Origin of the sequence: Streptomyces sp. NA02950, from assembly GCF_013364155.1 — a bacterium.
In the GTDB taxonomy this organism is placed as follows: Bacteria; Actinomycetota; Actinomycetes; order Streptomycetales; family Streptomycetaceae; genus Streptomyces.
Genome location: NZ_CP054916.1, coordinates 8,989,798 through 9,103,018, shown reverse-complemented (window position 1 = coordinate 9,103,018; position 113,221 = coordinate 8,989,798). Strand labels below are relative to the sequence as shown.

Sequence of the window (113,221 nt, the reverse complement as noted above, 5' to 3'; positions counted from 1 at the left end):
GGGACGTGCTGCCGTGGCTGTCCGACCCCAGCGTCGAGTACCGGCACCGCTCCGCAATGGTCTCGCAGGCGCCATCCTCCTTCCTGGTCAGCCGGCCGCCAGACCAGTGGCTCGCCTTCTCCCTCCACCCGCAGCCCGACGGGGTGACCGGCCGGGTGGTCCCCAGCACCCGTCCCCCTTCGGCCGCGGCAGCCCCCGCGTATCCACCGACAGTGGCACCCGCCACCGCACCAGCGCGCCTGGGCGCGATGTACCACGTCCTGCAGCTCAGCAGCGCGCTGACCGAGGCAGTCACCACACGCCAAGTCTGCGAAGTCGTCTCCGACCAGCTCCTGCCGGCCTTCGGAGGCCAGCAGATGGCGATCTACGTGGTCCGCAACAAAGCGATGCGCCTTCTCCACCACACCGGCCACCACGAGACATTCCTCGACTGGCTCCAGGGTCTTCCCCTGCACGCCCGCCTGCCCGGAACGGAAGCCCTCACCTCAGGTGCTCCGCTCTTCATCGAGTCCCAGACGGATCTCGTCCGGGGCTACCCAGGCATCCCCACCGGACAGGTGAGCTCGTGGGTGTATCTGCCCCTGATCGCCTCCGGCCGCCCGGTCGGCACCTGCGTCCTCGGCTTCGACGACCCCCATCACTTCACGGAAAAGGACCGCGGCGTACTGACGGCACTCGCCGGGCTGATCGCCCAGGCTCTGGAACGAGCACGGCTGTACGACTCGGAGTTCGCTGTCGCGCACGGCTTGCAGCAGGCGCTCCTGCCGCACCGCCTACCCAAAGTCCCAGGCATCCGGACCGTCGCACGATACCTGCCCGCCACCAGCGGTATGGAAATCGGTGGCGACTGGTACGACGTAATCCCCACTGCCACCGGGATCTTCCTCGTCATCGGTGACGTGGAAGGGCACAGCATTGCCGCCGCAGCCACCATGGCCCAGCTGCGCAGTGCGGTACGTGCGTTCGCCGCCGCCGGCCACGCACCCGGCGACGTGATGTCCGGCGTCAACCGCACCCTCATCGACCTCGACAGCGACCTGCTGGCCAGCTGCTGCTACATCCACCTCGAAACCCACCGCGGGCACGCCTACGCAGTCACCGCCGGCCATCCCGCCCCCCTGCTCCGCCTCCCCGACGGCACGACAAACGTCCTCGACCTCCACGTCGGAACGGTCCTCGGCGTGGACCGCGCGAGCACCTACCCTCCGACCCCTATTTGCCTGCCGCCGGGATCCGTCCTCGCCCTCTACACCGACGGCCTGGTGGAGAAACCCGGAACCGACATCGGCATGGGGATCGACCGCCTGCGAGTATCACTGGCCCACGCCCGCGCGGACTCACTGGAGGGGCTCGCCGACCGGCTCCTGCACCACGCTCGTGGCTCCTCCCACCGGGCCGACGACATCGCCCTGCTGCTCACTGCACACGGATCCGACACGATGGCGACATGACCGGCCTTGTACTGGTGGGCTCGCGTATTCAACTGCGCCAGTTCCCCGTGCCGAGCCGTCCCTTCGTAACCGTGAGTGATCTTTAAGCGTGCCATTCCGGTCGTGGCCCACGGACGACGCGTGGCCGGCGGGCTGTTCCGCGAGGACTGATCATGCGGTGGCGTTGAACTCCACGTACTCGATGGTCGCGCCGCCCGGGTGCCGCACGGTCAGGTTGCGGCCGGTGGGCACCTCGTTGGGGCCGTCCAGCACTTCTCCTCCGTGTTGGGCGGCCAGGCGCAGGATCTCGGCGAGAGACCCGACGATCGCGGTGGCATGGGTGCCGCGGTACGGGGCAAGGGCGTCGTCGGTGCCCGCGAGAAGCAAGAAGCCGCCTGTGGTCGCGAGTTGCAGGTCGCTGTAGTGGAAGCGCAGCCCCGGTTGCTCCCCGGTGAGCTCAGCGAACGTGGGCAGGGCGGTATCCAGATCGTCGACGTAGACACGGGCAAAGGTAGTGAGCATCGGCGCGGCATCTCCCAAGTCATTTCGTCGCCGGAGCCGGCGCCCTGGTCGCCTTGGTCCTCGCCTACCGCCGCCGGCGCGTCGACGAGTACGGCGGCCTGCGCGCCGCCCCGGAAGACGCCGAGCAGCTTCGTGATCGAGGTGAGGGAGCGGCCGGGGTCGGGCGGGAGGTCGCGGGCGGCGCGGATCGGCACTGCCGTGATCGAGGGCGCCTAGGGGCGTGCCAGCCCGTGGCGGTCGGCCCAGGCGCTGATCGCCGCGGCCAGCTCCTCGGGGCGGTCCTCCGGGGAGTGGTGGCCGGCCAAGCCGTGGCGGGAGACCTCCAGGCCCGCGATGTTCTCCTCGCACCAGGCCACGGCCCCCTGATCGGTCATCGCGCCCGGTCCCGGCTCGAACGCGGCGAGCAGCTTGGGGACTTCGGGACTGGCGGCCAGCCAGGCGTCGTACCGCTCGATGCGGGCCACCACGTCGGCGGGCTCGGCGTCCAGCGGCATCATGCGCGTCCATGCCAGTACCGGGCGGCGGCTGTGCGGGGTCGGGAAGGGGCGGCGGTAGACCTCCAGGTCGGCAGGGTCGAGCGGGGTGGCGAGTGTGTCCGGTAGCCCCTCGATGAACAGCGACTTCTCCAGGATCATCTCCTCGCCCACCCCAGGGGTGCGGAGGAGGGTGAACAACTTCCGCCCGGCTGCCGGAAATTCGTCGCCGACCAGCGGCTTGATGATGGTCTCGGTGAAGGCGAGGCCGCGGACGGCGCCCGGGAGGCGGGCGGCGCGGTCGAAGGCGAGCGCGCCGCCCCAGTCGTGGCCGATGAGGACGGCCTCGGTAAGGCCGAGGGCGTCGAACCACGCGTCGAGGTAGCGGGCGTGGTCGTCGAAGGAGTAGGCGAGGTCGGGCTTGCCGGAGTCGCCCATGCCGATGAGGTCGGGGGCCAGAAGGCGGCGGCCGGGCGCGGCCACCCCCGGCAGGACGTTCCGCCACAGGTGGGAGGAGGTGGGGTTGCCGTGGAGGAAGACGAAGGGCAGCCCGTCGGGGTCGCCGGACTCACGGTAGTGGAGGGCGGAATCGAGGACGGGGAGGGTGGGCATGGCGGTGTCACTTCGCTTTCGATACGGGGGATTCAGAGGTTGAGGCTCAGGACGCGGTCGACGGCGATCTCGACGACGACCAGGTCCAGCGGGGCGGGCGGGTCCGCGCGGTAGCGGACGGTGTAGCGATGGACCGCCTCGGCCAGGCGCGCGGGGGCATCGGTGACGGCGGCGCGGCCTTCGAGTGTGATCCAGCGGAAGCCGTCCGCCTGACAGAGTGCGACACGGGCCGCCGGGCCGCCCGTCTCCACGTTCCGGGTCTTGCGGGCCCCCGCCCGGGTGGTCACCCGGACCAGGCCGGTGGCCGCGTCGAAGGTGAAACGGACGGGGGTGACGTGTGGCGTGCCGTCGGGGCGGAGGGTGGTGAGGGTGGCCGTGTGCGGGAGGGTGAGGAACGCTCGTGCGACGGGCGTGAGTGGGAAGGCCGGGCCACTCACTTCTTCTTCACGCCCTCGTTCCAGATCAGCTTGGCGATGTTCGGCTTCACGGCCGTGGTGATGACGCCCATGGCCGTACGGACATACCGCCGCTCCGCCAATTCGCGCAGCATGCTCGCGGCGAGGTCGGTACGGGCGGTGAAGACGCCGTCGGCGCTGGTCTCGGCGGTGTGGTAGTCCGTGACGACGGGGTGCTCGAAGAGGCCCGAGGGCCGGACGAAGGTCCAGTCGAGGTCCGTCTGACGGATCACGGCCTCCATACGGCGCATGTCCTCGTGGAGGGTGCGGCCGAGACGTCGGTTCACCAGCGGGTCGAGCACATGGTTGAAGAAGTGCGCGCCGGTAGGGCGCCAGTTCGGGTCGGCGATGCTGGAGCTGACGACGAGCAGCCGTTTGATGCCGTGGCGGGCCATGGCCCCGGTGATGACGGTGGCGCTCGCCGAGTACGTGGTGATGGTCTCCTTGCTGAAGCGCGCGCCCAGCGCGGAGAGAACGGCGTCCGTCCCGCCGAGCGCGGCGTCGACAGCCGCCGGGTCGGTGGCGTCGGCGTCGGCCACGGCAAGGCCGGGCCGCGCGGGCAGGGAGCCGGGTCTGCGGGTCACGGCGACGACCTCGTGGCCGGCGGCCAGGGCCTGGTCAGTGAGGCGGCGGCCGGTCGGTCCGTTGGCGCCGAAGACTGCGATACGCATGGTGTCGGGTCATCCCTTCGTGTGATTCTCGGAACGCCCTTGACTGTGCTGCACACCCAACGCAGGCTCAACGCTGATGAATAACACCGCCCCTGCCCCCGCCCGCACCCGAGGCCGCCCCCGCGGCAACCCGCCGACCCGCGAGTCGATCGTCTCGGCGGCCCGTTCGCTGTTCCTGGAGCACGGCTACCGGAGGACCACCCTGCGCGCGGTGGCGGGGGCCGCCGGGGTCGACCCGGCGCTGATCGCGTACCACTTCGGCTCGAAGAAGGGCCTGTTCGGGGAGGTGATGCAGTTCCAGTGCGCCAATGCGCTGGCGGTGGACGACGTCCTCGGCGGCGACCCGGCCACCCTCCCCGACCGCCTGATCGACGCGGTGACCGACCTGTGGGAGGATGCCGGCTTCCAGCAGCTCACCACCCAGGGCGACGAGGCCGTCGAGGTGATCCGCGAATATCTGGAACGCGAGCTGCTGGCCCGGCTTGTTGAATTTCTCGGCGGCCGGGACGCGACCGCCCGCGCCACGGCCGTGGTGACGATCCTCGGCGGCCTCATCTACACCCGCTACCTCAACCCCCTCCCCACCCCCGCCGCCCTCACCCCGTCCGAGATCCGTCACAGCCTCACCCCGGCGCTGCGCGCGGCACTGGCCCCGAGGCCGCGCGCGGCGGCACCCACCAGAACCGGCCGTTAGAACTCGCCGACCTCGGACGGAGGCGCCGTTCGGCCTTGCCCACCCCAGCGCCTTTGGTACGGCGTGGCCCGAAGGCCGGGGCATCTTCCGGGAATCCCGGTGAACGCCGGCGGTGCCCGCGTCCGGTGTGCTGACCGGCCAGGTCAAACCGGGATTTCTGGTACCTCGACTACGCACGCCCGCACTCGGGCGCCGGGGGTAGGCGCGGGTCTCCGCGAGGTGCGCGGCCGGCCGGCCGCGCTCTGCGAAGACGAGGCCGACGACATCGTGACCGCGTACCGCGAGGGCCCCGCCGGGAAGGCCCTCGCCCGACCGGGCCCCGTGCCTGACCGCCCCTGCGCCTTCAGCCTCCCTGCCGCCCGGGGCGGCGGTAGCCGGTTCCAGAGGTTCCCGTCTTACCTTCTTGGTGGGCCTGAACTGGTCATTCGTAGGATCGGTGATGCCAAGGCCATACGAGCTGCAACGGGATACCAGCCATACCCGGAGCCTGTGGGGCTGACCCGGCATCTGGGATCGGTACTCGCCTTGCGCCCGAGCCCACGCCTGGTGATTGCGAGCCTCAGGCTGCTACGACGCGTTGTCGCCGCATTGAACAACCGGCCCGAGAACGGGGATACCAAGAAGATCGCCTGGTCTCTGAGACATCCGTCCCCCACCCTGCGCTTCCTCGAACGCCGCCCCAGCGGCGGCCACTGACCGGCCGGCGCATGGACTGGTCAACGGCGCCGACAGCTGGAAAAGCGCTTCGAGGTGTCAGCCTCTTCGCGGGCAAGGAGCCGTAAATGACGTCGTCCCGGTCTGAAGGGCCATGGTCACTTCCTCGCGGAGCGGCGTCGAGACTCCGGCCGGCGCGCGATAGTCCACACCGTCGCATAGATGATGAAAGCGCTCATCGCGATGGCCCAGACCCACACCGCTTCGCCACCCCGTTGGATCATGAAGATTCCTGAGGCCACTGCGGCGGCCACGATGACCAGCCATCGGTATCCCACATCCACCTCATGCCTCCCGGCCAAGAACAAGGGGTTCGCGATCTCTCAGGCCTACGCGGGCTCGCCCCTCCCCCGAACACTAGCGGGTCCTGAGGGGTGCCGACGACCGTGAACGCCGAGGACGGGAACAGCCCCTCCTCGGTCCTCGGGGCAGATCCAGCCGTCGCAGGCCGACCTGGCTCCTTACCTCGGCCCAGGTCGCCTCCCTCCACCGCGCGACGGCTTGCTCGTCGCGCTCTGCGACCCGTCGCGCGGGGAACCGCGGGGTGAAGCCGAGCCCGCGCGACGCCGCGACTGAACGGCAGGTCCTCAGCCAGGATGGATCCCATGAACCCACCGCCCACGCTGTCCGCCACGGAGATCACCTCGGATCGACTCCGCCTGCGCACAGCACACGACACCGACCGCGACGGACTCATCGAACTACAGACCGATCCGCAGGTCCGGCTCTACCTCGGCGGTCCAAGGCCCAGAAGTGCTGTCGAACAGTATCTCGATGCGATCGGTACCACGAGCATCACCAACCAACCCGGCACGTTTGTCATCGCCGACAAGACGACCGACCGGCTCTTCGGGACGCTCATGCTCAACCGACGCTCCGCCGACCTTCCCGGGCACGTCACCGATGAGGGCGGGGAACTGGAACTGACCTACCTGCTACGACGCAAGGCTTGGGGCGCGGGGCTGGCGTTCGAGGCCGCCACGGCCGCGTTGCGCGCCGCCGCCGACGAGCTGCCCGACCAGCCGGTCCTGGTAGTGACCCAGACAGCCAACGAGCGTTCACTCAAGCTCGCCGCCCGCCTCGGCTTCCAGCGCATGAGCACCTTCACGGCACACGACGCGGAGCAAACCCTGGCCGCGACCAACCTGCACTCATTCAAAGCCTGAACGGCACGCGACACGAGCACCACGCCCCACCGGCATCGGCGCGTGCACGGCTTCACAGCCGGAACCGGCCTTGCCCGATACCCCCACCGTTCCGCGTCAACGCCGTCGGGTCCACCGTGCCGGAACGGACGCGCCGGCCGGCCATGCGCATGCGTTGACGCGTTACGGCTTGCTGAGCCGGACCGTGTCACCGGAGGAATCGCCCGTGCCGACGGCGATGCGCACACCGGTGGCCGGATCGGTGAAGGACTGGCCGGATGCGAGCGCGGCCACGTCCAGGGGGCCGCAGCCGCTCGGCGGTGTGGTGTCCGGGTTGGCGTTGATGACACGGACGGGGCCGTCCCCGGTCCGGGTCGCGGAGTCGACCTTGTAGATCAGCACCCCTGTGGAGCAGGCTGTGCGGTCGTTGAACTCGGCCCTGCGGGACTCTGCCACGTATGCCGTGGTCTCACCGGTGCGGATCACGGCGATCTTGGTGCCGCCGGGGCGCTCCACCGGTGTGAGCCGCACCGTCCGCGTGCCGCTCGCGGCGAGACAGGCGACCTGGCCGTCGCCGATCCAGCCGAGTTTCCAGGAGTGCCAGCCGAGATAGTGCGGGGCGCGACCAGCGATGTCGCCCATGATGTCCCAGCCGTTCACAAAGCGGTGGGTCTCACCGGTGAAGGCGTACACGTCGGGCAGGCCGAAGGTGTGGCCGGTCTCGTGGTCGGCGACCTTGTAGCCCCAGCGCCACATGTCCTGGCCGAAGGTGACGGCCCACTTCACACGGGAGCCGTCGGCGGTGACGCCGGGGGTGGCCGGATCGTAGAGGTAGGTCGGGGAGAAGGAGATCGCGCGCGCCGCCTTGGCCGGGACGATGTAGACCATGTCGTAACGGGAGAAGTCCACGAACGGATCGGCTGCCGTGACGGCGTCGCGCAGGTAGCGCTCGTGGCTCTCGAAGGTGATCCCCCGGTCGAAACCGTAGGACGTGGAGGTGGACGGCATACGGATCCACCGGCGGTACGGCGTGGCGATGTCGAGCCGCGACCGGCCGTAGGAGGCTGTGCGCATCCACTCGGCGGCGGGTGACAGGTGGGTGGCGTAGGCGTCGGTGGAGTCGGTGGCCGGAGCGTCGGGAAAGTCCACGAACAGGGTCAGCACACGGTGGGTGCCGGTGGGGCGCTGGAACTGGGCGCGGTCGGTGTCGTGGCCCTCGTCGGTCCAGCCGGTTCTGCCCGGCAGCGCGCAGTCGGCCGCGGTGGACGGCGTGCTGGCTTCCGGCTCCTCCGCTGTCGCGCTGGTGGTGGTCAGGCAGGTGGCGAGGGCGGCGGCCACTATGAGGGCACGGGGACGGGGCGGCAGGGTAGGCATGTCTCTCCTTCGTCGGCTTTACCTGGTCGGCACGCTGGGTTTCGTCGGCCGTGCCTGTGCGCGGTCGGGGATGGTCATCCGCGGTCGGCGAGCCGGTGCGCGGTCAGGCACGTCCCGCCACCAGGTCCATGAGGCGGGCGAGGACGCGGCCGCCGGAGCTGGTGAGCCCGTCGTGCTCCCACTCGTTGGTGACCCAGACGCGGGTGGCGCCGACCTCGCGCGAGGTCCGCAGGGACAGGCCCGCGTCCACGTACATGTCGTCGTGGTAGACGACCGCCGCCAGCGGGACCTCGTTGGCGGCCAGGCGACCGGTGTCGTACAGCGGCGGCCAGTCGGTCCGCCGGGCGAGGAGGTCGACGGCCTGCGCGAAGGGACGCAGGGCCTTGATGTCCCCGAACATCCAGGGGTAGATCATCTCCCCGGTGAGCAGGAGGGTCTCCGCGTCCTCGGCGAACGCGGGGAAGGCGGCGAGCGCACGGGCGGCCGCCCAGCCCGTGGGCCCGGCCCCCTGCCCGTACAGCGTTTCCTGCAACACGGCGAACAGTGGGTTGTCCGTGAACCCGGTCAGGCCCATCACCTGGTGGAGGAAGGTGTCGGTCAACTCGCCGCGTCCGTCCAGGGCTTCGTCGAGCAGCCAGTGCAGGCGCTCGAAGCCGTCCCCCATGCCGAGGGCGAGGCCGAGGGTGCGCAGCCGGCGGACGGTGAGGCGGTCTCCGTCCGGCAGGCGCACATGGTCTGTCGCGAGTCGGTCGGCGACGTGACGCAGGAGGGCGGCGTCGTCCGGATAGCGGTCGTAGTACTCCAGGACGCGGTCGTGTACACGCGGATAGGTGCGCGCGTACACGTCGTCGGCGGTGGCGGTGAGCCCCGGCAGACCTCCGGCCACGTAGCATGCCGTCAGCCCCTCGGGGGCGTGGGAGAGGTATGTGAGGGTGACGAAGCCGCCGTAGCTCTGGCCGAGTGTCTCCCAGGGCCGCTCACCGCGCAGCTCGCGGCGTATCAGCTCCGCGTCGGCGACGATCGAGTCGGCCCTGAAGTGCGCGAGATATGCGGCGAGTCGGCCTGGATCCTTGAGCCGGGCGGCCGCCTTGGCGGTCACCGGGCTGGAGCGGCCGGTGCCCCGTTGGTCGAGGAGCAGCACGCGGTGCGTCTTCAGCGCCCGGGACAGCCAGCCGGGCGACCCGGCCGCCGGACGGGGCGACTTGCCGCCCGGTCCGCCCTGCAGATAGAGCAGCCAGGGCAGGTCGTCATCGGCGCGGCCCGGGTCGGCGACTTCCCGGGCGAAGATCTGGAGGGTGGGGCCGCCGGGGTCGGCGTGGTCCAGTGGGACGGTGAAGGAGTGGTCGACGGTCGCGTACGCGGGGTTCATCGGGATTCCTCCGTGGATACCCCGGCCTTCAGACTGGGGAGGAAACGGAATCCTGCGGAGCAGGGCAGGGAGAGGTGAATCGCCGTCAGGGCGATTCGGCGAGTCTCGCGCGAGCGCGGAGCCGCTCCACCTTCACGTGGTGTGACGGGCGCCTGACGTTGGCGAAGATGACCGCGCCGCTGGACATTCGCTGGTCGCGCCCGCTCCCGGAGGGGGCGAAGCCGACCACGGTGACCGTCTCCCGGGACGCGGCGGGGCGCTGGTTCGTGTCCCTGCTGTGCGAGGACACCATCGCCCCCACCCCGGCCACGGACGCGGCGGTCGGCATCGACGCCGGGATCACGTCGCTGGTGACCCTGTCCACCGGGGAGAAGATCACCAACCCCAGGCACGAGCGCCGCGACCGGACCCGACTCGCCAAGGCTCAGCGGGAGCTGTCCCGCAAGCCCAAGGGCTCGAACAACCGGGAGAAGGCCCGCCGGAAGGCCGTCAGGGTCCATGCTCGGATCGCCGACCGCCGCCGGGACTTCCTGCACCAACTCACCACTCGGCTCGTCCGTGAGAACCAAACGGTCGTGATCGAGGACCTCACCGTCCGCAACCTGCTGAAGAACGGCAAGCTCGCGCGCGCCATATCCGACGCGGCCTGGACGGAACTGCGCTCCATGCCGGAGTACAAGTGCGCCTGGTACGGGCGCGAACTCGTGGTGATCGACCGTTGGTTCCCCAGCTCGAAGCTGTGCGGGGCCTGCGGCACGGTCCGCGAGAAGCTGCCGCTGAACGTCCGTGAGTGGACCTGCGACTGCGGCACCGTGCATGACCGTGACGTGAACGCGACACGCAACATCCTGGCCGCCGGGCTGGCGGCGTCTGCCGGTGGAGACGGTGTAAGACCTCAACGGGAGTCCTCCCGGACGGGGCGGTCGTCGGTGAAGCAGGAACCCCAGCGGGTGACCGCTGGAATCCCCCGCCTTTAGGCGGGGGAGGAAGTCAAGGCGTTCTTTCCCGGACCTGCGCGGCCGGGTTAGGCGGGCAGGTGCGTGGAGGGCGGCGGTGTGCCGGGGACGTGGCGTGTGATGTGTACCGCCCAGTGTGGAATGGCCCGATCCGCCCGCGGCAGCTCCCGCTTGGCCATAACCCCGCGTTGTGCGACCCCGCGTTGTGCGACCCCGCGTTGTGCGAGGTGGCGCGCCGCGGGGGCGGGGCGCGGACGCACCCCGCCCCCGCGCGCCCGGTGCGTGATGGTTCCCCGGAGCGGGCTCAGCGGGCCACGCCCAGCTTCCTCCTGGTCACGCGCTTGCTGGGCTTCTTCTCCTGTTCCTGGGCGCCCTTGGCCCACAGCGAGCGCACATGTCCGAGGTGGCGGGTCATGCACGTCTCGGCGCCCTCCGCGTCACCCGCCACCATCAGGTCGAGGAGTTCGATGTGCTCCTCGGCCGACGGGATCAGCTGGTCCCGCTCGTCCAGAGCGGTCAGCCCGTACAGGCGCGAACGCTTGCGCAGGTCGCCGACCGTCTCAACGAGCCGGTCATTGCCGGCGAGGGCGAGCAGGGAGAGGTGAAACCGGCGGTCGGCCTCGAGATAGCCGATGAGGTCGTGCTCGCGGGCGGCGTGCACGATCTCCTCGGCGACCGGGCGCAGCGCCTCCAGGTCTTCGCGCGCGGCTTCGCGGGTGATCCGGCCGACCATGGGGACCTCGATCAGCGTACGGATCTCGGTGTACTGGTCGAGGTCGTGTTCGTTGACCTCGGTGACACGGAAGCCCTTGTTGCGAACCGGTTCGACGAGGCCCTCGCGGGCCAGGTCGAGCATCGCCTCGCGCACCGGTGTCGCGGAGATGCCGAAGTCCTCCGCGAGACCGGGCGCCGAGTAGACCTCGCCGGGGCGCAGTTCCCCGGAGATCAGTGCGGCGCGCAGGGCGTGGGCGACCTGGTCGCGCAGCCGCTCCCTGGTGGTGATGAGGTTGCGCTGCTTGAGGTGGCCCATGGTGGTGGTGATCCCTTCGTGACCTGTTCCCTCGTGGCCGAGCGGATCACCAGCGTACAATGTCACGTTGTTTTCGCAGGTGCCTGTGGGTGTGCTGGGGTCAGTGTGTAGGTGCGGTCGGACGTGTAGAACGCGATGGCAGCGCGTCCCTGTTCGCGTGGACCGTGGCTGGATGCCTTGGCTCCGCCGAAGGGCAGGTGGAAGTCGACCCCGGTGGACGGGGCGTTGACGCGGATCATGCCGGTGTCGAGGTGGTCGAGCCCGTGCAGCGCGGTGTCGAGCGAGGCGGTGTGCACAGAGGTGACCAGGCCGTGTGCGACGGAGTTGGTGATCCGGACCGCGTGGGCCAGGTCGTCGGCCGGCAGCAGCGCCGCCAGCGGTCCGAAGACCTCCTCACACAGCAGCCGGTGGCCGGGCGGCACCTGCTCGACCAGGGCCGGGGCCGCGTACCAGCCGTCCGCCCCCTCGGGGACGGCGGCGCAGGCGACGGCGGAGAGGCCCTTTCTCGCCTGGATCACCCGGTCGCGGGCCGACTCGTTGATCAGCGGTCCGCACACGGTGGCGGGGTCGGCGGGGTCACCCACAGGGAGCGCTCGCAGTGCCTCGGTGAGGGCCTCGCGCAGCGGGTCGTGGGCGGCGCCGACCGCGATCACGCGGCTGGTGGCGGTGCACTTCTGACCCGCGTAACCGGCGATCGCGGCGGCGATGTGCGCGGCGGCCCGCGGGATGTCGGCGTCGGGCAGGACGATCGCCGCGTTCAGCCCGCCCATCTCGGCCTGCACGGGGACGCCCCGTGCGGTGGCGGTGCGGACGACCGCTTGGCCCACGGTCGTGGAGCCGGTGAAGGAGACCACGTCGGCGGCGGAGACGACGGCGTTGCCTTCGGTGGGGCCGCCGGGCAGTACGGTGAAGGCCCCGGCGGGCAGGGCGTGGTGGACGATCTCGGCCAGGCGCTGGGCGCACGCGGTCGCTTCCGGTGCCGGCTTCAGGACGACGGTGTTGCCCGTCGCGAGTGCCGGGGCCGCCTTCCAGCTGGGGATCGCGAAGGGAAAGTTCCATGGGGTGATGAGGCCCGCCACTCCGTGCGGACGGCGGCGGGTCAGCAGCAGCCCCGGACCGTCGGCCGTCTCGTGGACCGCCCCGGTGCACTCGAAGGCGGCCTGGGCGTAGTACCGCCAGATCGCGGCGGTGCGGGTCACCTCGGCACGTGCTTCGGCGAGCGGCTTGCCCACTTCGCGTACGGCGAGGGCAGCCAGCTCGTCCGCGGCGGAATCGATGGCGGCGGCCACGGCGCCGAGCGCGGCCGAGCGGGCGGCCGTGCCGCCCAGGTGCCAGCCGGGCTGGGCGGCATGGGCCCGCTCCACGGCGTCGACGGCGGCGAAGGCCCCCGGGGCGGGGATCCGCACCAGGACGTCGGAGGGGGCGGCCGGGTTGTGTGAGACAACCTGGGCCAGGGCGCTGGTCACAGGAGGAAACCTCCGGGAAAGGGGTCGTCCGGGTCGAGGAAGTACTGGGCGGTGCCGGTGATCCAGGCACGTCCCGTGATGCGGGGAACGACGGCGGGCACCCCGCCGACGTCGGTTTCCGCCACGAGGCGGCCGGTGAACTCGGTGCCGATGAAGGACTCGTTGACGAAGTCCTGGTGCAGCGGCAGCATCCCGCGGGCGTGCAGCTGCGCCATCCGTGCGGAGGTGCCGGTGCCGCACGGGGAGCGATCGAACCAGCCCGGGTGGATGGCCATGGCGTGGCGTGAGCGGTGCGCGTCGGAGCCGGGCGCGGCGAGGTAGACGTGCTTGACCCCGGCGATCTCGGGCTGACACGGATGGACGGGGCGCTCCGGGGACGCGTTGATCGCGTCCATGACGGCGAGCCCCGCCGCCAGCAGCTCGTCCTTGCGGGACCGGTCGAACGGCAACCCCATTGTGTCCAGTTCGACGAAGGCGTAGAAGTTCCCGCCGAAGGCGAGGTCGTACCGCACCGTCCCGTACCCCGGTACGTCCACCTTCCGCTCGAGGCCGACGCAGAAGGCGGGGACGTTGGTGAGCGTCACCGCCCTCGCCGCCCCGTTCTCGACGTGCACGTCGACGGAGACCAGCCCGGCCGGGGTGTCGAGGCGGATGCGGGTGACCGGTTCGGTGACCGGGACCATGCCGGTCTCGACGAGCACGGTGGCCACGCCGATGGTGCCGTGCCCGCACATCGGCAGCAGGCCGGACACCTCGATGTACAGCACCCCGACGTCGGCGTCGGGACGGGTCGGTGGCTGGAGGATCGCGCCGCTCATGGAGGCGTGGCCACGCGGCTCGTACATCAGGAGCGTGCGCAGGTGGTCCATGTGCTCGATGAAGTGGAGCCTGCGCTCGGCCATCGTGGCGCCGGGGATCACCCCGGCACCTCCGGTGATCACACGGGTGGGCATGCCCTCGGTGTGTGAGTCGACGGCGTGGAAGACATGACGGGTACGCACGTACGTCCCTTCCTTGAGCACGGCTCGGGGTCAGTGGTGGCCGTCGGCGGCGGCCTTCTCGGTCGCCGCGCGCACCGCGGTCTCGATCGCGGCGGGCAGCGGCAGGCGCGGCGGGCGGGTGGGACCGCCCCGGCGTCCGACGATGTCCATGGACAACTTGATGGCCTGCACGAACTCGGTCTTGGAGTCCCAGCGCAGCAGTGAGTGCAGTGACCTGTAGAGCGGCCGCGCGGTGCCGAGGTCCCCGGCGACAGCGGCGTGGTACAGCTCGGCGCAGGTGGCGGGGAAGGCGTTCGGGTACCCGGCGATCCACCCGACCGCCCCGGCCAGGGCCAGCTCCAGCAGGACGTCGTCCGCACCGATCAGGAGGTCGAGGTCCGGGGCGAGTTCGGCGATCTCGTAGGCCCTGCGCACATCGCCGGTGAACTCCTTGACGGCCACGATACTGCCGTCGCCGTGGAGCCCGGCGAGGAGAGCGGGGGTGAGGTCGACCTTGGTGTCGATGGGGTTGTTGTAGCCCACGACGGGCAGCCCCGCCCGCGCGACCTCCGCGTAGTGGGCGCGCACGGCCCGGTCGTCCGCACGGTAGGCGTTCGGTGGGAGCAGCAGGACGCTGCCGCAGCCTTCCGCGGCGGCCTGCTCGGCCAGGCGACGGGACTCCGCGCTGCCGTAGGCGGCGACCCCGGGCATCACGCGCGCGCCGTCGCCCGCGGCCTCGATGGCGGTGCGCACCACGCGGGCGCGCTCGTCGTCGGTCAGCGTCTGGTACTCGCCCAGGGAGCCGTTGGGTACGACCCCGTCGCAGCCGTTGTCGAGGAGCCAGCGGACGTGCTCGGCGTAGGCGTCGTAGTCGACGGAGAGATCCTCGCGCAGGGGAAGCGCGGTGGCGACCATGATGCCGCGCCAGGGGTGGTCGGCGTTCCAGGTGGTGCCGGCGGTGGTGGCGGTCATAGGGGAACCCTTCTATGATGTGTGACATTTTATTGAGCCGTGTGCCGGGCCCACAAGAGGTGCGGGTCGCCAGGGCTCGTCAGGAGGTCGGCTTGTCGGCCCCGTCCGGACCGGCGGTATCGGGCCGCCCGGTCGAGTCGGTGGGCGCCTGGAGGGTGGCGGGCTCGGCGACCGCGTCGCCCGGATCGAGCGCGCCCAGCACCCCCAGCGGCACGGGCACCGCGAGTGGTCGGCGCTCGGCGGACGGCGGCACGGACGCGGCACCCGGCCCCGCGGCGAGGCAGGCCACAGCCGCTCCGCACACCCGGCCCTGGCACCAGCCCATGCCCGCTCGGGTGAGGAGCTTGACGGTGCGCGCGTCACGGGCGCCGTAGTCGGCGACCGCCTCACGGATGGCACCGGCGGTCACCTCCTCGCAGCGGCACACATCCGTCGCGTCGTCGGGCCAGTGCACCCAGCCCGGCCCCGGGGCGTGTGCCGCGGCCATGACGTCGGCGAAGGCCCGCATCCGGTCACGGCGGCGCTGGAGCCTCCGCACTCGTCCACCGCGGGTGAGCGCGGGCTGCCCGTACACCCGGGCCGCTGCCGCGATACCCGCGATACCGCCTTCCGCGCGGGCGAGTTGCGCGCCGCCGATGCCGCCGGTCTCCCCCGCCGCCCAGAGGCCGGGTACCGAGGTTTCCTGCAGTCCGTCCAGGGCGAGGGCGTACGTTCCGTCCGGGGTGCGCCGGGTCGCGCACCCCAGGCCCGTGGCCAGCTCTGTCTGCGGGACGAGACCGTGCCCGACCGCCAGTGCGTCGCAGGCGATCTGACGGCCCGTGCCCTGAACGGGCCGCCAGTCGCGGTCGACGCGGGAGACGGTGACCGCCTCCACCCGGTCGGTGCCGTGGACTTCGGTCACCGCGCTGCGCGTGCGCAGACGCACGCCGTGCCGCAGCAGCGCCGCGCCGTGGACCAGGGCCTCAGCCAGCTTGTGCGGATTGACGGCGAGGACGCCCGGACGGCGGGCGTACCCGAGATAGCCGGATGCCTCGACCACCGCGGGCACCCGCGCCCCGGCGGTGGCGAGCGAGGAGGCGACGGCGAGGAGCAGCGGGCCACTGCCCGCCACGACGACACGCCTGCCGGGCAGGACAAGAGCGGACTTCATCATCGCCTGCGCTCCCCCGGCGCCCACGACGCCCGGCAGCGTCCAGCCGGGGAAGGGGAGGTGGCGTTCGTACGCGCCCGTCGCGAACAGGACCGTGCGGGCGCGCACGCGGACCGGGCGGTCCCCGTCGCCGTCCGCGCCGGTGACCGCGTGCACGGCCCACGCGGCGTCCCCCTCGCTCCCCCGCGTCACCGCCCACACGTGGTGCCCGGCGAGATGGACGATGTCACTGGCCTCCAGGCGGCGGCGCAGGTCGGCGAAGGCGGACCAGTCGTGGTGCAGAGCCTCGGGGCGCACCGCACCGAGGGCCGGGGCGGGCCGGCGGTAGAACTGTCCACCGATCTGGCCGGACCCGTCCAGCAGGGCAACGGACAACCCCAGTTCGGATGCGGTGACGGCGCCCGCCAGGCCCGCGCAGCCCGCGCCGATCACCGCCAGGTCGTACGGCGCCTCATACGCGTCGTCGGTCACCTCCTCAGACGGCGAGTCCGGCATGGCCATGTCCTTCCTGGGTGGTGATCGTGTCGCCCGGGCGGGCGGGCACCAGGCAGGCTCGCCTGTTGGGCCGGCCGTTGATGGTGGCAAGGCAGTCGTAGCACTGGCCGATGCCGCAGAAGGCTCCGCGCGCACGACCGCCGCGGCGGGTGGCGCGCCAGGAGAGGATGCCGGTCGACCAGAGGGCGGCGGCGACGGACTGCCCGGGCAGCGCGGTGAGCGCGCGCCCGTCGAAGGTGATCTCGAACGGGGCCTCGGGCGCCGCGCCGGCGAGTTCAGCGGGGGTGCGGTCACGCGCCATGGCGCGGCTCCTTCCGGGGGGAAAATTTCCGGGGACAGTCGGTTTCCTCACACGTCACCGAACCGGTCCGGCCTGAACGGCTCGATGTCCAGCGGGAGATCCTTGCCGGACAGGATCCGGGCGACGATCATCCCCGTCGCCGGGGCCAGCCCTATGCCCGCGCCCTCGTGGCCGCAGGCCTGCAGCAGGCCGGGTACACGCGGGTCCGGGCCGATCGCGGGCAGATGGTCGGGCAGGTACGGACGGAATCCCGCGTAGGTCCGCATCACCCGTATGCGTGCGAGCACCGGGAACAGGCGTGTGGCCTGGGCCGCGAGGCGGCGCAGCACCTCCACCGACAGCGTGCGGTCGAAGCCGACCCGTTCCCGGCTGGCGCCGATCAGGATCGGGCCCGCCGGGGTGCCCTCGACGACGGCGGAGGTCTGCAACGCCGCCGAGCCGCTGGCGACATCGGCGACGTAGTCGGCCGCGTACACCTTGCGCCGCACCACACGCGGCAGGGGTTCGGTGACGAGGACGAAGCCGCGCCGGGGCAGCACCGGCAGCTCCACGCCCGCGAGCCGGGCCATCTCGCCGCCCCAGGGGCCGGCCGCGTTGACGACATAGGGAGCATGCAGATCACCGCTCACCATGCGCACGCCCCGCACCTCGCCCTGCGCGCCCGTCAGAACACCGGTCACATCCTCGCCGAGCCGCAGGCGCACCCGGCCGGAGCGCTGCCCGCCAGCGGCCCTCAGCAGATGCGCCGCAGCGAGGGCGGGCTGCACCTGGGCGTCCTGCGGATAGTGGAAGCCGCCCGCCAGGCCCGGGGCCAAGTGGGGCTCCAGATCGCCGAGCCGGTCGCCGGTGATCTCCTCGGTCGCCACGCCCGCCCGTTCCTGGCGCGCGGCGAAGTTCCGCAAGGCCACCATTCCCGCCTCACCGGAGGCGACGACCAGACCACCCTTCGCCTCGTACTCGATACGGGCCGGCAGCTCGCCGGACAGCTCCCGCCACAACCGCGTGGACAACAGGGCCAGGTCGAGTTCGGGTCCCGGCTCCTTGTCGGACACCAGCAGATTGCCCTCACCGGCCCCCGTGGTCCCGCCGGCGACGGGGCCACGGTCGATCACGGTGACGGAGAGGCCGGACCGCGCGGCGTAGTAGGCGCAGGCGGCGCCGACCACACCCGCTCCGACGATGATGAGATCCGGAGAGCTTCTCGTGGGCACAGCAGTAACATTTCACATTGCACTGCCGTTTGCCAAGAGGCTCAGCCCTCGATCAGCCCGCCCATCCACGACTCGATCGCGTCCGGCGTACGCGGCAGGGCTCCCGACATCAGCCGCGCCCCCTCGGCGGTGATGACCAAATCGTCCTCGATACGCACGCCGATACCCCGCAGTTCGGCCGGGAGCGTCTCATCGTCCGGCTGAAGGTAGAGGCCGGGCTCGACCGTCAGCACCTGGCCCTCCTCCAGCACCCCGTCCAGATAGGTCTCCGCCCGCGCCTGCGCACAGTCATGGACGTCGAGCCCGAGCATGTGCCCGCTGCTGCACAGGGTGTAGCGGCGGTGGAGGTCACCCTCCGGGCTCTTGAGCACACCCCACTCAGCGAGCCCCTCGGCGATCACCCTCATCGCGGCCCGGTGGAAGTCGCGGAAGCACGCGCCCGGCCTGAGTGCCGCGATCCCCGCGTCCTGGGCGGCGAGCACGAGGTCGTACACCTGCTGCTGCACCGGCGAGAAGCGGCCGGAGAGGGGCAGGGTGCGCGTGATGTCGGCGGTGTAGAGGCTGTCCGTCTCCACGCCCGCGTCCAGGAGAAGCAACTGCCGCTCGTCCAGCGGGCCGTCGTTGCGTATCCAGTGCAGGACGCAGGCGTGGGCGCCGGACGCCACGATGGTCTCGTAGCCGGTGCCGTTGCCCTCGGCGCGGGCGCGCAGGCCGAACACACCCTCGATCCAGCGCTCGCCGCGCGGGTGGGCGAGGGCGCGCGGCAGAGCACGTACGACATCTTCGAAACCGGCGGCGGTGTGGTCCACGGCGAGTTGCAGCTGACCCACCTCCCAGGCGTCCTTGACGAGCCTCAATTCGCTGAGCGCCGAGGCGAGTCCGGCGTCGGCCGTGGCGTCGCGGCCGGGCGGCAGTTCCCCGTAGGTGTCGAGGCGGGCGCAGCGGATGCCGGTCATACGCTCGGCCTCGGCGAGGTCGTGGCGCCGGCCGACCCAGAACTCGCCGTAGCGCCGGTCCCGGTAGAAGCCGCCGTCGGTGCGCGGCGAGCGGGGCCGTACGTACAGCACGGCCTCGTGCCGGTGGGGTCCGTCGGGCTCCAGGACCAGGACGTGCCCGGCCTGCTCCTCACCGGTCAGACCGGTGAGCCAGACGTAGGCGCTGTGCGGCCGGAAGCGGTGGTCGCAGTCGTTCGAGCGGACCCTCAGCTCCCCCGCGGGGACGATCAGCCGCTCACCGGGGAAGCGGGCGGACAGCCGGGCGCGGCGGGCGGGGGTGACGTCGGCGGCGGACAGCCGGATGTCCGCGGGCAGCGGGGTGGCCGCCCAGTCGCGCGCCATGAACTCCTCGAACTCCGCCGAGACGGGCAGGTCATGGCTGACCGTGCGGGGTGCGGCGGACACGGATTCCTTCATGCTTTCCTCCTCGATCTCCTGGTGCCCCCGTCCGGCCCATGGATGGCCCTCCCGGACACAGCTGGGTAAAGGAGCGGGCGACACCTTGCGCAGTACAATTTCACATTACTATGTTACGGGTCACATTCCAGATCTCCCCGCTGTCGGACTGTTCCCGGAGTGACCACGATGAACAAGCACACCTGTACCGCCATCGCCACCATGCTGGTGGCGACCCTCGCCCTGGGCACGGCCGGCTGCTCCGGCGGCGGGCGCTCGACGGACGGCAAGGGCGGGGGCAGGAATCCCGCCCTCACCCACCAGGGCGCCGTCGTCGGCGGCACTCCGAAGAGGGGCGGCACCCTGACCGTGCTGTCCAACCAGGACTTCACCCACCTCGACCCCGCCCGCAACTGGGTGATGAGCGATATGGAGTTCGGCACCCGGCTGCTCTACCGCACCCTGGTGACCTACAAGGCGGCCCCCGGTACCGAGGGCGGTGATCTGGTTCCCGACCTGGCCACCGACCTCGGCACCTCCTCCAACGGCGCCAAGACCTGGACCTTCCATCTGAAGAAGGGCATCAGATACGAGGACGGCACCCCCGTCACCGCGCAGGACGTGAAGTACAACGTGGAGCGGTCCTTCTCACCCGACCTGCCGGGCGGCGCCGACTACGCGGCCCGTTACCTCGCCGGCGCCAAGGGCTACCAGGGCCCGGCCCAGGGCAAGCACCTCGACTCCATCAAGACGCCCGACGACCACACGATCGTCTTCGAACTGCGCAAGCCCTTCGCCGAGTTCCCCAACGCGACCGTGATGCCGACCTTCGCACCCGTGCCGGAAGCGCGGGACAAGGGACCGCGCTACGACAGCCGGCCGTTCTCCTCGGGCCCGTACAGGATCCAGTCGTACGGGCGCGGCAAGAAGCTGGTCCTGGTCCGCAATCCGTACTGGGACCCGAAGACCGACACGGTCCGCAAGGCGTATCCGGACAAGCTGGTCGTGGTGATGGGCCTGAAGGCCAACCAGATCGACGACCGGCTCATCGCGAGCCGGGGCCCGGACGCCTCCTCCGTCTCCTGGCAGGCGCTGCGGCCGGAGAGCGCGGCCAAGGTGCTGCCGGACACCGAGGTCAGAAAACGCCTTCTCGCGGAATCCACCAACTGCACCGACATGGTGCAGATGCACACCGGGCGCGCCCCGTTCGACGACGTCAGGATCCGCCGGGCGGTGCAGTACGCCCTCGACAAGGACACCGTCCTGACCGCCTCCGGCGGGCCCGCCTTCAACGACCTGTCCACCGCGTACATGCCCGCCACCCTCTTCGACGGCAAGCAGCCCGACACCCTGAAGATCCCCGCCGAAGGCGATGTGGCCAAGGCCAGGGAGCTGCTCAAGGAGGCAGGCAAGCCGAACGGCTTCTCCACCAAGATCACCGTCTCCTCCGGCGACAAGGGGCGCGCCGAGGCGATCCAGCAGTCCCTCGCCAAGGCCGGCATCACGGTCACCATCGACACCGTCGACCCGTCCGCCTTCTACGCCACCATCGGGGACACCGCCAACCGCACCGACTTGGTCTACACGGGCTGGTGCCCGGACTACCCCTCCGGCTCGACCTTCCTGCCCTTCGTCTTCGACGGCCGCTCCATCAAGGAGAAGGGCAACTCCGGCAACCACTCCCTCTTCCGCGACAAGGCAACCATGAAGCGGATGGACGAAATCGCCGCGATGACCGATGCCAAGGCGGCGAACAAGGCCTGGCAGGAGCTGGACGCCGAGATACTCGAAAAGGCGCCGGCCGTCCCGGTTCTCGTGCGCCGCTGGCCGCTGGTGCTCGGCAGCAACATCGCGGGCGCGTACGGGCAGACCTCCTTCGGCGGCCAGCTCGACTACGCCTCCGTCGGCCTCAAGGACCCTTCCGCGAGCCAGAACTGACGGAGCCTGTCGATCACACCATGTTCACCACCGCAGCTGACTCCGACACCACGGCAACCGCCCCACGGACGCCCACGGGCAGCGGCCCGTGGCAGCTCGCCCGCCGGGAACTGCGCCGCCGGGCCTCCGTGAAGGTCTCCCTGGTCATCGTCGCCGCCTTTCTGCTCATGGCGGCGGGCGCACCGCTGCTGAGTGCGCTCGGCGGCTGGTCGCCCGACGAGTTCGACAAGTCCGCCGTCGATCCCTACCTGGGCGGCAAGCCCCTCGGGCCGCTCGGCGGCATCTCCGCCGACCACTGGCTCGGCGTCGAACCGGTCACCGGGCGGGACCTGTTCGCCCGTGTGGTGCACGGCGCCCAGGTCTCCCTCCTGATCGCCCTGACGGCCACCGCGATCGTTGTCGTCGCCGGAACGGCGGCCGGGATCGCGGCCGGCTACTTCGGTGGCCGTACCGACGCCGTGCTCTCCCGACTGATGGACCTCACCATGTCGTTCCCGTCCCTCATCTTCATGATCGCGATGATGTCCGTGGCCAAGGACATCAACCGGATCGTGCTGATGATCGCGGTCATCGGCCTGTTCGGCTGGCCCGGTGTCGCCCGAGTGGTGCGCGGACAGACTCTCTCGCTCAAACACCGCGAGTACGTCGACGCGGCCCGCGTCGGCGGCTCCAGCTCCTGGCGGATCCTCACCCGCGACATCCTGCCCGGTGTGGCGGGCCCCGTCATCGCGTACACCACCCTGATCATCCCCGGCATGATCTCCACCGAGGCCGCCCTCAGTTATCTGGGCGTCGGTGTCCGTCCGCCCACTCCATCCTGGGGCCAGATGATCGCCGAGAGCGTCTCCTTCTACGACACGGACCCCATGTACTTCGTCATCCCGAGCGCCTGCCTGTTCCTGACCGTGCTCGCGTTCACACTCCTCGGCGACGCCCTGCGGGACATCCTCGACCCGAGGGGAAGCCGCATATGATCCTCTACACGCTGCGGCGGCTGGCCGGCGTCATGGGGGTGCTGATCGCCGTCGCCGCCGTCACCTTCACCATCTTCTACGTCCTTCCCTCCGACCCCGCCGCCGCGGCCTGCGGCAAGGCGTGCAGCACCGAACGCCTGGAGGCGATCCGCGCCCACATGGGTCTCGACCGGCCGCTGTGGCGGCAGTTCTGGGACTTCGTCAGCGGTATCTTCACCGGCCGCACCATGGGCACCGGTCAGTACGCGCTGCGCTGCGACTTCCCCTGCCTGGGCTACTCGTACGAGAACAGTGAGGCCGTCTGGGACCTCCTGATGGACCGGCTCCCCGTCTCCGCCTCGCTCGCCCTGGGCGCCGCCGTGCTGTGGCTGGTTCTCGGCCTGACCGCCGGTGTGGCCGCGGCCCTGCGCAAGGACACCCTCATCGACCGCGTCCTGATGGTCGGCGCCGTCGGCGCCGCCTCGCTGCCGGTCTACTTCACCTCGATGATGCTGATCTACGGCCTCATCCGGGTGGCGGATCTACTCCCCTACCCTCAGTACGTCTCCTTCGGCGACGACCCAGGGAGCTGGGCGTCGAACCTGCTGCTGCCCTGGCTGGCCCTCGCCATCCTCTACGCGGCCATGTACGCGCGTCAGAGCCGCAGTTCGATGATCGAGACGATGGCGGAGCCGTACATCCGCACCGCCCGCGCAAAGGGCCTGCCGCGCCGCACCGTCGTCGTCAAGCACGGTCTGCGCTCCGGTATGACGCCGATCCTCACCCTCTTCGGGATGGACCTGGGCGGTCTGCTCGCCGGTGCGGTGATCACCGAATCCATCTTCGGCCTGCCGGGCGTCGGGCGGCTCTTCTACGGGGCCCTGTCCACCGGCGACCAGCCGGTGATCCTCGGTGTGACCCTGCTCGCCGCCGCCTTCATCGTCGTCGCCAATCTGGGCGTCGACCTGCTGTACGCCGTCGTCGATCCGCGAGTGAGGTTGTGATGGCCGCCGATGCCACGTCCCTGCTGGCCGTAAGGGACTTGACGGTCACCTTCGCGACCAAGGACGGACCCGTACGTGCCGTCGACTCCCTCGGCTTCGAAGTCCACCGCGGACAGACCCTCGGCATCGTGGGTGAGTCCGGCTCCGGCAAGTCCGTCACCTCGATGGCGGTGATGGGCCTGCACACCGGCGCCGAGGTCACCGGCTCCGTCACGCTGGACGGCCGCGAGCTGGTCGGACTCGCGGAGCGCGACCTGAACCGGCTGCGCGGCAGGAAGATGGCAATGATCTTCCAGGACCCGCTCTCCAGCCTGCACCCCTACTACACGGTCGGCGAGCAGATAGCGGAGCACCACCGGGTCCACTTCGGCTCCCGCCGCGCCGCCGCCCGGCAGCGCGCCGTGGAGATGCTCGCCGAGGTCGGCATTCCGGAACCGAAACGCCGGGCGGGCGAGTACCCGCACCAGTTCTCCGGAGGTATGCGCCAGCGGGTGATGATCGCCATGGCGCTGGCCTGCGAGCCGGAACTGCTGATCGCGGATGAGCCGACCACCGCTCTCGACGTCACCGTGCAGGCCCAGATACTGGAGCTCATCGCCCGGATCCAGGAGGAGCGCTCCCTCGCCGTCATCATGATCACCCATGACCTCGGAGTGGTCGCCCGCGTCGCGCACGAGGTCCTGGTGATGTACGGCGGCCGCGCGGCCGAACGGGCCCCGGTGGAGACCGTGTTCGCCGCCCCGGCCCACCCTTACACACGGGGCCTCCTCGACTCCCTGCCCCGCCTCGACGACACCGACGACGCCCCGCTGCGGGCGATCCCCGGCAGCCCGCCGTCGCTGCTCGCCCCCGCACCGGGGTGCGCGTTCGCGCCGCGCTGCCCGCGGGCCGCCTCGGCCGACACCGACGCGAGGAAGCGCTGCGAGCGGGTCAGGCCCCGCCTGATCGCCTCCGACGCGCACGCGGTGGCCTGCCATCTGCCCCTGCATCCGGCCACCGCCCCCATGCACCACATCCGGAAGGTCACCCCATGACGCCCGCCGACACTCCGCACGCTCCACCCACCACACCCCTGCGTCCCCCCGCCGGTCCGCTGCTCTCCGTGCGCAACCTGACCAAGACCTTCCCCGGCAGACGAGGCCGTTCGGCCCCGGTACGGGCCGTCGACAGCGTCAGCTTCGATGTGGCGGCGGGCGAAACCCTCGGCCTGGTCGGGGAGTCCGGCTGCGGGAAGTCCACCACCGGCCGGATGATCGTGCGGCTCCTGGAACCGAGCGGAGGCTCGGTCTCCTACGACGGCCGCGACATCAGCCACCTCGCGCAGCGCGAGCTCAGGCCGCTGCGGCGGGAGATACAGATGGTCTTCCAGGATCCGCACTCCTCCCTCAACCCGCGCCAGACCGTGGCCCGGATCATCTCCGATCCCCTGCTGGTGCAGGGGAGTTCGGCCGTCGACGCGCGCCACAGGGCCGCCGAGCTGATGGAACTCGTCGGGCTCATCCCCGAGCACATCGACCGCTATCCGCACGAGTTCTCCGGCGGGCAGACCCAGCGCATCGGCATCGCCCGCTCTCTGGCCACGAGCCCCCGTCTGCTCGTCGCCGACGAACCGGTCTCGGCGCTCGACGTCTCCGTGCAGGCGCAGATCGTCAACCTGATGGAGCGTCTCCAGAGCGAACTCGATCTCGCCTACCTCTTCATCGCGCACGACCTCTCGGTGGTCAAGCGGGTCTGCGACCGAGTCGCCGTGATGTACCTGGGCCGCATCGTCGAAATCGGCCCCAGGGAGCGGCTGTACACCGCCCCCGCCCACCCCTACACCCGTGCCCTGCTGTCCGCCGTACCCCTGCCCGATCCGGTCGCCGAGCGGGGTCGCGAGCGGATCACCCTGCTCGGCGACCCGCCGAGCCCTGCGGCTCCCCCGCCCGGCTGCACCTTCCACCCCCGCTGCGCCAAGGCCCAGGAGATCTGTCGGGCCGAGGCGCCGGTGTTGGGCGTCACGACCCCCGGTGAGGCGCGTCAGGTGGCGTGCCACTTCCCCGAAGCCGCCTGAGGGGACACGGCTGTGTCCTGGACCGGTGGGGTCAGGACACAGCACACCGGATGCTCGTGACGCCGGGAGGGGTCAGACACCTACCACTTGGTGATCCGGGCGGTGTCGTCGCCGGCCGCGCTCTGGAGGCCGACGAGCGCCGTCGGCAGCAGCGCCCCTCGCCTCCTTGGCGCAGGGAGGGGCGTCTCAGGGACTCATTGCCTGAATATGACATGTGAGAACGTGTGATGGACCTGGAGATACGGCATCTGCGAGTGGTCTGCGCGGTCGCGGAGACCGGCAGCCTCACCCGCGCCGCGGCCTCGCTGGGGATGACGCAACCGGGTCTGAGCGCCCAGGTGCGGCGTATCGAAAGGCTCCTGGGAGGCACACTCTTCGAGCGTGGCCGCGCCGGAGCCGCGCCCACCTCGCTGGGCGTCCTCGTGCTCACCCGGGCGCACGCCATCCTCCCGGGCATCGACCGGCTGCTCGCGGACACCGAGCGTGCCGCCCTCCGCGCCGCCTCCCCGGCCCGCGTCCGCATCGGCTCGGTGGGCGCCCCGCTCCTGGGCCATCTCCTGCTGGCCGTACGCGATGTGGCGCCGCGGGCCGAGGTGACCGCCCGCTGTCAGTACGCGCCCGCGCCGCTCCTCGACGACCTCGCCGCCGGGCGCCTGGAGGCCGCGGTCCTCGGCGACCACCCGGGCCAGAAGCTCGCACCGCGCGATGAGGTGATCCTGCACCCGCTCGTCACGGAGCCCGTCTTCGCACTGCTTCCCGCGGACCACCCCCTGGCCGAGCGGGAAGAGGTGAGCCTGACCCGGCTCGCCGAGGAGGAGTGGGCCGTCCCCCGCCCCGACAGCGACCGCACCCACGAGTACTGGACGTCCGTCTTCGCCCTCACCGACCACCGTCCGCGCGCCCCCTACGAGGCCGAGGGGCGGCAACTGATCGAGATCATCCGGGCGGGGCTGGCCGTCAGCCTCTGCCAGGCCACCTTCATCGAGATCCCCGGCGTGGCCGTCCGCCCCCTGGCGGGCAATCCGCTCTGGTACCGCCATGTACTGGCTTGGCGCCGGGACAGCCCCCTCGCCCCGCACGGCGAGGCGATCCTGCGCCGGGTCCACGACGGCTATCTCAACAGCTGTGCGACCGGCTCCGTATACGCGCGCTGGCGGGAACGGCACCCGCACGCCGCACGTCCGCGGGGCTGAACGCCGACTCACGAGGCAGAGACATCAGGCGCCGTCTTGGCCGGCCTCGCGGGCTCGTTCGTGTCCATGTCCCGCGCGCGCACCCTGGTGGACGAGGTGTCACCGCGATAGACGATGACGACTGCTGCGAGGCCGACGGCCAGGCCGAGAGCGGTCTGCGGACCGAACGGTTCACCGAACACCAGGGCTCCCCAGACTGCCGTGACCGGGGCCATGAGGAACATGAGCGTATTGACCTTGGTAACTCCAGAGCGCCTCAGGATGAGCCAGTACAGCCCGTACCCACCGAAGGTCGACAAGGCTACGAGCCAGGTGATCGCGACCCAGAACGAGAGTTCCATGGGCGGCTTCGCGGCTCCGGCGCTCACGGCAAGTGCCGTGAAGATGACAGCACTGGCGCCGCAGTGGACGGTCATCGACACCGTGGGCGCGACCCGCGCACAGGACCGGCTTTCGAGGAACGTGGCCGCTACCAGCGAGAACATGCCGAGGAAGGGGATGAGATAGGCCCACCAGGCCTCACCGGTGCCGACCGCGGCGTCGGCCAGGGTGACGATGGCGACACCGCTCACCCCCAGGCACAGGCCGAGCACCTGCTTGCGCGAGATGTGCTGACGCAACAACGGTCCGGCAAGTGCTCCGGCGACGAGAGGCTGGACACCGTCGATCAGGGCTGTGGTCCCGCTGGAGACCCCGAGCTGGATCGCGTAGTAGACGGTGAGCAGATAACCGCTCTGCGACAGCACACCGATCATGGCCTGCCGTGCCACATCCCGCACCGCCAGGCCCCGCCACGACGTTCTGGAGACGGTGGCAACGACGAGCAGGATGACTGCCAGCGGCAGGAACCGCCACATCAGGATCGTGACCGCAGACGCACTGCCCGCGCCGAGCTTGGCCCCGATGAACCCGGAACTCCAGCAGAGCACGAAACCGATCGAGAGCAGGAAGTTCACGCCGCAGCCTCCACTAAACAGATCGGTATACTCGTTGGCCCCCACTATACAGATCGGTATACTGTTGGGGTATGGGCACCAGCGAGAGACCGCGACGGATCACGATGACGCCTGCCGCACAGCGCGTCCTGGAGGCCGCCGCGAGGCTGTTCTACGAACGCGGCATCCATGCTGTCGGGGTGGACCTGATCGCCACCGAGGCCGGGGTGACGAAGAAGACCCTCTACGACCGGTTCGGTTCCAAGGAGCAGATCGTCGTGGAGTACCTTGCGGATCGCGACGAACGCTGGCGGACCTTCCTCACCCAGCACCTCGCCGCCGCACAGCCGACACCGGCAGCCCGCGTCCTGGCCGTCTTCGACGCCTCACGCGCATGGTCGGCGAAGAACAGTCCCAAGGGATGCAGCATGGTCAACGCCCACGCCGAGATCAGCGACCCGTCCCACCCGGCCCACCCGATCATCACCGGACAAAAGCAGTGGATGCTCGCCCTGTTCACCGACCTCGCCAGGGACATCACCCCGGACGGAGCCGGCCGGCTGGGCCAGACACTCCTGCTGCTCCACGAAGGAGCACTCGTCGCCCACGGCCTGAACGTCTTCGCGGACCCCATCAGCCACGCCCGCGAACAAGCCCAAGCTCTCCTCGCCGCCATTGGAGACTCCGCAGCGAAGCGGTGAGGCAACACCCTGGACATCGCTTCTGCGAACCAGGAAGACGAGGAATAGGCACACGGCCGGGACACCGCCTCCGCCAGTAACTCGAGGGACCCCGGACACACCACCAACTCGCGCGCCGGCGACCGGCTGCCTGCTCGTCTTCAGCGCACAACCTCGAGGATCGGAGGGGCCCGCACGAAAGACACCCCCGGCCCCAACGGCTCCACACCACGGCGTTCGCGGCGGATGGACGGTCAACGCTCCCCTGCGCGTGCGGGGAGGTGGGCCAGGCCGGTGTCGAGCATGATGCGGTCAGGGCGTTTGCCAGGAGGATGCGGAGAGCATGCCGACGATCAGGGGGGCGGTGGCGTGCCCGTACCGGTCGGCCGGAACGAAGAGGCCTCTGGAATCCGCCGTCTGGGCGGGGGCTTCTCTCCTTCTCGCTGCCCGGGATTGGTTCGCGCCTGATGGGGCCGTCGGTAAAATCTGGGTTCGAGGGCAGCATGCAGGGGAGGCGGCACGATGAACTGTACGAACTGTGGGGCTTCCGTCATTCAGGGGCCGGACGGTAGCTGGTCGTGCAACAACTGCGGCGCGTCCGGGGTGGCGCCGACGGCAGCCGACTTGTATTACCGGACGTACACATGCACTGGGTGTGATGCCCAGGTTGATGGGGTGGGCGGGAAGTGGGCCTGTACCTCGTGCGGGGCAACATCGAGCTACGCGGAGCCGCCGGAGGGCTGGCAGTCCGAGCTGGACGAACACGCCGACCGCGACGGGTACGTGGGCACGGCCTGACCTGGGAGGGAGCTACGCCAGTCCGGTGAGCCGCCCGGCTTGCCTGCCGTTCGGGCGCCTCATCACCTGGATGATCCGGGCCACACCGTCACCGTTGCCTCGGTCCGGCCCTGGCTTCGCACATGACCCGTCGGACAGGCCTCCTAGAGCATGCTGAGTGCCCGCATCGCATCGCGTTCGATGCGCGAGAGCTCGTGGAGGATGGAGCCGGCCCGCATGAGGTCCTTCGCATCGCCGGATTCGCCTGCTGTCGCGACGAGTGCGGCCACCTGTGTCCAGAGGGTGGCGGCCTCGGCATACAGGCTGTGGCCAGTACGCAGATGGCTGCTGTCGATCAGCTGGGCACACTCGGCGAGGAAGTCCCGGTAGAGATTGCGGAACAGGGCGCCGCCGGTGCCGGCCCTCTCCATCAGGGCGGCGGCCCGTGGCAGGTCCTCCCGCGGATTGTCGCTGCGCTGCAGCCACTTCGGCACCTGCTTGGCGGTCTTCTCGACGCCCCGGTGGCCCAGGTTCGCGATGGGCGGGTTCAAGAACGCTTCGGCGCAGGTCTTGATCGCGGGGGTGATCCGGTCCTGCCATGACGTCAGGTTGCTGGGCGCTGTGATGGTGAAGGAGCGGTGCTTGGCGGTCATGGGGCCGCGCTCGGCTCTGGCCCTGGCGAGGCCGGCGAGGCTGGTCGAGACGGCTCCGCCCTGTGGGTCGGTGTCCACCAGGTAGGCGTCCTGTTCGTCGTAGCCGTACATGGCCACGACGTGCCCGCCGAAGTGCACCTTGGTGCTGAAGTAGTCCAGGTGGTAGCTGTCGAGCTGAAGGCCGACCGGCCGACCGGCGTCAATGGGTGCCGCCACGTTCTGCCACGCCTTGCGCGGGGAGGTGGTCTCCCCGACCAGCAGCTGAAGCCCGAGTACAGCGGTCAGGTTCCTGGTGAGCTCGAACGGCTTGACCCGGCCTCCCAGGAAGGGAAAGCCCATGCCTTTGCTGTCCCAGTAGATGAAGGACAGCCCGGAGCCGAGCCCGAACAGCATGGGCTCGGACAAGTCGAGTCCCTCATGGCGCAGCAGCACGCCCAGCGCCGTCGTCTCGCAGTGCTGCATACCGCGGACATCTATGTCCCTCACCACCGTCATGCCGCTGATTCTCCTCCCTCACCAGACGACAACGCCGTAGACGGGCGCGCCAGACCATCACGTCCCAGGCATGATCCGCCGGACAAGGCCCAGCAGGGCAGCCGCCATGTCGCTGGTCAGTGAACTCCCCGCTCGTCCATGCAGAACTCTCCCAAGGGTATCGATACGGCCGGAGGCAGAGCACAAGACCGGTACACCACGCCCTCGCGCACCGGCGGCGCGTGCACACCACGGTGACCTGTGGCGGGCCATGACGGCCACAGCCGACAGGCGTCTCTTCGTCGGGTCTCGCCCGACCCAGCGCAGCCCGGCCACACCACAGGACACCCTCACCACCCCAGACCACCACAGCACGGCGACGAACCGGCGGGTCTGCCCGGCCTGCCGCTACGCGCGCGGAGTTGCGCCACGTCAGGCTCCTGTCCACCAGGACGTGGTCAAGGCCCGAAGAGCCGGGCCGTCAGCCCGGCCACCTCGTCACCGCCGGCTACCCCGGCCGCGAGACCGGCCGCAGCTTCCGCGACTACGGCTGCGCTGCGTCAGTCCAGGCAGAACTCGTTGCCCTCGGGGTCGGTCATCACGATGAAGCCGGCGCTCATCGGAGGAGCGGGCTCGTCGCGACGTACCCGCTTCGCTCCCAGCGCGACGAGCCGGTCGCACTCTGCCTCCAGTGCCGCCATCCGCTCCTCTCCCTGCAGTCCGGGAGCCGCACGGACGTCGAGGTGGACGCGATTCTTGGCGACCTTGTCCTCCGGAACCCGCTGGAAGAACACTCGTGGGCCGTGCCCGTCCGGGTCCTCGATCGCCGATTTCGAGTTGTGCTGTTCCTCCGGTACGCCGATCCGAACGAGGAAGTCGTCCCACGCTGCCAGCGGGTCGGCGCCCTCGGGCAAGTCGACCCCGGGCGGGCCGGGGTGGACGTAGCCCAGTACATCGCGCCAGAAGGACGACAGCGCCCGCGGATCATGGGCGTCGAAGGTGACCTGGATGTGACGGCTCATCGGGTTGCTCCGTTCCTAGCGGGATTCGTGTGCAGGTAGAGGTCGCGCAGCAGACAGACCTCGGACAGGTGGTGGATCAGCTCGCGGTGGATGTGCAGCACCAGATCAACCATGGGCGCCTCGGGGAAGGGCTCTTTCTCACCGATCGGGCCCCGGAGCCCGGCGTCGCCGAGGCTGCGCACCCCGGCCAGCCAGACATCGAGCTGGGTCTCGAGCTGGTCGAGCGCGGTGGCCGCGTTGCTGGCGTACTCCCAGCTCTCGTATGACGCCGCCGACGCGCCGAAGTGCGCCGCGTTACGCGCGGCGAGCACGCCGACGATGACGTGACCGAGTCGCCAGGCGATCGTGGTGAAGGCCGCAGGGACCGGCTGCGGGAAGGCGAAGTCGATCGTGAAGTCCCCGGCGCCGACCTGCACGGGCGCCGTCGAGCTGCCGCGCGGTCGCACGCTCCAGGCGTCCGGCACCGGCGACCAGAAGTACTCGTCGTCGGTGAGGCCGTCGAGCCGGGCTCGGAGCTGATGGTTCCAGTGGAACTCCCACTGCTCGCGCAGCGTCCGGTTCCAGTCGAGTTCGTTCGCGTCCATGGAGCCACCCTGACACCTCCAGCGGACAGGATCGGTCCGCTATTTCTGGCAGGGTGGGCGACATGGACGTGGCAAGCGGTGACGAGCGGCGTACGACGGAGCGGGTGCTCACCCTCCTGGCGCTGCTGCAGCAGCGCCAGGTCTGGACCGGCCCCGAGCTCGCCGACCGGCTCGGGGTCACGCCGCGCACGGTACGGCGTGATGTCGAGCGGCTGCGCGCCCTCGGCTATCCGGTGCATGCCAGCCAGGGTGTCGGCGGCGGCTACCAGCTCGGCCCGGGGCAGGACCTGCCGCCGCTGCTTCTCGACGACCAGGAGGCGATCGCCACCGCGGTCTCGCTGCTCGCCGGCGCGGGTGGCGCGGTAGCCGGCGCCGGCGACGCCGCACTCCGGGCGCTGACCAAGCTCGACCAGGTGCTGCCCGCCCGGCTTCGGCACGAGGTGCGCGCGCTCTCCGGCTCGGTGGAGTCCTTTGGCGGAGGCCGCCCGCCGGTCGACTCCAAGGTGCTCATGACGCTGGCCAGAGCCTGCCGCGACGAGGTCGAGGCCGGCTTCGACTACCCGTCCGGGAGCGAGGTACGACGGCGGCGGGTCGAGCCCTACCGCCTGGTCGCCTCCGACCGGCGCTGGTACCTCCTCGCCTACGACCTCGACCGCGAAGACTGGCGCAGCTTCCGCGTCGACCGGATGATCGATGTGTCCGCACGGACCTGGCGCTTTTGCCCGCGCGCGGCGCCCGACGCGGCGACGTACGTGCAGGAGGGCGTGGCGAGCCGGGTCTACCCGCACCAGGCGCGCTTCCTCGTGCACGCGTCGGCCGACACGGTGCGGGCGCAGCTTCCGGCGTCGGCGGCCGTCGTACGACGGCGAGGGAGCGAGCTCTGCGAGGTGCTCAGTGGCGCCGCCAGCCTCGACGCCGTGCTCATGCACGTACTCCTGCTGGGGCACGACTTCGAGGTACTCGACCCTCCGGAGCTCGGAAGGCGCTGTCGCGCGCTGGCGGAGAGACTGCTGTCGGCCGGTGCAACGATCTCACCGGTGCCGGACATGGATGAGTCATAAGCCGCGACCACGCCGGCGCCGAGGAGCGCCTCCACTGCCTCTCTGCCGAGCACATCGACCCGATCCTCGGCCTCGTCATACGCCGGCCCGACCAGGCCGATCGTCCGCCCCGTCGAGCGGACCAACGTCACCGCGTCCTTCCTGAACTCATCGCTGCACTTCGACGGACGTCCCACCTGGACTTCTCCTCCCGGATCCTCCGATCCGATGGTCAGGGGTGTCCACGCTCAAGGGACAACCTCACAGCCGCCAGGCATCGAGCTGCACATCGTCTTGCACAACAAGCACACTGCTCGCCGCACCCGACGTCACGAACTCACAGATCCTGACAACATGTCAGGCATCCGCTCATAGACACGCCCCTGGCCAGCAGGAATAGCGATCTGCGACTGGCCTGGTGGAAGACGAGCAGAACCGACGGGTGTGGTGGCACCGGACCATACGGGGGCTCGGGCGCGCTCCAGCGGGTTCGCCACACCGGCCTCTCGATGCCGTCGGTGTCCCTCACCTTCCGCTGGAAGAACCGGGCGTACCTTCGCCCCGCCGAGTTGGCGACATGGCCTGATCGCAGCGAAGCATGCGTTGGCGCCGTACCGCGGACCGAGGCGTGGGCGGGGGAACGCGCGCGCATCGGCCCGCACATCGAGCGGAACGGCCATCGCTATGGGGTGATGATGTGGCCGACACGCGGCGAGACCCGCCCCGACTGGACCTCGTGCCAGACCCGCTCGAGGCTCTGGGGGCCATGGCTGTGCACGATGTCGACCCACCCCTCGGCCACGGGCAGGAATTCCTTCCACGCCCCGGCGAAACGGCGGTCCAGTCCTTCCCGCCCCCAGTCGCCGATGCGCTTGCGCATCTGGTCGGGAGCGAAGAACATGCCCGGTCCCGTCTCCGCGAGGGTGCCGGCGGGCGCGGGTTCCTGGTTGGTGATACCGACAACCACCTGGTGCACCAGGGCGTCGCCGAGGTGCGCGCCCAGCCGGCCGGACAGTTGCTCGTCGCCCGCGAAGTCGGCGTACAGCGTCTCCGTGCGCGGGAGCCGGGAGACGTCTTCGTAGGTCAGCACCCGGTCGTAGCAGCCGAGGCCCTCGGTGAAGGCGAGGTTCCGCGGGGAGGTCAGGCCGACCACCTCGCATCCCTGCCCCTGGAGCAGGTGGGCGGCGCCGTAGGCGGTCTTGCTCGAGGCGGAGGACAGGACGACGGTCTTCGCGCCCATCCAGACGTTGTCGACGAGCCAGTCGGCCAGCATGAACGAGGTCCAGAACAGCGGGCGGTACAGAACGTGAAGGTCCTCCCGGCCGGCCTCGTAGGCGAGGTCGCCGGTGGTGAGAGCGTAGGCGTTGTAAGGCCGGGGCAGTGTCCGGCGATGGGGGCTGGCCTCGCGGAAGCCGCGCCCGTCAACTCGGTCGGGGCGGACCAGCAGATGACTCGCGGACGGGAAGTAGCCGTAGTAGCGGTCGCCGGTCTCGATGCCGTCCACCCGGGACGCGACGACGTCGGCGAAGCCCCAGAGGGGGACGATGCCCCAGTCGGCGCGGGGCGCGGGGAAGAACTCCCAATAGCGGAACGAGTCGCCGAGCGCGGCGTAGGTGACGTTGTTGGCGGTCAGACCTACCCGGTCGACGCGCAGCAGCGCCTCGCCGTCCCCCACCTGCGGGACGGGGGTGTCGGCCAGTTCCGCGGCGGAAAGGTCGTCGCGACGGACGAGCAGGTTCCAGGCGTCGGCAGCAGTGGAGTTGTCCATGACCGGAACATACTTGAATCCGAATTCGGATTCAATACTGGGCTAGGATACGCACATGCTCTCCCCTGACCCTGAAACCGAACAGCCCGCGCGGCCCCAGCCACCCGGGACTCGCACTCGACGCGGCATGCGCACCCGTGACGCCCTGGTGGCAGCGGCACGGCGGGTCATCGAGCGGGACGGCTACCTGGACGCCCGCATCGTCGACATCGCGGACGAGGCCGGAGTGGCCACCGGCAGCTTCTACACGTACTTCACATCCAAGGACGACGTGTTCGCCGCCGTCCTCGCGCGACTGCAGGACGAGATGCTGCACGCGGGAGTCGGCGATAGCGACGACCGCGGTGACGGTGGGCCCAAGGACCTGTGGCAAGGAGTCGAAGACGCCAACCGCGCCTATCTGGACTCCTATCGCCGCAACGCCGCCCTGATGGCTGCCATGGAACAGGCCGCGGCCATCGACCCGCAGTTCATGCGGCTGCGGCTGGAACGGTCGCGCGTGTTCATCGACCGCAGTGCCGCCGCCATAGCCCGCCTCCAGCAGTCGGACCTCGCCGACCCGGAGCTCGACCCGGACATCACCGCGCGGGCCCTGAGCGCGATGGTCAGCCGCCTGGCGTACGCGACCTTCGCCCTGGGCGAATCCGTGCCCTTCGACACGCTGGTCGAGACCGTCACCCGGCTCTGGACGAACGCACTGCGCATGCCGCGGGACTGAGCCCGGCACCGGCGCACCCCGCGGCCCGGCTCATAGCGGCGCCGCGCCGCCCGGTGGTGGAGGGTGGCGCCACCCACCAGTGGACGAACTGGACTCGGCGACCACGACGCCGTCTGCGATCGGCTGCTGCCGGTGGAGCGGACCTGCCTGCACGCCCGCTTCGCGGCCGCACTGTCCGGGATGCCGCAGCAGATCGCCCAGCTGGCGGCCCATGCGTATGCCGCCGGTGACCACGCTCTCGCACTCACCGCGGCGTGGGAGGCCGCCGGGCGGGACAAGCTCTCCGGTGCCGAACCGGAGCGGCTGCACCTGCTGAAACGGGTCCTGGAGCTGTGGGACACCGTGGACAGCTCGCCAAGGCTCCACCGGCTCACTGTGCTCGACCACGCGGTGGAGGCCGGCTTGGCCACCAGCGCGGTCGATTCGGGTCTGCGTTGACCGGCCGAGGCGTTGGCCATCGCCCCGCACCCGCACCGGTTCCATCAGCGGGCCCGACTGAAGAACCTGGGCCGCAGCGGTGGCCTCGAAGACCCGCTCACAGCGCTGGAGCTGTTGCCCGAGCCGTCGCTCCTACGCGGCCAGATACTGTCCGATCTGGCCGTCACCAGCGTGTCCGCCGGCGATGCCGTCCAGGGTGAACGCCACGCGCGGGCCGCGCTTGAGATCGCCGAGCAGCTGAACGACGCTCCTCTCATGGCGTGCGCCCACGCCTACATGGGCCTGGCCACCGCAGCCGGGCCGAAGAGCGCTCGCCACCACTTCACCGCGGCCCGAGCCACCGCGGATCCACGGACGACCATCGACGTCACGACAGGGGACCTCCGGGTTGGCCGAGGATGCCTGGCTCATCGCGAACCCCCGATCGGCTTCGACGCCGAGGACGTTCTCGGTCGTCTGGTAGACCAACGCATACGGTGCGCAACAGGACGAGGGCATCACCGAGGCGATCATCGGCCCGTGGTTCGCCACCGGCGGCGCACGGCGCGACCGCTACTGCGCCAACCGCGCCGACGGCCTCCACCCATCAAGCGGAGAGGACCTGCTGCCGGCCACCACCTGACCCCCTCATCAATGCCATCTGCTCCACGAAACCTCCGATCCTTGCGGATCCAAGCCGTGCTCTGAGCTTGACCTTCACGTCCTGAGACGGTCGCGTTCGACGATGGTCTCGGGGCGTCCGATGATTTGCCCACGTCCCGTAGCGGGTGGCAGGCTGCCGGTTCTTCGAGCCGAGTGACCGTCGTGGCCCCGGTTGTAACGGTTTGGGCGCACGGGGCCGGGCAGACGACCAGCCGCCAGGGCAAGCGTGCCCACGTAGTCGGGGGTTGCGGAACACCCGCGTCAGATCGGGCGCCAAGAACTCCTGACGGAACTGGGCCTCCCTTCAATCGGTGCGCGGTGGGGCCAGGCGAGCACGAAGGAAGATCACTACTCTGCATGAGTGCTTTCCTACGACGAGTTGACTCCACCTGAGCGTGAGCTGTGGGATGCGTTCCCCGACGGGCGGCGGGTGGACCTGCGTACGGGTACGCCGGAGGAGGACCGGGTCGCCGACGGCGGACGGTGGGGACCTGAGCGGACGGTGCGGGCGGCGGTGGTCGCCGCGTTGTTGCTGGGCGCGAACACCGGGCAACCAGGTGCGGTGGCGCGTCTGAGGCTCACCGGGGCACGGATCTCCGGACGCCTGGACCTGGCCGGCGCGCAGATCGCCCATGCCCTCTGGCTGGAGGAATGCTGGTTCGAGGAGGCGGTGAATCTCCTCGGCGCGTCGACGCAGACCCTCGTGTTGACAGGCAGCCGGATACCCGGCATCGAGGCCGATTCGGCCCGCATCGAGGGCAACTTCTCCCTTCGGCACTCCGTGGTGGAGGGCGGCGCCCCCACACCCTTCAACCGCCTGAGCACCGCCCTGTCGCTCACCGACGCCCGGGTGAACGGCGGACTACTCCTCAACGGGGCCGAGTTGATCGCACCCGACGGGTGGGCCCTGTCGGCCGGTGGCCTAGCCATGGAAGGGGGAGTCTTCTGCCGAAACGGGTTCGTCGCCTACGGGGAAGTCCGGCTGATGGGGGCGCAATTGCCGGGCACTTTGGCCATGCAGGGCGCCCGGCTGGAAGGACCCGGCCCACGCGGCGTGGCCCTCACCCTCGACAACGCCATGGCCGCGTCGCTCAAGTTCTCCGAGGGATTCACCGCGAACGGCACGGTACGGCTGCGCGGCACCCAGGTCACGGACAACGTGACCTTCGATGGAGCCGTCCTGAACGGCCCGCCCACCGACGACGGAGACACCCCGGCCCTGATCGCCATGCACCTGCAAGCCGTCGACTTCGATCTCACCCTCGCCCGCCCCCCGTCCGGCGCCCTCGATCTGCGGGGCGCCCGGGTGTCGTACCTCCACGAGAACGAGCACAGCTGGCCGGAGAGGGTGGAGCTGGACGGCTTCGTCTACGGCTCCATCAAGACGGCGGACGCCAACGACGAGCGCCACGAGGCCGTGGGCGACCGGGAGTCCGTGGCCCGACGCGTGGCATGGATCCGCAGCAGCCCGGGCTACAACCCACAACCGTACGAGCAGTTGGCAGCCTGGTACCGCAAGGCCGGGCACGACGACGACGCCCGCCGCGTCCTCCTCGCCAAGCAACGCCACCGGCGCCGCTCCCTGTCCCCGGCAGCCCGCGCATGGGGCCATCTCCTCGACGTGACCGTCGGCTACGGCTACCGCCCCTGGCTGGCCGGCATCTGGCTCCTCGCACTGATCCTGCTGGGCACGCTGTCCTTCGGCACTGACTCCCCCAACCCGGTCAAACCAGGCGAAGGCGCCCCGTTCCAGCCCCTCGTCTACACACTCGACCTCTTGATCCCCATCGGTGGTCTGGGCCAGCGCACGACCTGGTACTGGTCGAACGACAGCCTCCAGTGGCTGGCCTACCTACTGATCGCCTTCGGCTGGGTGCTGACGACCGCCGTCATCGCGGGTGTCACGCGCACCCTGCAGAAAAACTAGCTGTGAGTCTCATGGCATTGGTTCCACGAACTCCTCGAACGTGAGCTGCTGCGGGAGCGTGTCGAGTGGTTCCGGCGGCTGGTCGAAGGTAACGCGGTTGTCACCGCCGGAGATCCGGCTGATGGGCGGTCGGCCTCCGAGCGCGGCGTGCGGCCGCTCGTGGCTGTAGTAGTTCAGGGACGTCCGCGAGTGCCGTGCGGCGTTCATGCTCGGAGGTGTAGTTGCGGACGGAGGCCCACTCCCTGGCGCGTGTGGCGTCATAGCGCTCGGCCTCCCCGTTCGTCCGTGGGGTGGAGGGGCGCGTGCGCTTGTGCTTCGTCCCCTCCGCGGCGAACGCGGCGGCCCAGGTCCGGGACCGGTAGCAGGCGCCGTTGTCGGTCAGGACACGGCGAATCGGCGTGATGCCGTGTCCTCCAGGACCTCGGTGCAGGCGAGCCGGGAGTGGTCGTCGAGCGCGGAGTGCGGGAACGTGTAGCCGATCTTCCCTGTGTCGGGGCCGGTGCGTTTGGAGGCACGGGCAGCCCCGGTGCCGATGCCGTGCATGCGCCAGCCGCCGCCCTGGGGGATGCGTCCGAGTCTCTGGATGTCCACGTGGATCAGGTCGCCGACCCTCTCGTACTCGTAGCGGATGACTTCGCGCATCTGCTCTCCGGTCGACGGACCGGGATCCCGCAGCCGGTCAAGTCCTCGCCGAACCAGGATGCGATGGACCGTTGCCGGCGCGAGCGTGACGCCGTGCAGCCGCTGAGGACCGGCGGCGAGGCGGGTGGGCCCGTGCTTCGCCTGCCGCCGCAGCGCCTCCGCCAAGTCCGCGAGATGTCCTCGGCGGTGCGGGCTGGGCCAGTGGCGGGTCGGGAAGAGCGGTCGAGCAGGCCGCTCTCGCCGTACGCGCGCCGGCGCGCGTACCACTTGGCCAGGCAACGGCGGGAGATCGCGGCGTCAGCGGGCGTTAGGATGTCCCGTCCTATCAGCCCATCGAGGTACCAGCTGTGAGCGCCCATCAAGGGGCGTCATGAGGCGTGAGGTTCACGTGGAGTGGACGGCGATCGAGCAGAGCCTCTTGGTGGCACGAGTGAGAGCGACATACAGGTCACGTTCGCCGCTGGGGCGAGCCTCGATGATCTCCTGCGGGCCGACGACAATGCTCGCGTCGAACTCCAGGCCGCGGGCCTCGGAGGCCGGCACGAGCCGTGCCCACCGTGTGACGTCGGCCGACGCCACGTCGTCGAGCCGGGCATCCGCGCAGATCACGGCGAGCAGGTCGCCCGGATGTGCTGCGGCCTGGGCCTGGAGCTCCCCGGCCACGGTGGCGGCGAGTGTGTGCGGATGTGCGGTGAGGCTGCGGGGAGGCTCGCCGTGGCGGATGGACCGGATCGGCGTCTGACCGGGGGCGATCCGCACGAGTAGGTCGCGGGTGGCGGCCAGGATCTCCTGGGTCGTGCGGTAGCTGACGGTCAGGGTGTGCAGGCTGAACCGGGTGCCGAGATGCGGGCCCAGCGCCTGGGACCAGTCGCTCGCTGCCGTCGCGGGGCCCGCCTGGGCGAAGTCGCCCACCAGCGTCATCGACCTGGCCGGGCACCGGCGCAGCACCATCCGCCACTGCATGGCGGTCAGCTCCTGGGCCTCGTCGACGACGACGTGCCCGAACGTCCGCCCCGGCGGCCCGTCCACCAGGTTCGCCGCCTCGTCCAACAGCGCCACATCGGCATCGGTCCACGGGTCGTCAGCAGAGCGCAGCAGCCGTGAGCGTTCGTCATCGGTGAGTGACGGCAGATGTGTGGCTAGCGTGCGGGTGCCCGTCAGCAGGGCCCGTACGACCGTTTCGGGCGTCAGCCGTGGCCAGAGCGATTCCACCGCGCCCTCGGCGTGGGCGTCGCCCATGAGGTTCGCGCGCAGCGCGTCCGCATCAAACATCTCGGCCGGGTGGGCGGCGGCCGGCGCGCCATCGAAGCCGAGAGCTTGCAGGTCGGCCGCGGCCGCGGCATCGAGGTCAAGGCTCGTGCTTTCAGTGATCTCGGCGTCGATGTGCGCGAGGGCTTCGGCAGTGCCACGCTCCACCGTGCTCGTGACCGTGCCGATCAGGTGCTCTTTGAACACCTCCCGCGCACGGTTGTGCGCCAGGCCGCTCGCCACCGCGGCCTCTCGTGCCGCCGCGACATCCACGCTCGCCAGCCGGACCCACTCCTGACCCACGCGTACCGCGAACCGGGCGTCCGGAGGCGCCTGCCGAGAGTGCACCAGGCCCTCCAGCGCCGCAGCCATCGCGGAGCTGCCCTTGAGCCGTGCGGCATCGGACGGCTCAACAGTGGCGGGCACCACTCCGGCCAGCTCCCCGCACGTCGCCAGGGCCACGTCGTTCTCCCCGAGCGAGGGGAGCACGCGCGAGACGTAGTCGAGGAACCGCGCGTTCGGCCCGAGCACCAGGACACCGCGCTCGGCGGCGCGCGGGAACGCATACAGCACGTACGCCGCCCGGTGCAGCGCGACGACGGTCTTGCCCGTGCCCGGGCCGCCCTGCACCACCGTCACGCCCCGATGCGGGGACCGGACGATCGCGTCCTGCTCCGCCTGCAGCGTCGCCACCGCCGCGCTCATCCGCCCCGTGCGCCGCGCCTCCAGCGCCTCCGTCAATGGACCGTCGCCGACGACGTCGCCGGCCGTGGGTTCGGATCCGTCCAGCAGCTCGTCGCTCACCGCGCGCACAGCGCGTTCCTCCACCCGCAGGTGACGGCGCCGCCGCAGCCCCAGCGGGTGGACGGCCGTCGCCGCGTAGAAGGGCCGCGCCGCTTTCGCCCGCCAGTCGACGAGCAGCGGCAGGTCCCGGTCGCCCAGGTGCAGGCCGAGCCGTCCGATGTGCAGGACAGTGCCGTCCACGCCGTCGATCCGGCCGAACGCCAGCCCCTCCTCGGCCCCCACGAGCCGGTGGACCTGCCGTGCCAGGTGCTCTGCGGCGACATCACGCGCGTACACCTCTTCCGCGCTGTCGGCCGACGACTTCAGTACGTCTTCCAGCTGGGCCCGTACCTCCGCCACTCGCTCGTCGAGCAGCCTGTACATCGCGGACACGTGGGCCTGCTCCACCTCGACCTGCCCTGCGGCACCCTGGTTGAACTGCGGCAAAGCCGTACTCCTCTCGACTCGGCCCTCCACTATGCAGATAAATCTCCATGAAGGTAAGGCTTGACTTACTTGTCCGCATCAACCGCCCGGGCCCGGTTCGCCACCGGACCTCTCGGGTTGAGGGATGGCCGGGCTGCAATTCCGGTCTGAAGAGATCCGAGCTGGAGGACGCCCGGCATGCGCCGCCATGCCGGAGCCCTTGTGCCGTCGCCTCGCGCTCGACTACGCGCCGCCACCTGGATCGACCTGGACCCCTCCGGCGGCGGCCAAGGCCCTCGGTCGAGCGTCGGCGTCGGCGCCGACATCTCACCCACATGCATGCAGCGCGCCGCCGGACGCAGCCGGACCCTTCCTGCCGTCGTCCGTCTGCCGCGCCGCCACCCGCCGCCGAAAGGTCCTTGCCACGGTGAGTGCTCGGGACAGTTCCGAAGCCGATCAGGACCCCCACCCAAGTGGCTCCCCCTCCGATGCGGGAGCCCGCCGTCGGCACATCGAGGAGTGGAGCGTGGTGAACCCCCGCTGGGGACTGTCGGCGGTCCCCGGCGGAAACGGCCTCGCTCACCACTCTTACGGACGGCGTCCGCGACACCCGGATCATCTACACACCCGCCTGCAGCCAGTAGCCACATATCGATCGTGCGGAGGTACCATCCACCACCAACATGAAATGGCGCCCAGACGAGGGAGCTTGTGGTGGACACCGCTGCCAACAACACCAGCCTGAAGTCCCAGTACGCGGCACAGATCACCGCCGATCTCGAACGCAACTCCGCCGAGCACGAACGCCTCACCTCCGAGATCACGGCGCTGCAACAACAGCTGTCGGTACTGGAAGACAACCGGGCGCTCCTGCTCGGCATGCGGCAGAGCCTTGGCGACGAAGCCATTGATGCCATGCCGGGGAACGCCGGCGTCAGCAGCCCTGAAGGTGGTTCATCCGCCGCGCGGAAGTCCGCAGCGCTGCCGACCGCACGCACGCCAAAGAAGAAGACCGACGCGACCAGCGGCAAGCGGAAGGCGGCGGAGTCAGGCAGGAGCCGCCCCAAGCGGGTGCGAGAAGCGGGTCCCACTCTCCAAGAGCGCATCCGTGAAGACCTCATCCAGCACGGTGAACCGCGCTCCGCAGCCGAGATCACCGCCACCATCACCCAGGCTCTTCCGGAACGCGAGATCAAGGCCACTGTCGTACGCAGCACCCTCGAGTCACTCGTCGCCAAGGGCCAAGCACACCGCACCAAGCAGCAGAAGTCCGTCTTCTACTCGGCAACCACACCGGATACGGCCGCCGGTACGGCTGGGCCCAGCTAAGCAACCCCTTCCTGAGCTCTCATAGGCCGTCACCGAATGAGCCGGCTCGGCACGTGATCAGCCGGACGCGAGAAGGTGGGGATCACTACTCTGCCCGAGTGCTCTCACATGACACGTTGACTCCATCGGAGCGTGAGCTGCGGGGTGCGTTCCCCTACGGGGCACCGAGTGGACCTGCGCACGAGTGCGGCCGAGGACGACCATGTTGCCGGCGGCGGACGATGGGATCCCGAGCGGACGGTTCGGGCGGCTGCGATCGGGGCGTCTTGGATGCAAACAGCGGAAACCCGAGCGGACGCTCGAGCACTGGCTGACGGCCATGGCCCAAACCCGCGCCGACGTCGTGGAAAACCGCCGTCCTCTGACTCAAGCCGTGATCCGTCAACCGCACACCTAGTTCGGCTGGCCGATCGGCCGGACCACCAGCGTGTTCACGTCCACGCCGCGCGGCTGGGAGATCGCCCACACGACGGTGTCCACCAAGTGCTCGGCGGAGATCATCGCACCGGCCGCGTCGGCGCCGCCGGGGCGGTCGTCCCAGAACGGCGTCCGCACCCGGCCCGGCGCGATCAGCGTCGTGCCGACCCCGTACCCGGTCGTCAGCATGCGGACGTTCTCCGCCAGTCCGGTCACCGCGAACTTCGTCATCGAGTACAGGTTGCCGGGCGTGTTCTTGAACCCCGCGACACTCCCGATCAGCACGATCCGGCCCTGCGATGCCTTCAGCGCCGGGAGCGCCGCTCGCACCAGCAGTGCGGGACCCAGGACGTTGGTGAGGACCATGCCCCGCCACTGCTCGGGGTCGCCGGTCTCGAGGTTGCCGTTGGTCGAGTACCCGGCGTTGGCGATCGCGTAGTCCAGCCGCCCGAACACGCGCACGGTCTCCTCGACCGCCGACGACACCTGCTCCCAGTCCGCCGCATCCCCCTCGAACGTCAGCAGCCGGTCGCCCGCGCCCGCCTCCGCCGCGGCCTCGGCCAGCACGGCCAGCTTCTTCGTGCTGCGCCCGGTCGCCGCGACCCGGTGGCCGAGGCCCAGCAGGCGGCGCACGGTCTCCGCCCCGATCCCGCTCGACCCGCCGGTGATGAAGGCGACGGGCGTTTCGGTGCTCTCGATGGACACGTTCCCGTTGGTCATGGTCTCCCCGTGTGCTGGTGCGGTGCGCGCGGAAGTGCGGCGCCGTCGCTGCCCCGACGCTAGATCGTCCCGGCCCGCGCGTCCACGGCATTGCCGATCACGGACACCGGAGCCAGTGCTTCACCCAACAGGAAGTTGAACGCCAGGAGCACACAGTGGGCACGGGCGACGACGCGCGACGACAGCAAGGACGCGGCGGAGTGACGCCGTGGGTGCCACACCGAACGCGCCGTGACCGGGCCTGCCTTGTGGGTCTTTTCGGATCAGGTCACGTCGCACCGGACCCTGACGGCCTCCTTCGCGCGTGTCATCGCGAGGCAATGCCCCGCTCGTGCTCGGTGTACTCGCAAGGGGCTGCACGCCGCGCTTGGCAGGGCTGCGAGGCCCGGTTGCATGCATGCCAGGCATCCGGCGGCCAGCCCCCGCATGATGGGCATGCCTGTCGGTGTGCACACCAGATACAGCCGCCGTGGCCATTCCGGGATCATGCGCTTGCCCAGCGGCAAGGCCGAGTACAGAGTTGGCACTACCCCGACTGCTCGGGCAGGTAGGGGGCCCGGTCGGACAGGCGCTTGCGGGCGAAGCGCAGCCACCGCGCCTCGGAGTGATAGCCGAGCAGGGCCTGCGCCACCGCCGGACAGACACGTTCGGAGTCACTGAGCCGGGGCGGTCATCCCATCCATCGCGTTCCTCCGATCCGTCGTCGACCTTCACGTAGAGTGCGATCAAGAGTGTCTCCAACTTGGGTACTACAAACGGACCTTGGAGGCTCTCTTCTCGTTCGTACACCCCCCGCGCCACCGCCGCCCTTGACGCGATCCAACGGCAACCAGCCATCGCCGATCCCCTCGCGCCAGGGACCGTCGGGCCTCAGACGTACACCCTCACCACGAGACCGGACCGCCTCAGCCCGGTGCAACGCAGAGCACTCGACGAGTGAGTCGCGCCAACGCCTCGATGCCGGTGAGCGGTAAGCGGGGAGCCGGTGGAGTACTTGATCTCGAACCCTCCCGCCGACCTTCCTGCCAAAGACTTCGCCCGCCAGGCACAGTCCCGTTGGCCGGATCGAGCATGATGACCAGGAGATGAAGACCGCGCTGCCTGGCCACCCGGGCAGGCACCCGCCCCACCTGCCACCACCCCATCCCATGGCAGCCATACGAACCGTTTGAAGACGGACCCTCTCCCCCACCCGGCCCGGCACCGGCTGGGCCCAGGCCACCTTCGCTGGGGCCGGTGCGGCGCCCAGCGCACCACGCCTGAAGGCCGTCGCCGTCCACCGCGACGCGCACACCGTCCCCGCTCTCTTAGCCGCCTGCGGCGTCGACAACGGCGCGGAAGAGCCGCTCGGGTTCCTCAGCGATCCGGTTGCAGACGTACAGCCACCACTCGGTGCCGTACACGACGTACTCCCGGGTGGGATGGCCCTTGGCGCGCATGCTGGTGAGCCGGTCGGGCCCGAGACCGAGCAGGGTCTCGAACTCCCAGGGCGCGTCCTCGGTGCGGGGGTGGCCGGTGAGCATGCGGTCCAGCTCGCCGAGCAGGTCCCAGTCGTGGGTGGCGAAGGAGCACAGGTGGTCGCTGTCGAGCAGGGTGCCGGCGCAGCGTAGGTAGGCGTCGCGCAGCGCGCGGCTGCCGCGCGGGAAGGCGATCGTCTCCGGCTCCAGGAAGGCGCCCTTGACCAGGCGGATCCGTCCAGGGCGGGACAGCAGGACGGGGAGGTCGTCGGCGGTCCGGTGCAGCCGGGCCAGGATGGTCACCCCGACGTGGTCAAACTGCTCACACAGCGATCCGTGCACGTCGAGCACGGCGTCGGTACGGTCCGAGCCCTCCATGGAGATCATCATCTCCTGACCCGCCGCCACCGTCGCCTCCGCGAGCCGGCGGGCGTGGCGCAGCGCCAGCGCGGGATCGACGACGAGGCCGATGTGGGACAGATCCAGGGAGAGGGAGCAGTCGTGCCCGGCTGCGGCCAGGCTCTCGCTCAGTGCCACGAAGGCGTCCGCCACGGCACCGGCGCGCTCGGCGTCGCGGCAGCTCTCACCCATGTAGTCCACGGTGGCGCGATGCCCATGCCGATTGATCTCGGCGATGCGCGTCAGCGCATCGGCCGCCGTCTCGCCCGCCACATACCGGCGGGCTGCGCGCCGGACCAGCGGGCCGAGCACCGGGTCGGTCGGTATCCGCGCCTTCGCTTGCTCGTCGAGCGCCAGCTTTCGGAGCACGTCGGCGACCCGGGGGCGGAGGTCGTCGCCGTCCTCGGGGCGGGCCACGTCTGCCTGCGTCATCTGCCACCTCACCGCTGGGGGTCAGTCATCTCCGTAAGCTAACCGAACGTTCGGTCGGGACGCAAGGGCCAGTCGCCCTACGGACCCCCAGCCCATGGATGTCCGCCAGGCGCTGCTGAACTGACGTGGCAAAGCCAAGTGAACAACTCCGCCCAGAGCAGCACCGCCCACGAGTTCCGAGACAGGCTTGAGAAGTCATCTTGGGTCTTCCGTGCCCAACGCCTTGACTCGTCCTACCGCGACGTTCTGATAACTCCCGTCGATCACGACGCAGCAGCCTCGGGGCGACGTTGTTCGAGCTGTGCAACGCCCTGTTGTGCACTGAGGGGCCGGTGAAGACGCTGGTCGACCTCGCGCTCGCGCCTGAACATCGCCGTGGTCACGGAGCCCTTCACGGCGGTCTCGACCAGGCCGAACCGATGTCGGTCGACTGCGTCGGGCAGTGGCAGAACTACCGTTGCCCCGGCGGCGGACAGTCGGCCGGCCCTGGCGGTGGACGTCTCGCCCGCGGCCGGATGCCGCCACGTGCCCGGACCGTTCCTTTGCCAACACCTACAGCCGGGGCCAGAACAAGCACCGGATGATCCCGGGCCGCCAGGCACGTGGGTGGCTACCCGTTCCCCAGTCCTCCCGGTCCATCCGACTCCCCACGCCCCTCTCTCGTGCGACGCATGACCACGCACTCGGGACAGCAGGCCTCCCGCTCAGCCCTCTGCTGTTCCGCCGCGCGACGCAACCGGCTCTTGTACTCTCGCGGCGTCACTCCGTACGTTCTGCGGAAGATCCGACTGAAGTCGGCGCCGCAGGAGAAGCCCCAGCGAGCTGCGAGGGCGTAGATGGGGGTGGCGCTCAGGTCCGGATCGGCGAGGTCGCGGCGTACGCGCTCCAGGCGCCGACGGCGGATCCATGCGGCGATTGTCTCCTCCTCGTCCTGGAAGAGGCGGTGCAGATAGCTCGGGGAGATGTGGTGCGCCTCGGCCACGGAACCCGGAGTGAGCCCCGGGTCGTCCAGGTTTTCCTCGATGAAGGCCCGGATACGCAAGGTCAGGGTCCGCTGACGGGTCTCCAGCGGTAAGGACGTGTCCCGCTCGAGGACGTGGGCGAACAGCGAGGACAGCAGGTCGACGATGATCGAGCCCAGCCGGGGGCCATCCGCGGGCCCGTACGGTCCGGTGTCCTTCGCCAACTGCTGCAGCAGCTGCGCCAGTAGGCTTCCGTAACCTTCGTCTCCCGGTAGCCGCCGGGTGAGAAGCAGATCGGCTCTCTCCTTGCGCAACGGCACCAGTTTCCTGGGCACTTCCAGACCCACGGCGTGCAGAGCGCTGGTGACGCAGTGGAACGGCTGCGAGGTATCCACCACGTACATCTCGTGGGGCCCGTGGACAGCTTCCCGGCCAGCTTGGGTGATGCCGACCGACCCGGTGATCGGGAAGGTGAGGTGGTAGTACTCCGGGTCGGACTGCCGGATCAGATTGGGCGTTCTCCGCCAGCTCATGGGCTCGACGACCGTCGGCCACACGCTGACCGGCCCCAAATCCAACAACCGTGTCTCCGCCTGGAACTGAGTCACGTCTTCGCTGTTCATGTCCATGGGGCACAGAGTTTTCGACATCAGATCCCGCCAGCAGTCGAACCTGTCAACCGGGTCCACATCGCCAGTCCGAAACACCGTTGCTCCCAGCATGGAACCCCCCTCCTCACCCTGCCGTTCCGACTCTCGTCGCCCAGGAGACTGACACGGCTGCCTCCGCGGATCACGGCGGCTCGCCTCCCTGCCCGCGGGATGACCGGAACTCGACCCGACCATGGCCCATCCCCCGGTCCCGGCACCTCCAGCAGCGCGGTCAGCTGGTCCCTCTCCTGCTGTCCGTTGGTCGTCGCCGTCCAACTGCCCCGCACTCGCCCCCCCCGCGGCAGCGGTGATCGTCGGGCACACAGAGACACCGAGAGCACCGGCCTCCGAGGCGGACGCCCTCGCTCCAGTGACCGAGCCGCGCCCAGGCGCTCTCGCCCCGGACGTCGAGCTGGAACCGGGCGCCGTCGGTGGGGCGGCCCTCCCTTGACACACACACCCCCGGCATCACCCTCAGCCGCACACCCGGCCGCTACAGCCGCACAGGACTGCACGACGGCCATGCTCCCCGCAAGATGGCACCATGGATACGACGCGAAGCGGCCCTCTGGAAGACCTCGTGCACTGGCGCGGTGAGACCGCCGCGCTCGTCCAGGCCATTCGGCAGAGCAAGGCGAAGGGTCCTGTGATGTTCGACCGTAGTCATGCCGCAGCCGCCGCGACGACGGTGGCCACCGGGCTGGCACGCCCCGATGAGCTTGTCGACTGGGCGCATGCGGTGCACTTCGAGGACGAGTTGGAGATCGAAGACGGGCACGAGGATCTGCTGACACGGTTCCTCTTCGAGGTGTCGACTCCTGAGCTCTTCGAGCCGATCAGCGTCCGGGTCTGTCAGCGGTGGCTGCACATCATGCGCGCGTCGCTGGCACTCGAAGCGGAAGCGGCCGGCCGTTGAACGACAAGCTGAGTACCTGTTGCTGAGCACCTTCCGAACTCGTGCTGATCGGGGCTCGACGACACCCTCGATGTCATCTACGGCAACCGCAAGACGCTCGCGCTGTTCAAGACGATCGCCTCGTGGGTGCGCAGATCGGAAAGCGCACCGATGTGTGAGATAGGGGGGCCGTTTTCCGCTGAGGGCGCCTTCCTTCGGTGGGCCGGTAGGTCAAGGTGTGGAGTCGCGATCTGCTGGACCTGACCGAAAAGGTGAATGACGCCTCCCCGCATAGGGGTCTCAAGGACTCTTGCGGCGCTCAGGCTGTCACCGCCACCTTCTGGGCCGCGCGACGGCGCTTGCAGTACGCGACGGTCACCACGGCCAGCAGTGGCCCCCACAAGGTCAGCGGCGCGTAGCAGAAGTAGAACCAGGCGGCCTCCCAGCCCCCGGCCCGGCCGGGGTGAGTGGTGGGCAGGTCGTCGCCTCGGATCGTGACCCCCATGATCTCGGTGGCGGGGGTGATCACAGTCCACAGGAGCGTGAGGACCGTGGCTCCGAGAGCAGCTGGTATGGCCGCTGCCTTCATCGGGACCGGGCGAGCGCGCAGGAACGGGATCCAGCGCGGGAACACCTCGCCCCAGCGGGCGACCAGCCCGATCGCGGTGAACGCGAGGGCTTCGGACAGGATCGACAGGAAGACGATGTACGCCCGCTCGCCGGGCCCGATCCCCTCGTCGCACGCGGCCGGGAGCCGCCAGACGCTGGATGGCAGGACGGTGAACGGTACGGCGTAGGCGACGAGTTGCATCCGCCTGGACACTCCGGCAACGGGCTGGTGGGCCGCCTGCCATGCGGTGCGGAGCCGTCCGGGGCGGTCGGCTGTGGGTTTTTCGAGGTGCAGGGTCGGCTGCATGTGCGGTCCTCGGCTCCGGTGGGCTGAACACTTGGCCCGTTCAGTAGTGAAGATCGCAGCCGACGGGTTGGTCGGGCATCGCTCTGCGGGCTGAACCCGGCTCCGCCGTACGGGCGACAGAGCGGTGCTGCCGGAGGATGATTCCACGACCGGACCTGCGCCTGAACAGCTTGCGCTTCCCTCTGACTGACGTGTTGCCACCGCGAACCAGAACCGGCCCGGCTGACGATGCGCACCCGGTCGCTTTGCTGCTGGTGTCCGAGCCGGGGCTGCCGCGTCGGCCTGGACAAGCGGCGGAGGATCGGAGCGGCCCGCTCGAAGACATCCCCGGCCCAAACGGCTCCGCCAGGGCCATGACGGAAGTCAGCGCGGCGTCCGCGGCGGATGGATGGTCAACACTCCCGTGCGCGTGCGGAGAGGGCGACCCGGCCGTGGGCCGCGTCTCACTCCGGGGCGGGTGGCGGTTGCACAACGGAGTCGGACACAACAGGGCCGTGACCGCACTCGCGCAGGCACGGCGGAGGCACACGTGCGGGCCGGGGCCGGTCCGCGGTGCGGTCCTGCACACCCACAGAGTGGAGCATGACTACCAGCCAGTAAAGAGGTGGGTCAGTGGCTCTTCCACTCACCCACTTCAGGCTCGCCCGCGGAGCACGCCCCCTTCACCGCGACAGCGACCGGAACGGCCCCCGTCACGGGACGGTCTCCATCACCTCGACCGGCCACGAGGCCTCCAGGGAAGACCGCAAGACGTGTCCGCTCGCGAGACGACCAGTTACGAGCTGTCATCGAGCAATATGCTCCATACGCTACTGATTGCCTGTCTGCCTGCTCCAGGAGGTGCCGTGCGGCCCCACTCGATGTACTGCTACACCTGCGGCTCTGACGAACAGCATCGCCCCCTCACCACCGCAGAGAAGGCCTGGCTCAAGAACCGCACAGGCCGGAAGAGCGTCGAAGAATTCTTCATGTGCACAAAGTCGGGTTGCCGCAATCTGCGGACCGGCTTCAAACAACGCCCCTTCGACCCGGTCATCCGGGTCCCCCTTCCCGACTGACCCTCCGTTCCGGGGCCCTGCGGCATTGGCCTCAGGGCCCCCGGAGCGGCTGACGCAGCCGCGCCAGCGCCGCCAGTCCGTCTACGCGGTTGCTTTCCGCGAGAGGGCCGCGGCGTTCGGCAGGCCTCGCCGGGGGCCGGCGCACGCTCGCCGTCTCTCTCCGCGGTCGGCCGGATTGGTCGGCGACCAGATGCACGGCCAGGCTGAAGGTGCCGAACCCGTCGCCGATGCGGCGGTCTCGGCTGCGCTACGCACTGTCCGCACCGAAATGAATCAGCGGCTTGATGATTCCGTCCTCCTTCGAGGCCATCATCTGAAACGCCCGTTCGATCTCGTCGAAGCTGAACTGGTGCGTGGTCATCGGCGTGGGATCGATTTTCCCGTTCTCCATCAACCGGAAGATCCGCCGGAGCCACCCGCGGCCCCCGCGGTTGAACCCGCCGTAGACCTGCTTGTCGGACATGCCGTATCCGAACGGCTCCAGAGGGATCCGCAGCGGCCCGGGCACCTCCCCGTGATATCCGACATTGGAAATCCGCCCTCCGGGTTTCGTGACCCGGAACGTCGCCTCCCACGTCTGAGGAGTGCCGAGCGCCTCGATGGCCGCGTCGACCCCCTGGCCATCCGTCAGTTCCAGAATCCGTTCGACCGGATCGCACTGTGTGTAGTCGACGATCGCATCGGCACCGAAACGGCAGGCGAGTTCCTGCCGGGCGGGGACCGACTCCACGGCGACAATGAGGCCCGCGCCGAGCAGTCGGCAGCCGATCGTGGCCGACAGCCCCACCGCGCCCTGGGCGAAGACCGCGACGGTCTCGCCCAGTCCGAGTTCCGCGTGCTCGGCGGCAACGAACCCCGTGGAGAGCATGTCGGTGGCGTACAACGCCTGATGGTCGGAGAGCCCATCGGGAATCGGGGCCAGGTTGGCCTGGGCGTTGTTGACCAGAAAATACTCGGCCAGGTTTCCGTCCCGCCGGTTGGTGAACTGGGCGCCTCCCAGCATCCGCCCCTGGCATTGCGAGGAGAACCCGCGCTGGCAGGAATCGCACTGGAAACAGGGTGTGATCCCGGCCACCGCGACACGCTGACCCTCGACGAGCCCTTCGACGGCAGAGCCGAGCGCATGGACGACACCGACCGCCTCATGTCCCAATGTCACATCCGGAGCGACCGGAATCGCGCCCCTCATGGTGTGCACATCGGTGGTGCACACCATGGCCGCCGTCGTGCGTACGACCGCGTCGGTGGGACCGGGATCGGGGACCGGCTTCTCGATGACGCCGACCTCGCCGACCTTCCGGAGCACAAAAGCCCTCACCCTAGATCACCTGTCGTTCGTCGCCACGACTCCGGGATGAACCGTGCAGCGCCCGCGGATCCAGCGGTGGCGGCGCCGTCGGCAGGGGCTGACCGGGTCGCGCCGGGATACCGAGGGCACCGGTCTCGGCACACCCGGCGGACACATCAGGCGGGGGCTCATGCCATCGCTCTTCCCCTGCGGCACACCCGACGCCGGCCACCGCGCCACCTTCCGCCCGTTCGGCCGATACAGCCCATCAGCGCAGCAGTCCGCAAAGGACGTGTGCGCGAACGAAGCGGGTGTTCGTGCCGAGCCCGGCATGGGAGCGGCTCTGGCCGTAGTAGCCGCGCCCGCACCTGCCCAGACAGCCAGTCGGGCACGTACCGGGTCAGGATGAGCGGGTGCGTAGGGTTCCGCCTTGTGAACCAACGTATAGGATCGCGGCTGTCCTTCCGGCGAGCGGACGAGTGCGACCTGTCCGAGCTCGTCCGGCTCCGCGATGACGCGGCACGCTGGCAGATCGCCCAGGGGATCAATCAGTGGAAGCCTGGTGAGCTTGGCGAAGACCACTTCCGGAAACGCCTCGAGGACGGCGAGGTGTGGATCGCCACCCTCGGCCCACCCGGGCCGCACGGCCCGATCGCCGGAGCCTGGGAACTGTGGTGGGACGACACGGCCGCTTGGGGCCCGCAGCCCCCGGTGGCCGGTTACGTCCACCGGCTGATGACCGACCGCCGCACCGCACCGCCGGGCACCGGACGCCGGATGCTGGCCGAGGCCGAACGGCGTATCGCCGCTGCCGGCCGAGGTACATGCCGACTGGACTGCCTGGCCGGCAATCCACGACTGCGGGAGTACTACGAAGCGGCGGGATACACGGCCGTCGGCGAGCAGTCGGCCAAGGACGGGGGTCTCGGCAGCACCTATGCGGTCACGCTGCTGGAGAAGCGACTCCAGCCCCCGCCCGTAGCGGAAACCGGGCCCTCGGGTCCGCGCTCCCCCGGCAGCCGCCTCCTGCGCTGACCGCCGCCCCGGTATCCCCAGCCGGTCCGCCAGGCGGCGCCGTCAACTGACGTCGGGCGTGGCCAGTTCCTGAACCAAGAGCATCGCGCCGCCGCTCACCGCCGCCCCGCCGGTGCAGCGGAGTGCCCACACGGCATCAGCGTGCGCTCGGCCGACCGGGTGACTGTCCGTCAACCTTCTTGCCCCTCCATCGCCCCTATGGGTTACTGAACGCATCCAACCGGTGGGTCGCCCATCCCTTCCCGGGGAGCTCGGCAGTCGACCCACCCGTTGTGCCCCACGTGCGCGTGCAACGGCGATGTCCCTGCCCCGCGGCGAGCTCCCTCTGGAAGGGGTCGGGGCCCACTTCGGGCCTGGGCCGGTGCCGACGAGGTGGGCACACCTCACCTCCAGGAGCGGAACGAGAACGCGCGTCCCGCCCCCACCGGCAGCGGACCCCAGGCCCCCGCCCCTGCTCCGGATGACGGCGCGCACCGGCAGTCAACGCACTTGCGTACTCGGCTGCGCAACGGCCTGCGCCCGCCGTCGCCCCGGACAGTTCGACAGGAGGACGTCCATGTCCCTGCAGATGCTTGCCTACGATGGCGGCTGGCCCGGCCAGGGTGGCCCCGGTGGCTGGCCCGGCCCGGGTGACCCCCCGGGCGGGGGTTTCCCGCCGTCGACGCCGCTGCTCCTCTCCGTCGTGCCCAGCTCCGGCCCCACGGCCGGTGGCAACACCGTCCTGGTCGTCGGCCTGGGCCTGAGCAACGCCACCGGTGTCTCCTTCGGCGGCACCCTGGCGACCATTCTGGCGCGGGACCCCTTCGGCCTGGCGATCGCCGTCACCGCGCCGCCCCACGCCGCGGGCACCGTGCCCGTAGCCGTGATCACCCCCAACGGTCCCAGCAACACGCTGAACTACACCTACGGGGCGCTGGCCCTCCCGCCGACCGCCGCGTCGATCACCCCGGCCACCGGCCCGGTCACCGGTGGCACAGCGTTCACCCTCACCGGGACCAACCTGACCAACGCGGTGGTCCTCTTCAACGGTCTGCCCGCCACCGGCGTGACGGTCAACGCGGCCGGCACCTCGCTGACCGGCACCACCCCGGCCGGTGTGGTCCCCGGAAACGTCACCGTCTCCGTGGTGACCTCGGCCGGTATCGCCAACGTGCCCGGCGGTTTCACGTACACCGGACAGCCCCCGACCGCGGCCAGTATCCTCCCCGCCACCGGTCCGGCCGCGGGCGGCACCCCGTTCCTGATCGTCGGCACCGGCCTCACCGGCGGCTCCGTGACCATCGGCGGTGTCGCGGCGACCGGCGTCACCGTCGACCCCACCGGGACCCTGCTGGTCGGGATCACCCCGGCCGGCACCCTGGGCAACAAGCCGGTCGTGGTCACCACCGCCAACGGCACGGCGACCGTCCCGGGCGGGTTCACCTACGTGTGATCCGCTGAACCACTGCCGCTGAGTGAGTCGGCGGTGGGTGCCGGCCTCCGAAGCCCTTTTCGGAGGCCGGCGCCGTCGTATGGCGACGAGCCGTACTGGGTTCCCCCGGGGGCCGGTCCGGCCGACGCCTCGGGCCCCGATGCCGCGGCGTCACCGTCCAGCCGGGTTCGCGGTATGGGGAACAGGTGGTCTGGCACAGGATGGCCGAAAGGCGTGCCCACAGCCCGCGGGGACGAGTTCGTCATGAGGATCACCGATCTCGTGGACGCCGCCCGGGTTTCGGGGTCGAACCGCACTGCCTCATGGCCTCACGCTCACCGGCTGATACACCTTGTGACATGGCACATGACCCGGAATGACGCACACAGCGCGGCGGATCAAAGGCTCCTATCCGGCCGGGGCAGTGCGAATGGCGGCGATGTCGAACTGGAGGCGGACCTTCTCGCTCACCATGGCGCCACCCTCGGCCAGTTTGGCGCTGTATGTCAGGCCCCAGTCGGAACGGTTGATGGTGGTCGTGCCGTCGAAGCCGACTCGCTCATAGCCGAACGGGTCGGTGACATGTCCGATGTAGGTGAGCTCCAGGACGACGGGGCGGGTGACATCTCTGATGGTGAGGTTGCCCGTCATGCGGTAGACGTCCTTGCCCACGAGTTGCACGGCGGTGCTGGTGAAACTCATCCGCGGATGGGTCGCGGCGTCGAAGAAGTCACGGCCGATCAAGTGGGCGTCGCGCTGTTCCACACCGGTTTGGACACTGGCGGTGGACATCACGACCTCGGCCTGGGAGAGAGCCGGGTTGCTGCCGTCGAAGTAGAGACGGCTCTCGTACTCCGTGAAGGCGCCGCGGACCGTCGTCACCATGGCATGCCGGACGGAGAAACCGATCCTGCTGTGCGCGGGATCGATTATCCACTCTCCGGTCAGCCCGGCGAGGGCGGGATCCGGCAGGACAGCTGGATCCGGGGGAACCGCCGGAACGGGTGGCACCACCGCGCGACGGGGTGAGGGGTTGCGGGTAAACAATTTCATGAATCAAATGGTTAGTGCAAGCTACTTATTGCCGCAAGGCTCGGCCAAAAGCCCATGCCTGTCGGTGACTCCAGCCGGGATAAACCATGCACGGCCGCGCCACCGCGACGGCAAAACGCCATCCCGGCCTTCAGAAGCCATGAGCCACTTTGTTCCGCCGGAAATCCACCCTGAAGCGACGAGGTGCGCAGGAACGGGAGAATCGCGAATCAGCGATAATCGGCGGATCAAACACCTTTTGGCGCTGCTGGATCGTGATGTCGGCTATCGGCCGTCCGATTTCGACTCCAGCGCACGATGTGTCAACAGCCCTTGCGTATAATCTACATCGAAGGGGCTGGGTATCGACACAGGTGGTCTCAGGCGTGAAGAAACAACATCTGTCGTGCAGAAACGATGGTCGCGGAGTCACGGCGAACTCGGTGAACCGACCACAGCTTCGGTGAACCGACCACAGCTCTCGAACGCCAATCGGCGATAGACCGGTTCGCCCTCCGCCGACGTCTGTAGCACCACGGTGCGACGCGAGCGCTTCCGCCGAGCAGACAGGACGACCGCCCGCGTATCCGATGAGGTAATGGGCGGAACGACTCACGACCAGTGACCCGCCTGGCCGGGCAGAGGGCCAGGGAGGCAGCGGACCTCAACACGGCTTGCCCCTCACGCGACGTGAGGCTCTACCGTCCCGCGTCATGAAAATCGTTGTTCACGACACGGCATCCGCCATGATCGACCTCTTGCGGCGACCGCTGGAGGAGCGGCCCGACGCCCTGGGAGACATGCTCAGCCCGCTCCAGAGCGCGATGTCCGTCATGGGGGACATGGATCTGGTCCAGATGCACCAGATGGGCGGTGGCTTCCGACTCGACCGTGAGGACCCGCGGTACCTGCCCGCGCTGCGCCGGATGCGGGACGCGGGGGTGTGGAACCAGATCGAGGACTCTCTCACTGCCGCGTGGGGGCGGATCAGCGGGGCGGTACCCGGCATCAAGCATGCCGAGACCGTTCATGTCGTCCTGGTACTCGGTGACCCCGACGACGACCACCTGACGGTGCGCAGCTCCGGCTACTTCGGTACGGGCGGCATCCCCGGTGCGATCCACCTGCTGATGTGGCCCACCGACACCAGCCTCGCGAAGATCGGCCACGCCGCCGCGCACGAGCTCCACCACAACGTGCGCTACGCGAACGTGGTCTGGAATCCCACGACCGTCACGGTCGGCGAACACGTCGTCGCGGAGGGACTGGCCGAGGCGTTTGTCCGCGAGTTGGCCGGTGAGCAGGCCATGGGCCCGTGGTCGAAGGCGTTGGCCGGCGCCGAACTGGACAGCGCCTACGAGCGGATCACCGCCGATATCGACGTGGCCGGGATGCAGAACCTGACGGCGTACGTCCTCGGCGACGCCACCGCGCAGCGGATGGGTCAGCAACCGGTGGGGATGCCGGACTTCGCCGGGTACGCGGCCGGACTGCGGATCGTGGACGCGCACCTGGCGGCCTCCGGTCTGACCGCTGCCCAGAGCACCTCCCTGTCGGCGCGTGAGATCCTCGTCAACGCGGGCGTGCCGACCAGCGCCTGACCGCTCCCCGCCTCACCGCTCCCGCTTGACGGCCCCTGTGCTCCGGGTTGCGGAGCACAGGGCGCGGGCTGCGGGCGGGGTGTGCCGTCGCAGCTGAGGCGAGGGCACTCCCCGGCCTGTCCGGGTCAGTGGTGCGTGAAGTCCGGCGGCCGATTGTCAGCGAACGGGCCATCGGCGGCGAAGGCCCGTTCGGCGAAGCGTTCGCCGATGCGGCGGTGGGTAAGCGGCGTCGGGGTGGAGCTGGTCGGGCAGTGGCAGTTCGTCTGAGTCGGCCTGGCCGTAGAGCTCACGGCCGTCGAGGTAGTGGAGGTGCGGGTCCTCGGCGGCCCGTTGCCGCACGATCCGCGACAGCTCGTCCCGGATGACGTCCAGGGTGAGTTTCCCGCTCGCGCGCTCCGCCGGGTCGCCCGCGGCCCGGAATCGCAGTCCTCCGGTGCAGAGCGCGCTGAGGTCGGGGGCACCGGGGCCGGGAGTGTCTGGGCGCGGGCCCGGGCGGGCAGCCGGTGCGGCAGCACACCGTACTCGGTGTGTTCCAGGTCGAGGGCGCCGCGGAGGATGTCCGCGGTGATGGGCGTGGTGATCCAGTCGTGCTCGGTGGTGTGCATCGTCCCAGCCTGTTGATCAGTGGGTTCGGATGGCTCCGGTACTCCGGTGTGTCGCACGGGTCAGCGCGTCGGCCAGTTCCGCAGCAGAATGTCGAGCGCGTCCAGGATCCGTGACCAGGTCTCCTGTGTGTCGGGGGCGCTGTGGCTGAACCCTCCCCCCATCTCCAGGCTGACGTAGCCGTGGAAGACGCTGCCCAGCAGCCGGACCGCATGCGTCTGGTCCGGCTCCGTCAGGTCGTAGCCGCGCAGGATCGCCCGTGTCATCTGTGCGTGCCTGCCCCCGGCGCCGGCGGCCGCCGCCTCCGGGTCGAGCCGGAGCTGGGCCGCGGCGTAGCGGCCGGGATGCTCGCGGGCGTAGTCGCGGTAGACGTTCGCCAAGGCGGTGAGGGCGTCCTTGGCGGCCCGCCCGGCCAGGGCGTCGGCGGCCCGTTCGGCGAGCTCCTCCAGGGCGAGCAGCGCGATCCTGGTCTTGAGGTCCTGGGAGTTCTTCACATGCGAGTAGAGACTCGCGACCTTGACGTCGAAGCGTCTGGCCAGTTCCGAGACGGTCACCTGGTCGAAGCCGACCTCGTCGGCCAGTTCCGCCCCGGCCCGGGTCAGGCGTTCGGTAGTCAGTCCTGCGTACGCCATGCCCATCCCTCCGTCGACGGAACCGATTATGCATTTGCCTAACGTCTTTAGGCAAAATAGCCTGCCGCTATGGAGCCGCTGACTGAACAAGAGATCCGTTCCGCGTTCGTGAACTGCACCAAGGGCGAGGCGAAGCGCCTGTCCGTCCCGCGCGATCTGGCCGACCGGCCCTGGGACGACCTCGACTACCTCGGCTGGCGAGACCCGCAGGCCCACGATCGCGCCTACCTGGTCACCGTGGTGGGCGACCGTCCGACGGCCCTCGCGCTGCGCTCCCCCGGCCCCGCCTCCTGGCAGCGGCGGCGCAGCATGTGCTCGATGTGCCTGACCGCCCACACCGGCGGTGTCTCGCTGATGGTCGCGCCGAAGGCGGGGAGGGCCAGGGAGCGGGGCAACTCCGTCGGCGCCTACATATGCAGCGACCTCTCCTGCTCGCTGTATGTACGGGGGAAGAAGGACGCGGGTGTGGGTGCGCGACCGCAGGAATCGCTCACGCTGGAGGAGAAGATCGAGCGGACGGTGGCGAACGTCGCCGCCTTCATCGCGAAGGTGACCGCCTGACGCCTGTGCGGCGTCCCTTACCCGCCGTCGGCGGTCGTGTTGCCCGCCAACGTGGTGAGCACCGCGGTGAGCGGCCCGAACTCGTCGACCAGCTCCTGCCGGCTCAGGAAGTCCGCACAGCGTTCGTCGTGGACGGTGCGGTCCCAGCCCGGCATGTACCACGTCCCCGCGGAGGAGCCGCGCCGCCATATGTCGCCGTCGCCGTCGATGACCTCGGCGGGGACCGGGGCGGGCTCGGTCCGGTCGGAGGGTCCCCATGTGGTCCGGTGCGGATGCCGGGCCCGGCGTGCCGCGGTGATGGCGAGTTGCGCGGCGTGGCCACGTGTCTCCGGCGGTGCGGCCGCCACATCCGGGAGGAGGAAGGCGTCGTCGAACGTCATCAGATCGGTCAGGGTCCCGCTCCTCTCGTCCACGGGCCGCCCCCGGCCGTGTCCAGGAGATGATGACAGCTGTCTACTCTGGCCCGTATGCCCACGCTGTTTCTTGCCCCCATCCGGTTCTCCGCGCAGGAGCTATCCGAGGTGGCCGGCCTCTACGCGAGCAACCCCTCGTACTGCCGTGCCGCGGGCGAGTACGACCCCGAGCGCATTCCCGGCGATCGCCTCGAGGACGATCTGCGTGAAGAAGCCGGCACCGACGGCTGCGAGGTGCTGCTGGCCCGCGACACCGGGGGACGGCTCGTCGGCCTCGTCTGCCTCCTCGACCGCCACCCCGTGGACGGCTTCCCCTGGATCGGTCTGCTCATGGTGCACGGCAACCTGCGCCGCCGGGGGGTGGGGCGGCAACTGACCGCTATCGTGGAAGAACGGCTCCGGAAACGGCACCACCATGGCATCCGGCTCGCTGTCCTGGAGAACACACCGTCGTCCACGGCCTTCTGGAGTTCCCTGGGCTGGCGGGAGATCGATCGCCGCCCTGACAACCAGCACGGCCGTCCGTGCGTGGTGATGCACAAGCAACTGGCCTGAGCGCGCCTGCGTGATGTCCCCGGGAGCGGGCAGGGCTTATCCCGTGTGCCAGGCGTCAGCGACGAGCTCGTGGATGACATGACGTGCGATCGCCGCCATGGTCGGGTTCGTTTCCCTGTAGTGGGCCAATTCGAGGAGCGCGATCGACAGCGCCCAGCCGCGTCCTCGCGTCCAGGTGGCGGCGTCGGCCTCCACGGCATCCCGGAAGGCGCCGCGCGCACCCGCGGGCACTACGTACCACGCCACGATCAGGTCGACGGCGGGATCGCCGAGTCCCAGGCATTCGAAGTCGATGACGGCACTGAGCCGCCCCTGGGCCATCAGCAGATTGCCCGGTTGCAGGTCTGCGTGGATCCACACCGGCGAGCCCGCCCACGCGGGTGCTTTCAGGGCGGTGTCCCATACTCCGGTCACCGCTTCGACGTCGACGGTGCCGCGCAGTTCCGTGATCGCGGAGCGTGTAGTGGCGTCCCGTGCCTCCAAGGACTCACCGCGGTAGGAGGAAGGCCCGCCCACGGGATCGATCTCGCGCAGCGTGGTGACGAATTCAGCGAGGTCTTTCGCGAACAAGCCGGGTTCGGCGACACGTCCGGGGAGTGGATTCTCGCCGTCCAGCCAGCGGTAGACCGACCAGGGCCAGGGGTAGCCTTCAATCGGCATTCCCTTGGCCAGCGGCACCGGAACGGCAACCGGAAGCGACGGAGCAAGCCGTGGCAGCCACGTGTGCTCCCTGTCGACATCGTCGGCGGTTCCCGCGGTTCGGGGCAGTCGCACGACCATGTCCCCGCCGAGCCGGTACATGGCATTGGACGTACCGACGGAGCGGACCGGCTCGACCGGAAGGTCCGCCCACTGCGGGAACTGCGCGGCAATCGCCCGGTGCACAAGAGAGGCGTCGATGTCCGGCTCTCCGGCATGCATCCTTCCAGCACACATAAGCACCATCTGAGGGGAGGCGGTTCCACCGCGGGGACACGGCCGGAGGCCAGGTGGAGGGTCCACGGCTGTCGACCAGCGCTCATACGAACGTGCCGGGGCACACCCCGTCAACTGCTTTTCGACGGGCAGCGAAGGTCGCTGTCCACCGCGGTCGCCGCGGTCGCCGCGGTGTTGTCGGGGCGTTCCTCGCTCACCATTCGGCGGTCGGCCGACTTCACGCGTTCGGTCAGCACGAATGTGACGCTGATCAGCAGGGCCCAGGCGCCGAACTTGCCGAGTGCCACGGGTTGCCAACCACCGAGCTGATGGGGGTAGCTCCAGGCCCCGGCGTAGGTGGCCGCGTTCTCCGCCACCCACAAGAAGAATCCGATCAGTACGAAGGAGAGCGCCAGCGGCATGCGGTAGCGGCGCACGCCGACGGTGAAGCCGACCGAGGCCCGGGCGGTGACGGCCAGCATCGCGGCGGCCAGGAGCCAGCGAGCGTCCGGAAGCCAGTGGTGGGTGAAGAAGTTGAGGTAGACGGCTGTCGCGACCACGGTGGTCGCGGTGGCGCGGTAACCGGTGAAGCGCAGTTGGAACAGGTCCCAGGCGCGGCACACGTAGCCGGCGACGGCCGCGTACATGAACCCGCCGTACAGTGGCACACCGGCGATCTTCGTCACCGCGTCCTCCGGGTAACTCCAGGACCCCATGTGCACCTTCACCAGCTCGAACAGCAGGCCGATGACATGGCACACGGCGATCACCATGGTGTCCCGCCCGCTCTCCCACCCCAGCCGGCGCGCGACGAGGGTGAGCAGCACTCCGTAGACGAGCACCAGGTCGTACCGGGCGACCGGCAGGTGCGGCAGTACACGGGAAACGCCGATGCCGCCCAGGAGCGCCACGGCGAACGCACAGCAGCGCGCCTGCAATACCGTGAAGCTGATCAGCTGGCGTATCGCGCCGAAGATCTTGCGCATGTCCAGGAGGACGCCACAGGGGTCCCCGTGGTTGCCACGGTGGGGTCGGCGGGAGACCGCCGACCCGACCGGTGTCATCACCCGCGCCGGTCGGGCTCCGTGAACCGGAAGCGCGCCACCTGCTCCTCGGTGGTCCAGCGGTGGAAACCCGCCTTCTCCAACACCCGCACGGAGGCCGGGTTCGACAGCTCCACGTTGGCGAACACGGTCCGGACACCTGGGGCGGTGAGGGCGAACTCCGCCAGGGCCCGGGTCGCCTCGGAGGCGTAGCCCCGGCCACGGCGGGACTCCACGATGCCGTATCCGATTTCGAGGGTGCCGTCGTCGGGCGGCCAGAACAGGCCGATCGACCCCACCACCAGACCGCTGTCCCGTTCGATGACCAGACGGTGGCCGTGTGCACCGAGCCAGTCGGGGTGGTCCTCGAAGAGGCTCGCGATGACGCGGTCGCCTTCGGCGGGGAAGTCGTCCGCCCAGTGCGACGACCTGGTGTCGGCGAGGACCGAGGTGGCCTCGGCCGTGGTCCAGGGCCGCAGAACGAGACGGTCGGTGGTCAGATCGAGCTGCGTTGATGGGAACGAGGATGAGAATGAGGACGTCACGTGTCACTCCTGATGGTGGGGAATGACCGGACCGCGCTTGGCCGGCGCGCGGGCCGGACCAGGGCATGCCGATGAGGGCCCACCGCGGCCATATTCATCAACCCCCTCGTCCGTGATCGCGCGCCTCTCGCGCCGGCGCGACATTAGCAACGTCCTCGAACCCCGGCAAAGTTCTTTTGGACCGGTGCCCGTGTGTCAGGAGGACAGGGAGTCGAGCCACTCGATCAGGAGCCGGTTGATCTCCTCCGGTCGTTCCTGCTGGATCCAGTGGCCGCAGCCGTCGAGGATGTGCGAAGCCACGAGGCCGGGCAACGTGCGGGGGAACTCCTCGATGGCGTCGGCCAGCCATGTGGTGGAGGCGTCCAGGGCTCCACCGATGAACAGCGACGGCTGGGTGATGGGGGCGCCGTCGAACGCGGCCAGGTCCTCCCAGTCGCGGTCCATGTTCCGGTAGCGGTTGAGTGCACCGCTGATCCCCGTCCGCTCGAACTCCTCCGCGTACACGTCGAGTTCGGATTCGCTGAGCCAGGACGGCAGACGGTCGGTGGGGAATCCTTCGCGCAGCGTTCCGCCGGGGCCGAGGAAATGCGGGTCCGGCGCGCCGGGTGCGGGCATCGTGTCGCCCGACAGGGCGGCGTAGAAGCCCGCGAGCCAGCCGCGTACGTCGGGCTCGATCTCCGCCTCGGCGCGGCCCGGCCGTTGGAAGTAGGAGATGTAGAACTCCTCCGACACACCGTTCGGCCCGCTCATCCGCGCGAAGACCTCGCTGGGCCGGGGCCCACCGCGCGGAGCGTACGGCACGCTCAGCAGCCCGACCGCGCGGAACACCTCGGGCCGGACCAGCGCGCAGGTGGCGGCGATCGACGCGCCCCAGTCGTGTCCGACGATCACAGCGCTCCCCTCCCCCAGCGCGTCCACCACCGCCACCTGGTCCGCCACCAGCTCGAGCATCCGGTACGCGTCCACCGCCCCGGGCCGGGACGAACGCCCGTAGCCGCGGACGTCGACCGCCACCGCTCGCCAGCCGGCCTCGGCGAGTGCGGGCAGCTGGTGGCGCCACGAGTACCAGGACTCCGGGAACCCGTGCACCAGCAGCACCAGCGGTCCGCTGCCCTGCTCCACCAGGTGGATCCGGCCGGCCGGTGAGGGGACCAGGCGATGGGTGAGGTCGGTGGTGGACGGATGCGACATGAAGTCCTCCCGGGCGGTACGGATGGCCGGTGGCCACGGACGGGCGGGAAGCGGCATGCCTCCTCCCGCCGTCGGCGCACAGCACTGATCGTGCGGCATTGGACACGGCGTCGGCGATGTCTGTTGCCGATCCGGCAAACACGTGCCGTGCGGGCCGTCAGCCACAACGGCTCGCCGGCGACGTGCTCTTGCCGGCGGAAGAAGCGGTGCCGGCCTCCGACGGGGCGTGTGCCGCGTCCGGGTGCGGAACCGAGGTCGGGTGAGTCCTATGCCCGGGCAGCAGGACCGGTGCGGCCCGGAGGGCGCGGGCGAGGAGGTGGGCACGCCCGGCGAGGACGGGCCGAGTACGGCCAGGACGAGCACGTAAGTCGAGCCGGCTCTGGAGCTCTTGCTGGGCGGTACCGCGCCTCGCGTAACCCACCCGCGGGGGCTTGGCTGCTGCCTCCAGCACAGCGGCGTCGATCGCCGGTCCCATCTCCCACGCGCGGCCCGGACCGCGGTCGGCCGGGGTGCGGACCTCGAGCTCGTCGCGGAGTGGGGGGGGGACGAGCATGAAGCGCGGGGTGTGGTACTTCGGGGCGACCTCGCCGCGCCGCCCCGGGTGCGGCAGGTGCTTCCGACGGGCAGGGGCAAACCGGACAGGGGCCGGTGAGGGTCCGCGACCTTTCAGAACCACTCATTCCGGCGAGCGCGAAGCGCGACGGTCCTTACCAAGGGTTATGGCTTCCTGTGTCGCGCCGTTTCGCGTCTCCGGCCAGTTGCTCGCCGAGTTCAGTGCGACGGTAGACCACGCGGCGCCCGACTCGTGTACCGACTACCAGTTCCGCCTCCCGCAGCACGCCCAGGTGACCGCCGATCGTGCCGAGCGACTGATCCAGTTGCGCGGCGAGTTCGCTGCTGGTCGCCGGGCGTTCCAATTCACGCAGAATCGTGGCGCGGCCTGGGCCGAGCAAGCGGGCGAGCGTATGGGCAGTGCGGCCCCGGCCGGCTGTCTCACCGGTACCGCGTGCCGGATAGACGAGTGCGTGTGGGCCTGCCGGGCCCTTGCACAGCCAGCTCCCGCGTTGTTTGGTGACCGGGACGAAGAGCATGCCGTCGGCGCCGACGATGCGGTCCGGCCCTGGGCGGTCACTGAAGCGGATCGCGTCTGTGCCGACCCAGGCGCTACGACGGCTCATCTGCTGCAGGGCGCGCGGCCAACCGTAAGCAGCGAGTAGGCCCGCGCGGTAGGTGACGTCGCGTTCAAGCAGCGCCCGGCGCCGCGGCCAGTCGCCGGCGAGGTGGTCACGCCAGACGTCGCGGAACAGTTCGGCCGTGCGGGTTGACCAGTCGCGCCCGGAGAGCCAGGTCAGATCGTGGTCCTTCCAGCTGTGAGCCACCGCCTGCTCCAGACCGTGTCGCACCGTCTCGTCCGGTATCAGCACGACCTCGGCGAGTTCGGACTCCAGCGTGGTGCCCATGCCACCCATCGGCGGGAGCGTGAGGTGGTCAGGCAGGTACTTCGTCGAGCCGATGAGCCGGACCAAGCCCTTGGCGAAGGGGTCCGCGTTCAGCCGGGCACGGAACACCGCCTGGTGGCGGCTGTACCAGGCGGACAGCCACGGGTCCGTACCCGGCCGACTGAGCACGATCATCGAGCCCAGCGTCTCCGCGAGCGGCGACAGGGCGAAGCGAGATCGGGACAGGGCCATCGAGTCCAAGCGCAGCAGCACCATCGGTCCGTCGGCCCCTTCCCCATGGCTCATCTTTCGCCCTCTGCCGAAACGATAGTGCCCGCCTGCACCGGTCCCGCAGACTCCAGCGGTGCTTCCTCCCCTTCTTCGGCAGACAGATTTCCGCTGGTTCTTCACCGGACAGCTTGTGTCGCTGCTCGGCAGTTCGATGGCGCCCGTCGCGCTGTCCCTCGCGGTGCTCAACGCGTCGGGCCGGGCTAACGACCTCGGTGTCGTGGTAGCCGCGCGCATGGTGCCACTGCTCGTCTTCCTCCTCATCGGGGGCGCCACCGCCGACCGCCTGCCGCGGCGGACCGTCCTGGTAGCCGCCAACCTCGGCTCCGCGCTCACCCAGGGCTGTGTCGCCGCAGTCCTGCTGACCGATCACTACTCACTGCTCGTGGTGGCCGGACTGGAGTTCCTCAACGGCGTGCTCGCCGCATTCACCACGCCCGCGCTGCGCGGACTGGTCCCGGAGCTGGTCGCCAAGGGCGACCTGCGGCAGGCCAACTCACTGCCTTCCTCCGTGCGCAACGGCACCAAGGTCTTCGGGCCGAGCATCTCAGGGCTGCTGGTCGTCGCGGTCGGCGGTGGACCGGCCATCGGCTTCGACGCGCTGACGTACCTGCTGGCTGCCGGCTGCCTCGCCCGGCTCCCCGCCGCGGTGGGGGCCACCGTCCCCGCAGCACACCGAGTCACACTCCGGCGCGACCTGCGCGAGGGATGGGCGCAGTTCCGAGGAACCCGCTGGGTCTGGTCCTGCACCCTCTCCTTCTGCGCGATCAACCTCGTGCAGACCGGCACCTGGCAGGTCCTCGGCCCGGAACTCACCAAGCAGCTGAGCAGTGAGGCAACGTGGGGATTCCTGCTCAGCGCCCGAGGTCTCGGCATGCTGCTGATGAGCACGTTGATCTACCGGATCACGGTCCGGCACCTGCTCCGCGCCGGCCAGCTCGCCTGCGCCCTCGGCGCTCTCCCGCTACTCGCGATCGGCGCGCAGCTTCGTACGCCATGGCTGATCACCGCCGCCTTCGTGGCAGACCTCGGCACCTCGCTGACGGGAACCGCCTGGGACACCTCCCTGCAGGAGCACATCCCACCTCGCGTCCTCTCCCGCGTCGCGCCTACGACGCCCTGCTCTCCTACATCTCCAATCCCATCGGCCAGCTCTCCGTCGGTCCGCTCGCGAACGCCTTCGGTGGCTTCCACGTGGCGACTACCGCCGCCCTCTGCTACGCAGCCGCGGCCCTGCTCCCCCTGGCCTCTCCGTCCGTCCGCCACCTGCGACACGCGCAGACCGAGGTGCCAATAAAGGCACAGGCCGAAGGGCAGGCGGAGGCGCGGCGCGACGGCTCGCCGCAACCGCCCAGGCAGGCGGGACGCCGAGCCCGAAAGAGGCCCGGCCGTAACGAGCAGCCAGTGGACTGAGCGTCCTGCACGCACAACCGGGCCTGCAGAACCGGGCGACAACCGCGGAATCCAGGGGCGCGCACCAGTATCAGCAACGGTCGCGCCCCACTCACCGGGCATGGATGCCGGCCCGGCAGGGGCCGGGTCAGGCGGCCTGGTCGAAACCTGCCGTGGTTGCGTCCTGCTCACGCAGCGGGGTGAAGTCGACGTCGAGTCTCGGGTCGTACGCCTCGGGCTGGTCGAACATGACCGCCCGGTCCCGGCCGATCTGCCCGTACAGCGGCGGCTCCCAGAGGTCGCAGTGGTGAGTGGAGACCTTCTCGATCTGCTCGTATCGCTTGGCGAACCCGCCGAAGCCCTCCACCGTCCTGGTGACCGTGGCCAGGCCCCCGGCCTGCGCGAGGGGCCTGCCATCGCTCCGGGGACGGTCGATCCCCGGAGCCGATGCCCTCACCGGCGGCCACATCCCCGGGTGACGTGGTCCGGCCTGATGTGGTTCTGCCGCAGCGGCGGCCGGCGTTGATGCAGTTGACGGCCTTCTTCATCAGGGCGTCCGGCATGGCGTTGATGAAGTCGCCGTGGTCGGTGACGGGCTTGTGCAGCGACTCGGGGAAGCTGTCGATGGCGAACGCGGTCGATCCGGCGAGGCCGTCATAGGTGACCTGCTGGACGAGTTGCGGAATCGGCCGGAAGCCCGCCGGGCACGCACCGCGCGCATCGGCGAAGGCGACGTGCGAGCGGTGGTTGGCGCTCCGCCCCTCCGCGTTGACACCGCACCGGGCGCGGAAGGCGCCCCGACGCGGCTTTCCCGTTGCTCACCTGCCGCACGTTGGGCGGGGCCTTGGTGATGTCGACGAAGTCCTCCGGCGCGGGCCCGTCGGAGGGCTGTGGCGTACCGGTGGCGGGCGGCTGTTGGGGGCTCTGCCGACCGTCGCCACCCGTTGCGTTCTTGGCGACCTCGGTGCCACCGGCCGTGCAGGTCGCGAGGCTTGGGAGATCCTTGGGCCGCTCGGCACCCGCCCGTTCGACGGCTGTCTCGATCCGTTCCAGAACGGCCGACCGTTTGGACCGCAGGGGATCCAGAACGGTACGGCTGGCCACGTTCTTCTCGGAGGAGAGCCTGGTGTCGGCGGCCTTGATGTCGCGCCGCATCAGCTCGAGGTTTCGCCGTACCTCGGCGGCCGCCCGTTGTGGGATGTCCCCCAGCCGGTCCGCCACGCCGGGGCAGACCACACCACCGGCGCTCCGGTCACTGGAGGAGTTGCCGGCGTTGGCACCCACGTTGATGGCCACCAGCCCTCCGCCTCCCAGCACCAGCCCGGCCACCCCGAACAGGGCCTTGCGCCGCGTTCCGTTCACTTTGTGCCGCCGCCTCATGGAGTGCTCGCTTCCTACTGAGTCCGGCCGGGCTCCGTACGAACGTCGGTACGGCTCCGCGTTGGCCCCAGAGTCTGACAACGCTCCGACGGCACATGGCCACTTGGCCGGTGTGCGTCACAGTCTCGTAAGAGGTGGCGGCCGGACGGGGTGCTGGTGCTCCCGCCCGGGGCGGCCACCGGGGAATCACCCGGGGTCACCCCTGCCCTGGTGAACCGGCGTGTCGGTGCACCCGACCCTGCCGCCCGCGTACGGCTTCCCGCAGTGGTCCGGGCCACTCCCCCGTGCACGGTGGAACTCGGTGACGGCCATATACGTTGCCGGGGTGACACGTGACGGCACGTGTCCGGTGATGGATGACACGGCGAAGCCGAGGTGGCAGCAGTGGCGATGTGGGATCGGATCAAGGACCAGGCCAAGGCCCTCCAGCAGCAGCGGGGCCATGGGACCGGTAGCTCCGGGGGACACGGGCGCCCCGGCTCGGGCGGCAGATCCAAGGCTCAGCTGGTCGGTGTGCTCAAGACACAGCTCACATCGCTCAAGACGGAGCTGAAGAGCGGCGCCTACCGGGACGCCAGCATGGCCGTGTGCGCCCTGGTGGCGGCCGCCGATGGGCATGTCGACCCCGCGGAGCGACAGCATGTCGAGTCGCTGATCCTCTCCAACGACGTCCTGCAGAACTTTCCGCCCGACCAGTTGCGCACCCGGTTCAACAAGCACGTCGACCTGATGACGGCCGACTTCGCCCGGGGCAAGGCGGAGGCGCTCCAGGAGGTGGCCAAGGCGGCCAAGAAGCCCGCCGAGGCCAGGGCCGTGGTCCAGACCGGCATCGTGGTGGCGGGTGCCGACGGCTCTGTGGCGCCCGCCGAGGAGCAGGTGCTTCGGGAGGTGTGCGGCGTGCTCGGGCTGTCTTCGGCGGAGTTCGGCATCTGACGCCCGGCCGCCCGGCCCCACCGGTCCCGGACCACGCCCGCCACACTCCGGTCAGCGGAGTCTTTCCGGTCGGCGGCGAGATATCAGCCGTCCTGGCCGCCGAAGCCGCCCCGGACGGATGTGCTGCGGTTCGCCCGGCCGGTGGACTGGGCGGGCCGTGGCCGATGTTCACCGCCGCCCATGGCGTGGGCCGGAGCCTCCGGACGGCTCGGCGCCACTTCTCGTGGGCACGGCGGACGGCGGCGTCATACACATCGGACGCCTCGCCTTCGCCGCCAACGCACACGACCGCGACCCCCGCCGCACGGCGTGAGTTCGCCGAGTCGATCGCGCCGACCTACGGAGCCACGTACGAGAACGAGTCCCGTGGCTGGTGGGTCGATTCCCGCGACCTGCTGCACGCGGCCCGCGAGGCGGAAGCGAAGGGGCCGGAACTCCTGGGCTCGATCCATATGCAACCCGACTGGCACCGGATCGGGCCCCGCAGCAACGCTCGATGATCCTGAGCGAACATCCGACGCCCATGGACGACAGTGTGTTCGCGTCGACGGGGTGGCCGGTCAATCTCATCCGCTATCTGGAACACCGCGGCGAAGCGCTGTACCACGCCCTCGTGGCATGGGCCCCGCCACCGCCCGGCCACATCGGTGCCCGGTGCCATGAACTTCCCCCGCGGGTCGGGGCCATCCCCATGGATCCCCGGTCCCTCGAGGCAGAGGCGGTGGGGGGCTGACGACAACGCCCGACGAGCACATCACCGCGCTGTGGCAGACCATGGCCGAGTGCCGGGCGCGCGGCGACGCCCCCGGCTTCGCGGCGAACTTTCTCCGAGGACTATGACTTCACCACCGTCAGAGGTGACAAACCTGCAGGCCGCGGCGGGATTGCCGACGGACACGCGGCGTTGTTCCTCGGTGTGTGCCGCGGGTCCACCCTCACCGCACACGTACGGCAGATCCGCTGTCCGCACCACGACATCGCCACGGTGAACGCCGAATCAACGGTCACCGGACCCGACGGAGCGTCACTGGCCGGGGCCGCCGCCGCCCCGGAAATCCGGGTGCGGCGCCACCTGGTGGATCCTTACGCTGGCCCGATGGACGCTGTGCGGGTCAGGCCGATGCGCAAGGATGATCTCCCGTCGGCGGAACGGGCGTCGGCAGCGACGTTTCTCGAGGCGGAGCGGGTCACCAGGCGGGTCAGCGATCCAGAGCCCGAGCCTCGCTCCGCGGAGGCCTCACGGCAGTGGATCGCACGCATGGGTTTCTTCCTGCGGATCGATCCGCGGGGCTGCTGGGTCGCGGTGGACACGGAGGAAGCCGCGGACACCGTCGTGGGCTTCGCCATCTCGCAGAACCGCGGCGGTCTGTGGTACCTCGCGACCTACGGTGTCCTGCCCGGCCACCAGGGGCGGGGAGTCGGCAGACGACTGATGGACGCCGCCCTCGCCCACGCCGATGGACGTCCGGGCATCTTCTCCTCCAGCGTCCACCCCGGCGCCACCCGCCGGTACCGGCTGGCGGGCTTCTCCCTGCACCCGCAGATGCGGATGATCGGCACCGTCGACCGCTCGACGCTCCCCGTGGTGGACGGCCTCCGCGAGGGCGGGGCCGACGACATCGGGTGGATGGACCAGTTGGACCGGCGGCTGCGCGGCGCGGGTCACGGTCCGGACCACGCATACCTGCTGGGCATCCAGCGGCTCGTCGTGTCCCGGGACGGCGACCGGCCGGGCTATGTGTACATGGACATCCACGGGCACGCCACGCTGCTGGCCGCCGCGCGTCCGGACACCGCACAGAACCTGCTGTGGGAGGCGCTGGCCACGTCACGGGGAACCACTCTGGTCAACTGCATCACCAGCCCCAACGAATGGGCGGTCGACGTCGGACTGGCCGCCCGTCTCGACATCGGCCAGGAAGGCTACATCGCCGTCCGGGACATGCCCGTCCCCGCGCCCTACCTGGCCAGCGGACACTTCCTCTGATCGGGGCGGGACGGGGGCGGCCCCGACCCGCGCTCAGCCACCGGCCGCCGGGCCCAGGGGTCCCCAGGAAGACTCACATCCCAGCCGCTCCGCGGCCACGGCACGGCCAGATCATGAGGTGTGCATGGGCGGATGATGAACGCGTACCCCGCCACGGCCGAGGCTGGCCGGGGGCCTCTCCCGTGCTCGGGAGATCCGCGGCGCTCCGTGGATCCGCCGAGATGGCCGCGGCACCGGCTGTCGCGAGACCCGCGAGACACCACATGTCAAACGCCATCCGCGACATCTCACGATACGGATGGCCAACCACCGCGAAGATATGCGTGAGATAACGATCTCCGCAGATGGCTTGCCTTGCTCCGCGGCGGCCATAGCCTTTCGATCATGCCACTGTTTTCCCTCCGCCGTAATGGAGCGCGCCTCACTCCGGAACTCGACGACGGGGAGCTGGGCAAGCTCGTGAAAATGCTGCGTGACTCGAGCGCCTGGGGCACCATCGGAGCGGCAGAGCTGGGCGCGGCCCGGGTGGGCGGCCTGCTGAAGCGGAGCCCGGGCGACTGGGACCGCCGCGCACACCGCGTCTCGGTGCTGGCCCGTGTCCTGTCCGACTCCCATCTTCCGGCCGACTGGGCCACCCGTGAACCGAACAACGTGGATGCACTGGTGCTCCACGCCTGGGCCCAGCTCGTCCGTGGTCGCAAGCAGGGCGGACTGGGCGACGCCGCCGCGGTGCTCGAGGCGTGTCACCGGGCCGCCGAACTGAATCAGCACGACCCCACACCCTGGGTGGTGCTCCTGGGCGCCTACCGTCTGGAGCGCTACCCCCGCAAGGACGTGTTCGCCCTGTGGCAGGAGGTGCTGTCCCGCGATCGGTGGCATCGCGAAGCCCATCTGAGCATGTTGGAATTCCTCTCGCCCGACGAGGGCGGCTCCCATATGCACGTCCTGGAATTCATCGATGCCCTGCGCGCCCAGATGCCGGCGAACGCGCCGTGTGCCGCGGTGGAGCTGACCGCTCATGTCATGCAGTACCACACGGTGCTGGACAGGGGCGGAATGGAGGCACTCCTCGCCCGCAACCACTGGTCCCAGCCCGCGGTCTCCCAGGCGCTGGACCGGGCGTACGACACCTGGCGGAAGCCGGGTTTCTTCCACCACGCCGCGGCGCTCGCCGACCTGAACCTCCTGGCGTACGCCCTCATCACCGCCAACCGGAAGCAGGAGGCCACCCAGGTCTTCCGGCTGCTGAACGGACGCGTGGCCCACTGGCCGTGGCGGCGGGACGGAGACCCGGTGGCCGAGTTCCGGCGGTGGCAGGAGCGTCTGGGGGTCTGACGAGGGGGCAAAGGGGCCGCGAAGTCTCTCGCTCCCCCGCTCCGGGGCGCCCTGCTCCGCGGTGAGCCGAACCACTCCACCCAGGGAAACTCGCCGACCGCGTGGATGGCGCGGACTCGCCATCGGCCCGCCGGTACGGCGACCGGCGTCTCCTGCGGCCCACCGGAGTTGTCGGGGTACGGCCTGCCGAGGCCGGCTCCGGCCTCGGCGGAGTCCATCAGCACCGCCGGGCCGTCCGTTTCCCACACCCCGCAGTCCTGCCACCCCGAGTCGGGGTCGTCCAGCAGCGCTTCCGCGGCGATGAGGAGCTCGGCGTCGGAGTCGGCGGCGAGCCAGCACAGGAAGACACCACGGTCCGGCAGGTAGCAGCTGGTGGCGGGCTCACCGCTCAGCACCAGCGGCTGCGCGCCGCCCGCACCCACGGTGATTACTCCGGCGAGGTCCTCCACCGCGCCGGCGCGGTCGTAGTCGTCAGGATCATCCGTTCCGCCGACGATCATCCCTGCTTGGGTACGGCCGTCCCGCCGCGGTCACGCACGCGAGGAAGTGCGCGACCGCTCCGGCGAATCCGCGCAGACAGAGGTCGCGATGGCTTCCGCCGGCGGGAGAGTTCGCGGCCCGTCGTACCACGGTCTCCTCCGAGGCGGAGGTTCTTGGTTCGCGCCGTCATCACGATCCCTTGGGTGCGCTGACACCTTTCGCGACAGATTATACGTAAAACCTCAACGCCGGGTCGCACGTCGGAGCCGGGAGGCGGTCCCTGATCCGGCGGGCCGCCTCCCGGTCAGTTCTCAGGGCCGGATGTAGGGCCGGGTCATGATCTCCATGTTGTGGCCGTCCGGGTCCTCGAAGTACGCGCCTCGACCGCCGAAGAGGGTGTTGATCTGCCCGGGTTCGGTGTGGCGGGGGTCGGCGTAATAGGTGGCCCCGGCCGCCTCGAGCCGGGCAATCATGGCATCGAACTGCTCTTCCGGCACGAGGAACGCGTAGTGCTGCGGCTGTACGGGCTCCTCCCTCATCTCGTAGTAGTCGAGGGTGACGCCGTTGCCGAGGTCGATGGGCAGGAACGGCCCGAACGGAGCACCGACTTCGAGGCCCAGGATGGTGGCGATGAACTCGGCCGACCGCTGCCTGTTCGTGGCGAGGACCGCGGTGTGGTTCAGCTGGACGCCGGTGGCGGAGGACTGCGGCTGCTGCCGATCGGGATACTGATGGTGCGTCATGAGAGCGTCTTTTCCGGGTGACTTGGGTTCCATGGAAACAGCGGCGCCGTGCGCGGCGCCCGGTCGTGGACACGGAGAAGGGACGGCGGGGCCCTGGCCCGCCTCGCGCTCACGCAGAGGCCGGGCGTCTCACTCGTTCTTGGCCCATGGCCGACCCGGCAGTCACCCGACCGACCCTAACGCCCGCTGGAGACAACGGCAATGCGCGGCCTGGCCTCCACAGGGCATGAGGGTCGTGCGCCGACAGGTTTTCGCGAACTCCTGTCGGCCCCAGCGTGGTCGTCGGCACACGTCCGTCGTGTGGTGACAGGGGGCCGTCCGGGGGAGCTTTGAGGGCGGCATGGGCGAGGTTCGGGGGGCGGCGCGGGTGGTCGAGCATCATGCCAAGGGCGGGTGGGGGGCGCGCCCACCCTGGAGAAGAGAAGGTGCCGGTGGGCATGCCGGCCGGTGTTCACGACCACTCTCGCTGCCTCCGGAGGGCCATGTGCGCGGTGCGAGCCCGTTGACGGGACGTCTGGCGGTCGTGACCGGCGCGGCGCGTGGTCTGGGGGCGGGGGTCGTTCGGGAGCTGGCGCGGCGGGGAGCGCGGGTGGTCCTCCTGGGCCGGGAGGAGAAGACCCTCGCGCGGGTGGCGGACTCACTCCCCGGTGAAGCGCACTGCTTCGAGGTCGATGTCACCGACGATACGGTGATGGCCCGGGTGGCCGCGCGGATCCACGACGGCATCGGTCCGCCCTCGGTGGTGGTCGCCAACGCGGGGGTGGCGGAGGGCGGCCCGTTCGGCGCGTCGGACCCTGCCGTCTGGCGGCGGGTGATCGAGGTGAATCTCATCGGCAGCGCCATCACCGCGCGGACGTTTCTGCCGGGTCTGCTGGCCACGCGCGGGTACTTCCTCCAGATCGCGTCGACGGCGGCCTTCGGTTCGGCGCCCATGATGAGCGCGTACTGCGCCTCAAAGGCCGGTGCGGAGTCCTTCGCGCAGTCGTTGCGGGCCGAGCTCGCCCACCAGGGAGTGGGGGTGGGGATCGGGTATCTCAGCTGGACCAGCACGGACATGATCCGCGACGCGGACCGGCACGGGGTGCTGCGGGAGCTGCGGTCCCATATGCCGCCACCGGCCAGACGTGTCTACTCCGTGGAAACGGTGGCCGCCCGCATGGTGGCCGCCATCGAACGGCGCGCCGCCACGGTCTACGCACCGCCGTGGCTGCGGCTGGCCCAGCCGGTCCGTCCGGTGCTGCCGGTACTGGTCACGTGGTTCTCGCGGCGCGAGCTGCCCCGGCTGGCCGAACGGACCCGCTTCGAAGCGACGGGGCTGCTCGGTGCGGGCGGCCACGCGGACCAAGCGGCCACGGCGCGGAACGCACACCCGGAGGAGTGACAGGCCCCCGACTCGGCCACCTCGCCTACCTCTTGGGCCAGTACCACAGCGGCTCGTCGAGGGTGCCCTGTCCGTCCACCAGCGTCCGGCCCGCCTCCTTGACCAGCTCGATGGTGTTCACCTCGGTACGGGACCGCCCGGCGCCGTCCGCGAGGGCGGTGGCCAGCGGGCGGGCATGCGTGACCACCACGATCTGGGTCCTCTCGCACGCGGTCAGGATGAGACCGGCCAGCGCCTCGAGCAGTTCGGGGTGCAGGCTGGTCTCGGGCTCGTTGAGCACCAGCAGATCCGGTGGGCGCGGGGAGAGCCGCGCGGCCGTCCACAGCAGATAGCGCAGGGTGCCGTCGGACAGTTCGGCCGCCCCCAGGGGGCGCAGCAATCCGTGCTGGCGCAGGGCCAGTTCGAAGCGGCCACCGCGGTCGGCGACCTCCACGCGGCTGCCGGGGAAGGCCGCGTCGATGGCGGCGTCCAGTGCGTCGCTGTCGCCGATCTCCCGGATGGTCTGGAGGGCCGAGGCCACGTTGGCGCCGTCGGAGGCGAGGACCGGGGAGCGGGTGCCGATCCGCGCCGCCCGCGCGGGGGCGTGGGCGTCGGTGCGCACGTGGTCGTAGAAACGCCAGGACCGGATGTGTTCACGGACCGCGAGCACATCGGGGGCGCGCTGCGGGTCGGCCAGTTCGCTGAGCATGCTGTCGTACGGGCGCACGGCCCCCTGGGTGCGGTTCCACTCCCCCTGTGCGTCCCGCGTGCGGACGGCGGGGCCCGCCCGTTCCGACAGCAGGGTGGCGGGCCGCAGGACGGCGCCGCTCCACACGCTCTCCCGTTTGATCTCCGGATCCAGGTCGAACATGGAACTGGAGGGCGTGGGGTGGCCGAAGTCCACCGCGTAGCCGAACTCGTCACCGGCGAAGCCCAGGCGCAGGCTGACCGGTTCGGAGCGGACGGTGCCCTGGATCGGATGGCGGCCTTCCCGTACGGCCCGTGCGGAGGTCTCGGGTCCGGCCCACAGTGCCGACGGCAGTCCGCCCTCCCGGGCGAGGGCGGCGACCGCTCCCCCGCGCGCGGCGTCGGCGAGCAGGCGAAAGGCCCGGTAGAGGCTGGACTTGCCGGTGCCGTTCGCGCCGGTGACCACGGTCAGTCTTCCCAGGGGAACCACCAGTCGGCGCAGCGAACGGTAGTTCTCGACAGCGAGTGTGGCGATCACGCACCCAGGCTATGTCGCCGCCGGTACCGGCTGCTCCGGCCGGGGGGCGGGTGTGATCCGGGCGAGGGCGGCTGGGTCAGCTGAGGGCGAGTTCGCCGCCTCGTGCTTCGAGGACCGTACCGGTGATGTACTCGGCCCGCGGCGAGACGAGGAAGACCACCGCTTCGGCGATCTCCTCGGGCTCGGCGGGTCTGCCCAGGATCGTGGTCCGGCCCAGTGCCTGGAGAATGTCCTCCCCCATCTCCACGGTGCCGGGGGTGCGGGCCGGACCGGAGCGTACGGCGTTCACCCTCACCCCCTGGGCGCCGAATTCATCGGCCCAGATGCGGGTCAGCAGTTCCAGCGCGGCCTTGGAGGCGCCGTACACCCCGGCGCCGCGCGCGGGGGTGGTGGCGGCCACGGTGCTCATGTTCACGATGGCTCCGTGGCCACGGGCCGCCATGCCGGGCGCGAGTGCGCCGACCAGCAGCAGCGGCGCCCGGGTGTTGACCGCCATGTGGATGTCGAACAGCTCGGTGGTGCCTTCCGGGGTGCTGGCGAAACGGTAGATGCCCGCGTTGTTCACCAGCACATCGACCGCGCCCGCCTCGGCGGCCAGGCGGCGGACGGCATCGGGGTCGGCGAGATCGGCCGCGATGAACCGGGCCCGTCCGCCCGCGGCACGGATGTCCTCGACGGTGTCGGCGCCCCGCTGCGCATGGCGGCCGTGGATCACCACCTCCGCGCCCAGCGCGGCGAGGCGCAGGGCGACCGTACGGCCGATTCCCGCGGTGGCACCGGTGACCAAGGCGGTGGACCCGCTCAGTTCCGTGTTCACGCGCACACTCCTCGACATAGCCGTCACATGGTGCTGGGGTGGCGGGGCGAACCGACAGTCGAGGTCTACCGCACACCGGCACAGTGCGATGGGGCGGCCCGCCGCGCTGGGGCCGAACGGGCCATGGCCGCCGTCCGCCCGGAATGACCCTGTGCGATATGCCGTTGCCCGTCGCCGGCTCCCTCGCGATGATCCTCTCCATGACCATTGACCCGGAACAGCCGGACACCGACGCCGGCCACGCGGTGCCGGGCCGCGCCCGTCCGCTCGCGCTGGTCACCGGCGTGGGCCGGACGGTCGGGATCGGCGCGGGCATCGCCCGTCGGCTGGCGATGTCGGGCTGGGACCTCGCCTTCTCCTTCTGGCCCTCCTACGACGAGCGGATGGTCTGGGGCGCCGAGGCCGGGGCGGTCGAGGCCATCAGTGGCTCCCTCGGGGAGCTCGGGGCGGCCACCGTGGCGATCGAGGCGGACCTCGCCGACCCGGAGGCTCCCGCGCGGATCTTCGACGAGGCCGAACACCGGCTGGGCGGTGTCACCGCCCTGGTGATGTGTCACTGCGAGTCGGTCGACTCCGGACTGCTCGACACCACCGTGGAGAGCTTCGACCGGCACTTCGCCGTCAACGCACGCGCCACCTGGCTGCTGATCCGTGAGTACGGGCGGCGTTTCCACGGTGCGCCCGGAAGTGGCCGGATCGTCGCCCTCACCAGCGACCACACCGCCGGGAACCTTCCCTACGGTGCGAGCAAGGGAGCCCAGGACCGCATCACCCTGGCCGCCGCGCAGGAGCTCGCGCACCTCGGCGTAAGCGCCAACGTCATCAATCCCGGGCCGGTGGACACCGGCTGGATGTCCGACGAGGTGTGGGCGGACTGTCTGGGCCGCACGCCGCTGGGCCGGCTCGGCACCCCGCGGGACACCGCCCACCTCGTGGACTTCCTCTGCTCACCGCAGGGCCAGTGGGTCAACGGCCAGCTGCTGATGAGCAACGGCGGTTTCGCCTGACGGAGTGACACCGCCGGATGTCCGCCCCGGCGCCGTCGGGGCGGCGCCGGCGCGCCCCGGTCACCTTCCGGCCATCCCCGCGGCGGCCTTCTGGCCCGCCGGACGGGGTTTGATGTTGTGGTTGAACCGGAAGACGTTGTCGGGGTCGTACCGGGCCTTCACCTCGGCCAGGCGCTGGTAGTTCTGGGGTCCGAAGCCCGCGATGACCCGCTCCTCGCCCTCCATGCCGATGAAGTTGAGGTAGACCGCGCCGCTGGACCACGGCCGGACGTCCTCGCGGGTGGCACGGGCCCAGCGCCGGGCGCGGTCGTCGTCGGCCGGGTCCTCCCACAGGCCGAAGGGGTGGACGATCCACGGCGACCCGCGCCAGGGCACCGGATAGTCCCCGGGGCCCCTGGCCACCGCCCCGCCCTGGGGGAACAGGACGTGCTGGGAGGGAGACGGGACGACCATGTCCGCGGCGCGGGCGCAGAAGAGGTTCACCGCCGGGTCGGGGAACGCGTCGAGGTATTCGGCGGACCAGTAGTTCCGGTAGCCGGGCGGGTCGTCGAGCATGCACTGCAGATCCGCGTACGGCAGCTCCGTGATCATCTCGGCGTCGTGGCCGAGGCGCAGCAGCGGGGCGGCGATGGAGCGGGCCTGCTGTTCCCGGCCCGTGTAGGTGACGAGGACGAGGCAGGCCAGCCTGTTGACCATGTCCGTGGGGACGAAGTCCTCCGGCGGAGCGGTCAGGTAGAGGAATCCGCCGCCGATCTCGTCCGGGGCGGACTCCAGGAAGTCGCGATAGGCGCACGCCACGTCCCGGCCCGCGCCCGGGCGCCACATCAGCAGCATCGCGGTGACGACGGGGAGCGGATGCAGACGCAGGGCGAAGGAGGTGGCCACGCCGAAGTTGCCACCGCCTCCGTGCAGGGCCCAGAACAGCTCGGGGTGCTCGTCCTCGCTGGTGTGCAGCGCTTCGCCCTGTGCGGTGACGAGGTCCACGGACAGCAGGTGGTCACAGGCCAGGCCGAATGCGCGGTCCAGCCAGCCGGTGCCACCGCCCAGGACGAAACCGCCGACGCCCGTGGTCGACACCCGGCCACCGGTGGTCGCCAGGCCGTACGGTTCGGCCGCCCGGTCCAGATCGCGCATCACCGCGCCACCGCCCACCTGTGCCACCCGGGCCCCCGGGTCGACGGTCACCGCCCGCATCCGGCGCAGATCGATGACGAGGCCGTCGTCGCACAGGGACATGCCCGCGACGCTGTGCCCGCCCCCGCGGACCGCGATCCGCAGTCCGTGGTAGCGGCCGAAGGCGATCGCGCGGCTGACGTCGTCCTGGCTCTCGCACTGGACGATCACCGCCGGTCGCCGGTCGATCATGGCGTTGAAGATCGTGCGGGCGTCGTCGTAGACCGGGTCGCCCGGCACGACCGCCTCACCGGTCAGCCCCTCGCGGAGACGGGCGAGCGCCGTGCCGTCTATGCCGCCGGGTGTCATGGAGCCCCGCTCTCTCCCCCCGGGGGGTGCCGCCCAGCCTCCCGTGGGGCGCCGGGCCCTCCTCCTCGATCGTAACGTCAGGTCGGGCCCGGGGCACGGCCGCCCGGGAGCGCGCCCCGCCGCGGCGCGCCCCTACCGGGCGGGCCGTCCGTCGGTGGTGGTCGCGCGGTGCGGTCGGTCAGGGCAGCGGGTCCTGCTGCGGTGCCCTTGCCGCCCGGTCACGGTCGGCACTGTCGCGCTCCGCCCCGTTGTGGTCCATGGTCCCGCCGGCGGTCGCCTCGGCCGGACGGCCGGGACGGGGCCGGGGGCGGGAGTAGCGCCGCATCATGGGCAGCTCGACCGTGCGCCACAGCAGGAGCGAGGCGAGGACACACACCGTGGCCACACCGAGGGCGATGGCCGTGGCGGTGAGGATGCCGAAGGTGCGATCCCCGAGCAGCAGGCGGATCGCGTACAGGATCGGGAAATGGATCATGTAGAGAGCGAAGGACGCCTCACCGAGCACCACCAGCCGGCGCAGGCTGAGCCAAGTGGGGCGGCGGTCGATGTCGCGGCTGGCAAGTGCGGGGATCAGCGCGGCGAGCGGCAGACAGGTGGCCGCGCCCCAGACGTACTCCTCCGGCAGCCGGGGCTGCGCCACGAACAGGCCGATGAGGGCGAGCAGCGGCCAGCGCAGCCGGAGCGCGGGCCACCGGCCCGTCCGCACGGCGAGGGCGAGCAGGATGCCGAGCACGAATTCCAGCAGCCGCACGGGCGGGAAGAAGTAGATCAGCCACCAGCGCTCCATGGACAGGGGTGACCAACTCCCGGCAGCGGCATCCTCGGTGAACAGGGTGGCCAGCGCGGGGGTGGCGAGGATCAGTGCGGCGATCAGCGCGATGGCGGGCCGGATCCGGCGGGCGGGCAGGGCGCTCAGCGGCCGGATCAGGAAGGGGAAGAGCAGGTAGAAGAACACCTCGCAGGAGATGGACCAGGTCACCGGGTTCACACTGCTGAAGTCCGCCATGTCGGGGGCCCAGGTGTGGACGAGGAGCAGATTCTTCACGGCCTCGTCGGCGGCCGGGTCCGGTACGGGGAGCAGCGTGGCCGTCCCGGTGGCCATGAGCAGGACCAGCATGAGGGTCCAGGTCACCGCGTGGTTGGGGAAGATCTTGACGAAGCGGCGGCGCCAGAAGCGTCCGGCGGTGTCGTCCGGGCGGAGGGTCCATGCCAGGACGAAGCCGCTGAGGATGAAGAAGGAGGAGACGGCCCCGGCGCTGAGCATATGGGACCTGTCGGCGGCCTCGTAGACCGCCTCGTCCGCGAAGAGTCTTCCCAACGTCAGGACATGGCCGAAAAGAACCGCGCAGGCCAGAAGAAAGCGATAACCGGTGAGCGAGGGAAGCCTGTCCGGCTGCGGTAAGGCGCTGGCCATGGGATGCCTTTCCGTGATGTGGGGCGCGAACCGGAATGAGCATGCCCGGAAATTCCCCTCCAAGCACCGTGCACGGCGGAGAACGTATTTACGAGCAACAGCGGAAAGGCATACGAGCACGTGCGCCGTCACCGCGGGGAACGGAGGGCCGCGACACCCAGCACCTGCCGGGGGGCGCGGCCGGATGACGGACCGCCAGGTCATGGCGGGGAGGCGGTCGCGCTGACCGCGGCACGCGCCTCCCCGCGTACACCGCTCAGGGCCCGGCGGGGAATCGGGGCTTCGGTGTGCGCCCGGGCGCGGCAGGACACCCCCCGGCGCCCCGGTACCCGCTTCGAGAGCGGAGCCTTCCGGCCGGGCTCCCGGTGCCCGCCCTCGCTCCGGCACTCCGGCGGGAGCGAGCGCGTGGACGGCGCGTGGACGGCGCGCGGACGGCTTCAGGGATGCGTGACCGGCTCGTCCATGACGTCGGACAGGCCGTTGAGCAGCCGGTCCACGTCCTCGGCGCTGGTGTAGGGGGCCAGTCCGACGCGGAGTCCTCCGGTGTCGCCGAGCCCCAGTCTGCGGGACGGTTCCAGCGCGTAGAAGGAGCCGGACGGGGCGTCGACGCCACGGGCGGCGAGCGCGCGGTACGCGTCGGTTGTGTCGCGTCCGCCGATGGTCAGCAGGAGGGTCGGGGTGCGGTGCTTGGCCCGGGAGTGGACCGTGATCGCGCCGAACGCGGCGAGGCCCTCTTCGATCCGCAGCCGCAGGGAGTCCTCGTACGTTTCGAGCGCCTCGAACGACGCGGCCAGCCGCTCCCGGCGATCACCCTGGGCCGTCGGGTCCAGACCCGCCAGGAAGTCGACCGCGGCGCGCGTTCCGGCGAGGAATTCATAGGGCAGGGTGCCGAATTCAAAACGCTCGGGGACGTCGTTGGTCGACGGCAGCAGTTTGTCCGGGGTCAGATTCTCCAGTATTTCCGGACGGCTCGCCAGAACGCCGAGGTGAGGGCCGAGGAATTTATACGGGGAGCAGGTGAAGAAGTCCGCCCCTAGCCGGTCGATATCGACATGGACGTGCGCGGTGTAATGCACACCGTCGACGTACAGCAGCGCCCCGGCCGCATGGACCATCCGGGAGATCTCCGCGATCGCCGGACGGGTTCCGATCAGATTCGAGGCGGCCGTGACCGCGACCAGCCGGGTGCGGTCGCTCAGTACGGCGCCGATGTGATCGGGGGTCAGCTCGCCCGTGACCGGGTCGAAGTCGGCCCAGCGTACGGTGGCACCGGCACGGGCCGCCGCCTGCACCCAGGGGCGGATGTTGGAGTCGTGGTCCAGACGGGACACCACGACCTCATCCCCCGGCGTCCAGGTCTTGGCCAGGGTGCGGGAGAAGTCGTACGCCAGCTGAGTGGCACTGCGGCCGAAGACGACTGCGGCAGGGTCCGCGCCCAGCAGGTCCGCCAGCGCGAGACGGGCCTCCGCGACGAGGGTCTCGGCGTTCCGCTCCCCCGTGGTGAGACGGCCGCGGTTGGACAAGGGGTTGGCCAGCGCCTCGGAGACGGCCTCGATGACGGGCCGGGGTGTCTGTGTGCCGCCCGGTCCGTCGAAGTGCGCCGATCCGGCTCTCAGGGCGGGGAACTGCGCGCGGACGGCGGTGATGTCGTACGTCACGGGTGACTCCTTGGACGGGTGATCGATTATGGAGCCGCCGTGGGCGGGAGGGAACGCCACGGCCCGCCCTCGCTCCGCGGACTCGACGGCCGGTGCGGGCCCGCCGCGCCCGGGAAGAGGTTCCCCCGCCCGGACACCCACCCTGCTTCAATCGGTACATTCCGAAATAATCGGTTGAACAGATTGAGTCCGGACGCTTTCCACCGCGAGGGCCGGGACGCAGAAGGCGGTGGCGCCGACGTGAGCAGCGGGTCTCTCCCCCCGTCCGACGGACCGGCATCTGATGGAGCGGCACACGACGGATCGGAACGCGGCGGATCGGAGCCGGACGGACCGGATCAGGGCGGACCGGAGCGGGGCGCGGCGACGGCCGGCGGGAAGCACATGGGGGCGAACGGGAGTACGCCGCGGCGCGCACGTCGTCCGCGCGGGGCAGCCGGTGGCCGTCCGCGCCGTGCCTCACGGGCCGCGGCAGCCCGCACCCGCTCCGGATCCGCGGCGGTCCCGGCCGCTGTGCGCGGGGCGGGCGGGGCGGACGGGGAAGGTGCCCTCGTCCATCCCGGACTGCGGCTGGCCGCGGCGTACGCATGGCGGATCCTTGCCGTCGGAGTGGCCGTCTACCTGGCGTTCACGGTGCTGGGGCAGTTCGAACTCGTCGCGGTGGCGGTGTTTCTCGCCCTGGTGGCCACGGCGCTGCTGCGCCCGCTGACCGATCTGCTGGCGCGGGTGGTGCCCCGGCCACTGGCTGTGGCACTCGCGGTGTTCGGCAGTCTGTTCCTGGTGCTCGGACTGCTGGCGCTGGTGGGAAACGCGGCGGCCGGTGAGGCGAGCAGGCTGGTGGGTGAGTTCCGCGGCGGAATCGGCCGGATCGAACGCTGGCTGGAGGGGCCCCCGTTCCATGCCCGGCGCGGCACCCTGGCGGGACTGCACGACAGGATCAACTCCTTCGTCTCCCGGAACCGCGGGGCCCTGATCAGCAGGGCGCTCAGCGGTGCGGGCCGCGCGGTGGAGGCGCTCACCGCTGCGGTTCTGGCACTGTTCTGCTCGATCTTCTTCGTCCACTCCGGCGACCGGATGTGGCGGTGGTTCCGCGGACAGCTCCCGGAGGCCGCACGGTCGCCGTGGGACCGGGCGGGGCAGGCGGCCTGGAGCACGTTCGCCGGATACACCCGGGGCATCATCCTGGTGGCGGCCAGCAACGCCACCCTGGTGGGCGTCGCGCTGTTCCTGCTGCGGGTGCCACTGGCCCTGCCGCTGACACTGCTGGTCTTCTTCGCCACCTTCATCCCGCTGATCGGGTCGCCGATCGCGCTGGCGGTGGCCACGGTGGTGGCGCTGGCGGGGCGGGGTCCGGTGATCGCGGCGGTCGTGCTGGCGCTCATCGTGATCGTGGGGCAGTTCGAAGGGCATGTCCTGCATCCACTGGTGATGAGCTGGGCAGTCCGGCTGCATCCGGTGGTGGTCGCCATCTCGGTCATCGCCGGGAGCATCGTCGCGGGGGTGATCGGGGCGGTGGTGGCCGTACCCATGGTGTCCGTCGCCTGGTCGGTGACGCGCGCGCTGCGCGACTCTCCGCCGGAGGGCGTCTGACAGACGGCCCAAGGGACACCCACCCCTATCTGACGGGGTTCCAGACGGACGGGAGCGGGCTGGAGGCAGGCGGGACGGGACGGCGGACGGCCCCGGCGGGCGCATAGGGTGGCGCCGACCGGTCCTCCGCGCGACCCCGCGGCCGGGGACGGCCCCGTCGTCAGGAGGTTTGTGGTGTTGGTGTTCGCTCAGATCAGTGATGTGCACCTCGGGCAGGACCGCGGGTACGGAGGGGCGAGGGCGGCCGAGCGCACCCGCCGGGTGATGGCGTACCTCAACGGTCTCCCCGGGCGGCTCGACGCCATCCTGGCGACGGGTGACATCGCCGACCACGGCACCGAGGAGGAGTACCGGGAGGCGGCCGCGATCCTCACCTCACCGCTGCCGGTCCTGACCTGCCCGGGCAACCACGACGAGCGGGCGGCCTACCGGCGCCACTTCCTCGGCGAGGACAGCTCGGGTGCGGACGCCACCACCCCGGTGAACCGGGCGCACCGGCTCCCCGGGGCCACCTTCCTGATGTGCGACTCCTCGGTCCCCGGACGCGGCGAAGGGCTGCTGGACGATGTCACGCTCGCGTGGCTCGACGGCGAACTGGCGGACTCTCCGCAGGATGTCCCGGCTTTCGTCGCGTTCCACCACCCGCCGCTTCCGCTGCACATCCCCTCTGTGGATGCCATCCGGCAGTTCCAGGCCGAGCGCCTGGAGAAGGTGCTGGACCGGTACGACCACGTTGTCGCGCTGCTGTGCGGCCATGCGCACACCGCCGCGACCACCACCTTCGCCGGACTTCCGCTGCTGGCCGCGCCGGGGGTGGTCTCCACCCTCACCCTGCCCGGCGAGAGCGGGAGCCAGGACGATCCCCTCAACTACGACCTGCCGCCGATGGTCGCGTTCCATGTACTCGACGACACCAACCGGGTGACCACCCACTTCCGGACCGTTCCGGCCGGCGCCAGTTAAGTTGCATCTCAGATTCGTATTATCTAAGCTGCCGCCATGCGGCTGACGAAGTCCACGGATCTGGCCCTCCGGGCGATCATGCGCCTCGCGGTGACCGGCGACGAACCGTGCACCGCGCGGCGGGTCGCCGAGGAGATGCAGGTGCCGTACAGCCATCTGGCCAAAGTGGCCGCCCGGCTCCAGCACCTCGGGCTCATCGAGTCACGGCGGGGGCGCGGCGGCGGGCTGGCGCTCACCGAGACCGGGCGCACCGCCTCAATCGGCCAGCTCGTCCGGGAACTCGAGGGGGTTGGCGATGTCGTCGACTGCGAGGGGGATACCCCCTGTCCGCTGCGGCAGGGGTGCCGGCTGCGCATGGCGCTGCGCCGGGCGCAGGAGGCGTTCTACGCCACACTCGATCCGCTGACGGTCAACGATCTGGTCGCCTCCCCCACCGGCCCGGTGCTGCTGGGACTGGTGGGACGCCGCCCCGGCCTGTCCGCCTGACATCAGGGACCCCGCCATGACGGACTTCTTCACACCGTTAAATACGAATCTCACATACCACTTAGGAGCCTCCTATGCTCTCCCCGAAGTCGGCTGAGACCGTCCGCGCCACGCTGCCCGCCGTCGGCGAGGCGATCGGCACCATCACCGACCTCTTCTACCGGAGGATGTTCGAGGCCCACCCCGAGCTGCTGCGGCATCTGTTCAACCGGGGCAACCAGGCCGCGGGGACACAGCGCCAGGCCCTGGCGGGGGCCTTCGCCGCGTTCGCCACCACCCTGGTGGCACAGCCCGAAGTCCGCCCCGACGCGCTGCTGGAACGGATCGCGCACAAGCACGCCTCGCTCGGGGTGTCACCCGCGCAGTATGCGATCGTGCACCGCCATCTGTCCGCCGCCATCGCGGAGGTGCTCGGCGACGCGGTCACCGCGGACGTGGCCGCCGCCTGGGACGAGGTCTACTGGCTGATGGCCAACGCCCTCATCGAGATCGAACGACGGCTGTACGCACAGCAGGGCACGCTGGCCGGAGGCACCTGGCGCCCGTGGACGGTGGTGGCACGGGTCCAGGAGACACCGGAGGTGGTCACCTTCCGGATCCGGCCCGCGGACGACCGCCCGGCCCCGGTGTTCCGGGCCGGACAATATGTGTCCGTCCAGGTCGAACTGGCCGACGGAGCACGGCAGATACGCCAGTACAGCCTGACCAACGCACCCGGTTCGACGGTGCGCTCCTTCGCCGTCAAGCGGGTGCACGAGGGGCAGGGACCGGTGGGCGAGGTCTCCGGCCATCTGCACGACCAGGTCCGGGTGGGCGACGTGATCAGCGTCTCGGCTCCGTACGGCGACGTCGTGCTCGACACCACGCACAGGGACACCCCGCTGCTGCTGGTCTCGGCGGGCATCGGATGCACCCCGATGGTCGCCATGCTGGAGGACCTGGTGGACCGGGGGCACCAGGGCCCGGTGACCGTCGTCCACGCCGACCGCTCCGCCGCCCGCCACGCGCTGCGCGTCGATCAGGAACGGCTGGTCACCAAACTGGCCCAGGGCGATGCCCACTTCTGGTACGAGCGACCGGAGGGCGACTGGCCGGAGGCGCGTACCGGCCTGGTGGACCTGTCCGGCGTCACGGTCCCCGAGGACGCGCAGGTCTATCTGTGCGGACCGCTGCCCTTCATGCGGGCCGTACGCGCCCAGTTGCTGGAGCGGGGCGTACGGCCCTCCGCCGTCCACTACGAGGTGTTCGGCCCCGATCTCTGGCTGGCCACGCAGGACTGACGGTCCACCACGGGCTCCGGAGATGGCGGGAAGTACTCGAACGGCCCAGGACTCGGTCGCCTTCCCCAGGGAAGACATGGAACTGTACGCACACGGACGCGGACACTCCGTGCCCGATTTCGCGCAGGGCCGCCGGTACCCCCACATCGACCGAGGAACCATGGATCAGGAAAAGATCACGCTCAGCGGCACTCAGGAGACCATGCTCGCCACGCTCTACGCCAGGGCGGTGGACAGCCGCTCACCGGACACCGTCCTGGGCGACACCGCCCCCAGGCGGCGGTGGAGCGCGTCGCGTACGACTTCGGCAAAACGGGGATGACGCCCACGACGGCGGTGGGCGTGGCACTGCGGGCCAAACAGCTCGACGACTGGACCACCGAGTTCCTGGCGGAGCATCAGAAGGCCACCGTGCTGCATCTGGCCTGCGGCCTGGACACCCGGGTCCAGCGGCTCGATCCCCCGTCGTCGGTGCACTGGGATCGACGTCGACTTCCCGGACGTCGTCGAGCCGCGCCGACGGCCGCTCACGGAGCCGTCGGGCGGCTACGAGAGGGTCGCCTCCTCGGTGACCGACGAGGCGTGGCTGCGTGAGGTGCCCGACGACCGTCCGACCGTGGCGGTCTTCGAGGGCCTGACGATGTATCTGACCGAGGAGGAGGGCAAGCGGCTGATCCAGCGGATCACCGGCCGCTTCCCCAGCGGGCAGCTGCTCTTCGACTGCTGCGGCTCGCTGGGCATCCGGCTCCAGAAGTGTGTTCCGGCGGTGCGCAACGCGGGGGCGACGCTCCACTGGGGGCTGGACGACCCGTATGAACTCGAGAGCTGGCACGACGGGCTGACCTGCCTGGACACCGTGCGCAGCGTGGACATACCGGGGCTGGAGAAGATGCCCGCGTCGGGGCGGATGAGTATGAAGGTGATGGCCCATCTGCCCGGCTTCCGGGCCATGGGCCGCATTCTGCGCTACCGCTTCTAGTCATGTCCGTCCGGCGCCGGGTTGCTCCGGCGCCGCACGGCGGCCCAGCAGGAGGCCCGAGCGGGCCGGAGACGGAGCGCGCGTCCCGCGCTGGCGAATCCGTGTCGCTCGAAACAGCGGGATGAACCGGCTCTTTGGAGGGAGGCGCGCCGAACTGGCCTGCGGCTACTGTGCGGGCCATGCACACGTTGATCCGTCCGCTGTTCACCGCGGCGACCTATCGGGGCTGGGCTCATACGCTGCTCGGAGCGGCCTTGAGCGTACCGCCGCTGACGGCCGCCGTACTGTCGGCGCCGCCCCGGTGGGCACTTCCGGCGCGTATCGCGGGCTTCAGCCTCGCGCTGATAATCGTGATCACGGCCCTGGGCGCACCACGCGCCGCACGCCGCGGCTGTGTCCGGCTGGCCAAGGGGCTGCTGGGCACCGGACTTCCGCTCCCGGCCGCCGAGTCACCGCGCTCCCGGTGGATCAACCGGCTGCGTACCGCGGCATGGCTGGTGGCGCATATGGCGGTAGGGGTAGCGGTGATCACGCTGACGGGGATGCTGGTCTTCGGTGCCGTGGCGTTCCCGGCGGTGTGGTGGGGCGGTGGTGGCGAGATCGCCGTCTTCGGGGAACGGGTCACCGTACCGGCGGGCGGTGAGGGGCTGTGGACGCCGCTGGTCTCCGTGGGGTGCCTGCTGCTCGCGGGCTCCATGACCGCGGTCGGTACGGCCGCGCTGCGGCTGCTGGCCCCGGTCTTCCTGGACCACCGGCCCGCCGAGCGGCTGGCCGCGGCCGAGGAGCGGATGCGGCTTCTGGACGAACGGAACCGGCTGGCCCAGGAGTTGCACGACTCCATCGGGCACACACTCACGGCGTCCACCATCCAGGCCGCGGTGGCCGGGGAACTGCTGGAGCGCGATCCGGCCGCGGCGCGGCGGGCGCTCACCAGCATCGAGGAGACCTCGCGGGCGGCGATGGACGACCTGGACCATGTGCTCGGCGCGCTCCGCGACGAGCGGGCGCCGAAGGCGCCGCAGCGCACCCTAGCCGATCTCGACGCCCTCGCGGAGTCGGTGCGGCAGGCGGGCGCCGAACTGCGGATGGAGACCGGTGGCGATCTGGACCGGGTACCGGCGGCGGTGTCCCGGGAGGCGTACCGGATCGCCCGGGAGGGCCTGACCAACGCGTTGCGGCACGGCGAGAAGACGGGGATCGGGCTGCGGATCGACGTGCGCGGCGGACGGCTGGAGGTGGAGCTCGTCAATCGGGTCCGCCGTGGGTGCGGCGGCCCGGTGACACGAGGGGAGGGACGGTCCGGTCAGGGGCTGACGGGGATCGCCGAACGGGTGCGGCTGCTGCGCGGCGAAGTGTCCATGGGCCCGGTGGACCAACTGTCCGGCACTGCCGCGGATGGGTCTGACGGAGCCCGGTGGCGGCTCGTGGCACGGCTGCCGCTGGGGACGGGGCGATGAGCGGGACGGGTGCGGCGCATCCGGTGAACGGGGCCGTGGACACCAGCGCGCACAGCACGGTGAGCGTGCTGGTCGTCGATGACGAGGAGCTCACCCGGACCGGGCTGCGGACGCTGCTGTCGGCCAAGCCCGATCTGACCGTGGTCGGCGAGGCCGCGGACGGCTCCGACGTGCTGCCGCTGGTGGTGGCCTTGCGCCCCGACGTCGTCCTGATGGATGTGCGGATGCCCACCCTCAACGGGATCGAGGCCACCCGCCAGTTGCGGGCCACGCTGTCCGAGCCGCCGAAGGTCATCGTGATCACCACCTTCGAGCACGACGAGTACGTCTACGACGCGCTGGAGGCGGGCGCCGACGGCTTCATCCGCAAACGGGCCCCGTCCCAGCAGATCGCCCACGCCATCCGGCTGGTGACGGCCGGAGACTCGATGCTCTTCCCCGACGCCGTACGCCGCCTGGCCACCGGTCGGCCGGTACGGCCGGAGGCGGTAACGCGGGCGGCCGCGCTCACCCGCCGGGAGACGGAGATCCTCCGGCTGATGGCGCAGGGGCTGTCCAACCAGCAGATCGCGGACGGGCTGACGGTGAGCCTGGAGACGGTCAAGACGCATGTGGGCCATGTGCTGGCCAAGCTGGGCGTCGAGAACCGGACCCAGGCGGTGATCCTGGCCTTCCAGGCGGGGCTGGCCACGCACTGACATGCGAAGGAGCCGCTTGTCGGACGGATGTGTCAGTGGCGGGCCGTACGGTGGAGTCATGGGGGACATCGTGTACGTCCGCGGGGACGCCACCTCACCGCGCGGCAAGGGACAGAAGATCATCGCTCATGTCTGCAACGACCTGGGCGGCTGGGGCAAGGGCTTTGTGCTGGCGGTCTCGCGGCGCTGGCCGGAGCCGGAGTCCGCGTACCGGCGCTGGCACCGGGAGCGCGCGGGCAATGACTTCGGGCTGGGCGCGGTGCAGTTCGTGCGGGTGAGCCCGTATCTGTGCGTGGCGAACATGATCGGTCAGCGGGGATTGCGCCGTGGCAGCAAGGGGGTTCCGGTGCAGTACGAGGCCATCGGGGCCGCCCTGGGCGCGGTGGCGGCCAGGGCCGCCGAGGAGGGTGCCTCGGTCCATATGCCGCGCATCGGCTGCGGTTTGGCGGGTGGCCGCTGGTCGCGTATCGAGCCGCTGATAGCACGGGAGTTGGTGGCCCGAGGGGTGCCGGTGACGGTCTACGACCACGAGGGCTGAGGCGGGGCGCACGGGGACCCTACGATAGGAAAGAATCATGGATACCGGAGATCTCGGCCCGATCGACCGGCTGCTCGCCGAACGGGCCTGTGAGCGCCTGATCATAGATTTTCTGCACCGGCTCGATCTGGGGGATCCGAGTTCGGTGGCCGAGTTGTTCACGGTGGACGGAGTGTGGGAGTGGCCCGCCGGTGACCGCCGGGTGGAAGGGCGTGAGGCGCTGGGGAGGTACTTCGGTTCCCGTCCGGCGGACCGGCTCTCGCGCCGGATGACCTCGAACATCGCGGTCACCGTGGAGTCCGCGACAACGGCCACCGCCACGTCCTGCTTCGCGACGTATCGGGTCGACGGCCATACGGAAGGCATCGTCACGCCCCGGCCCCCCGTGAACGTGGGGCACTATGCGGACACGTTCCGCACGGTGGAGGGCCGTTGGCTGCTCGCCTCCCGGACCACGTTCCTGGCGTTCGGCGGGCCGACCGAGCGGCTGGGGGACACGAAGCGGCGGTAGCCCGCGAACGCGCCGTCGTCCGGCCCGGCTCAGATGTCCTCGGCGACCGCTCCGCAGCGTGCGCAACGGTCGAAGGGGACGGTGTCCTGGATGGCGCCGCATGCGGCGCAGACGCGGTCCAGCCAGCAGGCGGGGTCGCCGCCCTCGGGCTCCGCGGGCGCCCGGCGGCCCTCCGGTTCTTCCCGCCGGCCGCCGCCGGGCTCAGCCATGCCGGTCATCCTCCGCATCCCCTTTCGCCGCGCGTGCGGCCCTCGTCTCCCGCCTGGGCAGGTCTCCTCCCTCGGACGGTACCCCCTGGCCATCGCTTACGACGACGTTCGGTCCAGGACGCCGGTCCACAGCCCGATCGCCGGGACACAGGTGGTGATCGCGAAAACGCAGACGGCGGCGACGGCGCGGGCGTAGGGCACGGGGTGGCCGCCGGTCCACCGGTGGGTGAGGGCGTGCAGCCGGGCGGCCTTCTGCGGAGTGGGGTTCTTGGCCTGCTGACGGGCCAGGAACGTGGCGAGGTGGTCGGCCGACTCGGTGTCGTGGGCCGCCGCCTCGGCGTCCGCCCGCATCTCCATCAGCGTCACCACCAGCCGTCGGGCACGGCTGTTGGCGTAGAGGCCGCCGGTGAGGGCGAGGACGAAGGCCGTCATGGAGACGATGGTCTGGCCGGAGGTCTCCACCGGTGTGACACGGAGGGCCGCCACGGAGTCGAAGCACACGGCCAGCTTCCCCACCGCCGGTACATGGCGCAGATAGCGGCGCCGCATCGGATCGCGGTGGCGCAGATGGGAGATCTCGTGGCGGAGGAGTACCGCCCCGACCGGGCTTCGAAGGAGGGTGCGCCAGCTCTGCGGAATGGTGACGTGGACCGTGGGCCTGCGGACGTTGAGCGAGAAGGCGTGGTAGAGCAAGACACCAGCCACGGCGACGAGGGCCACGGCCGTGACCGCGACGGGGACGATCACGACGTCGTCGTCGACCGGCAGTGTCATCCGGTCGCCCAGCAGGGCGAGGGCGAGTCCGGTGGCGGCGCCGACTGCGCACACGGACTTACGGCGCTGGAATCGGATCCCCCAGTCCTCCATCCGGCCGAGGAAGCCCGGTGAGGGCTGCGGGATGTGCAGCACCTTGAGTCTCGACACCGGGGACCAGGTGGAGACCGCCTGGAGCTGCGCGGTGTCCAGCCCGGCCGCGTGAAAGGTGTCCCGGATGCGTTTCCAGCCCTTCTCCGTCCAGTTGATCTCACTCAGTCCCTCCTCCGCCTCACGGCCGCTGAGGGAGTCCGAACGCCACTCGTTGACCAGCGGGAGGAGGAACAGCGCGGCGAGGGCCACCGCGGCGAGCAGCGCGGTCCCGCCGATCGCGCCGGGCACGCTCAGCGGGTCGTCGCCGGTGACCATCACGCTGGCACCGGTGGCGGGCGCGGCGCACACCGGGCCGAGGAGGATCAGCCAGCACATCCGCTCCGCGCGGCGCAGCCGGTGGACCGGGGACACGGTGGTCATGGCGGGCGCTACCCGGCGTTGTCCCCACCGCCTCCGGATCCGGGTGCGGGTTCGGATTCGGGTGCGGATGCGCCTGTGGGTTCCGCCGCGGAGCGGACGAGCGCTTCCGCCTGGATCCGTACGACGGCCCGTACCGTCTCCGGGTCCACCTCCGGGGGCAGTGGCAGCTCCACCGTCACCCGCTGGGCGAGTGCCACGGTGCCGTCCGCGCCGTCGTCCTCCGCGCCGTCATCGCCCTCCCCGGCATCGCCACCGCGCAGACAGCGTGTGAGGTAGCCGAGGGCGTCCCGCAGCCCGTGCTCGATGGCCATGTCGGTCGCCGTCGACAGCACCTTGAAGGCGATCTGGCCGAGCACCGACAGCCCGATGGTGAGATACACATGGGTGTCGACGGCCGGTGCCCCGCTGGTGTCGTCGAAGAACTCCCCCGCCCCCGGCACCCGCCGACCGGCGCGCAGTTCCTCCGCGAACTCCTCGAAGAGCTCCTGGTGCTCCTCCTCGGCGACGGCGAGCGCGGACGCGTCGACCATCGTGAGGATCCGCTCGATCGTGGTGTCACTGAGCCCCGTCATGTCCGTCATGCATCCCCCCCGGTGCGCCACGCCACGGACGGGCGCGCGCGACATGATGACGGTAGCCCGATCGAAGGAGACGATGTGATGACTTACGGCAAATAGGTGAACTCACCGAGCCTTTCGTGTATGGCCCGCCGGGACGGCCCACCGCGTCTGGCGCATGATCGTTCCAGCGCGGCCGAGAGCGGATCACACGTCAGGAAGCGGATATGGCAGTCACCAGATGGTTCTTCGAGCCCGGTCACACGGGCGCCGAGTTCAAGGCGCGGCACATGATGGTCACGTATGTGCGCGGGCAGTTCAAGAACATCGAGGGGTTCCTCGAGGTGGACCCGGAGAGCCCGGAGAACGCCCGGGTGGCGGCGACCATCGACGCCACCCAGGTGTACACCGGCCAGCCGCAGCGGGACGCGCATCTGCGCAGCGCGGACTTCTTCGACGTCGAGAACCATCCGACGTGGACCTACTCCGGCACCGGTGTCACCCAGCTGAGCGAGACCGAGTTCGATGTCGACGGGGAGCTCACGGTGCGCGGGGTCACCCGCCCCGTGCCGCTGCGGGTGACCTATCTGGGGCAGTGGGACACGCCCTGGTGGGAGGGGGACACGAATCTCGGACCGCGTCGGCGCGCGGGCTTCCTCGCCACCGCCCGGGTCAATCGGCATGACTTCGGGGTGTCCTGGAACGACACGGTGGACCGGGGCGGTGTGGTGGTCAGCGACATGGTCGACCTCACCATCGACATCGAGGCGGTGCTCGACCCCGCGGGTCCGCGCTCCTGAGGTTCCGGAGGGTCAGCTCCCGTCGGCCGTACGGCGGGAGGCGCCCCGGCGCGTGGCCGCGCGACGTGGGGCCTTGCGGGTACGCGTCCACTCCAGGAGCTGTCGCTCGGTCCAGGTGGTGATGATCCGCTCCTTCGGCACCTCGCACTCCGCCGCCCGGGTGCATCCGTTGATCTGCCAGCCGAGCTGACCGGGTGCGTGGGCGTCGGTGTCGATCGAGAAGAACGTCCCCGCCGCGACGGCCTCCCGGAGCAGCCGCCGCGGCGGATCCAGCCGCTCGGGGCGGCAGTTGATCTCCACGGCGGTACCCGACTCGGCACAGGCGCCGAACACCTCGGCCGGGTCGAACACGGACTCCGGGCGTTTGCCGCCGAGCAGCCGCCCGGTGCAGTGGCCCAGCACATCGACATGGGGATCGCGGACCGCTGCCACCATCCGGCGGGTCATCGCGCGGGCGTCCATCCGCAGCTTGGAGTGGACGGAGGCGACGACCACATCCAGCCGGTCCAGCAGCTCCGGCTCCTGGTCGAGGGAGCCGTCCGGAAGGATGTCGACCTCGATACCGGTGAGCAGCCGGAACGGGGCCAGGGCCGCGCGCAGTCCGGCCACCACCTCGAGCTGTGCGCGCAGCCGTTCCGGCGACAGCCCATTGGCCACGGTCAGCCGTGGCGAGTGGTCGGTCAGCACCGCCCAGTCGTGTCCCAGCCGCGCGGCCGTACGGGCCATCAGCTCGATCGGTGAGCCGCCGTCGGACCAGTCGGAGTGCAGATGGCAGTCGCCGCGCAGCGCATCGCGCAGTGCGGCCGCCGCGGGGTCGGGTTCCCGCACGGCCTCGGCCTCGGCTTCGAGACCGGCCAGGTACGTCGGCACCTCGCCGCGCAGCGACTCCCGCACCACTTGCGAGGTCTTGGGGCCGATGCCCTTGAGCGAGGTGAGTGTGCCCGCCTCGGCGCGCCGCCGTACCTCCTCCGGGGACAGCTCGGCCAGGACCGCTTCGGCGGTGCGAAAGGCGCGTACCCGGTAGGTCGGCGCCTGGGCACGCTCCAGGAGGAACGCGATCCGGTCCAAGGCGGTCAGCGGATCCATCGCGCGCCCCTTCCGGCCGTCGCCCGCTCCTCGTCGCTCCGGTGGTGGTTCCGGTGGTCCCGCCTCACGCCCGGCGGTCGGGCCGGCGGCCGGGGGGCTGGCGCGGTTCGGGGCGGGCTGTCTGCTCGGGGACCTCGCAGGTCTTGGGCGATGTGTCGGAGACGGTGATGGCCCGGCCGTAGTGCCGGATCTCCATCGGGGCGCCCTCGACCAGGGAGTAGGTGACGGAGGTGTTGGTGATCTCCACCCTCAGCCGCCGTCGCAGCACCTGCACGGTGAAGGCGAGGCGGGCCAGCTTCTCCGGCAGTTTGGGCGCGAACTCCAGACTGCCCGCGAAGTGGCGCATTCCGCCGAACCCGGCGACCAGCGCGATCCACGTGCCCGCGAGCGAGGCGATGTGCAGACCGTTGCGGGTGTTGTGCTCCAGGTCCTTCAGATCCATCAGCGCCGCCTCGCCCAAGTAGTCGTAGGCCAGGCGCAGATGGCCGACCTCGGCGGCGATGACGGCCTGGCAGCAGGCCGACAGGGAGGAGTCGCGGACGGTCAGGGGCTCGTAGTAGGCGAAGTTGCGGGCCTTCTGCTCCTCGGTGAAGCACTCGCCGCGCAGATACATCGCCAGCACCAGATCGGCCTGTTTGACCACCTGTCTGCGGTACAGCTCGAAGTAGGGGAAGTGGAGCATCAACGGGTAGTCGTCGGAGCGGGTGTTCTGGAAGTCCCACTCCTGGTGGCCGGTGAAGCCGGTGTGCTGCTCATGGACGCCGAGGGTCTTGTTGTAGGGGATGGTCATGGACTCGGCGGCGTCCCGCCAGGCGGCGGCCTCCTCGTCGTCGACGCCCAGCGCCGCGCCCTTGGCGGGATGGCGCTCCACGACGTCCGCCGCGCACCGCAGGTTCGACTGGGCCATGAGGTTGGTGTAGACGTTGTCGTCGCAGAGGGCGCTGTACTCGTCGGGGCCTGTCACCCCGTCGACGTGGAAGCGGCCGTGGTGGTCGTGGTGGCCCAGGGAGCGCCACAGCCGGGCGGTCTCCACCAGCAGTTCCACGGCGGTCTCGCGTTCGAACTCCTCGTCGCCGGTGGCGGCGACGTAACGCACCACGGCGTCGGCGACATCGGCGTTGACGTGGAAGGCCGCCGTACCGGCGGGCCAGTAGGCGGAGCATTCGGAGCCGTCGATGGTGCGCCAGGGGAAGGCGGCGCCCTCGTGGCCGAGCTGGCGGGCCCGGTCGCGGGCCGCAGTCAGGGTGGACTGACGCCAGCGCAGCGCCTCCGCCACGGACTCGGGAAAGGTGTAGGTGAGCAGGGGCAGAACGAAGGTGTCGGTGTCCCAGAAGGAGTGTCCGTCGTAGCCGGAGCCGGTGAGGCCCTTGGCGGGGATGGCACGTTCCTCGGCGCGGGCGCCCGCCTGGAGGACGTGGAAGAGGGCGAAGCGGACCGCCTGCTGGATCTCGGCGTCGCCCTCGACCTCCACATCGGCGCGGTCCCAGAAGTCCTCCAGCCAGGCGCGCTGCTGATGGACCAGTCCGCGCCAGCCGGTGCTGGTGGCCCCGGCCAGTGCCGCTTCGACCTGGTCCCGTACGGCGGGCAGGGAGCGCACGCTCGACCACCCGTAGGCGACCAGTTTCTCCAGCCGCAGGATCTCGCCCGGTTCGAGGACGGAGGTCACGGTCAGCCGGGCCAGGTCGTCGCTGCTCTCGCTGGAGTGGCGGGTGGGCGGCGGCCCGGTGATCAGATGGTCGGCGGCGGCAGCGACCCGCAGACGGCTGGCGTCGGTGCAGTGGATCAGCCGCAGTCGCTTGTCATTGGCGTCGTTCTCCTCGGGCAGCAGCGGGGACTCCAGGGCCTGGGCCACCCGGGGGTCTTCCGCGTGGCTGGGCAGCTGTTCATTGGCGACCAGCTCGGACTGGACGACAACGCGGATCCGCGCGTCCAGCGCCTCCACCTCGTAGGCCACGGCGGCGATGGCCCGCTGGGTGAGGGAGACCAGCCGGGTGGAGCGCACCCGGACGCTGGTGCCCGAGGGAGAGGTCCATTCGCAGCTGCGGTGCAGCACGCCGCCGCGCAGATCGAGGACGCGCTCGTGGGAACGCAGCCGTCCGTAGCGCAGATCGAAGGGCTCGTCGTCCACCAGCAGCCGGATGATCTTGCCATTGGTGACGTTGATCATGGTCTGACCGGCCTCGGGGTAGCCGTATCCGGCCTCGGCGTAGGGCAGCGGGCGCCGCTCGTAGACCCCGTTGAGGTAGGAGCCGGGCAGACCGTGGGGCTCGCCCTCGTCCAGGTTGGCGCGCCAGCCGACATGGCCGTTGGAGAGCGCGAAGACCGATTCGCTCTGGGGCAGGACATCCAGGTGGAGCTCGGTCTCCCGCATCAGCCAGGGGTCGACGGCATACGAGGAGTCGGTGATCACGAGGCGTCCTCCTCCAGCAGTTCGGCGAGATCCCGGACCACGGTGTCGGCGCCGTGGTCGCGCAGCGCATCCGCCTGGCCGACCCGGTCCACGCCCACCACATGGCCGAACCGGCCGGCGCGCCCGGCTTCCATGCCGGCGAGGGCGTCCTCGAAGACGGCGGCCGCGTCCGGGGCGGTGTGCAGTTCGCGGGCGGCCTCGAGAAAGGTGTCGGGGTGGGGTTTGCCCGGCAGTTTGCGCTCGGCGGCGACCACACCGTCGATCCGCACTTCGAAGAGGTGCTCGATACCGGCGGCTATCAGCACATCGCGGCAGTTGGCGCTGGAGGAGACGACCGCGGTCCGCAGCCCCGCGGCGCGCACCGCCTCGACGAAGCGCACCGATCCGGGGTACGCCTCGACGCCCTCTTCCCGGATCTTGGCCAGGACCAGGGCGTTCTTGCGGTTGCCGAGACCGTGGACGGTGTCCTTGCCGGGCGGGTCGTCGGCCGCGCCCTCGGGGAGGTCGATGCCCCGGGAGGCCAGGAAGGTGCGGACGCCGTCGGCGCGCGGGCGGCCGTCCACGTACTCGTCGTAGTCGGCGGCCCGGTCGAAGGGGCGGTAGGAGGGGCCGTCGCGGCGCTCGAGGAATTCGTCGAACGTCTGCTTCCACGCCGCCGCGTGCACCACGGCGGTCCGGGTCAGCACCCCGTCGAGGTCGAACAGGCAGGCCCGGATGCCCGTCGGAAGGCAGGGCTTTGTCATGGCCCCCGATTCCCCCGCGGACGCCGGAATATGCGAGGTGTACGGGAATATGCGGGCGGGCGCCCTCGAGGCCGCACACCGCGTCCCCGTACCAGCCGGGGACGCGGTGTGCGGCCGGCGGCGGTACGCCCCTCACCTGCTTGGACGTCGGCGGGTGCCGGTGGGTGGCGGCGGTGACAACCTTGGGCCACGGCCCGCCGTGGTCCGGGCAGCGGCCGCAGTCCCCCGCACCGCCGGAGTTCACCGCTGGAGGAAACCGTGGCCAGTGGCCCGACCCACCGATCCCTCACGCGCCGCCACGCCGCGGTCCGGGCCGCCGCGGCCCTGCTGCTGTGCTGTGCGGCGGTCCCGGCCTGCGCCGCCTCCAGTGATCACAACCGTGACCGGGACCGGGCGACACCCCGGGCCAGCCATACGCTCCGTCCCTCGGCCGCGGCGGAGAAGGCCGCCCGCGCCAAACTGCTGCCCGGGATGCCCGCGCCGCTGGATCCGCACGATCTGTACGCCGCCGACCGGCCGGGCAAGCTGGCCGAGGCGGTCAAGCGCTTCCCGTCGCGGGTGTACGTGCCCAACACGCTGTCGGACACGGTGAGCGTCATCGATCCGAAGACCTTCAAGGTGATCCGTACGATCCCGGTCGGCCACCAGCCGCAGCACGTGGTCCCCTCCTGGGATCTCAAAACCCTGTGGGTCAACAACGACCTGGGCAACACCCTCACCCCCATCGACCCCGCCACCGGCCGGGCCGGGCGCACGGTGGACGTCCACGATCCGTACAACCTCTACTTCACGCCCGACGGCAAGTACGCCGTGGTGATGGCCTCCAAGGACCGGCAACTGGTCTTCCGGGACGCGCACACCATGCGCGTGGTGAAGGCACTGCCGGTGGACTGCTACGGCGTCAACCACGCCGACTTCTCCCCCGACGGGCGCTACTTCATCGTCTCGTGCGAGTTCTCCGGCGAACTGCTGAAGGTGGACACCGCGCGGATGAAGGTGATCGCACAGCAGCGGCTGCCGGTCGCGGGGGCCATGCCACAGGACGTCAAGATCTCACCGGACGGCCGGAAGTGGTACGTGGCCGACATGGTGGCGAACGGTGTGTGGGTGCTCAACGGAGACACCTTCGGACGGCCGCGGCTGCTGCCCACCGGCAAGGGCACCCACGGTCTGTACGTCAGCCGCGACTCGCGGAAGATGTACATCTCCAACCGGGGCGAGGGCAGCATCTCGGTGCTCTCCTTCACCTCCGGGAAGCTGATCGACCGGTGGCGGCTGCCCGGCGGCGGCAGTCCCGACATGGGCGGGCTGTCCGCCGACGGCAAGGTGCTGTGGCTGTCAGGCCGCTACAACTCCGAGGTGTACGCGATCGACACCCGCACCGGGCGGCTGCGTGCCCGGATCCCGGTCGGCGGCGGTCCGCACGGGCTGGCGGTCTATCCCCAGCCCGGCCGCTACTCGCTCGGCCACACCGGGATCTTCCGCTGAGCCCGGCGCTCCCCCGCCGCCCGGCGCCGCGCGGAAGCCGTAGGGGGAGCACTGCATGGACCCGCTATATAGGCCCGTGATACAAATATAGGTGTGGAATACACGCAGCAGTCCGGACCCGGTGAAGCAGACGCCCTCGCGGCCCGCGAGGAGGTCGCGGAGGCCCTGGAGCAGCTGGCGTTCCTCGCGGTCCGCCATCTGATCAACCGGGACATCAGCTTCACCGCCGCGTCCACCCTCGGCCGGCTGAACCGGGAGGGTCCGGCGCGGCTGACCGCACTGGCGTCGGACGAGGGCGTCACCCAGCCCTCCATGACCCAGCTGATCCAGCGGCTGGAGCGGCAGGGCCTGGTGACCCGGATCGCCGATCCGGCCGACGGACGGGTGGTGCTGGTGGCCATCACCGACGACGGGCGCGAACTGCTCGCCGCACGGCGCCGCAGCCGTACCACCCAGCTGGCCGAACTGCTCGCCACACTGTCCCCGGAGGACGAAGAGGCACTCGCCACCGCCGTCCGCGCCGCGGGCCCCGCCTTCCAGCGGCTGGTCGAGAACGCGGCACAGGCGCGCAGACCTCCCGGGAACACCGCTTCCTGACCCACCGGCACCCTGCCGCGCCACGGCTTGTCATGTCGTCACGGCCCGGGTCCTGACCCGACGGAGCCCCTGTTGTCCGCTCACCCCGACATATCCACCCGCCCCACCGCCGGTACCGACCGGTCCGCCCCTCCCCCCGCCCAGAGCCCGTTCAAGCAACCCAAGGCCGTCTGGGCGGTGGCCTTCGCCTGTGTGATCTCGTTCATGGGCATCGGCCTGGTGGACCCGATCCTGCCCTCCCTCTCCGCCAAGCTGCACGCCACGCCGAGCCAGGTGTCGCTGCTGTTCACCAGCTATCTGGTGGTCACCGCCGTCGCCATGCTGGTCACCGGCTTCGTCTCCAGCCGTATCGGCGCCAAGCGCACCCTGGTGGCCGGGCTCGTGTTCATCGTGCTCTTCAGCGCACTGGCCGGGGCGTCCGGCAGCATCGACGGGATCGTCGGTTTCCGAGCGGGCTGGGGACTGGGCAACGCCCTGTTCATCGCCACCTCACTCGCCGTCATCGTCAGCTCGGCCAGCGGCGGTTTCGCCGGGGCGATCATCCTCTACGAGACGGCGCTCGGCATCGGCATCGCCGTGGGACCGCTGCTGGGCGGCGAGTTGGGCGGGATCAGCTGGCGCGGTCCGTTCTTCGGCGTGGCGGTCCTGATGGCCATCGCGCTCGTGGCCACCGTCGTCCTGGTCGACCCCACCCCGACCCCGCCGCGCCGCGCCTCACTGGCCGACCCGCTCAAGGCGCTGCGCCACCGCGGGCTGCTCACCATGGGGCTGACCGCGCTCTGCTACAACTGGGGCTTCTTCACGGTGCTGGGCTACGCGCCCTTCCCGATGGACCTGGGCACACATGAACTGGGCTACGTCTTCACCGGCTGGGGTCTGCTCGTCGCCTTCTTCTCCGTCTTCGGCGCACCCTGGCTCCAGACCCGGCTGGGCATCGCGCGGGCGCTGTATCTGAATCTGGCGCTCTTCGCCCTCGACATCCTCGTTATCGGCCTGTTCACCACCTCCCGTACGACGCTGATCGTGGCGGTGATCGTGTCCGGTGCCTTCATCGGGCTGAACAACACCATCACCACGCAGGCGGTGATGACCGTCGCGCCGGTGGAGCGTCCGGTCGCCTCCGCGTCCTACGGCTTCGTGCGCTTCATCGGCGGCGGTCTGGCGCCGTACGCCGCGGGCAAGCTGGCCGAGCGCGCCGGGGTCCATCTCCCCTTCTACATCGGGGCCGCGGCGGTGGCGCTCGGCATCGGTGTACTGGCGACCGGTCACTCACTGCTGGCCGAGGCCGAGCGCGCCCAGGCCGCGGAGGAGGCCGGTCACACCCCGGCCGAGGATCGGCGCGAAACGCTGGAGAGGCAGGCCGTCGCCGAGGAGTTCGGCTCGGCGGGCTGAGCGCCGAAGCCACCCCGCTTCCACGGCCGGGCGATCCCCCGAGGGGATTCCCGGCCGCGCCGTGGTCAGATGCGCCAGGAGCGGATACGGCCCGCCGCGTCGAAGACATCGGCCTTGCTGGACAGGATGTCGCGCACCAGGTCGATCAGGGCTCCGTACGGCGGGTCGATGCCCTCGCCCGTGGCGTGCATATAGGCGACCGCGGTGGCGCTGGCGAAGCGGGCGTTCTTCGCCGGAAGCGGTCTGAGCGTGGCCAGTGTGTGCAGCAGGGCCGCGGCCCGCCAGGCCGCGTCGGGGTCGACGCCCAGGCGCGGCGGATCGACGCGGTGACGGGCCACGGCGGCGACAAGACCGGAGAAGTCCGAGATGGCCGGCTGTTCGGGCAGGACTTCCTCATGCCGCTGCAACAGCCACGGCACATCGATATGCAGAAGCGAGGCCATGGGTCAGGCGGCCCGTCCCGGATGGCGGGGGCCGTGCTCATCCTCGGGGAACGCGTCGGCGAAGGCGTCGGCGTTGTCCGCGAAGAACCGGCGGAAGACCTCGGCGCCTTCCTGGAGGGCGCGGTGCCGGGCGATGTCGGCCACGGTCGCCTCCCGGACGAGGGCCTTCATCGTGGTACCGCGTTCCTTGGCGATCTGGCGGAGGTCCTCAAGTTCCCGATCGCTGAATTCCACGTTGAGAGCTGACATGCGGCACACCCTACTTGCCAGGTACCCCGACAGCAATCGCCGCAGCTCACATGATGTTTTTGTAGGTACTGGACAAGGCAGGGGAGGGGCGAGTCCGGGCAGGGTTCCGCGGCCGGGCGGCGGAGGTACGGTGGAAGATCCGCCCGCGGGAGAAAGGGAGTTCATGGAGCAGCGAGTGTGCGGCCGCACCGGCCGGAAGGTGTCCGTCGTGGGCCTGGGGACCTGGCAGCTGGGCGCGGGCTGGGGCGATGTGACCGATGCGGACGCACGGGCCGTGCTGGACGCGGCCGTCGAAGCGGGCGTGACGTTCTTCGACACCGCCGATGTGTACGGGGACGGGCGCAGCGAGCAGCTCATCGGGCGGTTTCTGCGCGACCGCCCGGACGCCGGGATCTTCGTGGCGACGAAGATGGGGCGGCGAGCCGAGCCGCATGTCGAGGAGCAGTACACACTGGACAACTTCCGTGCGTGGACCGACCGTTCGCGGGCGAATCTGGGGGTGGACGTCCTCGATCTGGTGCAGTTGCACTGTCCGCCGTCCCCGGTGCACTCCTCCGACGCGGTCTTCGACGCGCTGGACACCCTGGTGGCGGAGGAGCGCATCGCGGCGTACGGGGTGAGCGTGGAGACCTGCGACGAGGCGCTGGCGGCGATCGCGCGGCCGGGTACGGCGAGTGTGCAGATCATCCTCAACCCATTCCGGCTGAAGCCGCTGGAGAAGGTGATACCGGCGGCGCGCGAGGCCGGGGTGGGCATCATCGCCCGGGTGCCGCTGGCGTCCGGACTGCTGTCGGGGAAGTACACCAGGGACACGGTCTTCGCCTCCGACGACCACCGCTCCTTCAACCGCCACGGCGAGCAGTTCGACCAGGGTGAGACCTTCTCGGGCGTAAACTTCGAGGAGGGCGTCGAGGCGGCCGTCGAGTTCGGGGAACTGGCGCCGCAGGGGGCCACGGCCGCGCAGACGGCGCTGCGCTGGATCGTCCAGCAGCCGGGTATCACCTCGGTCATCCCCGGAGCGCGTTCACCGGAGCAGACGCGTGCCAACGCGGCGGCCGCCGCACTGCCCCCGCTGCCGCAGACCACGCTGGACGCCATCGGCGAGCTCTACGACCGGCGGATCCGGGCCCAGGTCCACCACCGCTGGTGACAGAGGACGGGCCAGGGGCGGTGATGACGGACGCGCCGTCGGCGCGCACCCGCGGGCGAATTCTGAGGGCGAGTACGCCGTGCTCGAGGTGGCCGACCGGGGCCCCGGGCTGTCACCGGAGCAGCGGCAGCGGGTCTTCGAACGCTTCTACCGCGCCGACGGCTCCCGCAGCCGCGCCGCGGGCGGCGGCTCGGGACTGGGCCTGGCCATCGTCCACTCGCTGGGGTCCGCGCACGGCGGACGGGGTCGACGTCGACACCGCGCCCGGCGAGGGCTGCACCTTCCGGGTGCTGCTTCCGCTGCCCTCCCCGGGCGAGGAACCGGACCGGACCGACACTGCCGAGCGGAACGACGGACCGCAGCGGACCGGGGAGGACGGGGCGTGAGAGCGCGCCGGCCGGGGGCTACCGCTGGAACTCGGTGCCCAGGGCGGCGTCCGGCTCGGACGCGCCGAGCGCTGCGGGGCCGAAGGAGACCACGCCGTCGGTGGTGAGGCCGCCCGGCTCGCCGCGCAGAACCCAAGCGGCACCGCTGGAGGTGTGGGCGCCGTCCTCCCCGGGGGCGCCCACGGACAGATCGGCCCTGCGGTCGCCGTTGGTGTCGCCGAGCCGTACCGCCGCGCCGAAGTGGTCGCCCGCCTCACCGGCGCCCGGGACACCGGCGGTGTCCTGGGTGAACGCCTGGGCGCCGGTGCCGGACAGACCGTCGGCACTGCCGTAGAGCTGGACGACGCTGCCCGCGTCCTTGCCGCTGTCGATGTCCTCGTAGGGGATGCCGACGGCGACATCGGCGTAGCCGTCGCCGTTGACGTCACCGGCGCTCAGTTCGTAGCCGAACTGGTCGCCGTCCTCGTTGACGCCCGGCACACCCGGGGTGTTCTGGTCGATCACCTTGGTGCGGGTGGTACTCGGACCGGACGCGGTGCCGTAGAGCACCTTGAGGGTGCCGTGGTCGTACGGCAGGTTCTCCACCACGTTGCCCGGTACGGTGCGCATGACCAGATCGGCGTGGCCGTCCTTGTCGACGTCGCCGATGGCCGCCGAGGCACCGTGGTCGAGCCGGGCGGAGGACTTCACCAGGCCGTTGGTGCCGCCCTTCCAGAACAGCGTGGACTCGGACATCTCCTCGAAGGCGTGGGTGGTGACCACGTCGTCCTTGCCGTCGCCGGTGACGTCGCCCACGGTCAGGCTGGTCGGGACGAAGATCTTCTCAGTGTCGGCGGTGGCGCTGCCCGCGGCGGCGCCGTCCCGGGTGAACGGGCCGAACCGGACGCGCAGGGCGGTCGAGGTCTCGTCGTCGCCGGTGCTGACCTGGGTGACGTCGACGAGGTCGGCGTGGCCGTCGCCGTTGATGTCACCGCCTCCGATGACGCTTTCGCCGAAGTTGTCGCCCTCGCCCTTGGGCAGGGCGGTGCCACCGCTGAGACCGTTCGCCGAGCCCCACAGGACGGTGACGTCCGGTTTGCTGCTGGACTGGACCGCGAGATCGGTGTAGCCGTCGCCGTCGAAGTCGCGGGCGACCGTGCGCTGTCCGAACCGGGCGTCCGCCTCGGGATCCCCGGGGACGCCCGTGGCGTCCTGGCCGATGACCTGCCGGTGACCGGTGTTGGCGCCCGAGGCGGAGCCGTAGACGACGGCGACATAGCCCGCCTTGGCCGTGCCGCCCACCGTGCCGGTCGGCGCGGAGACGGCCACGTCGGCGAATCCGTCCTTGTTGAAGTCGGCCTGCGGGGTGGCCGCGGCCGCGGTGGCACGGGCGGGCGCGGCCGCACCGGCCGAGGGGGTGGCTAGGACAGCGGGGGTGGTCACGAGTGCGACCACCGTCGCGCAGCGCGCGACGGTGGAGAGGGAACGGGAACGCACACATCCTCCTGCTTGTTGGCAAGCGTTTACCTCATGGACACCCACCACGACCTCTGACATCACTCAACAGTTGTGCACCCGAATCCAGGACGGGGATTCTTCTAGATCCGCGCCTCCCCCGGCGTGGCGACGGGCGCATCGGGCCCATCGGTGCTATCGGTCCGCACATAGCGCAGGACGCCCATCATCTGCCGGTCGTCGACCTCGTCCGGCGCGGTCTCGACGCAGTCCGCGAGGCGCTTGGTGAGGGTGTCCGCGTCGATGCCGGTGCCGATCATCACCAGCTGGGTGGTGCGGGGTTCGCCGCGCTCCCAGGGCACGGGCTGGAACCGGAGGAACGAACCGACCGCATGCAGGCCGTACTTGTGGCCGGCTCCGGCGCCCGCGAAGTGCAGACAGCCCTTGATGCGGTAGAGGCCCGCGGGGCGGCTGTCGAGGACGTCCATGACGCGCCGCGGGTTCAGCGGCTCGGAGGATATGAACTCCACGCTCTCGTAGGCGGCATGGAGATGACGGCTGTGGTCATCGTGCTCGCCGGAGCACAGGTCCGCGAACGAGAGCTGCTGGAAGCGCTCTTCGGCGGTGGTGCGCGGCCGGTGGTCGAAGAGCAGACCGGGGTCGACACGGCCGTGTTCGGCGGTCAGGACCGGGACACCCGGGGCGATCTCCTCGACCGTCTCCAGGACGGCCCGGCGCTCCTCTTCCCCCACCCGGTCGGTCTTGTTGAGCACAACGAGGTCGGCGGCGCGCACATGGCGGTCGAGCTCGGGATGGCGCGCCCGGGCACGGGGGAACTCCGCGGCGTCCACCACTTCCACCAGGCCGCCGTAGACGATCCGTTCGCTGGTGCTCGACAACAGCGAACGGATCATGCTCTGCGGCTCGGCGAGCCCGCTGGCCTCGATCACCACAACATCGATGCGCAGGGCCGGGTCGGTGAGCCGCTGGAGCATATCGTCCATCTCGGAGGCATCCGCGGCGCAGCACAGACAGCCGTTCTCGATGGGGATCATCGAGTCGACCTGTCCGGCGACGGCGAGGGCGTCGATGTTGACGCTGCCGAAGTCGTTGACGATGACGCCGATGCGGGTGCCCGCGCTGTCCCGCATCAGATGGTTGAGCAGGGTGGTCTTCCCGGAGCCCAGGAAGCCCGTGAGGAGGATGACGGGGATCCGTGGTGTGGCCAAGGGTGCGTCTCCGTACGGCGTGGTGGGGCGGTCGCGGGCGGAACGCTCATGCTATCCGGGCGCCCGTCCCCGCGATCACCGCAGGGCTTCCGGCAGGGGGCGGTGGTGGAGGATGTCGAGCCGGGAGACGGCGCGGGTGAGGACCACGTACAGCCGGTGGAGACCGCGTGGTTCGGCTTCCACGATCGCCGCGGGTTCGGCCACGACCACATGGTCGTACTCCAGCCCCTTGGCCAGGGTCGCGGGCAGCACGGTGACGCGGGCGGCGCTGTCCGGCTCCTCGGCAGCGGTGATCGCGATCCCCGCGTTCTCCAGCGCCTCGCTCATCCGTGCCGTGTCCGCCGCCGCGGCGATGACGGCGATCGAACCGTCCCGCTCCAGGGCTTGGCGGACCGTCGCCACCACCTCCTCGATGAGGCCGAGCCCGTCCGTTTTGCGGATCCGCAGCCTCCCGTCGCGGCGCAGCGAGCGGGCCGCGGGAACGTCGACCGGCAGAGCCGTCAGGAGGCGGTTGGCCAGCTCGACGATGGCCGTCGGGACCCGGAATCCGGTGGTCAGCGGCACCACGGCGGCCTCTGGCTCGCCGAGGTGGCCCAGGTGTTCGGCCCAGCTGCGGGCGGCCCAGGGGGTGGTGCCCTGGGCGAGGTCGCCGAGCACGGTGAGGGAGCCGAATCCGGCGCGGCGGGCAATGGCGCGGCACTGCATCGGGGAGAGGTCCTGGGCCTCGTCGACGACGATATGGCCATAGCCCACGGGGCGTTCGATGAGTCCGGCCACCTCGTCGAGGAGCACCAGGTCCGCCGCGGACCACCGGGCGCTCCTGTACGACCGCGGGGGTCTGCGCCAGAGCAGAGCGGATTGCTCCTGCGCGGTCAGCAGTCCGTCGGCGGCGCGGGCCAGCGCGTCGGCGTCGCCGAACAGCTCGGCCACCACCTCCTCGGGGCGGACGGCGGGCCATACGGCGTTCACGAACGAGCTCATGGTCGCGGACCGCTCCATCCTGCGCAGCCATGCGGTGCCGGGCGGTCCGGCCCGCCGCTCGGCCTGGCGCTGGAGGAGGCCGACCGCACGCGACCGGACCCGCTCGCGCCCGACCGCGTACGGCGGCCGGTCGACGCGCACCTCCTCGACAATCCGCTCGAGTTCGTCCAGCGGGATACGACGGCGGTACGAACCGTCCGGGACGGCGAGGGACTCGGCGGGCGGGCGGACCCGGCCGTAGAGGCCGCGGGCGAGCACGGTGGCCATCCGGGGGTCGTGCTTGAGCACCGCGGCGGCGGAGTCATCGGACGCGCTGACGGGGTGGCGGGCGATCTCGTCCTCCAGCGTGCACTGACGGATGTCGATCTCGCCGAGCGCGGGCAGCACTTCGGCGATGTAGCGCAGGAAGGCGCGATGGGGGCCGAGGACGAGCAGGCCGCCGCGCCGGATGCGCTGGGGGTGGGTGTAGAGGAGATAGGCGGCCCGGTGCAGGCCGACGGCGGTCTTCCCGGTGCCGGGGGCGCCCTGGACACAGACCGAGTCGGTGAGTTCGCCGCGGACCAGGTCGTCCTGTTCGGGCTGGATGGTGGCGGCGATGTCGCGCATCGGCCCCACACGGGGGCGTTCGATCTCACCGGTGACGATCCGGCCGGGGTCCTGCCGGGCCCGGCCGGAGGTGAGGTGTTCGTCCTCGATGCCGGTGAGGTCCTCGGCGTTGCCGCGGCTCAGGGGCGCCCAGCCGAAGCGGCGGCGGACCGCCACCCCCTGGGGATCGCGGGGACCGGCCTGATAGAAGGCGCGGGAGACGGGAGCCCGCCAGTCGATCACCATCGGGGGCGCGGCGGGGTGCTCGATGATCCGGCGGCGGCCGATGTGGTAGCGCTGGCCGCGGTGGTCCCCGGCGGCGGGGCCGTGGCCGAAGTCGAGCCGGCCGAAGAACAGCGGGGTGTCCGGCTCCTCGGCCAGCTCCTTGGCATAGCTGCGCAGATGGCGGCCGAGGACCTCAGCGTCCGCACCGCTGCCCGATACGTCCTCGCCGGTGATGGCCTGATCACCAGCGCCATGCACCATCCGGGCCATCGCCGCTCGACAGGCGTCGTGGTAGGCGCGCTCCTCGGCGAGCTGCCCGGTGAGCGCGTCGCCGGGATCCGCGGAGCCTCCGGGGTCCGCGGAGTTCATGGGATCTGCGGGGCCCGGCTCGGCGCCGTGGATGTGGTGATCGGTTGTGGTCATGGTGTGCCGCCCCTCGTGCCGTCCGTCCAGAACAGCATAACGTGACTCAGTCAGTTTTGTAACCTGGTCACGTTATTTATCGTGGGACGAACCTTCCCCGGTCAGGTGGTCCTGCTCAGGCGTAGGGGACCAGCCCCGAGCGGAGCATGGTGAAGGCGCGCTCGGCAGCCTCGACCGCCTCCGGTTGGACACCCCAGGCGGTGGCTCCGGCCTCGATCCGGCGCCAGTTGTCCTGGGCCAGGATCCGCTGGACAGTGATGATCTGGCCCGCGGCGAGCCGTGCGGTGATGTCCTCCGGGCCACCCTCCGTCGAACCCGGACCCGGACCCGGACCCGCCTCCGAGAGGGCACGGGCGAGCGCGTCCTCCGAGCGGCCGATGTACGCGAAGAGCCGGGCGACCAGGCTGGGGGTGCCGTACAGCAGCCGGTGGAAGGCGAGGATGTCGGGGTCGTCATTGAGCCCTGTGACCGGGTCATGGCGCTCCAGCCCGGCCAGGAAGTGACGGCGCAGCGCCTCCAGAGGCGGTTCCCCCTCCACCCGGTCGCCCACAACCCGGGCCGCCTCGTCCTCGTGGTCGGCGAACCGGTGGAGCGCCAGATCCTCCTTGGAGGCGAAGTAGCGGAACAGCGTGGGCTTGGACACCTCGGCCGCGGCCGCCACATCGGCGACGGACACCTCGTCGAACCCCCGCTGGAGGAACAGCGAGATCGCCGTCTCGGAGATCGTCCGGTACATCCGCTGCTTCTTGCGCTCCCGCAGGCCCGTCTCACCGCTCATGGGTGAAACCGTAGCCGCCGTGCCTCCCCGGCGGACGCCTGCCCGCCGGGGGCACCCGGGCCATCAGGGGATCTCCACCCCGGCCTCGGCGGACAGCCGGTCGATCTCGGTGAGTTCGGCCTCGGTGAAGCCGGGCGAGTCCAGCACGGCGACGTTCTGCTCGAGCTGGGCGACGCTGCTCGCGCCGATCAGCACGGAGACCACCCGCGGGTCCCGCAGCACCCACGCCAGCGCCAGCTGGGCGAGGGTCTGGCCGCGCCCCTCGGCCAGCTTGTTGAGCGCGCGCAGCAGGGTGAGGCGCTCCTCGGTGAGGGCGTCACGGGTGAGGAAATGACCGAGGGCCATCCGGGAATCGGCGGGCACCCCGTGCAAATAGCGGTCGGTGAGCTGCCCCTGCGCGAGCGGCGAGAAGGCGATGACGCCGACGCCCGCCCGCGCCGAGGACTCCAGCACCCCGCCCTCGACCCCGCGCTGGAGGATCGAGTACGGATGCTGGTTGATCAGATACGGGGTGCGCAGCTCCCTCAGGATCGCGGCCGCCTCGGTGATCGCCTCCGGCGGGTAGTTGGACAGACCCGCGTAGAGAGCCTTGCCCTGCCGCACGGCGCTGTCGAGCGCGCCCATCGTCTCCTCAAGGGGTGTGTCCGGGTCGAAGCGGTGCGAGTAGAAGACATCGACGTAGTCCAGACCCATCCGGGACAGCGACTGGTCGAGGCTGGCGAGGAGGTACTTGCGGGAGCCCCATTCGCCGTACGGGCCGGGCCACATGAGGTACCCGGCCTTCGTCGCGATGAACAGCTCGTCGCGGTAGGCGCGGAAGTCCTGGGCGAAGACGGTGCCGAAGTCGGCCTCGGCGCTGCCGGGCGGCGGACCGTAGTTGTTGGCCAGGTCGATGTGGGTGACGCCGAGGTCGACGGCGCGGCGCAGCACCGCCCGCTGGTTCTCGATCGGGTGGGTGTCGCCGAAGTTGTGCCACAGACCGAGCGAGATCTTCGGCAGCAGCACTCCGCTGCGCCCGCAGCGCTGATACGTCATGGAGTCGTAGCGGTCGTCCGCGGCGAGATGGACCATCCGGCTCTTCCTTGTCCTCGACAGGCGTACGGGGCGGGCGGGCCGCCCCGGGCGGAGCGGGGGTTCCGCCGGGCCGAGCCTGTCAGTTCCGAGCCGGAGCCGCGACACCGCGCCCGGTGGGTCATCCGTATGGGTTGTCCACCGTGGCCTTCGCCGGTGCCGAGAGGGTGCGCATATGCAAGAGGCCAGCAGTGTGGGCATCACTGCCGGCGCTCGTCAGACCTCAGGATGCGCGATGAGGCCGGTCGCGGTGCGGTGACGCTCAGACGAACGTCTGGCGCTGGAGCCAGAGGTCCCTGGCGGTTCCGCTGCCCTGGAGGAAGACGTAGAGCAGATTCTCCTCGTTGAGGATGGGGACACCGAGGCCCGCGGATCCGATCGACCCGCCGAGGGACTGGAAGCCGGTGTACGTCGGGTCGTTCTCCGTGGACTGGACGGCGACCCACAGGGCGTTGTCGGTGGCCTTGATGAACACGTTGATCCGGCCGTCCTGGCCGAGGCCGCAGGTGGGGCGCCAGACGATCTGGCCGCCGAGCTGGACCGGGGCGTTGAACGAGTCGTAGTTGACGCTCTGGCCCACCCGCCATACGGCGGCGTCGGATCCGCGGAAGAAGATCTGCACCCGCCCCGCCGCGTCCAGGCACACCGAGGGCCGGCTGGTGACGTTGTTGGAGGCCAGGGTGAAGGGCTCCCACGTGGCGGAGTTCTCGGCGGTCTGCTGGACGGTGTAGAGGGTGTCTCCGACACTCTTGACGGCCACCACGATCCGTCCCCCGCCGTCCAGGACGGGGGAGGGGGTGGAGCGGATACTTCCGCCGAGGGAGACCGGTGCGGTGTAGGTCTCGTAGAGCAGGTCCTGGTTGCGGATGGACCACAGCGCATCGTCGGTGCCGGGGAAGAACACCTGGATGCGGCCGTCGGCGTTGAGCACCGCGGCCGGGTCGTCCCCGATATCGTTGACCAGCACCTGAGGCCCGCTGTAGCCGCCGTTGAGGCTGGTCTGGGTGATGACCTCGAGGTTGTTGCCCGGGGTGCGGTAGAAGACACGGATCTTGCCGTCCTTGCCGCGGATGGGGGCGGGGATGCCGTCGATCGACACGCCGATGTACTTGAACCAGCCGAGCCAACTGCCGTCGCGCCCCTCGACCCTGCTCCACAGGGCGTTCGACCCGCCGCGGATGAAGACCTGCACCCGGTCGTCGGCGAACAGGACCGGGGCGGGCTCGGAGTGGATCCCGCCTTCCAGGTTGATCCAGGTGCCCCACACGGTTCCGGGTGTGGTGGATATGGACATGAGGAACCTCCCTCTTCTCGTGAGACCACGAGAGCGCACAGGTGTGCGCGGATACACCGTCAGTGCCCGGGGAAAGCATGCTGAATACCTGAAGAGGGGAAGATGCAGGGATATGACCGCTTATTAGCAATGACACGGCTATATCGGATTGAACCGTTTCTCTTTCTTATTGGCCTGTCTCCTCTGGGCGAGAGAGGCTGATCGGGTATCGCCTGTGTGACCAGGAGGCCACGGTGTTCGAGTCCCCCGCCGCGCTGTTCGTGATGGACCCCGTCCATCTCCCCAGGCTGTTTCCCGCGCCGCTGCTGGACCGTCTCGCCGCGTCCGTGACGATCCCGCCCGCCGCCGCCGTCCGCCCGTCGGCGGTGACCGGTGCCGATCCGGCCGCCGTGGAGGTGCTGATCACCGGCTGGGGCTGTGAACCGCTGACCGCCGAGGTGCTCGACGGGCTTCCGAAGCTGCGCGCGGTCGTCCACGCCGCGGGCAGCGTCAAGGGACACATCACCCCCGCCTGCTGGGAGCGCGAGCTTCTGGTCTCCTCCGCCGCGGCGGCCAACGCCCTGCCCGTCGCCGAGTTCACCCTCGCCACCATCCTGCTGGCCGGCAAGGACACCCTGCGGCTGCGCGCCCTGTACGCCGCCGAGCACGGTTTCCCCTCCCCCGCGCGCACCGCGCAGATCGGCAACTTCCGGCGCCGGGTGGGGATCGTGGGCGCCTCCCGGATCGGCCGCCGGGTGATCGAGCTGCTGCGCCCCTTCGATCTGGAGGTGTCGGTGTACGACCCGCATCTGGCGCCGTCGGAGGCGGAGGCGCTCGGCGTGCGCGACCTGCCGCTGGACGAACTGGTCGCCACCAGCGATGTGCTGAGCCTGCACGCCCCGTCCCTGCCCGCCACCCGGCATCTGCTCGACGCCCGCGGGCTGGCCCTGATGCCGGACGGCGCCACGCTCGTCAACACCGCGCGCGGCGCGCTGGTCGACACCGACGCCTTGGTGGCCGAGCTGTCCACCGGCCGGATCTCGGCGGTCCTGGACGTCACCGAACCGGAGCCGCTGCCCGCCGGATCACCGCTGTACACCCTGCCCAACGTCCTGCTCACCCCGCATATCGCGGGTGCGCTCGGCCATGAGCTGGAACGGCTGGGCGCGGCGGTGACCGACGAGGTGGAGCGGCTGGTGGCGGGGGCGCCACCGCTCCACCGGGTGCTGCCCACCGACCTCGACCGGATCGCCTAGGCCTGTCCGGTGGATCGTTGAGGGTCAGCCCGCGGCGTCTGGTGCGGGGGGGGCACCTCCCAGCGGTAGCTGGGGCGCGGTGCCAGGCGTCGCAGGCCCGACAAGACCCACCGGACAGGGCCTGGCCGGGAACTCCCGCTCCGCCGTTGACCTTCCTCCCGGGGGAAGGCACAGCATCGTGGTGGCCGGGCGAACGCCCGGCTCGAGGAGGGCGGACATGGGGTTGCTGACGATCGGGGCGTTCGCGCGAGCGTCGCGGATATCCGCCAAGGCGCTCCGCCGCTACGACGAGCTCGGGCTGCTCACGCCCGCCCGGGTCGATCCGTACTCCGGCTACCGCTTCTACGACCCGGCGCAA

General features: G+C 70.5%; 107 protein-coding genes and 5 pseudogenes (2 of these 112 running past the window's edge). 50 read left to right on the top strand and 62 right to left on the bottom strand.

What is annotated here, in order from left to right:
• Positions 1-1,451, top strand: the 3' portion of a protein-coding gene (locus HUT19_RS39145) for a SpoIIE family protein phosphatase (protein WP_176185801.1). It extends 1,021 nt beyond the left edge of the window; the window shows 1,451 of its 2,472 coding nt (coding positions 1,022-2,472); its start codon lies beyond the left edge, outside the window; it ends in the stop codon at positions 1,449-1,451.
• 150 nt (positions 1,452-1,601) lie between these two features.
• Here HUT19_RS39145 and HUT19_RS39140 read toward each other — a convergent pair whose 3' ends face one another.
• From HUT19_RS39140 to HUT19_RS39125, 4 genes are all read right to left on the bottom strand, one after another.
• The gene (locus tag HUT19_RS39140) at positions 1,602-1,952 is read right to left on the bottom strand and encodes a hypothetical protein (protein ID WP_176185799.1); all 351 of its coding nucleotides are present in this window, start codon (positions 1,950-1,952) and stop codon (positions 1,602-1,604) included.
• A gap of 212 nt (positions 1,953-2,164) precedes the next feature.
• Positions 2,165-3,073, bottom strand: coding sequence for a haloalkane dehalogenase (locus HUT19_RS39135; RefSeq protein WP_303332636.1), 909 nt, complete (start codon positions 3,071-3,073; stop codon positions 2,165-2,167).
• On the bottom strand, positions 3,070-3,474 hold the full coding sequence (locus tag HUT19_RS39130) for a pyridoxamine 5'-phosphate oxidase family protein (protein WP_176185795.1): 405 nt from the start codon (positions 3,472-3,474) through the stop codon (positions 3,070-3,072). Before HUT19_RS39130 ends, HUT19_RS39135 begins: the two co-directional genes overlap by 4 nt.
• Complete coding sequence (locus HUT19_RS39125; protein WP_176185793.1) at positions 3,471-4,163, bottom strand: NAD(P)-dependent oxidoreductase; 693 nt, start codon at positions 4,161-4,163, stop codon at positions 3,471-3,473. The genes HUT19_RS39130 and HUT19_RS39125 overlap by 4 nt, the downstream gene beginning before the upstream one ends.
• Before the next feature lie 76 nt (positions 4,164-4,239).
• Between HUT19_RS39125 and HUT19_RS39120 the strand changes: the two genes are divergently transcribed.
• Together HUT19_RS39120 and HUT19_RS39115 are read left to right on the top strand one after the other, a co-directional pair.
• Positions 4,240-4,857 (top strand): TetR/AcrR family transcriptional regulator, encoded by a 618-nt coding sequence (locus HUT19_RS39120; protein ID WP_176185791.1) that lies wholly within the window; start codon positions 4,240-4,242, stop codon positions 4,855-4,857.
• A 1,319-nt stretch (positions 4,858-6,176) separates the two neighbouring features.
• Complete coding sequence (locus HUT19_RS39115) at positions 6,177-6,737, top strand: GNAT family N-acetyltransferase (RefSeq protein WP_176185789.1); 561 nt, start codon at positions 6,177-6,179, stop codon at positions 6,735-6,737.
• Positions 6,738-6,899: 162 nt separating this feature from the next.
• Here the strand turns inward: HUT19_RS39115 and HUT19_RS39110 are convergent, their stop codons facing one another.
• Complete coding sequence (locus tag HUT19_RS39110) at positions 6,900-8,090, bottom strand: M6 family metalloprotease domain-containing protein (RefSeq protein WP_176185787.1); 1,191 nt, start codon at positions 8,088-8,090, stop codon at positions 6,900-6,902.
• Between the two features lie 103 nt (positions 8,091-8,193).
• The gene (locus HUT19_RS39105) at positions 8,194-9,459 is read right to left on the bottom strand and encodes an alpha/beta fold hydrolase (protein ID WP_176185785.1); all 1,266 of its coding nucleotides are present in this window, start codon (positions 9,457-9,459) and stop codon (positions 8,194-8,196) included.
• Positions 9,460-9,578: 119 nt separating this feature from the next.
• Between HUT19_RS39105 and HUT19_RS39100 the strand changes: the two are divergent.
• Positions 9,579-10,436: pseudogene (locus HUT19_RS39100) on the top strand (RNA-guided endonuclease InsQ/TnpB family protein); the annotation flags it as partial.
• A 283-nt stretch (positions 10,437-10,719) separates the two neighbouring features.
• Here HUT19_RS39100 and HUT19_RS39095 read toward each other — a convergent pair.
• The 8 genes from HUT19_RS39095 to HUT19_RS39060 all read right to left on the bottom strand — a co-directional run bounded on the left by HUT19_RS39095 (position 10,720) and on the right by HUT19_RS39060 (position 19,432).
• Complete coding sequence (locus HUT19_RS39095; protein WP_176187840.1) at positions 10,720-11,445, bottom strand: GntR family transcriptional regulator; 726 nt, start codon at positions 11,443-11,445, stop codon at positions 10,720-10,722.
• Positions 11,446-11,507: 62 nt separating this feature from the next.
• The gene (locus tag HUT19_RS39090; protein ID WP_176185783.1) at positions 11,508-12,911 is read right to left on the bottom strand and encodes an aldehyde dehydrogenase; all 1,404 of its coding nucleotides are present in this window, start codon (positions 12,909-12,911) and stop codon (positions 11,508-11,510) included.
• On the bottom strand, positions 12,908-13,912 hold the full coding sequence (locus HUT19_RS39085) for a proline racemase family protein (protein ID WP_176185781.1): 1,005 nt from the start codon (positions 13,910-13,912) through the stop codon (positions 12,908-12,910). The genes HUT19_RS39090 and HUT19_RS39085 overlap by 4 nt, the downstream gene beginning before the upstream one ends.
• A 30-nt stretch (positions 13,913-13,942) precedes the next feature.
• Positions 13,943-14,863, bottom strand: a complete 921-nt coding sequence (locus tag HUT19_RS39080; RefSeq protein WP_176185779.1) for a dihydrodipicolinate synthase family protein — start codon at positions 14,861-14,863, stop codon at positions 13,943-13,945.
• A 79-nt stretch (positions 14,864-14,942) separates the two neighbouring features.
• Positions 14,943-16,508, bottom strand: coding sequence for an NAD(P)/FAD-dependent oxidoreductase (locus tag HUT19_RS39075; RefSeq protein WP_176185777.1), 1,566 nt, complete (start codon positions 16,506-16,508; stop codon positions 14,943-14,945).
• Positions 16,489-16,809, bottom strand: coding sequence for a (2Fe-2S)-binding protein (locus HUT19_RS39070; protein WP_176185775.1), 321 nt, complete (start codon positions 16,807-16,809; stop codon positions 16,489-16,491). Before HUT19_RS39070 ends, HUT19_RS39075 begins: the two co-directional genes overlap by 20 nt.
• Before the next feature lie 47 nt (positions 16,810-16,856).
• A complete protein-coding gene (locus tag HUT19_RS39065; RefSeq protein ID WP_176185773.1) occupies positions 16,857-18,020 on the bottom strand; it encodes an FAD-binding oxidoreductase in 1,164 nt (387 codons plus the stop codon).
• A gap of 41 nt (positions 18,021-18,061) precedes the next feature.
• Positions 18,062-19,432: an aminopeptidase P family protein gene (locus HUT19_RS39060; RefSeq protein WP_176185771.1), complete on the bottom strand. Its 1,371-nt coding sequence runs from the start codon at positions 19,430-19,432 to the stop codon at positions 18,062-18,064.
• Between the two features lie 168 nt (positions 19,433-19,600).
• On the opposite strand from HUT19_RS39060, the gene HUT19_RS39055 reads away from it, so the two are divergent.
• The 6 genes from HUT19_RS39055 (at position 19,601) to HUT19_RS39030 (ending at position 26,552) form a co-directional block, all read left to right on the top strand.
• Positions 19,601-21,349, top strand: a complete 1,749-nt coding sequence (locus tag HUT19_RS39055) for an ABC transporter substrate-binding protein (protein WP_176187838.1) — start codon at positions 19,601-19,603, stop codon at positions 21,347-21,349.
• Between the two features lie 20 nt (positions 21,350-21,369).
• A complete protein-coding gene (locus tag HUT19_RS39050; RefSeq protein WP_176185769.1) occupies positions 21,370-22,323 on the top strand; it encodes an ABC transporter permease in 954 nt (317 codons plus the stop codon).
• Positions 22,320-23,306, top strand: a complete 987-nt coding sequence (locus HUT19_RS39045; RefSeq protein WP_176185767.1) for an ABC transporter permease — start codon at positions 22,320-22,322, stop codon at positions 23,304-23,306. Before HUT19_RS39050 ends, HUT19_RS39045 begins: the two co-directional genes overlap by 4 nt.
• Positions 23,306-24,340, top strand: a complete 1,035-nt coding sequence (locus HUT19_RS39040) for an ABC transporter ATP-binding protein (RefSeq protein ID WP_176185765.1) — start codon at positions 23,306-23,308, stop codon at positions 24,338-24,340. Before HUT19_RS39045 ends, HUT19_RS39040 begins: the two co-directional genes overlap by 1 nt.
• On the top strand, positions 24,337-25,359 hold the full coding sequence (locus HUT19_RS39035; protein WP_176185762.1) for an ABC transporter ATP-binding protein: 1,023 nt from the start codon (positions 24,337-24,339) through the stop codon (positions 25,357-25,359). The genes HUT19_RS39040 and HUT19_RS39035 overlap by 4 nt, the downstream gene beginning before the upstream one ends.
• A 227-nt stretch (positions 25,360-25,586) precedes the next feature.
• Positions 25,587-26,552 (top strand): LysR family transcriptional regulator, encoded by a 966-nt coding sequence (locus HUT19_RS39030; RefSeq protein ID WP_176185760.1) that lies wholly within the window; start codon positions 25,587-25,589, stop codon positions 26,550-26,552.
• An 8-nt stretch (positions 26,553-26,560) separates the two neighbouring features.
• Here HUT19_RS39030 and HUT19_RS39025 read toward each other — a convergent pair whose 3' ends face one another.
• Entirely contained in the window at positions 26,561-27,508 is a 948-nt protein-coding gene (locus HUT19_RS39025) for a DMT family transporter (RefSeq protein ID WP_176185758.1), read from the bottom strand.
• A gap of 71 nt (positions 27,509-27,579) precedes the next feature.
• On the opposite strand from HUT19_RS39025, the gene HUT19_RS39020 reads away from it, so the two are divergent.
• A complete protein-coding gene (locus HUT19_RS39020) occupies positions 27,580-28,188 on the top strand; it encodes a TetR/AcrR family transcriptional regulator (protein WP_176185756.1) in 609 nt (202 codons plus the stop codon).
• Between the two features lie 920 nt (positions 28,189-29,108).
• Here the strand turns inward: HUT19_RS39020 and HUT19_RS39015 are convergent.
• The 3 genes from HUT19_RS39015 to HUT19_RS39005 form a co-directional block, all read right to left on the bottom strand.
• Positions 29,109-30,092: a BtrH N-terminal domain-containing protein gene (locus HUT19_RS39015; RefSeq protein WP_176185754.1), complete on the bottom strand. Its 984-nt coding sequence runs from the start codon at positions 30,090-30,092 to the stop codon at positions 29,109-29,111.
• A 539-nt stretch (positions 30,093-30,631) separates the two neighbouring features.
• Positions 30,632-31,093: a VOC family protein gene (locus HUT19_RS39010; RefSeq protein ID WP_176185752.1), complete on the bottom strand. Its 462-nt coding sequence runs from the start codon at positions 31,091-31,093 to the stop codon at positions 30,632-30,634.
• Positions 31,090-31,677, bottom strand: a complete 588-nt coding sequence (locus HUT19_RS39005; RefSeq protein ID WP_176185750.1) for a DinB family protein — start codon at positions 31,675-31,677, stop codon at positions 31,090-31,092. The genes HUT19_RS39010 and HUT19_RS39005 overlap by 4 nt, the downstream gene beginning before the upstream one ends.
• A gap of 62 nt (positions 31,678-31,739) precedes the next feature.
• On the opposite strand from HUT19_RS39005, the gene HUT19_RS39000 reads away from it, so the two are divergent.
• Positions 31,740-32,738, top strand: coding sequence for a YafY family protein (locus HUT19_RS39000; RefSeq protein ID WP_176185748.1), 999 nt, complete (start codon positions 31,740-31,742; stop codon positions 32,736-32,738).
• Positions 32,739-33,399: 661 nt separating this feature from the next.
• Here HUT19_RS39000 and HUT19_RS38995 read toward each other — a convergent pair.
• Entirely contained in the window at positions 33,400-34,485 is a 1,086-nt protein-coding gene (locus HUT19_RS38995) for a DUF2855 family protein (RefSeq protein WP_176185746.1), read from the bottom strand.
• A 127-nt stretch (positions 34,486-34,612) separates the two neighbouring features.
• Between HUT19_RS38995 and HUT19_RS38990 the strand changes: the two genes are divergently transcribed.
• Entirely contained in the window at positions 34,613-35,203 is a 591-nt protein-coding gene (locus tag HUT19_RS38990) for a TetR/AcrR family transcriptional regulator (protein WP_254886041.1), read from the top strand.
• 63 nt (positions 35,204-35,266) lie between these two features.
• On the top strand, positions 35,267-35,641 hold the full coding sequence (locus tag HUT19_RS38985; protein WP_176185742.1) for a hypothetical protein: 375 nt from the start codon (positions 35,267-35,269) through the stop codon (positions 35,639-35,641).
• Positions 35,642-35,773: 132 nt separating this feature from the next.
• On the opposite strand, the gene HUT19_RS38980 is transcribed toward HUT19_RS38985, so the two are convergent.
• Entirely contained in the window at positions 35,774-36,154 is a 381-nt protein-coding gene (locus HUT19_RS38980) for a hypothetical protein (protein ID WP_176185740.1), read from the bottom strand.
• 490 nt (positions 36,155-36,644) lie between these two features.
• Here HUT19_RS38980 and HUT19_RS38975 point away from each other — a divergent pair, with 490 nt between their 5' ends.
• Positions 36,645-38,210, top strand: coding sequence for an oxidoreductase (locus HUT19_RS38975; protein WP_176185738.1), 1,566 nt, complete (start codon positions 36,645-36,647; stop codon positions 38,208-38,210).
• 9 nt (positions 38,211-38,219) lie between these two features.
• Here the strand turns inward: HUT19_RS38975 and HUT19_RS43700 are convergent, their stop codons facing one another.
• From HUT19_RS43700 to HUT19_RS38960, 4 genes are all read right to left on the bottom strand, one after another.
• Positions 38,220-38,417 (bottom strand): hypothetical protein, encoded by a 198-nt coding sequence (locus HUT19_RS43700; protein WP_254886040.1) that lies wholly within the window; start codon positions 38,415-38,417, stop codon positions 38,220-38,222.
• A 171-nt stretch (positions 38,418-38,588) separates the two neighbouring features.
• On the bottom strand, positions 38,589-38,852 hold the full coding sequence (locus HUT19_RS43695) for a hypothetical protein (protein WP_254886039.1): 264 nt from the start codon (positions 38,850-38,852) through the stop codon (positions 38,589-38,591).
• Entirely contained in the window at positions 38,807-39,211 is a 405-nt protein-coding gene (locus HUT19_RS44455) for a leucine zipper domain-containing protein (protein WP_176185736.1), read from the bottom strand. Before HUT19_RS44455 ends, HUT19_RS43695 begins: the two co-directional genes overlap by 46 nt.
• A gap of 25 nt (positions 39,212-39,236) precedes the next feature.
• Entirely contained in the window at positions 39,237-41,330 is a 2,094-nt protein-coding gene (locus HUT19_RS38960) for an AAA family ATPase (RefSeq protein WP_254886038.1), read from the bottom strand.
• A gap of 693 nt (positions 41,331-42,023) precedes the next feature.
• Here HUT19_RS38960 and HUT19_RS38955 point away from each other — a divergent pair.
• Positions 42,024-42,638 carry a hypothetical protein gene (locus tag HUT19_RS38955; RefSeq protein ID WP_254886037.1) on the top strand — a complete coding sequence of 205 codons (615 nt, stop codon included), beginning with the start codon at positions 42,024-42,026 and terminating at the stop codon, positions 42,636-42,638.
• Positions 42,639-43,031: 393 nt separating this feature from the next.
• On the opposite strand, the gene HUT19_RS38950 is transcribed toward HUT19_RS38955, so the two are convergent.
• From HUT19_RS38950 to HUT19_RS38940, 4 genes are all read right to left on the bottom strand, one after another.
• The gene (locus tag HUT19_RS38950; RefSeq protein ID WP_176185732.1) at positions 43,032-43,775 is read right to left on the bottom strand and encodes an SDR family oxidoreductase; all 744 of its coding nucleotides are present in this window, start codon (positions 43,773-43,775) and stop codon (positions 43,032-43,034) included.
• 59 nt (positions 43,776-43,834) lie between these two features.
• On the bottom strand, positions 43,835-43,963 hold the full coding sequence (locus HUT19_RS44100) for a hypothetical protein (RefSeq protein ID WP_303332486.1): 129 nt from the start codon (positions 43,961-43,963) through the stop codon (positions 43,835-43,837).
• A 1,119-nt stretch (positions 43,964-45,082) separates the two neighbouring features.
• Complete coding sequence (locus HUT19_RS38945) at positions 45,083-46,063, bottom strand: proline dehydrogenase family protein (RefSeq protein ID WP_176185730.1); 981 nt, start codon at positions 46,061-46,063, stop codon at positions 45,083-45,085.
• 610 nt (positions 46,064-46,673) lie between these two features.
• Positions 46,674-47,747 carry a helix-turn-helix domain-containing protein gene (locus tag HUT19_RS38940; protein ID WP_176185728.1) on the bottom strand — a complete coding sequence of 358 codons (1,074 nt, stop codon included), beginning with the start codon at positions 47,745-47,747 and terminating at the stop codon, positions 46,674-46,676.
• 472 nt (positions 47,748-48,219) lie between these two features.
• On the opposite strand from HUT19_RS38940, the gene HUT19_RS38935 reads away from it, so the two are divergent.
• A complete protein-coding gene (locus tag HUT19_RS38935) occupies positions 48,220-48,591 on the top strand; it encodes a hypothetical protein (RefSeq protein WP_176178464.1) in 372 nt (123 codons plus the stop codon).
• Positions 48,592-48,889: 298 nt separating this feature from the next.
• On the opposite strand, the gene HUT19_RS38930 is transcribed toward HUT19_RS38935, so the two are convergent.
• Positions 48,890-49,486 carry a hypothetical protein gene (locus tag HUT19_RS38930; RefSeq protein WP_176185726.1) on the bottom strand — a complete coding sequence of 199 codons (597 nt, stop codon included), beginning with the start codon at positions 49,484-49,486 and terminating at the stop codon, positions 48,890-48,892.
• 845 nt (positions 49,487-50,331) lie between these two features.
• Here HUT19_RS38930 and HUT19_RS43690 point away from each other — a divergent pair.
• A complete protein-coding gene (locus HUT19_RS43690; protein WP_254886291.1) occupies positions 50,332-50,544 on the top strand; it encodes a hypothetical protein in 213 nt (70 codons plus the stop codon).
• Between the two features lie 247 nt (positions 50,545-50,791).
• On the opposite strand, the gene HUT19_RS38925 is transcribed toward HUT19_RS43690, so the two are convergent.
• On the bottom strand, positions 50,792-51,850 hold the full coding sequence (locus HUT19_RS38925) for an alcohol dehydrogenase catalytic domain-containing protein (RefSeq protein WP_303332483.1): 1,059 nt from the start codon (positions 51,848-51,850) through the stop codon (positions 50,792-50,794).
• A 414-nt stretch (positions 51,851-52,264) separates the two neighbouring features.
• On the opposite strand from HUT19_RS38925, the gene HUT19_RS38920 reads away from it, so the two are divergent.
• Positions 52,265-52,867 (top strand): N-acetyltransferase, encoded by a 603-nt coding sequence (locus tag HUT19_RS38920; protein WP_254886035.1) that lies wholly within the window; start codon positions 52,265-52,267, stop codon positions 52,865-52,867.
• A gap of 556 nt (positions 52,868-53,423) precedes the next feature.
• Positions 53,424-54,299, top strand: a complete 876-nt coding sequence (locus HUT19_RS38915) for an IPT/TIG domain-containing protein (protein WP_254886034.1) — start codon at positions 53,424-53,426, stop codon at positions 54,297-54,299.
• 387 nt (positions 54,300-54,686) lie between these two features.
• Here HUT19_RS38915 and HUT19_RS38910 read toward each other — a convergent pair whose 3' ends face one another.
• On the bottom strand, positions 54,687-55,331 hold the full coding sequence (locus HUT19_RS38910) for a YceI family protein (RefSeq protein WP_176185722.1): 645 nt from the start codon (positions 55,329-55,331) through the stop codon (positions 54,687-54,689).
• A gap of 692 nt (positions 55,332-56,023) precedes the next feature.
• Between HUT19_RS38910 and HUT19_RS38905 the strand changes: the two genes are divergently transcribed.
• On the top strand, positions 56,024-56,911 hold the full coding sequence (locus HUT19_RS38905; protein WP_176185720.1) for a DUF2268 domain-containing protein: 888 nt from the start codon (positions 56,024-56,026) through the stop codon (positions 56,909-56,911).
• Between the two features lie 125 nt (positions 56,912-57,036).
• On the opposite strand, the pseudogene HUT19_RS43685 reads toward HUT19_RS38905, so the two are convergent.
• Together HUT19_RS43685 and HUT19_RS38900 are read right to left on the bottom strand one after the other, a co-directional pair.
• A pseudogene (locus HUT19_RS43685) lies at positions 57,037-57,388 on the bottom strand (lipase); the annotation flags it as partial.
• A gap of 188 nt (positions 57,389-57,576) precedes the next feature.
• Positions 57,577-58,146, bottom strand: a complete 570-nt coding sequence (locus tag HUT19_RS38900; protein WP_176185718.1) for a TetR/AcrR family transcriptional regulator — start codon at positions 58,144-58,146, stop codon at positions 57,577-57,579.
• A gap of 69 nt (positions 58,147-58,215) precedes the next feature.
• Here HUT19_RS38900 and HUT19_RS38895 point away from each other — a divergent pair, with 69 nt between their 5' ends.
• Positions 58,216-58,707, top strand: a complete 492-nt coding sequence (locus HUT19_RS38895; protein ID WP_176185716.1) for an FBP domain-containing protein — start codon at positions 58,216-58,218, stop codon at positions 58,705-58,707.
• Positions 58,708-58,724: 17 nt separating this feature from the next.
• On the opposite strand, the gene HUT19_RS38890 is transcribed toward HUT19_RS38895, so the two are convergent.
• Entirely contained in the window at positions 58,725-59,120 is a 396-nt protein-coding gene (locus HUT19_RS38890; RefSeq protein ID WP_254886032.1) for a hypothetical protein, read from the bottom strand.
• A 54-nt stretch (positions 59,121-59,174) separates the two neighbouring features.
• Between HUT19_RS38890 and HUT19_RS38885 the strand changes: the two genes are divergently transcribed.
• A complete protein-coding gene (locus HUT19_RS38885) occupies positions 59,175-59,675 on the top strand; it encodes a GNAT family N-acetyltransferase (protein ID WP_176185714.1) in 501 nt (166 codons plus the stop codon).
• Between the two features lie 36 nt (positions 59,676-59,711).
• Here HUT19_RS38885 and HUT19_RS38880 read toward each other — a convergent pair whose 3' ends face one another.
• From HUT19_RS38880 to HUT19_RS38860, 5 genes are all read right to left on the bottom strand, one after another.
• The gene (locus HUT19_RS38880) at positions 59,712-60,611 is read right to left on the bottom strand and encodes an aminoglycoside phosphotransferase family protein (RefSeq protein WP_176185712.1); all 900 of its coding nucleotides are present in this window, start codon (positions 60,609-60,611) and stop codon (positions 59,712-59,714) included.
• 110 nt (positions 60,612-60,721) lie between these two features.
• A complete protein-coding gene (locus HUT19_RS38875; RefSeq protein ID WP_176185710.1) occupies positions 60,722-61,576 on the bottom strand; it encodes a DUF817 domain-containing protein in 855 nt (284 codons plus the stop codon).
• A gap of 77 nt (positions 61,577-61,653) precedes the next feature.
• Positions 61,654-62,178, bottom strand: coding sequence for a GNAT family N-acetyltransferase (locus HUT19_RS38870; RefSeq protein WP_254886031.1), 525 nt, complete (start codon positions 62,176-62,178; stop codon positions 61,654-61,656).
• 195 nt (positions 62,179-62,373) lie between these two features.
• Positions 62,374-63,369: an alpha/beta fold hydrolase gene (locus HUT19_RS38865; RefSeq protein WP_176187826.1), complete on the bottom strand. Its 996-nt coding sequence runs from the start codon at positions 63,367-63,369 to the stop codon at positions 62,374-62,376.
• 707 nt (positions 63,370-64,076) lie between these two features.
• Positions 64,077-65,084 carry a helix-turn-helix transcriptional regulator gene (locus tag HUT19_RS38860; RefSeq protein WP_176185708.1) on the bottom strand — a complete coding sequence of 336 codons (1,008 nt, stop codon included), beginning with the start codon at positions 65,082-65,084 and terminating at the stop codon, positions 64,077-64,079.
• Between the two features lie 88 nt (positions 65,085-65,172).
• Here HUT19_RS38860 and HUT19_RS38855 point away from each other — a divergent pair, with 88 nt between their 5' ends.
• Positions 65,173-66,393 (top strand): MFS transporter, encoded by a 1,221-nt coding sequence (locus HUT19_RS38855; protein ID WP_217712330.1) that lies wholly within the window; start codon positions 65,173-65,175, stop codon positions 66,391-66,393.
• Positions 66,394-66,636: 243 nt separating this feature from the next.
• On the opposite strand, the gene HUT19_RS38850 is transcribed toward HUT19_RS38855, so the two are convergent.
• Entirely contained in the window at positions 66,637-66,945 is a 309-nt protein-coding gene (locus HUT19_RS38850; RefSeq protein ID WP_176185706.1) for a hypothetical protein, read from the bottom strand.
• A 197-nt stretch (positions 66,946-67,142) separates the two neighbouring features.
• Entirely contained in the window at positions 67,143-67,850 is a 708-nt protein-coding gene (locus HUT19_RS38845; RefSeq protein WP_176185704.1) for a hypothetical protein, read from the bottom strand.
• Between the two features lie 402 nt (positions 67,851-68,252).
• Between HUT19_RS38845 and HUT19_RS38840 the strand changes: the two genes are divergently transcribed.
• The 5 genes and pseudogenes from HUT19_RS38840 (at position 68,253) to HUT19_RS38820 (ending at position 72,123) form a co-directional block, all read left to right on the top strand.
• The gene (locus tag HUT19_RS38840) at positions 68,253-68,801 is read left to right on the top strand and encodes a tellurite resistance TerB family protein (protein ID WP_176185702.1); all 549 of its coding nucleotides are present in this window, start codon (positions 68,253-68,255) and stop codon (positions 68,799-68,801) included.
• A 523-nt stretch (positions 68,802-69,324) separates the two neighbouring features.
• Positions 69,325-69,534 carry a hypothetical protein gene (locus tag HUT19_RS38835; RefSeq protein ID WP_217712329.1) on the top strand — a complete coding sequence of 70 codons (210 nt, stop codon included), beginning with the start codon at positions 69,325-69,327 and terminating at the stop codon, positions 69,532-69,534.
• 84 nt (positions 69,535-69,618) lie between these two features.
• A pseudogene (locus HUT19_RS44450) lies at positions 69,619-69,831 on the top strand (SgcJ/EcaC family oxidoreductase); the annotation flags it as partial.
• Positions 69,832-69,897: 66 nt separating this feature from the next.
• Positions 69,898-70,788 (top strand): N-acetyltransferase family protein, encoded by an 891-nt coding sequence (locus tag HUT19_RS38825; protein ID WP_368661731.1) that lies wholly within the window; start codon positions 69,898-69,900, stop codon positions 70,786-70,788.
• 384 nt (positions 70,789-71,172) lie between these two features.
• Entirely contained in the window at positions 71,173-72,123 is a 951-nt protein-coding gene (locus HUT19_RS38820) for a hypothetical protein (RefSeq protein ID WP_176185698.1), read from the top strand.
• Positions 72,124-72,233: 110 nt separating this feature from the next.
• Here HUT19_RS38820 and HUT19_RS38815 read toward each other — a convergent pair.
• Both HUT19_RS38815 and HUT19_RS38810 read right to left on the bottom strand, forming a co-directional pair.
• Positions 72,234-72,623 (bottom strand): annotated as a pseudogene (locus HUT19_RS38815) (Imm21 family immunity protein); the annotation flags it as partial.
• A 291-nt stretch (positions 72,624-72,914) separates the two neighbouring features.
• On the bottom strand, positions 72,915-73,346 hold the full coding sequence (locus HUT19_RS38810) for a VOC family protein (RefSeq protein ID WP_176185696.1): 432 nt from the start codon (positions 73,344-73,346) through the stop codon (positions 72,915-72,917).
• 484 nt (positions 73,347-73,830) lie between these two features.
• On the opposite strand from HUT19_RS38810, the gene HUT19_RS38805 reads away from it, so the two are divergent.
• Positions 73,831-74,727 carry an SDR family oxidoreductase gene (locus HUT19_RS38805; RefSeq protein ID WP_176185694.1) on the top strand — a complete coding sequence of 299 codons (897 nt, stop codon included), beginning with the start codon at positions 73,831-73,833 and terminating at the stop codon, positions 74,725-74,727.
• 25 nt (positions 74,728-74,752) lie between these two features.
• On the opposite strand, the gene HUT19_RS38800 is transcribed toward HUT19_RS38805, so the two are convergent.
• Positions 74,753-75,931, bottom strand: a complete 1,179-nt coding sequence (locus tag HUT19_RS38800) for an AAA family ATPase (RefSeq protein ID WP_176185692.1) — start codon at positions 75,929-75,931, stop codon at positions 74,753-74,755.
• Between the two features lie 76 nt (positions 75,932-76,007).
• Complete coding sequence (locus HUT19_RS38795; RefSeq protein ID WP_254886028.1) at positions 76,008-76,748, bottom strand: SDR family NAD(P)-dependent oxidoreductase; 741 nt, start codon at positions 76,746-76,748, stop codon at positions 76,008-76,010.
• Between the two features lie 200 nt (positions 76,749-76,948).
• Between HUT19_RS38795 and HUT19_RS38790 the strand changes: the two genes are divergently transcribed.
• Positions 76,949-77,755, top strand: a complete 807-nt coding sequence (locus HUT19_RS38790; RefSeq protein ID WP_176185688.1) for an SDR family oxidoreductase — start codon at positions 76,949-76,951, stop codon at positions 77,753-77,755.
• A 60-nt stretch (positions 77,756-77,815) separates the two neighbouring features.
• Here HUT19_RS38790 and HUT19_RS38785 read toward each other — a convergent pair whose 3' ends face one another.
• The 3 genes from HUT19_RS38785 to HUT19_RS38775 all read right to left on the bottom strand — a co-directional run bounded on the left by HUT19_RS38785 (position 77,816) and on the right by HUT19_RS38775 (position 82,309).
• Positions 77,816-79,237 carry an FAD-binding oxidoreductase gene (locus HUT19_RS38785; protein ID WP_176185686.1) on the bottom strand — a complete coding sequence of 474 codons (1,422 nt, stop codon included), beginning with the start codon at positions 79,235-79,237 and terminating at the stop codon, positions 77,816-77,818.
• 178 nt (positions 79,238-79,415) lie between these two features.
• Positions 79,416-80,651 carry an acyltransferase gene (locus HUT19_RS38780; RefSeq protein ID WP_176185684.1) on the bottom strand — a complete coding sequence of 412 codons (1,236 nt, stop codon included), beginning with the start codon at positions 80,649-80,651 and terminating at the stop codon, positions 79,416-79,418.
• 437 nt (positions 80,652-81,088) lie between these two features.
• Complete coding sequence (locus tag HUT19_RS38775) at positions 81,089-82,309, bottom strand: cysteine desulfurase-like protein (protein WP_176185682.1); 1,221 nt, start codon at positions 82,307-82,309, stop codon at positions 81,089-81,091.
• A gap of 513 nt (positions 82,310-82,822) precedes the next feature.
• Here HUT19_RS38775 and HUT19_RS38770 point away from each other — a divergent pair.
• The 11 genes from HUT19_RS38770 to HUT19_RS38730 all read left to right on the top strand — a co-directional run bounded on the left by HUT19_RS38770 (position 82,823) and on the right by HUT19_RS38730 (position 90,811).
• The gene (locus tag HUT19_RS38770; RefSeq protein ID WP_254886027.1) at positions 82,823-83,899 is read left to right on the top strand and encodes an AI-2E family transporter; all 1,077 of its coding nucleotides are present in this window, start codon (positions 82,823-82,825) and stop codon (positions 83,897-83,899) included.
• A 177-nt stretch (positions 83,900-84,076) separates the two neighbouring features.
• A complete protein-coding gene (locus HUT19_RS38765) occupies positions 84,077-84,862 on the top strand; it encodes a metallophosphoesterase (protein ID WP_217712398.1) in 786 nt (261 codons plus the stop codon).
• Between the two features lie 36 nt (positions 84,863-84,898).
• Positions 84,899-85,348 carry an Rrf2 family transcriptional regulator gene (locus HUT19_RS38760; RefSeq protein ID WP_176185676.1) on the top strand — a complete coding sequence of 150 codons (450 nt, stop codon included), beginning with the start codon at positions 84,899-84,901 and terminating at the stop codon, positions 85,346-85,348.
• 74 nt (positions 85,349-85,422) lie between these two features.
• Positions 85,423-86,628: a globin domain-containing protein gene (locus HUT19_RS38755; RefSeq protein WP_176185674.1), complete on the top strand. Its 1,206-nt coding sequence runs from the start codon at positions 85,423-85,425 to the stop codon at positions 86,626-86,628.
• Between the two features lie 160 nt (positions 86,629-86,788).
• On the top strand, positions 86,789-86,950 hold the full coding sequence (locus HUT19_RS43680; protein ID WP_254886026.1) for a hypothetical protein: 162 nt from the start codon (positions 86,789-86,791) through the stop codon (positions 86,948-86,950).
• The gene (locus tag HUT19_RS43675; RefSeq protein ID WP_254886025.1) at positions 86,947-87,222 is read left to right on the top strand and encodes a class I SAM-dependent methyltransferase; all 276 of its coding nucleotides are present in this window, start codon (positions 86,947-86,949) and stop codon (positions 87,220-87,222) included. Before HUT19_RS43680 ends, HUT19_RS43675 begins: the two co-directional genes overlap by 4 nt.
• Positions 87,197-87,607 carry a hypothetical protein gene (locus HUT19_RS43670; protein ID WP_254886024.1) on the top strand — a complete coding sequence of 137 codons (411 nt, stop codon included), beginning with the start codon at positions 87,197-87,199 and terminating at the stop codon, positions 87,605-87,607. The genes HUT19_RS43675 and HUT19_RS43670 overlap by 26 nt, the downstream gene beginning before the upstream one ends.
• Positions 87,608-87,786: 179 nt before the next feature.
• Positions 87,787-89,064, top strand: a complete 1,278-nt coding sequence (locus HUT19_RS38745; protein ID WP_176185672.1) for a sensor histidine kinase — start codon at positions 87,787-87,789, stop codon at positions 89,062-89,064.
• On the top strand, positions 89,061-89,762 hold the full coding sequence (locus tag HUT19_RS38740) for a response regulator transcription factor (protein WP_176185670.1): 702 nt from the start codon (positions 89,061-89,063) through the stop codon (positions 89,760-89,762). The genes HUT19_RS38745 and HUT19_RS38740 overlap by 4 nt, the downstream gene beginning before the upstream one ends.
• 58 nt (positions 89,763-89,820) lie before the next feature.
• Positions 89,821-90,300 (top strand): Appr-1-p processing protein, encoded by a 480-nt coding sequence (locus HUT19_RS38735; RefSeq protein WP_176185668.1) that lies wholly within the window; start codon positions 89,821-89,823, stop codon positions 90,298-90,300.
• A 37-nt stretch (positions 90,301-90,337) separates the two neighbouring features.
• Positions 90,338-90,811 carry a nuclear transport factor 2 family protein gene (locus HUT19_RS38730; protein WP_176185666.1) on the top strand — a complete coding sequence of 158 codons (474 nt, stop codon included), beginning with the start codon at positions 90,338-90,340 and terminating at the stop codon, positions 90,809-90,811.
• A gap of 29 nt (positions 90,812-90,840) precedes the next feature.
• Here HUT19_RS38730 and HUT19_RS38725 read toward each other — a convergent pair whose 3' ends face one another.
• The 3 genes from HUT19_RS38725 to HUT19_RS38715 all read right to left on the bottom strand — a co-directional run bounded on the left by HUT19_RS38725 (position 90,841) and on the right by HUT19_RS38715 (position 92,888).
• Positions 90,841-91,020, bottom strand: coding sequence for a hypothetical protein (locus HUT19_RS38725; RefSeq protein ID WP_176185664.1), 180 nt, complete (start codon positions 91,018-91,020; stop codon positions 90,841-90,843).
• Positions 91,021-91,116: 96 nt separating this feature from the next.
• Positions 91,117-92,307, bottom strand: a complete 1,191-nt coding sequence (locus HUT19_RS38720) for a hypothetical protein (protein ID WP_176185662.1) — start codon at positions 92,305-92,307, stop codon at positions 91,117-91,119.
• Positions 92,308-92,315: 8 nt separating this feature from the next.
• Positions 92,316-92,888 carry a hypothetical protein gene (locus tag HUT19_RS38715; RefSeq protein WP_176185660.1) on the bottom strand — a complete coding sequence of 191 codons (573 nt, stop codon included), beginning with the start codon at positions 92,886-92,888 and terminating at the stop codon, positions 92,316-92,318.
• Between the two features lie 203 nt (positions 92,889-93,091).
• Between HUT19_RS38715 and HUT19_RS38710 the strand changes: the two genes are divergently transcribed.
• Complete coding sequence (locus HUT19_RS38710) at positions 93,092-93,664, top strand: YceI family protein (protein ID WP_176185658.1); 573 nt, start codon at positions 93,092-93,094, stop codon at positions 93,662-93,664.
• A 12-nt stretch (positions 93,665-93,676) separates the two neighbouring features.
• On the opposite strand, the gene HUT19_RS38705 is transcribed toward HUT19_RS38710, so the two are convergent.
• The 3 genes from HUT19_RS38705 to HUT19_RS38695 form a co-directional block, all read right to left on the bottom strand.
• Positions 93,677-94,750, bottom strand: coding sequence for a PHP domain-containing protein (locus tag HUT19_RS38705; RefSeq protein WP_176185656.1), 1,074 nt, complete (start codon positions 94,748-94,750; stop codon positions 93,677-93,679).
• Positions 94,751-94,814: 64 nt separating this feature from the next.
• Entirely contained in the window at positions 94,815-97,160 is a 2,346-nt protein-coding gene (locus HUT19_RS38700; RefSeq protein ID WP_176185653.1) for a glycoside hydrolase family 65 protein, read from the bottom strand.
• Positions 97,157-97,903 (bottom strand): HAD family phosphatase, encoded by a 747-nt coding sequence (locus HUT19_RS38695; RefSeq protein ID WP_176185651.1) that lies wholly within the window; start codon positions 97,901-97,903, stop codon positions 97,157-97,159. Before HUT19_RS38695 ends, HUT19_RS38700 begins: the two co-directional genes overlap by 4 nt.
• A 258-nt stretch (positions 97,904-98,161) precedes the next feature.
• Here HUT19_RS38695 and HUT19_RS38690 point away from each other — a divergent pair, with 258 nt between their 5' ends.
• The 3 genes from HUT19_RS38690 to HUT19_RS38680 all read left to right on the top strand — a co-directional run bounded on the left by HUT19_RS38690 (position 98,162) and on the right by HUT19_RS38680 (position 101,380).
• Positions 98,162-99,391 (top strand): beta-propeller fold lactonase family protein, encoded by a 1,230-nt coding sequence (locus HUT19_RS38690; protein ID WP_254886023.1) that lies wholly within the window; start codon positions 98,162-98,164, stop codon positions 99,389-99,391.
• A 93-nt stretch (positions 99,392-99,484) separates the two neighbouring features.
• Positions 99,485-99,988: a MarR family winged helix-turn-helix transcriptional regulator gene (locus HUT19_RS38685; RefSeq protein ID WP_176185649.1), complete on the top strand. Its 504-nt coding sequence runs from the start codon at positions 99,485-99,487 to the stop codon at positions 99,986-99,988.
• 72 nt (positions 99,989-100,060) lie between these two features.
• Positions 100,061-101,380 carry an MFS transporter gene (locus HUT19_RS38680; protein WP_254886022.1) on the top strand — a complete coding sequence of 440 codons (1,320 nt, stop codon included), beginning with the start codon at positions 100,061-100,063 and terminating at the stop codon, positions 101,378-101,380.
• A gap of 65 nt (positions 101,381-101,445) precedes the next feature.
• Here HUT19_RS38680 and HUT19_RS38675 read toward each other — a convergent pair whose 3' ends face one another.
• Complete coding sequence (locus HUT19_RS38675; protein WP_176185647.1) at positions 101,446-101,823, bottom strand: toxin Doc; 378 nt, start codon at positions 101,821-101,823, stop codon at positions 101,446-101,448.
• Positions 101,824-101,826: 3 nt separating this feature from the next.
• Entirely contained in the window at positions 101,827-102,072 is a 246-nt protein-coding gene (locus HUT19_RS38670; RefSeq protein ID WP_176185645.1) for a hypothetical protein, read from the bottom strand.
• 163 nt (positions 102,073-102,235) lie between these two features.
• On the opposite strand from HUT19_RS38670, the gene HUT19_RS38665 reads away from it, so the two are divergent.
• Positions 102,236-103,222: an aldo/keto reductase gene (locus HUT19_RS38665; RefSeq protein WP_176185643.1), complete on the top strand. Its 987-nt coding sequence runs from the start codon at positions 102,236-102,238 to the stop codon at positions 103,220-103,222.
• 70 nt (positions 103,223-103,292) lie between these two features.
• Positions 103,293-103,608: pseudogene (locus HUT19_RS38660) on the top strand (ATP-binding protein); the annotation flags it as partial.
• An 18-nt stretch (positions 103,609-103,626) separates the two neighbouring features.
• Here the strand turns inward: HUT19_RS38660 and HUT19_RS38655 are convergent.
• From HUT19_RS38655 to HUT19_RS38630, 6 genes are all read right to left on the bottom strand, one after another.
• On the bottom strand, positions 103,627-105,084 hold the full coding sequence (locus HUT19_RS38655; protein WP_176185639.1) for an FG-GAP-like repeat-containing protein: 1,458 nt from the start codon (positions 105,082-105,084) through the stop codon (positions 103,627-103,629).
• A gap of 101 nt (positions 105,085-105,185) precedes the next feature.
• On the bottom strand, positions 105,186-106,271 hold the full coding sequence (locus HUT19_RS38650; RefSeq protein ID WP_176185637.1) for a GTP-binding protein: 1,086 nt from the start codon (positions 106,269-106,271) through the stop codon (positions 105,186-105,188).
• 75 nt (positions 106,272-106,346) lie between these two features.
• Entirely contained in the window at positions 106,347-108,332 is a 1,986-nt protein-coding gene (locus HUT19_RS38645; protein WP_254886290.1) for an AAA family ATPase, read from the bottom strand.
• A 268-nt stretch (positions 108,333-108,600) separates the two neighbouring features.
• Positions 108,601-109,263 (bottom strand): TetR/AcrR family transcriptional regulator, encoded by a 663-nt coding sequence (locus HUT19_RS38640; RefSeq protein ID WP_176185635.1) that lies wholly within the window; start codon positions 109,261-109,263, stop codon positions 108,601-108,603.
• 63 nt (positions 109,264-109,326) lie between these two features.
• Positions 109,327-110,334, bottom strand: a complete 1,008-nt coding sequence (locus tag HUT19_RS38635; protein ID WP_176185633.1) for an aldo/keto reductase — start codon at positions 110,332-110,334, stop codon at positions 109,327-109,329.
• A gap of 262 nt (positions 110,335-110,596) precedes the next feature.
• Positions 110,597-111,628: a hypothetical protein gene (locus HUT19_RS38630; RefSeq protein ID WP_176185631.1), complete on the bottom strand. Its 1,032-nt coding sequence runs from the start codon at positions 111,626-111,628 to the stop codon at positions 110,597-110,599.
• Positions 111,629-111,891: 263 nt separating this feature from the next.
• Here HUT19_RS38630 and HUT19_RS38625 point away from each other — a divergent pair, with 263 nt between their 5' ends.
• Both HUT19_RS38625 and HUT19_RS38620 read left to right on the top strand, forming a co-directional pair.
• Complete coding sequence (locus HUT19_RS38625; RefSeq protein ID WP_176187816.1) at positions 111,892-112,863, top strand: hydroxyacid dehydrogenase; 972 nt, start codon at positions 111,892-111,894, stop codon at positions 112,861-112,863.
• Between the two features lie 217 nt (positions 112,864-113,080).
• Positions 113,081-113,221, top strand: the start of a protein-coding gene (locus HUT19_RS38620; RefSeq protein ID WP_176185629.1) for a MerR family transcriptional regulator. Its footprint extends 945 nt past the window's final position; 141 of the gene's 1,086 nt are visible here — the first part of the coding sequence; the start codon lies at positions 113,081-113,083; the stop codon falls past the right edge of the window.

Excerpts from the sequence above, each read along its gene's own strand:
- HUT19_RS38705 (WP_176185656.1), bottom strand. The coding sequence starts at position 94,750 with ATGGATCCGCTGACCGCCTTGGACCGGATCGCGTTCCTCCTGGAGCGT.
- HUT19_RS38755 (WP_176185674.1), top strand. The coding sequence starts at position 85,423 with ATGCTCTCCCCGAAGTCGGCTGAGACCGTCCGCGCCACGCTGCCCGCC.
- HUT19_RS39020 (WP_176185756.1), top strand. The coding sequence starts at position 27,580 with ATGGGCACCAGCGAGAGACCGCGACGGATCACGATGACGCCTGCCGCA.
- HUT19_RS38730 (WP_176185666.1), top strand. The coding sequence starts at position 90,338 with ATGGATACCGGAGATCTCGGCCCGATCGACCGGCTGCTCGCCGAACGG.
- HUT19_RS39110 (WP_176185787.1), bottom strand. The coding sequence starts at position 8,090 with ATGCCTACCCTGCCGCCCCGTCCCCGTGCCCTCATAGTGGCCGCCGCC.
- HUT19_RS38640 (WP_176185635.1), bottom strand. The coding sequence starts at position 109,263 with ATGAGCGGTGAGACGGGCCTGCGGGAGCGCAAGAAGCAGCGGATGTAC.
- HUT19_RS38725 (WP_176185664.1), bottom strand. The coding sequence starts at position 91,020 with ATGGCTGAGCCCGGCGGCGGCCGGCGGGAAGAACCGGAGGGCCGCCGG.
- HUT19_RS39040 (WP_176185765.1), top strand. The coding sequence starts at position 23,306 with ATGGCCGCCGATGCCACGTCCCTGCTGGCCGTAAGGGACTTGACGGTC.
- HUT19_RS39005 (WP_176185750.1), bottom strand. The coding sequence starts at position 31,677 with ATGGACGCGAACGAACTCGACTGGAACCGGACGCTGCGCGAGCAGTGG.
- HUT19_RS38895 (WP_176185716.1), top strand. The coding sequence starts at position 58,216 with ATGGAGCCGCTGACTGAACAAGAGATCCGTTCCGCGTTCGTGAACTGC.
- HUT19_RS39060 (WP_176185771.1), bottom strand. The coding sequence starts at position 19,432 with ATGAAGGAATCCGTGTCCGCCGCACCCCGCACGGTCAGCCATGACCTG.
- HUT19_RS38790 (WP_176185688.1), top strand. The coding sequence starts at position 76,949 with ATGACCATTGACCCGGAACAGCCGGACACCGACGCCGGCCACGCGGTG.
- HUT19_RS38885 (WP_176185714.1), top strand. The coding sequence starts at position 59,175 with ATGCCCACGCTGTTTCTTGCCCCCATCCGGTTCTCCGCGCAGGAGCTA.
- HUT19_RS38635 (WP_176185633.1), bottom strand. The coding sequence starts at position 110,334 with ATGGTCCATCTCGCCGCGGACGACCGCTACGACTCCATGACGTATCAG.
- HUT19_RS38945 (WP_176185730.1), bottom strand. The coding sequence starts at position 46,063 with ATGACGCAGGCAGACGTGGCCCGCCCCGAGGACGGCGACGACCTCCGC.
- HUT19_RS38905 (WP_176185720.1), top strand. The coding sequence starts at position 56,024 with ATGAAAATCGTTGTTCACGACACGGCATCCGCCATGATCGACCTCTTG.
- HUT19_RS39115 (WP_176185789.1), top strand. The coding sequence starts at position 6,177 with ATGAACCCACCGCCCACGCTGTCCGCCACGGAGATCACCTCGGATCGA.
- HUT19_RS38670 (WP_176185645.1), bottom strand. The coding sequence starts at position 102,072 with ATGTCAGCTCTCAACGTGGAATTCAGCGATCGGGAACTTGAGGACCTC.
- HUT19_RS38935 (WP_176178464.1), top strand. The coding sequence starts at position 48,220 with ATGGATACGACGCGAAGCGGCCCTCTGGAAGACCTCGTGCACTGGCGC.
- HUT19_RS39075 (WP_176185777.1), bottom strand. The coding sequence starts at position 16,508 with ATGCCGGACTCGCCGTCTGAGGAGGTGACCGACGACGCGTATGAGGCG.
- HUT19_RS39015 (WP_176185754.1), bottom strand. The coding sequence starts at position 30,092 with ATGACGGTGGTGAGGGACATAGATGTCCGCGGTATGCAGCACTGCGAG.
- HUT19_RS38820 (WP_176185698.1), top strand. The coding sequence starts at position 71,173 with ATGCCACTGTTTTCCCTCCGCCGTAATGGAGCGCGCCTCACTCCGGAA.
- HUT19_RS39000 (WP_176185748.1), top strand. The coding sequence starts at position 31,740 with ATGGACGTGGCAAGCGGTGACGAGCGGCGTACGACGGAGCGGGTGCTC.
- HUT19_RS38710 (WP_176185658.1), top strand. The coding sequence starts at position 93,092 with ATGGCAGTCACCAGATGGTTCTTCGAGCCCGGTCACACGGGCGCCGAG.
- HUT19_RS38740 (WP_176185670.1), top strand. The coding sequence starts at position 89,061 with ATGAGCGGGACGGGTGCGGCGCATCCGGTGAACGGGGCCGTGGACACC.
- HUT19_RS39070 (WP_176185775.1), bottom strand. The coding sequence starts at position 16,809 with ATGGCGCGTGACCGCACCCCCGCTGAACTCGCCGGCGCGGCGCCCGAG.
- HUT19_RS44455 (WP_176185736.1), bottom strand. The coding sequence starts at position 39,211 with ATGGGCGCTCACAGCTGGTACCTCGATGGGCTGATAGGACGGGACATC.
- HUT19_RS39035 (WP_176185762.1), top strand. The coding sequence starts at position 24,337 with ATGACGCCCGCCGACACTCCGCACGCTCCACCCACCACACCCCTGCGT.
- HUT19_RS38835 (WP_217712329.1), top strand. The coding sequence starts at position 69,325 with ATGGACGACAGTGTGTTCGCGTCGACGGGGTGGCCGGTCAATCTCATC.
- HUT19_RS38760 (WP_176185676.1), top strand. The coding sequence starts at position 84,899 with ATGCGGCTGACGAAGTCCACGGATCTGGCCCTCCGGGCGATCATGCGC.
- HUT19_RS38715 (WP_176185660.1), bottom strand. The coding sequence starts at position 92,888 with ATGACGGACATGACGGGGCTCAGTGACACCACGATCGAGCGGATCCTC.
- HUT19_RS43680 (WP_254886026.1), top strand. The coding sequence starts at position 86,789 with ATGGATCAGGAAAAGATCACGCTCAGCGGCACTCAGGAGACCATGCTC.
- HUT19_RS43695 (WP_254886039.1), bottom strand. The coding sequence starts at position 38,852 with ATGCGCGAAGTCATCCGCTACGAGTACGAGAGGGTCGGCGACCTGATC.
- HUT19_RS38735 (WP_176185668.1), top strand. The coding sequence starts at position 89,821 with ATGGGGGACATCGTGTACGTCCGCGGGGACGCCACCTCACCGCGCGGC.
- HUT19_RS38995 (WP_176185746.1), bottom strand. The coding sequence starts at position 34,485 with ATGGACAACTCCACTGCTGCCGACGCCTGGAACCTGCTCGTCCGTCGC.
- HUT19_RS38875 (WP_176185710.1), bottom strand. The coding sequence starts at position 61,576 with ATGCGCAAGATCTTCGGCGCGATACGCCAGCTGATCAGCTTCACGGTA.
- HUT19_RS39125 (WP_176185793.1), bottom strand. The coding sequence starts at position 4,163 with ATGCGTATCGCAGTCTTCGGCGCCAACGGACCGACCGGCCGCCGCCTC.
- HUT19_RS39120 (WP_176185791.1), top strand. The coding sequence starts at position 4,240 with ATGAATAACACCGCCCCTGCCCCCGCCCGCACCCGAGGCCGCCCCCGC.
- HUT19_RS38930 (WP_176185726.1), bottom strand. The coding sequence starts at position 49,486 with ATGCAGCCGACCCTGCACCTCGAAAAACCCACAGCCGACCGCCCCGGA.
- HUT19_RS38990 (WP_254886041.1), top strand. The coding sequence starts at position 34,613 with ATGCGCACCCGTGACGCCCTGGTGGCAGCGGCACGGCGGGTCATCGAG.
- HUT19_RS39140 (WP_176185799.1), bottom strand. The coding sequence starts at position 1,952 with ATGCTCACTACCTTTGCCCGTGTCTACGTCGACGATCTGGATACCGCC.
- HUT19_RS39030 (WP_176185760.1), top strand. The coding sequence starts at position 25,587 with ATGGACCTGGAGATACGGCATCTGCGAGTGGTCTGCGCGGTCGCGGAG.
- HUT19_RS38900 (WP_176185718.1), bottom strand. The coding sequence starts at position 58,146 with ATGGCGTACGCAGGACTGACTACCGAACGCCTGACCCGGGCCGGGGCG.
- HUT19_RS38625 (WP_176187816.1), top strand. The coding sequence starts at position 111,892 with ATGGACCCCGTCCATCTCCCCAGGCTGTTTCCCGCGCCGCTGCTGGAC.
- HUT19_RS38810 (WP_176185696.1), bottom strand. The coding sequence starts at position 73,346 with ATGACGCACCATCAGTATCCCGATCGGCAGCAGCCGCAGTCCTCCGCC.
- HUT19_RS38865 (WP_176187826.1), bottom strand. The coding sequence starts at position 63,369 with ATGTCGCATCCGTCCACCACCGACCTCACCCATCGCCTGGTCCCCTCA.
- HUT19_RS39050 (WP_176185769.1), top strand. The coding sequence starts at position 21,370 with ATGTTCACCACCGCAGCTGACTCCGACACCACGGCAACCGCCCCACGG.
- HUT19_RS38785 (WP_176185686.1), bottom strand. The coding sequence starts at position 79,237 with ATGACACCCGGCGGCATAGACGGCACGGCGCTCGCCCGTCTCCGCGAG.
- HUT19_RS38880 (WP_176185712.1), bottom strand. The coding sequence starts at position 60,611 with ATGTGTGCTGGAAGGATGCATGCCGGAGAGCCGGACATCGACGCCTCT.
- HUT19_RS38675 (WP_176185647.1), bottom strand. The coding sequence starts at position 101,823 with ATGGCCTCGCTTCTGCATATCGATGTGCCGTGGCTGTTGCAGCGGCAT.
- HUT19_RS38695 (WP_176185651.1), bottom strand. The coding sequence starts at position 97,903 with ATGACAAAGCCCTGCCTTCCGACGGGCATCCGGGCCTGCCTGTTCGAC.
- HUT19_RS43675 (WP_254886025.1), top strand. The coding sequence starts at position 86,947 with ATGACGCCCACGACGGCGGTGGGCGTGGCACTGCGGGCCAAACAGCTC.
- HUT19_RS38980 (WP_176185740.1), bottom strand. The coding sequence starts at position 36,154 with ATGATCGCCTCGGTGATGCCCTCGTCCTGTTGCGCACCGTATGCGTTG.
- HUT19_RS38950 (WP_176185732.1), bottom strand. The coding sequence starts at position 43,775 with ATGACCAACGGGAACGTGTCCATCGAGAGCACCGAAACGCCCGTCGCC.
- HUT19_RS39045 (WP_176185767.1), top strand. The coding sequence starts at position 22,320 with ATGATCCTCTACACGCTGCGGCGGCTGGCCGGCGTCATGGGGGTGCTG.
- HUT19_RS38910 (WP_176185722.1), bottom strand. The coding sequence starts at position 55,331 with ATGAAATTGTTTACCCGCAACCCCTCACCCCGTCGCGCGGTGGTGCCA.
- HUT19_RS38860 (WP_176185708.1), bottom strand. The coding sequence starts at position 65,084 with ATGGTGCTGCTGCGCTTGGACTCGATGGCCCTGTCCCGATCTCGCTTC.
- HUT19_RS38720 (WP_176185662.1), bottom strand. The coding sequence starts at position 92,307 with ATGACCACCGTGTCCCCGGTCCACCGGCTGCGCCGCGCGGAGCGGATG.
- HUT19_RS38915 (WP_254886034.1), top strand. The coding sequence starts at position 53,424 with ATGTCCCTGCAGATGCTTGCCTACGATGGCGGCTGGCCCGGCCAGGGT.
- HUT19_RS39010 (WP_176185752.1), bottom strand. The coding sequence starts at position 31,093 with ATGAGCCGTCACATCCAGGTCACCTTCGACGCCCATGATCCGCGGGCG.
- HUT19_RS39105 (WP_176185785.1), bottom strand. The coding sequence starts at position 9,459 with ATGAACCCCGCGTACGCGACCGTCGACCACTCCTTCACCGTCCCACTG.
- HUT19_RS39055 (WP_176187838.1), top strand. The coding sequence starts at position 19,601 with ATGAACAAGCACACCTGTACCGCCATCGCCACCATGCTGGTGGCGACC.
- HUT19_RS39095 (WP_176187840.1), bottom strand. The coding sequence starts at position 11,445 with ATGGGCCACCTCAAGCAGCGCAACCTCATCACCACCAGGGAGCGGCTG.
- HUT19_RS38665 (WP_176185643.1), top strand. The coding sequence starts at position 102,236 with ATGGAGCAGCGAGTGTGCGGCCGCACCGGCCGGAAGGTGTCCGTCGTG.
- HUT19_RS38940 (WP_176185728.1), bottom strand. The coding sequence starts at position 47,747 with ATGCTGGGAGCAACGGTGTTTCGGACTGGCGATGTGGACCCGGTTGAC.
- HUT19_RS39080 (WP_176185779.1), bottom strand. The coding sequence starts at position 14,863 with ATGACCGCCACCACCGCCGGCACCACCTGGAACGCCGACCACCCCTGG.
- HUT19_RS38630 (WP_176185631.1), bottom strand. The coding sequence starts at position 111,628 with ATGTCCATATCCACCACACCCGGAACCGTGTGGGGCACCTGGATCAAC.
- HUT19_RS38780 (WP_176185684.1), bottom strand. The coding sequence starts at position 80,651 with ATGGCCAGCGCCTTACCGCAGCCGGACAGGCTTCCCTCGCTCACCGGT.
- HUT19_RS38825 (WP_368661731.1), top strand. The coding sequence starts at position 69,898 with ATGGACGCTGTGCGGGTCAGGCCGATGCGCAAGGATGATCTCCCGTCG.
- HUT19_RS38745 (WP_176185672.1), top strand. The coding sequence starts at position 87,787 with ATGCACACGTTGATCCGTCCGCTGTTCACCGCGGCGACCTATCGGGGC.
- HUT19_RS43700 (WP_254886040.1), bottom strand. The coding sequence starts at position 38,417 with ATGAACGCCGCACGGCACTCGCGGACGTCCCTGAACTACTACAGCCAC.
- HUT19_RS38645 (WP_254886290.1), bottom strand. The coding sequence starts at position 108,332 with ATGGCCCGGATGGTGCATGGCGCTGGTGATCAGGCCATCACCGGCGAG.